Origin of the sequence: Novosphingobium taihuense (genome assembly GCF_007830315.1) — a bacterium.
GTDB lineage: Bacteria > Pseudomonadota > Alphaproteobacteria > Sphingomonadales > Sphingomonadaceae > Novosphingobium > Novosphingobium taihuense.
Genome location: NZ_VLKJ01000001.1, coordinates 399,868 through 513,080, shown reverse-complemented (window position 1 = coordinate 513,080; position 113,213 = coordinate 399,868). Strand labels below are relative to the sequence as shown.

Here is a 113,213-nt window from a genome sequence, read left to right as displayed (position 1 = left end):
GTAGCTCAGCATTGTTGCCCCAGAGCGGCGCTTGGCCAGCAGGCCTTCCGACGGGTTGTTCGAGGCGAAGAGGTAGAAGTTCGGCAGGTCGCCCAGCAGGCGTTCGGGCCAGCATTTTCCGGTCAGGCCAGTCTGCTTGCCCGGCATGTATTCGAGCGCACCGTGCGTGCCGAAGTGGATCACCGCATGGGCGCCGAAGTCCTCGCGCAGCCAGCGGTAGTAGGCGGCAAAGGCATGGGTCGGGGCGAAATCGCCGTCGAACAGCAGCCGCATCGGATCGCCTTCGTAGCCGAAGGTCGGCTGCACGCCGATGAACACGTTGCCGAAATGCGCGCCCAGCACATGGATGTGCGAACCATCGCTCTGGATCTTGCCGGGAGCAGGGCCCCACTGCGCTTCGATCTCGGCGAGGTGCGGTTCACGTCGAACGTGGTCGTCGGCATCGATCCGCGCAGCAACGTTGGCATCCGAACCGAACCGCTCGGAATTGCCCTTCAAGATCGTCTCGCGAAGCGCATCGACGCTCTCGGGAACCTCGACCGCATAGCCTTCATCAGCCAGGCGGCGCAGCGTTGCATGAAGCGATTCAAACACCGCCAGGAACGCCGCTGAGCCCGTTGCCCCGGCATTTGGCGGGAAGTTGAAGATCGTGATCGCCAACTTGCGCGTGGCCCGCTCGGCCCGGCGCAGCGCCACGACCTTTACGACCTTCTCCGCCAGCGCTTCGGCCCGTTCGGGACAGGCCCGCATCGCGTTGACCGGGCCGTTGCCTTCGAATACGCACGCCCGCTCGCAACCCGCACAGGCCACGCCCGCACCGTCCGAACGTCCGCCAAACACGGTCGGCTGCGTCGCGCCGTCCAGCTCGGGGATCGAGACCATGATCGTCGATTCAAGCGCGAGCAGTCCCTGACGCCCTGCGCCCCACTGCTCCAGCGTCTGAAACTCCAGCGGATGCGCCGCGATATAGGGCACGTCGAGCCGCGTCAGCACTTCCTCGGCAGCCTTGGCATCGTTGTAGGCGGGGCCGCCGACCAGCGAGAACCCGGTCAGCGAAATTACCGCATCGACCGTGGCCTTGCCGTCCTTGATGTAGAACTTCTCGATCACCGGGCGGGAATCAAGGCCATTGGCAAAGCCGGGAATGACGCGCAGGCCTGCAGCTTCCAGCGCGGCAATCATGCCGTCGTAGTGACCGGCATCCATTGAGATCAGGTACGAGCGCAGCAGCAGCAAGCCTACCGTGCCGTTGACACCGGGCTTGGGCGGAAGCAGCCGCATGCTGTCCGAAATCTTCTGGTCCGTGCGCGGGTGATAGACGCCCAGCTCGGGATATTCGCGCGGCGCCGCCGCCTTGGTCATGCCGCGGCGGGTCAGGCGCTCGCCTGCTGCATAGCGGTCGATCAGCGCGCGCGTCATCTCCACGACGTTGTCGTCTGAGCCAGCAAGCCAGTATTGCAGCGTCAGGAAATAGGCGCGCACGTCCTGCGCGGTGCCGGGAATGAACCGCAGGATCTTCGGCAGGCGGCGCAGCATGCGCATCTGCCCCGCTCCCGAACTGGCCCCCGGCTTTCCCGACCCGCGCAGCTTTTTCAGCATGGCGAGCGGCCCCTTGGCCGGCGCGTCCATGCGGTAGCCGCCCATGCGGGTCAGCTTTACGACTTCGCCTGACGACATCAGGCAGACCATCGCGTCGCAACTCTCGCGCCGTGCTTCCAGCGTCGGCAGGATTGCGCGGATGTGATCGTCAAGGAACAGCATCGTCACGATCACGATGTCTGCTGCGGCAACCGCCGCCTTGGTCTGCGCCAGCGCATCGCCCTGCCGGTCCCAATCGGTCGCGGCGTGAAGGCTCACGGTGATGTTGTCTTCGCGCAATCGCGCATCGGCACGCTCGACGCCTGCCTTGAGGTGGTTGTCGAGCGTCACGATTGCGACGCGAACCTTGGGGGCGCGGCTACCGGGCATAATGGGCCTTCGCATCATAGAGCGTGGCCAGGTCCACCGCGCCTCGGCCCTGCGCGGTGGCAAATGCCTCGGTGTTGCGGCGGACTTTCCCGCGCACGAAGAACGGGACTTTCCTCAGTTCCTGTTCCGCTTCCGCAGTCCAGATGATCGCCAGGTCTGCTGGCCGCGCCTCAGCAAGCTCACCGTCGGAGCGGACCTCCTGAAGTGTGGTTGTGGTGCCAGCCTCACGGTCGGTGTGCCGCGCTGATCCGTGGAGGTGCGAAGGGCCTGCCGCGTCGGAAAACTCGAAGTCATCGCGGAACATCGTCAGCAGATGTTCTTCAAGGCCCATCACCAGCGGGTGGACCCAGGTGTCGAAGATCACGTTGGCGCCCTCGAAGCCCATCTGTGGACTGTGGCGGGCAGGGAAGTCCTGTACGTGCACCGGCGAGGAGATCACCGCGCAAGGAATGCCGAAGCGCTTGGCGATATGGCGTTCCATCTGCGTGCCCAGCACCAGTTCGGGCGAGGCATTGAGGATCGCATCCTCCACTTCAAGGTGATCGTCGGTGATCAGCGGTTCGACGCCATAGAGCGCAGCGGCGCGGCGCATCTCGCGCGCGAATTCGCGGTTGTAGCAACCCAGGCCGCAGATCTCGAAGCCGAGCTCCTCGTGGGCGATGCGGGCAGCGGCGATGGCATGCGTGGCATCGCCGAAGATGAAGACGCGCTTGCCGGTCAGGTAGGTCGAGTCGACCGAGCGGCTCCACCACGGCATCCGCGATTCCGCATCGGCCAGCGCAGCGCTTGGTTCTACGCCCGCCAGTGCAGAGACTTCCTCGATGAACTCGCGCGTTGCGCCAACGCCGATCGGCACGGTGCGGATCGCCGGTTGTGCCAGCGCCTGATCGAGCCAGCGCGCAGCCTCGCCACCGATCTCGGGATAGAGCACGATGTTGAAATCTGCCCGTCCCAGCGTGCGAATGTCGTCGGGCGCTGCATCGAGCGGAGCGACGCAGTTCACGTCGATCCCTAACGTTCCCAGCAGCTTGCGCACTTCAGCCACGTCATCGCGATGGCGAAAGCCCAGCGCGCAGGGACCGAGCAGGTTGACGAGCGGGCGGCGGCCTTCGCGCGGTGCAGGGCGCACATCCTTGTCGACCAGCTGGCGCACCACCCGGTAGAAAGTCTCCGCCGCGCCCCAGTTCTCCTTGCGCTGATAGCTCGGCAGTTCGAGCGGGATGACCGGGCAGGGCAGGTTCAGCGCTTCGGCAAGGCCTGCCGGATCGTCCTGGATCAGTTCGGCGGTGCAAGATGCGCCCACCAGGAGGGCCTGCGGCGTGAAGCGATCATAGGCCTGACGCGCAGCGTTTTGGAAGATCCCGGCGGTGTCCTTGCCAAGGTCGCGCGCCTGGAATGTGGTGTAGGTGACCGGCGGGCGCTTGCCTCGGCGTTCGATCATCGTGAACAGCAGGTCGGCGTAAGTATCGCCCTGCGGCGCGTGGAGCACGTAGTGCATGCCGTTCATGGCTGTTGCGACCCGCATCGCGCCAACATGTGGCGGACCTTCGTATGTCCAGACCGCCAGCTGCATGTCCTATACCCTCAATATGTCGCGACGGCGAAGCGGCCGTGCGAAGAGCTCGGCGAGATCACCCGCCTGCTCGAAGCCGTGGATCGGCGAAAAGACGAGCTCGATCGCCCACTTGGTCGAAAGCCCTTCGGCCTCCAGCGGATTGGCAAGGCCAAGGCCGCAGACCGTCAAGTCCGGCCGGTCGGCGCGTACGCGATCGAGCTGCAAATCAACGTCCTGCCCTTCGCTCAGGCGCGTGGCCGCAGGCAGCAGCGCCAGTTCGCGGGCGTTGAGTTCGCGGTTGAGATACGGCGTGCCCACTTCCACCGGCACCATGCCAAGCTCAGTCGCAAGAAAGCGTGCCAGCGGCAGTTCCAGCTGCGAATCCGGCAGGAAGGTGATGCGCTTGCCCTCAAGCCGGTCACGGCAATGGGCAATCGCGCGCTTGGCCCGCTCGCGTCCCGGCGCAACCACGCGGTTGAAGTGTATACGGTCAACGCCAAAGGCTTCGGCGGCGGCGCGCAACCAGTCGGTCGTACCTTCCGCACCGAACGGAAACAGCGCGTCAAGCCGCTTGGCCCCGCGCCGCTGCAGCGCACCGGTCGTCTCGGTCAGGAACGGCTGGGCCAGCAGAAACACCGTGTTGGGCCCGACCTTGGGCAGGTCCGCCATGCGCTTTGCCGGCAGGAAATCGACCGTGGCGATGCCAAGTTCGGTGAACAGGCGACGGAACTGGTCTTCGACGATGTCGGGCAGGGCGCCGATCACCAGCAGGTTCTGTGCCTCGGCAGCACTCGCCGCAGGCATTTCCGGAACCAGCGAGGTGAGGCACGCGTCCTCGCCCTCGGTGAAGGTCGTCTCGATCCCGCTGCCCGAATAGTTGAGGATGCGGGTGCGCCCGCCGAACTTGACGCCAAGCCGCTGCGCCGCCTTGCCAAGGTCCAGCTTGATCACTTCCGAAGGGCAGGAGCCCACGAGGAACAGCGTGCGGATTTCCGGGCGGCGGACCAGCAGGCGGTCGACAATGCGGTCGAGCTCGTCCTGGCAATCGGCCATCCCGGCAAGATCGCGCTCCTCGATGATCGCGGTGGCAAAGCGGGGCTCTGCAAAGATCATCACGCCTGCCGCCGACTGCAGCAGGTGCGCGCAGGTCCGCGATCCGACGACGAGGAAGAACGCGTCCTGCATCTTGCGATGCAGCCAGATAATCCCGGTCAGACCGCAGAACACCTCGCGCTGTCCGCGCTGGCGCAGGATCTCGGGCTGGCTGGTCGTGGCGCAGCCACTGCTCGGCGCGACAAGCGTGCTGTCCGCGCTCATGCCGAGGCTCCTTGAAAAGATGCGGAGCGCTCGGCTTCAAGCCGCGCGGCGCGCAGCTTGAGCAGGAACTGTCCAGCGTTGATGACATAGGCGGCATAGCCCGCCAGCGCGATTTCCATGCGCTGGGCAAAGCTGCCGAACTGGCCGAGCAGCATCACCATGTACGTGGCGTGCAGCGCGATCACCAGCATCGAGAACACGTCTTCCCAGAAGAACGCGCGGGCAAACAGCCACTTCCCGAACACGACCTTTTCCCAGATCGATCCGGTGATCATGATCGCAAGGAGCGTGATCGTCTTGGCCACGACCGAGACGTCTGCCGCAACGGCACCTTCACCCGTGGCAAGGCTGCGCAGCACAAGTCCGAGGCTGATCAGGAAGACGAGGAACTGGAAGGGGGCGAGGAGGCCCTGAACCAGGGTCCAGCGAGTCGCATCGCGGCGGGCACGCTCTTCAGGAGTGTAAAGCGCAGGGCGCGCGGGCCGCCTGCCGATCCCGTGATCGGCGGCTCCGGTCCTGATTGCTTCCCCTGACATCCCGCCCGATCACCTTTTCGTGGAGATTGAAGACTACGCCTCGCCGGAGAAGTGTCAACCTGTCTTGACGACAAATAAAAATGACAGATGGGGATTTGTCAGCAACACATTACAGGCGTAGGATGCCATTTCCGGACAGAGTCGGAATGATAAGCGACAGCCCGGGGGTGATATCTCTCACCCACCCAGACCGGAGGGGTCTGTCATGGCAACGCTGTATGGTACCGGATCAGCAAAGCGGACCGCGAACAATGTCCGCCCCAAGCGGGCCCGCAATCTAAGACCGGGCGGGGCCCCGAACGATCCCCAGAATTACGAAATGGCCAGTGCCGCAGTCCGGCCAACGCCGCAGGGCCAGGTCAGCAGTCTCATAGAAGAGCAGATCATCCCCCGCCTGCTGATGGCCCACTCGTCCGGCGTCGGTCGTGCACGGCCCACGGGCACGCTTTCGGTCGATCCCGCAGAAGCCGCGCGCTTCGCCTCGCTTCCCCTCGATCTCGATGCCGACGAACTTCTCGAAGTGGTCGAATCCTTCATCGAACGCGGCGTTTCGATCGAATCCATCTTCGTCGACCTTCTCGCCCCATCGGCCCGTCGTCTCGGCCAGCACTGGGAAGAGGACGAGTGCGATTTCCTCGACGTCACGATGGGTCTCTGGCGCTTGCAGGAAGTGATGCGCCAGGTTGCACTGCATTTCCCGTCGGACCACTTCGACGGGAACATATCGCGCACGGCTCTGTTCTCGCCCATGCCCGGAGACGGTCACGCCCTCGGTACCTTGATGATCGAGGAAGTATTTGCCCGGGCTGGCTGGCAGACGGAAGCTTTGATTGAGCCCAAGCGCAAGGAATTGCTGCAGATTATCGCCGAAAGGCACTTCGATGTCATAGGCTTGACCGTCAGTTGCGATTGCACTAACGGCATTTTGAGTGACCTAATTTGCGCCATCCGCAGCGTTTCGAGAGCGCCCAAGGTTCAGGTTCTTATCGGTGGACGAATGGTCAATGCCAATCCGGGACTTGTTGACGAAGTGGGTGCCGATGGCACCGCTCCCGACGCGCGCTCGGCTGTCGTGCTCGCCGAAAAGCTCGTGGCAAAGCAACTCGTCGGGTCGGCCGGTTTCGATCTCCGGCTCGGCTAACCGGCCCGGTTGATGCCAGCTCGCAACAACAGCATTGAGGGCAAGCTGCCCTTCGGCAGTGCCGACAGTCATTTTGACAAGCTCGATGCCGGTGCTGCAGCGAAGCTCGCGATGGTCGCGGGCGATCTCGCACTGATCATCGACGACACCGGCAAGATCGTCGACATCACCGCCAACCCCCGCGAATTTCCCGATGCCAAACAGTGGCTTGGCAAGGACTGGCTCGATACCGTCTCGATAGAGAGCCGTCCCAAGGTCATGGAAATGCTCGCGAACGCCCGCAAGGGCGTGACCCAGCACTGGCGTCAGGTCAACCAGGTCACCAGCGAAGGCGACGTGCCGGTTCGCTTTGTCGTGGTGAAGCTCGGGCAGGGCAGCGGCAGCATCGCCCTGGGCCGTGACATGCGCGATGCCGCCGCGCTCCAGCAGCGCGTTCTCCAGGCCCAGCAGTCGCTCGAACGCGATTACCTGCGCCTGCGCCAGCTTGAGGCGCGCTATCGCATGCTGTTCGATCAGTCGGTCGAACCCGTGCTGATCGTCGATGCCGAAACCTTCCGCATCCGCGAGGCCAATCGCGCCGCGCACCAGCTGTTCCATGCCCGCAACGGCATGCTCCAGGGCGGGAAGCTCACCGCGCTTTTCGGCCGCCCTGCGCGCGAACACCTGATCGCCTTCCTCGGTTCGGCGCTGGTTTCTCCCGGCATAATGCCGATCGAGGCCGAGCCGATCGACGGGGGCGAGCCGGTCATGCTTTCGGCCAGCGGCTTCCGCGAACGGGGTGGCCAGTTCCTGCTGGTCAGGCTTGCCGGTGCAAGCGGCACTGCCGAACACAATTCGGGGGCCACGCTTCGGGTGATCGAAGCCATGCCCGATGCGTTTGTCCTCACGGATTCGCGCATGATCATCCAGTCGGCGAACCCGGCCTTCGTCGAACTCGTTTCGGCCGCCAGTGTTGATCAGCTTCGCGGGCGTCCGCTCGGCGATTTCGTCGGCCGTCCGGGGATCGACCTTGATCTTATCGACGGCCAGCTCGCCAAGCATGACATTGCCCGCAATGTCAGCACGGTCGTCGGTGCACGCGATGGTTTCGACGGTGAACCGGTCGAACTTTCCGCCGTCCGGACCAGCGACGAACAGCCCTCCTACGGCTTCGTGATTCGCCCCATCGGCCGCCGCCTGCGTGATCTGCCTGCAACGACGGATGCCCCGCGCTCGGTCGAACAGCTTACCGAACTCGTCGGCCGCATGTCCCTGCGTGACATCGTGCGGGAATCCACCGACCTGATCGAGCGCCTGTGCATCGAAGCCGCGCTCGAATACACGTCCAACAACCGCGCTTCGGCCGCGGAAATCCTCGGCCTCAGCCGACAGAGCCTCTATTCCAAGCTGCACCGCTACGGCCTCGGAAATATGGCTGACAATCTTGACGCTTAGAGTGTCAATTTGATTTGACGCTTATGCCGCTTGGGCATAGTGTCATGGCATGGCGCGATCGGCAGTCTCGACTACGATAACGCCGCCTCCGGCGGCTCGCGACGTCTTGGAACTTCTCAAACCGATTACCTGGTTTCCGCCGATGTGGGCGCTGATGTGTGGCGTCGTGTCGTCGGGCGTCGCGCCGCTCAGCCGCTGGACTTTCCTGCTCGCGGGCATCGCACTTACGGGGCCGCTAGTCTGCGGCACCAGCCAGGCCGTAAACGACTGGTTCGATCGTCACGTCGATGCCATCAACGAGCCCAACCGCCCGATCCCCTCGGGCCGGATTGCCGGGCGATGGGGTCTGGCCATCGCGATCATCTGGACGGCGCTTTCGCTCGTCGTCGCGGCGCTCAGCGGCAAATGGGTGCTCATCGCCACGATCGTCGGTCTGCTCTGTGCCTGGGCCTATAGCGCTCCACCGTTCCGCCTGAAGACGAGTGGCTGGGTTGGCCCGGCAGTCGTCGCGCTGACGTATGAAGGGTTGAGCTGGTTCACAGGTGCCGCCGTCATGGCCGGTGCCCTGCCACCGGGCAAAGTCATCGCTGTCCTCGCGCTCTACAGCTTCGGCGCGCACGGCATCATGACGCTCAACGATTTCAAGGCCGTGGAGGGAGATCGGGCAACCGGCCTGCGCTCACTGCCGGTGGTCCTGGGTGAACGGCCCGCCGCAATTCTCGCCAGCGCAGTCATGGCCGCGCCGCAGGCAGCCGTCGTGGCGCTGATGCTGTCGTGGGGACACGTGATTTCAGGCGCGGCAGTCTGTGTCCTGCTGCTCGCGCAGCTCTGCCTGATGCCCAGGCTCGTCTCGGCTCCGGCGAAGAATGCGCCCTGGTACAACGCCACAGGCGTCTCGCTCTACGTGCTCGGCATGCTGGCGGCGGCGCTTGGGCTTGGAGGTTACATCTGATGAATGGCAGGTTCGGCTGGTGGTCGATTGTGCGGCTCGGCGCGGTGCAGGCTTCGATCGGGGCGATGGTCATGGTCGCCACTTCGTTGCTCAACCGGTTGATGGTGCTGGAATATGGCCTTGCCGCAGGCGTCCCCGCAGGCCTCGTCGCCTGGCACTACATGGTTCAGCTTTCGCGCCCGCTCTGGGGCCATGGCTCCGACCTTGGCCGCCGCCGCACACCCTTCGTGATCGGTGGCATGGCAATCCTCGGCGCAGGCACCATGCTCGCGGTGCAGGGCACGACGATGCTCGATGATTCCCGCACACTGGGTATCGCCCTTGCCGTGCTGGCCTTCAGCCTGATCGGCGCAGGCGTTGGCGCAGCAGGCACGTCCATGCTCGCCATTCTTGCTACCGGCGTTGCCCCTGAAAAGCGCGCGGCGGCGGCCGCAACCACATGGATCATGATGGTCTTCGGGATCGTCATTTCCGCCGGGACCGCCGGTGCCCTGCTCGATCCCTATTCCGAACAGCGCCTGCTCATGGTCTCGGGCGGCGTAGTCGCAGCAGCGATCACCGTCACCTGCCTCGCCATGCTCGGGCTCGAGGCAAGGGCCGGGGCCGCAATGGCACCCGAAACGCGCGAACCGCCTGCCTCCTTGCGCGAAGCCATTGCCGAGATTCTCGGCGATCCGCAGTCGCGCCGCTTCACCCTGTTCATCTTCGTCTCGATGCTGGCCTACTCGATGCAGGACCTGATCCTCGAACCATTCGCCGGCCTTGTCTTCCAGATGTCGCCCGGCCAGTCGACCAGCCTGTCCGGCGTCCAGCACGGTGGCGTTCTCGTCGGCATGATCGTCACCGGGCTTGGCGGCAGCGCCTTTGCCGGGCGCATGCCAATCGAACTGCGTGTCTGGACCATGCTCGGCTGCATCGGTTCGGCGCTCGCGCTCACCGGCCTTGCGCTTGCCGCCAAGGCAGGCCCCGGCTGGCCACTTGCCGCCAACATCGCCGCGCTCGGTTTCTTCAATGGGGCTTTCGCCGTCTCGGCCATCGGCTCGATGATGGGCCTCGCAGGTGCGGGCAAGCGCACCCGCGAAGGCGTCCGCATGGGCGTCTGGGGCACGGCACAGGCCATCGCCTTCGGACTTGGCGGGCTTACCGGCGCACTCGGCGTCGATCTGGCGCGCAGCGCCACGGGCCAAGTCACAGAATCCTTCCAGTTGATCTTCGCACTCGAGGCGAGCCTGTTCATGGTCTCGGCGGTCCTCGCAATGCGCGTGACGAACCGGCGATCCGCAGCCGCTAGATTCGGGACGGCAGGCATATGAAAGGCCAACAGGAAACGGGAACCGATTTTGACGTGGTGGTGATCGGCGGCGGGCCTTCGGGCGCCACGGCCGCGTGGGATCTGGCGCGCGTGGGCCGCAAGGTCCTGCTGCTTGACCGGGCAGGGCGGATCAAGCCCTGCGGCGGTGCCGTCCCGCCCCGCCTGCTCGAAGAGTTCGAGGTGCCGCAATCGCTCCTCGTCGCGCGTGCCCGCTCCGCCCGCATGGTCGCCCCGTCCAACCGCGCGGTCGACATGCCGGTGGGCGAGATCGGCTACGTCGGCATGGTGGACCGCGACCATTTTGACGAATGGCTCCGGGCCCGCGCCGCCAGCGCCGGGGCGGAACGCCGGACCGGCACCTATGAAGCCATCGAGCGCGACGGTCAGCATGGCGCAGTCGTCTGCTACCGCGAATCTCGGGGTGGCGAAGTGCAGAAGGTCCGCGCCCGTCTGGTCATCGGCGCAGACGGTGCCCGCTCGGGCGTCGCCCGCGAAAACATTCCGGGGGCCGAACGGAACCCTTGCGTCTTTGCCTACCATGAAGTCGTCCGCTCGCCGCAAAGCACGCCCCAGGGCTTCGACGCCACCCGCTGCGACGTCCTCTATCAGGGCAAGCTCTCGCCAGATTTCTACGCATGGGTCTTCCCCCATGGCGAGACCTCCAGCATCGGCGTCGGCAGTGCCAACAAGGGCTTCTCCCTGCGCGGTTCGGTCAAGCAGATGCGCGAGGAACTGGGTCTTGAAGGTTGCGACACGATCCGCCGTGAAGGTGCGCCGATCCCGCTCAAGCCCCTGAAGCATTGGGACAACGGCCGCGATGTACTGGTTGCGGGCGATGCCGCTGGCGTCGTCGCTCCGGCCTCGGGCGAGGGGATCTACTACGCGATGGTCTGCGGACGCATCGCCGCGCAAACCGCCGATGCCTTCATCGCCACCGGCAATCCCGTCGTGCTGAAGCAGGCGCGCAAGGCGTTTCTGCGCGAGCATGGCCGGGTGTTCTGGATTCTCGGCATCATGCAGTATTTCTGGTACTCGAGCGACAAGCGCCGCGAGCGTTTCGTTGATATGTGCGCCGACAAGGATGTCCAGAAACTGACCTGGCAGGCCTACATGAACAAGAAGCTGGTCCGAGCCAACCCGATGGCGCACGTGCGAATATTCTTCAAGGATTGCGCGCACTTGCTCGGCCTGAGGCCTGCTGCGGGATGAGCCGGGCGGCCTTTGTCCCGATCGGGATCGCCTCGCTCGCCGCCTTTGCCACCGCAATGGTCGGCGGGACGATCACCGATCTTGGTCCGTGGTACGATTCTCTGATCAAACCGGACTTCACCCCGCCGCGCCCGGTCTTCCCGATAGCCTGGACCACGATCTTCGCGCTCTGCGCTATCGCCGGCGTTGCGGCCTGGCGCGCGGCGAAGGATTCGCGCACCTCGGACACGGTGATTGGCCTCTTCGCGCTCAACGGCTTCCTCAACATATTGTGGAGCCTGCTCTTTTTCCGGATGCAGCGGCCTGATTGGGCGTTCTGGGAACTGTGCCTGCTCTGGCTCTCCATCGCCGTCCTGATCGCCTATTGCGGCCGCCTTTCTCGCTTTTCTGCAGTCCTGCTCCTGCCCTACATCGTGTGGGTAACGGTCGCAGGCGCGCTCAACTGGGAAATCGTGCGCCTCAACGCACCCTTCGGTTAGGGACCGGCATTGGAAGCGCTGTTCGCCTCAGGCCACGCGGCAGACATCGTCCTCGCCGCCCTCGCGCTCGAAGCGCTTTGGCTCTGGCGGCGCGGTTGGAAAGTTGGAGACCTCACCACGATGCTGCTTCCGGCGGCACTCATCGTTGTAGGACTTCGGGCGGCTTTGACCGGGGCGGATTGGCCATGGATATCGCTACCGATCGCGCTCTCTTTTCCGGTTCATCTCGCCGATGTGATGCGGCGCGCGCGAGCCCGTTGAACGCCTCCGTTCGCATGGGCTTCGTTCGGGGGAGTTGGCCTTCTGCCTCCGAGAGTTGCCATGGAGTCCCTATAGAGTTGGAAATCAAAAAAGGGGCCGCCGGGCATATGCCGGGCGGCCCCCTCAGGTCCCACATTTCTGCGGGGGATCAGTGCGTTGCGGTGGTCACCGCACCTGCCACGGGAGCGGCAGGCTCCGCCGGAGCAGCCGGAGCCGCCGCAGGGGCAGCCGGAACTGCTGCTGGCGTTGCAGTGGGCGAACCCCACAGCGCCGGGTAGTCCTTGGCCATCTTGTACCCGCCCATGGGCTTGCTCTTGCCCTGGTGGCAGGTGGCGCAGCTTACCTTGAACGGATCGCCCATCGGCCCCTTGCGATGCGCCGGGAAGACGTCCTTCAAGGTGCTGATATACTGGCCATTTATGTCACGAACCATGCGCAGGCCGTACCACGCCGTGGCGCGCTTGGGCGTGCTGATGTTCCACGGCTTGAACGCCTGGGCGTTGTGACAGAACGTGCAGTTCACCCCGAGCGAGGTCGAGATGTGGTTCATGAGCGCATACTGCGGCTCGGTTTCCTTGACCGACAGCTTGTTCGCCGTCGTGGGGTGCATGCCATCGGAGACAACGCGGATCGACTTGTCGGTCTTCGGATCGCCGGTGAGGTAAAGGGCCAGCGAGGCGTTGGGCAGCGACGAGTAGGCCGAGGCCGGAAGTGGCTGGTTCTGACCGTGGCGGTTACCGATGATGCCGTTCGTGCCTGGTTCCGGCAGCGCCCAGTAATTGGCCGGGATCGCGTTGCCGCGGTGGCAGGTCCAGCAGGTGACTCCCGTCGTCGCAACGTGCTTCGTCCAGTTCTGGTTGATGTTGCGCGTCATCTGCAACATCTTGCGCGCGGCGACCTTGGTGTAGATCTCGTCCGAGGCCATGTTCTCCGGATTGTGGCAGTAATTACAGCCCTTTTCCGGTGCCACCCAGGCGGTGATCGCGGCCATGGTGTAGGTGAACTGCTCTTCCGAGACATCCCCCAGCACCTGCACGTTCTGGTAGACCTCCCTGGCGCGCGGGCCCTCGGTCGAGGGGCTTTCGTAGGGCGGGGCGGGGACATCGTCCTTGGCCATGGCCACCTTCTTCAAGGTAACCGTGTCCATCCCCGTGCCCCGATGCCCGTTCTGCACCGATTGCTTCGGCCCCAGCTCGCAGCCCGACAGGGTCAGCGCGGCAGAAGCCAGAGCGGCGATTGCGATTGTCCTTTTCATTGACCCGCACTCCCCAGCGTGGCGGGATCGATGACCCCGGTATCGGGATACATCGGGGCGTAGCCGTGCTGCTGAGCCCAGAGGTACCAGTTGTCGACCACGGTGCCGGTCAGCAGGATGCCGATGCCGCCGGTCAACGTCGTCAGCACTGCGAACCACCACGCCCAGCGATGGATCGATTCCATCGTGGCGTTGAAGCCCATCGTCCAGCGCCAGAACAGCGCGGCGCGTTCCGAAGCCGTGCCGCGATCGGTGATCTGCTCGATCTCGCGCTCACCACCGTAGCGGCCGACTGCCAGGATGGTCGCACCGTGCATCGCGAAGAGCAGGGTCGAGCCATAGAGGAAGGCGATCGAGAAGGCGTGGAATGGATTGTAGAACAGGTTGCCGTAGCGGATCGAGAAGGCGGCGGTCCAATCGAGGTGCGGGAAGATGCCGAACGGCACGCTTTCTGCCCACGAGCCCATGAAGAACGGGCGGATGAAGCCGAGAACGAGGTAGAGCCAGATTGCCGAGGCGAAGGCCCATGCCACGTGCGTTCCCATGCCCAGCGCACGGGCGCGGGTGTAGGTGCGAATCCACCACAGGATGATCGAGGTCGTCAGGAAAAACCCGGCGAGGATCCACCAGCCACCCTTGGCCAGCGGCACGAAGGGGGTGAAACCGTACTCCGGTCCGGGCGGTTCGAGCGAGAGCCAGGGCAGCATGCGCACGAACTGGATCGGGTTCCAGTTGACCGAGGCGAGCATGTTGAGCCCGATGATCTCGATCGCGAAGAAGCCGAAGATCAGCGCGAATACGCCGGTCCAGCCGAGGTAGACCGGGCCGATCTGCGCATGGCCGATTATGCCCATGAGGTGGTTGAAGGAACCCTTTCCGATCCGCGGCTCGCTGCCGGGAGGAAGGTCGATCCCTGCTTCGGGGTGCCCACGAAGCTGGACCTGGGTGAAAATGTTCTGATAGGTCGCCATCGCTCAGTGCTCCTTCACGACCAGATCGGCAGGTTGAGCCACCAGGTCCACCATTCGGGCCAGCCCTTGGTCCACAGGGGCCCGCTGATCACGATGCACACTGCGCTCCAGAAACCGGCGTTCATCGCCAGCAACAGGCCGACACGGTGAATGCCGAGCGTGCCGACCGAATAGCCGATGAGATCGCGGAAGAAGGTGTCCTCGTACTCGGGCGACTTCACTTCGCCGCCGGCTGGCGGGTTCACCGCCGAGAGGACCAGAGCGCCGTGCAGCGCCAGGGCCAGTGCCGTGGTAAAGAAGAACGAGACCGCGAGCATGTGTGCCGGATTGTAGTGGAAGTGCAGGTACTGGTATCCCGTGTTGGAAACCCAATCGAGGTGACTGAATATTCCGTATGGGAAGCCGAAGTGCCATCCGCCCAGAAGGACGGGGCGGATCACCACCAGCGTGAAGTAGGCGAAGATCGCCATGCTGAACGCGGCAGGGACATGGTAGCCCATGCCGAGCTTGCGGCAGATCTCGACTTCACGAAGCGCCCAGCTGCTGAACGAGACGAGCGCGCAGACCGTGATGATCTGCCAAAACCCGCCTTGCGCCAGCGGTGCCAGACCGAGGCCGTACTTGAGATCGGGCGGCTCGATCGAGATCAGCCACGGGTTCCACGTCGGCCCTTGCGAGGCTGCATAGAAAATGAGGGCGGTGCCCAGTGACGCGAAGATCGCGGTCACCACACCGAAGAAACCGACGTAGAACGGACCCACCCAGAAATCGAACAGGTCGCCGCCGATCAACGTGCCACCGCGAACGCGGTATTTTCGTTCGAAACTAAGGAGTGCCATGGTTCTACCCCTCCCCGCCGCGGCGCGACGGGCTTGATTGTTCCCACCCCACCTTTGCTGACGGGGTCAGTTGTTGGCTCTTGCAGCCACCGGAGGCGGCGACGGGAGCGCCGCCGCCTCTCGCACAGGCTGTAATCAGGACGCCGGCGGCGCCGCTGCTGCTGCCTGTGCCATGCCCTGGGCCGAATTCGGGCCGTCGAGCCAGTTGAAGGTATCGGTGCTGAGCAGGATGAAGTGAATCACCAGCGCGAGCACGAAAAGGAACGCGAACAGTGCAACGAGTGCCCTGCGCGGATCGAAAATGAGCCAAATCCTCCACATGGTCTTAGTCCTTGTGCAAGTTAATCAGATTTCCACCCACCGTACGCCGGTCGGTGGAGAGGTGTGTCAGAGCCAGGGCTTCCACATCCAGACGAGGACGTGTGCGACCACTGCGACGGCGGTGAAGCCGACGAAGCTGCTCACGAACAGTTTGTGGAATTCCTTTGCTTCCTCAGGCGTGAGGTAGGTCCTCAGCCCGAAGCGATCGTCTTGATCACTCATTGCCCAATCTCCAGTCGTTGTTGGTGTGCGAGAGGCGGAAGACCTCTTTCGGTATCCACGCAGGGAGACCTGCGGGGATGGGGGTGCGCGGCGACCGGAGATCGGTTACCGAGCAATCGGTTGCGCCTGCCGAAGCGGCGGAAAGGTGAGTGGCGCCGGTCATGCGACCTGCGCCTCGAGCATCGCGTCGGCCAGCCTGTCCGCATTGACGCGGGACTCCCCGTGGGCGCGCGCGGCGCGTTCTGCAGCATCGCGCAGGCGCTTGGCGGCGGAAATGCGCACCAGTACCGGTTGAGCCTCGACGATCTGGTCGAGCCGGGTCTTGGCGTCCTCGTCCCACGGCAGTTCGCGATGGTCGCGCGCGGGCGTGGCCTCGACCTGATCGAGCTGGGTCGAGAGCGGGATGATGTTGAACAGCGCGTCAAACAGCGCGTTGCACACTTCCTGGACGAGGTAGGTTGCCCCGGAGTAGCCCATGAATGGCGTGCCGATGTGACGGCGGATCGCAGCGCCGGGGAAGCTTGCCGGGATGTAGATCGACCGCCCGCCCTTTTCGGCGTTGTACATGCGTTCGTTATAGCTGCCGAACAGCACCAGCGGGGGCGTGGCGTGGATGGCCGCGCGCACGTCCTCGTTCCTGGGCTTCACCCCGGCACGGCGCGAGAACGCGAACGTGCAGGGCAGGCCCATGTCGTCTTCCAAAAACTTGCGGATGCCCCGTGCGTAGGTCTCGTTCGCGACGATGCCGAAGCTGGCGGTGGCGAAGAAATCCTGCGTGACCGAGCGCCACAGGTCCCAAAGCGGCTTGATCGTGGTGTGCTTCTCGCGCTCGATGAACGGTTCGGGATCGAGCCCGAGTTCGGCGGCGAGCGCGCGCAGGAATTTCGTCGTGCTGTCGAGCCCGATGGGCGCCTGGAAATAAGGCCGCTCCATCAACTCGCACAAGTTGCGGCCGAATTCGCGGTACATGCAGACGTTGGCCTGTGCATCGGCAAGCTTGCGCACGTCGGCCAGATGGCTGCCCAGCGGGAAGGCCATGTTGACCTCTGCACCGATGCCCTCAATCAGGCGACGGATCTCGTGCAGGTCGCTCGCCATGTTGAACATGCCGTAGGATGGCCCGAGGATGTTGACCTTGGGCTTCTCGCCGTCCTTCAGCGGCTTGACCGCAGGGACGGTCTTCGGCCCGAATTCAGACCACAGCCAGCTTAGCGCACGGTCGGCGCATTGCCACTGGTCCTCGTCGATCGTGCGCGGCAGGAAGCGCTTGATGTTCGTGCCCTGCGGCGTGACGCCGCCGCCGATCATCTCGGAAATCGAACCGGTGACGACAACGGCCGGAAGTTCGGGATCGAGCGTCTTCCACGCCCGCTTCATCGCGGCTTCTGTGCCGGTCTTGCCCAGCTCTTCTTCGCCGAGGCCGGTTACGACGATGGGCAGTTCGTGCGGCGGAAGGCCATCGGTATAGTGCAGGACCGAGGTGACTGGCAGGTTTTCGCAACCCACCGGGCCGTCGATGATCACCTGCAGACCCTTGATCGCGGTGAAGACATAGACTGCGCCCCAGTAGCCGCCGGCCCTGTCGTGATCGAGAACCAGCGTCATGAGCCGACTGCCTCCGCCGCTTTGCGCGCGGCTTCGTTGAGCGCGGCGTACTTCTTCTTGAACAGCGGGCGGTCCTGCGGGGTTTCTTCCCACACGCCTGCGTTGGGGCCGGTGCCGACGCCTTCGAAGAACGCGCTCATCTTGTCGAACCGTGCCTTGTTACCCATCGCCGCGTTGACGACCTGGGCAAGGCTGCCAGCCCCTGCGACGCCCATCAGCGGGCGCGCGGAGATCAGATTGGTGAAATAGAGCGCCGGGATCGCGCGTTGCTTGGCGTGCTGGACCACCGGGGTTGTGCCGATGGCGAGATCGGGACGGAATTCCTCGACTGCGGCGATATCCTGTTCGAGGCTGGCGCGGAATTGCACGCGGACACCGCGCGCTTCGAGCCATTCGCGATCGGGATCGGACCAGCGTGTGCGCGGGCAGGCGCTGCCGACATAGGGCACATCGGCTCCGCTTTCGATCAGCAGGCGGGCGACCAGCAGTTCCGAGCCTTCATAGCCCGAGACGGTGATGCGGCCCTTGATCGGGTTGGCGGCAAGCGCGGCCCGGATCATCGGCACGGAGCGGTCCTTGGCGATGTCGACCTGTGCTTGGCTCACGTTGCAGGCGGCACCAATGGCATCGAGCCACGCTGCGGTGCCTTCCGCGCCGACCGGGGCCGAGCCGACGACCGTGCGCCCGGCATGCTCGAATTCACGGACGCTAGCGGTGTAGAATGGGTGGATTGCGGCGACGACGGCGCAATCGAGCGCGGCATAGAGTTCGCGCCACTCGCGGGTGGGCACGACCGGTCCGGCAGCAAGGCCCAATGGTTCGAGCATCATGCCGATGCCCACGGGGTCCGCCGGGAACATCTCGCCCAGCAGGGTGACAGTGGGCTTGTCCGATCGGATTGCAGGGGCCGCGACGGGGCCTTGGACCACTTCCTCGCGCGCATAGGCGAGCATGGCGCCTGCCAGAACGTCCTTCGCCTCGGCATGGGTCGGGATTCCGAAGCCCGGCACGTCGATGCCGATGATGCGCACGCCGTTGATCTGCTTCTTCAGCAGGCGCAGCGGCACGCCGCTGGCAGTTGGCACGCACAGGTTGGTGACGACTATGGCGTCGTAACTTGCCGGATCGGCAAGGCCCTCGACGGCCTCCTTGATGTCCTCGAACAGCTTGCCGGTGACGAGCGTTTCGGAACTGAACGGCACGTAGCCGACGGTGCGGCGCGCGCCATAGAAGTGCGAGGTGAAGGTCAGGCCATAGACGCAGCAGGCCGAGCCCGAGAGTACCGTGGCGGTGCGGCGCATCCGGAGCCCGACGCGCAGCGAACCGAATGCGGGGCACATGCTCTGCGGCTGGTCATGCGGGCCGACGGGGTAATCGGCGGCATAGCGTTCCAGCAGTTCCGAGCCCTGTGCCTTGTTGGTAGCTTCGCGCAGGGTTTCGGCGCCGGCATGGCAGCCGCCGCCTTCCACCGGCGGATCGAGATCGATCCGGTCGGGCTGTCGCGAGAAGTCCATCGCGTCGGTGGCGAGGTCGGTCATGCCCTAGACCTCATCATAAACCACCTCGAGCGAGGGCTTCTTCTCAAATGTTCCGCCGCGCATGTCAGCCTGTGTCGCCGGGACAAGTTCTACGTTGCCGCCAGTGTCTTCGGGGGAGAAGAGGCCGAGCAGTCCATCCTGGTCGAGGGGCCTGGGCTGCCGCGGCGGGGCCGACGCAACATTGGCGGCAAGCTCTGCGAAGAGACTGCCCCATTGCCCGTCGGGCCTGCCGATAATCTGGTAGTTTGCCGATTTCCGGCGGATGTCCTCGTCTGCCGGGATGGCGCAGAGGACCGGGATGTCGACCGCTGCGGCAAAGGCCTTGGCTTCGCCCGTGCCGTCGTCCTTGTTGACGATCATGCCGGCAACGCCGACGTTCCCGCCCATCTTGCGGAAGTATTCCACCGCCTTGCAGACGTTGTTGGCGACATAGAGCGACTGCAGGTCGTTCGAGCCGACGACGATGACCTTCTGGCACATGTCGCGGGCGATCGGCAGGCCGAAGCCGCCGCAGACCACGTCGCCGAGGAAGTCGAGCAGGACGTAATCGAAGCCCCAGTCATGGAAGCCAAGCTTTTCGAGCAGTTCGAAGCCGTGGATGATCCCGCGCCCGCCGCAGCCGCGACCGACTTCGGGGCCGCCGAGCTCCATTGCGAACACGCCGTCACGCTGGAAGCAGACGTCCTCAATCCGCACTTCCTCTCCGGCAAGCTTCTTGGCCGAGGAGGTCTCGATGATCGTGGGGCAGGCCTTGCCGGCGAAGAGCAGGCTGGTGGTATCGGACTTGGGATCGCAACCGATCAGCAGTACGCGCTTGCCCTGCTGGGCCATCATGTAGCTGAGGTTGGAGAGGGCGAAGCTCTTGCCCGAGCCCCCCTTGCCGTAGATCGCGATGATCTGCGTTTCCTTCTTGACCTCACCAGTGTGCGGGGCGTCGGGCTCGATCGCGGCTTCATCGCGCAGAGCAGCGGCATGTGTATCCAGCATCGTCATGCGCAATCGCTCCAGTCGAGGACCATCTTGAGGCAGTCGGGATCGAGGAAGGCTTCCGGATAGGCATCCGGGGCTTCCTCGGCCGGGCGCTGGTGCGAGACCAGTCCGGTGAGATCGAGCGCGCCGCTTTCGATCAGGGCGCGGGTAGCGGCGAGATCGTCGGGCCCCCATTCGGCGGCAACGCGGAACCGGGCCTCGGCACGGAAAGCTGGCGCGAAGGCGAAGCTCGGGCGATTGGCGTAGAAGCCCGCCAGCACGATCTCGCCACCACGACGCAGACGCGGGACGAGCAGGTCGAGGCAATCGGCATCGCCGCTGGCATCGTAGATGTTGGCGTAATCGCGGCGGTCATCGTCCTTGGGGGCGATGACGCTGTAGCCTTGCGCGCCGGTTCGGCGGGCTGGCTTGTTGTCCCAGACGACGGGCGGGGGCGCACCGGCGGCAATGGTCATCCGCGCCATAAGGCGTCCTAGCGTGCCGTGGCCGACGATCAGATCGGGCGGTTCCCCCCCGTTCATCGCGTGGAGCGCGGTGGCTGCCAGCGCGAACAGCACACCGTCGCGGCCGAGCGACTCGGAAACCGGAAGGGCGCGGGCGGATGGCACGATGACCCGGCGGGCGGTACCGCCGAACAGGCCGCGTGCATCGCGGTAGCATGTGGCGCCGGGCACGAAGACCCAGTCTCCGATGCGGCCTGACGCCTCATCACCTGCATCGATGATCCGGCCGAGCGATTCATATCCGGGCACAAGCGGGTAGCCCATGCCAGGGAAGTTCGGCATCTCGCCGCTCCAGAGAAGCTTTTCTGTTCCGGCGCTTACGCCGCTCCACTGGACTTCGATGAGAACGTCGGAAGCGGCGAGGTGGCACTGCGCGGAGTCAGCGGCTGAGCTGCCGTTGGCCTGTCCCGGAGTCAGGGCAAGACTGCGAAGCGCTATGCGCCTTGGAGCTTCCAGTATGACCGCCAGCGACTCCATGCCGGTCTTCCCCTCTCTGGCCGTTTGGCCAAGCCGCAGGTCCCGAATGGGCCTGTCTGGCATGGTTCACCATACGCTAACGCAAAAGAGTGTCAAACAGATTGGACGGTTAAAGATGTCAATATGAACAGACAATGACGCTAGTGATGACCGGCATCGCGGTGCGAAGCGATTGCGAACGGGTGAAGCCCGCCTCCCGCGCCATCGCCGCGTACTCGCTTGCCGTTCGCGGGCGACCCGAGTTCATTGCCCAGAGATACAAGCCGAAATAGGCATCGCCCATCGCACGCGCGCCGCGCACGCCGGCCATCGGTTCGGCGATCACCAGGCGGCCGCCAGGGGGCAGCGCCTCGCGCGCCGACCGCAGGATCTGCATGCAGCGATCGTCGTCGTGATCGTGGAGTATCCGTACGAGAGTCATGCAATCGTACCCTTGCGGGAACGGCGTTGCGAAGAAATCGCCGGGATGGAGTGCGACTCGGGCGGGCAGGGAGGCAGCGCCCGACAATACCGGTGGCAGATCGAAGATGCCCAGTTCGAGCGCGGGGCAAGCGGGGGCCAGTGCCTTGATGAAGGCGCCATGGCCGCCACCCAGATCAAGCAATCGCCTGTGGCGGTCAAAAGGGTAGGCGGCCATCGCCTCGCGCGCGACCATCTCCTGCGACGTTGCCATGAGGTGCGAATAGCGGGTTGCAGTTTCTCCTTCTGCCTCCGTGGCATAGTGCCAGAACGTCGACAGGGCCGTGGGTTCCGAACGGTCCTTGCGGAGCAGCGCGATCGGGTCGGCAAGGTCTGCGTAGAGCAGGGTGTGATGGCGCACCATGGCGAGCGCCCCGGCGTTGGACTGCAGCGCCGCGCCCTGTTGCCCAAGCATCCAGCAGCCGGGCGCAACCTCTTCGGCAAGGTCCAGCGCGGCGGCGGCGCGTGCGAGTCGCGTGGCGGCATCGCGGCTGAGGCCAGTTGATCGGGCGATTGCGTCGGCATCGCAGGGGCCTTTCGCAAGCAGGTCCAACAGACCCGTCTGGACCGCCCCCATTAGCACTTGCGAGTAGCAGAACCCGGCTACCAGATCGAAGGCGCGGGCCGCGCGATGGCGCGAAACCGTCGCGAAAACAGGCAGGCGCGCTGCCCAGTGCTGAAAGGTGCGGCTGCCAAGGACACGGTTGCGCCACATCGTCCAGCGACGTCGCCATTCGGGTGGACTGCGGGCGGGTGTCGCGTCCGGAAAGGGCATCGCGTCAGGCATGTGTCCATTTGATTGGACATTTATATTGTAAAGGTCAATTGTGTTCACCGACGAAGGACACCTTCGTGAGAGGAGCAGGCCTTGGCATCGCGGGTAGCGATCATCGGCGCAGGCATCGGTGGCCTCGCAGCGGCAGCGCTGCTGGCTGCGCGGGGGCTCGACGTCACCGTGGTCGAGAAGGCCTCGCACCCCGGCGGCAAGGCGCGGCAACTGATCGTTGACGGGGCATCGATCGATGCAGGACCGACGGTGTTCACCTTGCGCGACGTCTTCGAAGACCTGTTCCGCGAATGTGGTGCTGAGTTCGCCGACTTCGTCGATATCCGCCAGGCCGATACGATTGCGAGCCATTCCTGGGCGGCAGGGGGCAAGCTCGATCTCTATGCCGACCCGCAGCGCAGTGAGGAGGCGATCGGCCAGTTTGCTGGAGCCGCTGCCGCCAGAGGCTACCGCACATTTCGCGCCGAGGCCGCTCGCATCCACCGGATAATCGACCGACCCATGATGCGCGGCAGCAAGGTCTCATGGCCGCTGCCGCTGATGTGGCGCATCGGGCTGTGGCGCATGGGCGACCTGCTTGCGATCCGCCCCTATGAATCGATGTGGAAGGTGCTGGGCGAGCACTTCGCCGACCAGCGCCTGCGTCAACTGTTTGCCCGCTATTCCACTTATTGCGGTTCGTCGCCGTTCGAGACGCCTGCCACTCTCATGCTCGTCGCCCATGTCGAGGCGCAGGGCGTCTGGCTGATCGATGGGGGGATGAGCGCGCTGGCAGGAGCCCTGATGCGGCTGGCGCAGATGCATGGCGCAAGGTTCCGGTTCGGCACTGGCGCGGCGCTGATCGAGACCGCGCAGGGCCGCGCGTCGGGACTTATCCTGAGTACGGGCGAAAGGATTGCCGCCGACGCGGTCATCGCCAACGCCGATCCCGCCGCGCTGGCCGCCGGTCGCTTCGGACCACTGGGCGCGATGGCGGTGAGCGCGCATGCCCCGCACAAGCGTTCGCTCTCGGCCATGGTCTGGCTTGCCCATGCGCGGACGTCGGGCTTTCCGCTCAAGCGCCACAACGTGTTCTTCTCGCCTGACTATGCGCGGGAGTTTGCCGACATTCGCGGCGGCGCGGCGCCGACCGATCCTAGCGTCTATGTCTGCGCGCAGGACCGCGAGGGCGGCGCGCAGGTGCAGTCCGGCACGCGCGAGCGGTTGCAGATCATCGTCAATGCCCCCGCCAACGGCGACAGCCACGACTATACCGAGAAGGAGAAGGCGCAATGCACTCTGGCCATGAGGCGCAGCCTGCAGCGTTGTGGACTGGAACTGGAGGAGGAATTTCCACACACGCTGCTGACGCCGAACGCCTTCGAGAGCTTTTTGCCCTCGACCGGGGGAGCGATCTATGGTCGGGCCTCGCACGGCTGGGCGGCGTCCTTCCTCCGGCAGGGCACGCGGACCCGGATCCCTGGGCTCTACTGCGCGGGTGGAAGTACCCATCCGGGGGCCGGGATCCCGATGGCCGCCTTGTCCGGGCGGCTGGCGATGGATGCAGTGCTGCAAGACCTCGCTTCGATGCGGCGATCCCACCCGGTGGCTATGGCTGGTGGTATGTCGATGCAATCAGCGAGTGCGGACGCCATGGGCTGACGATCATCGCCTTCATCGGCAGCGTCTTTTCACCATATTACAAGAAGAGCGGCCGGCCCGATCCGCTCAATCACTGCGCGCTCAATGTCGCGCTATACGGCCCCGGTGCGCGCTGGACGATGACCGAGCGCGGGCGCGGCCATGTGGCGCGCGATGCCGACAATCTCCAGATCGGCCCGAGCGCAGTGCGCTGGACCGGCATTGCGCTGGAAATCGACATCGAGGAGCAGGACAAGCGCGTCGGCGTGCCATGGCAGCGGCGCGTTGCGGGGAAGGTCCGCGTCCATCCCGAAGCGATGAACGACCGCGCCTTCGCTCTCGACCCAGAGGGCTGCCACCGCTGGCACTGCCTTGCCCCGCGTGCGCGGATCGAGGTGGTGATGGAAAAGCCGGGGCTCAAGTGGAAGGGCAGTGCCTATCTCGATTCCAACTTCGGCTCGGAATCGCTCGAGGAAGGCTTCCGGGTCTGGCACTGGTCCCGCGCGCATGGGCGACGGGATTCGACCGTGTGTTATGAGGGCATCCGGCGGAACGGGCAGGCCTTCGCCAGCGCGCTTCGCTTCGGTGCTGATGGCGTGCCGCACGAGGAGGAAGTCCTGCCTCCCGTTGCGCCGTTGCCCAATACCCTGTGGCAGATGGAGCGCAAGACGCGCGCCGACCGAGGCCATGCCAGCGTGATCCGCACGTGGGAGGACGCGCCGTTCTACGCCCGCTCGACGCTGGCCTCGCGCCTGTTTGGCGAGCCGGTGATCGCAGTGCAGGAAAGCCTCGACCTCGACCGCTTTGCGTCGCCGGTCGTGCAATTCATGCTGCCCTACCGCATTCCACGGGTCGGATAGCGCACGGGATTCAGTTCGGAGCGATGGCCGGAGGTCCGATGCGGATCGCTGAGTAATCAGCTTCGGCCTGCTGCATCTTGGCCGAGCCGCTGGAAACGAGGGTTTCGCCGCGCATGCGGTCGGACTGCGCGGTGGCGATCTTGGCCTGGGCCTTTTCCATTGCGGCCTGCGCGTCCCTCAGGTCCTTTTCGCCATCGGCAAGACGGTCGGTGCTGCGCTTGACGAGCTTTTGACCGTCGCTCTGGTCGCGCTGACCTTCGTTCCAGGCCTTGCCGCGATCGGATATGGCACTGTCACGGTCGGAAATGCGCTGGCCCGCGCTCTTGCTGGGTGATCCACTGGTGGAGCAGCCTGCGAGGGCAACGGCAGCGATGAGCGGGAGCGAAAGTCTGGCGGTGACGGTAATCGGCATGTCGTGACCTTCCGGGACGTTACGCGTTCGCCAAAGCGGCGAGGCGACCAAGATCCCGGAGCAGGCGCTATTTGCCAGAAACTTCAAAAAGATGGATTTGCTGTCACCCTAGATGGGGTGTGAACCCGGCGATGCAAGGACGGATGGGTCAGGCCCCGTCGCCATCCTGCCGCTTCCTTGCCTCGGCCGCTTCCTTGTCCTTGGCGATCTCGCGATTGATCGAGCGGAGCTGCCACAGCCCGAAGCCCAGCGCGATGGCGGCGAAGACCGCGATTTCGATCCAACCGAAGTTCTCTCCCACGGCGTTCATGCGGGCGCTCCTGTCTTCTGCTCGGCAAACATGCGGATGAGTTCTGCTGCGCGGGCGGGTTGTTCCTCGTGGGCAAGGTGGCCGAGGCCAGGCAGGACGTCCAGACGGCAATCGGGAATGAGCTTCGCTGCGCGCTCCACCGAGGCAAGCGGCACGGCGCTGTCACCGCTTGAGTGCACCAGCAGAACCGGGCTGGCGATCTGCGGCAGGAGGCGGCTCAGCGCCTCTAGATCCCAACTGGCCATCATCTCCATCGCGCCGCCGCAATGGTGGTGGTTGCTCATCAACACTTCGTAGGCGGCGATCCCCTTGGCGTCGATCGTGGAGCCGGTGGCGCGGCGCAGGAAGCGGCCCGTCTCGCCGGGAATGCGCGCGATGCCGGATAGCATTCGCGGTACGAAAGGGTTCACGAACAGCGCCTTGGCAAGCGAGGGGAACAGCTTTGCTGCAAGGCCGGGGAAGGGCATCAGCGCCGGATTGAAGCCGACGACCGGCGTCGCCTCGCCCCGCGCATGGACCAGTTGCAGCGCAATCGCGGCGCCTGCGCTGTGCCCGGCGAGCAGCACCGGCTGAACATCAAGCTTGTCCAGCAGTGCATGGAGAGCAGCGGCCATGCCGGGAAGCGTCGGGCCCTGCTTTGGCCGCCCTTGGCTGAAGCCGTGGCCCGGCAAGTCCGGGGCGATGACCGTGAAGTGCGGCGCGAGCAGCGGCAGGACATCGCGCCAACTGTGCGTGGCAGCGCCGGTGCCGTGGAGCAGCAGCAGGGGCGGCCCTTCGCCCGCGACCTGAACGTGCCACTTCATGCCCGGAGTTTCGACGAAGCGGCTGGCCTCGCGGTTGGGCCAGTTGCGGCCTTCAACGTCCCAGCGCGGCCCGCTCATGCCCACTTCCGCTCTGGCTGCGCGGCGAGCGTGATGGCGGTCTTCAGCGCTTTGGCATCGGCAAAGGGCAGCGGGATATAGCGCGCGCGCATCGCCTCGGCCACGCGGGCGGCTTCGGGACGGGGGCGGGGGGAGATGTCGATCACCACCGCATCCAGCCCCGCGCTGGCAACGCCGCGCGCGGCGGACAGCGCGTCGGCATTGGCTTGCGGGCGTCCGGGCGAGCCATCGGCGGCGATGTTGGCGCTGCCGTCTGTCAGGAACACCAGCATCGGCGTGCGCCCGCGCGAGGCGACCGCGTCGGCGAGCTGGCGGGCGAGCGCTATGCCGCTGGCGAGCGGCGTGCCGCCACCGCCGGGCAGCTCGGCCAGCGCACGCTTGGCACGGGTGAGCGAGCGGGTGGGCGGTAGCAGCAACTCGGCCTGCTTGCCGCGAAAGGCGATGAGGGCAACCTCAGCACGTTTCACATAGGCCTGCGCAAGGATCAGCTCGACCGCGCCCTTGGCTTCAGCAAGGCGTGACATCGCGGCAGAGCCCGAGGCATCGACGCAGAACAGGGTGACGGCGGTGGCGCGTTCCTCGAAGCGGCGAACGCGCAAGTCATCGCGGCGGAAACGGATCGGGCCTGCGCCTTCGGAGGCGGGTTCGCGGCGGCGCAGGGGTTGCCAGGGGATCGCCGCGCGCAAGGTGTCGACCAGCGCCATGCGCACCCCGCCGCCAGGCATTCCGGGACGCGCGCCGAGCGGCTTTCCGCGCATTGCCGAACCGGTCTTGCGGCCCTGTCCGCCGCCACGCGCCGAGCGCTGGGCGCGGCCCTTGGCGATCAGATCCAGCACGTCGGGCGGGATCATCGCGCGGGCAGCTTCGATCAGCAGGTCTTCGGGAATTTCGGGTGGCGTGTCGTCTTCATCGCCTTCGTTCTGCTCGCGCTCACTCTCCGGGCGTTCGGGTTCGGGCGGCGGTGGCGGAGACTGTTCAGGGTCCGGCGGCAGTTGCGTGGCGCGTGGTGCAAGGACCAGCCGGGTCGCCGCTTCCAGATCGAGCATCTCCGCACTCTCGCGTCCGGCAAGCGCGGCATGGGTGCGGGCAGCGCCGGCGGCATGGAGCAGCGGGCACAGCGAGGAAACGCCGAGTGCCGTGGCCGTGGCGGCAAGCGCCGACATCGCCTCGCTTTCCAGCATGGCGCCGGAGGCCATTGCAGGTTCGGGTAAGGCCATCTTCAGATCAGCCGGGCGGACGAAGCCCAGATTCAGGTCGAACGCGACGCGCTCCATCAGCGCCAGCGGCGGCCGGTCATCCCCGTCCGCGCCGTCGTCGAGCAGGATCAGCCGGAACGCTCCGTCGTTGTCCATCGCCTGCGCCACGCGCCCGGCGACGTCGATGCGCAGGCGCTCGGCCATCGGCACGACGAGCACGCCGCCTGCGACTTCTGCCAGCAACCCGCGCTGGAGGACGAGCGTGCCAGTGGCAAGGCTGGCGGCAATGTCGGTGCCGCCCGACAGGCGATCATCGTCGATATGGCCGGGCAGGCGGCGAAATGGCGTGCCGGGCGGGAGCAAACCGCGCAGGGCTTCGAGCACCAAATCGCGCGCTGGCCCGCCGCCGCGCAGGACCATGCCGCCGAGTTTCGCATCACAGGCCAGCAGGCGCGCTGCAAGGAGCGCATCTGCCAGGGGATTGCTCATTTGAAGTGTTCGGCGATCGCGCGTTCGATGCGGGCGGTCGATCCGCTTTCGTCCAGCACATCGCGGCGCAGGCGGTGGCGCAGGGCAAGTGGGGCGATGTGCAGCAGGTGATCGCGCTTGACCGCCTTGGCGCCCTTGAGTGCGGCATAGGCGCGGGCGGCGCGCATCAGGGTGAGTTCGCCGCGCAACCCATCAACGCCGACCGCGCTGCACAGTCGCGCGGCATCGTGCAGCACTTCGTCAGGCACTTCGATCTTGCCAAGCTTCTTCTGTCCGCGCGCAATCTGGTGGAGGACCTTGTCGTCCTCCTCGGCCCAGCTCTGCGAAAAGGCCTCGCTATCGGCATCGTGGGAGGCGCAGCGGCGCATGATTTCGACCCGGCTCTCGATCTCGCGCGGGGTGCGCACTTCGACCGAGAGGCCGAACCTATCGAGCAGTTGCGGGCGCAATTCGCCCTCTTCGGGATTGCCGCTGCCGATCAGCACGAAGCGCGCCTTGTGGCGGACTGACAAGCCCTCGCGCTCCACCACGTTCTCGCCCGAGGCGGCAACATCAAGCAGCAGGTCGACCAGATGGTCCTCGAGCAGGTTTATCTCGTCGATATAGAGGAAGCCGCGATGGGCGCGGGCGAGAAGGCCGGGTTCGAAGACCTTTTCGCCGGTGCGCAGCGCGCGTTCAAGATCGAGCGAGCCGAGCACGCGGTCCTCGGTGGCGCCCAGTGGCAGATCCACGAAGGGAACCGCGCGCTTCGAGGCCTTCTTGCCCTCGCAGGGGCCGGGGCAGGCGCGGGGTTCATCGGGCGAACAGCCGAAGCGGCAGCCGTCCATCACCATGATCGGCGGGAGCAGGCTGGCCAAGGCGCGGGCGGCGGTAGACTTGCCGGTGCCACGGTCGCCAAAGACCATCACCCCGCCAATCGAGGGATCGACCGCAGCGATCAGGAGCGCGAGCTTCATCTCGTCCTGACCGACGATCGCAGAGAAGGGGAAGCGCGCCATCTGTCCAGTACATTGGACATTAACATGCGTCAGGACAAGCGGAATTATTTCTGTTCTGACGTCTTGATCAGCCGGTCCTTGAGCACGTGCATGGTCCACCACACCCCCAGCACCAGCGGGAGCACAAGCAGACCGACAACGAACTCGTCGGAAACGCCAAGCACATCGTCGGGCACAGCATAGAGCGCGTACTTGATCAGCCCGAGGACGTAGTAGCTGAGCGCCACCGCCGAGAGGCCTTCTACCAGTTGCTGCAACCGGGCCTGCATCGAAATCGACTGTTCCATCGAGCGCAGCAACTCTGCGTTCTGGTTCTCGATCCGCGTATCGATCCGTGCCCGCAGCAGCGATGCCAGCTGCTCCGTGCGGTGGGCGATGCGCTCGATCCGCTCGTTGGTGGCAAGGCAGGTGTTCATCGCCGGGCGGAAGCGACGCTGGGTGAAATCGACCAGCGAGGCAAAGCCTTCCACCGGCTTCACCTCGAGCTGTTCGAGTCGCTCCTCGACGATCTGGCCATAGGCGCGGGTGGCATCCATCCGGAACGAGATCGCGGTTGAAACCGAGGCAAGATCGAGCGCAAGGCCCGACAGTTCCTCTAGCAGGCTGTCGTCGCGTGCGTCGCTATTTGCGATGCGGTTGGACAGATCGCGCAGTCGCTCCTCCGCGGCATCGAGTTTGGGCCAGCTTTCACGCGCGACCGGGAGGCCGAGCAGCGCCTTGTTGCGGTAATTGCCCAGCTCCTGCATCCGCTGCAACTGTCGCGTCAGGTCGCGCCGATCCGCGCCGTTGGCCGCAACGAACAGGCGGCCAAAGCCATCGTCCATGATGCGGAAGTCCGACCAGACGCGAATGCCGCCGCCCACGGTGCTCGAAACAAGCTCGTCGCGGTTGAGTGAATGCCGGTCGAGCACGCGCTGCACGTCGGCGTCGTCTTCGCCCAGCCAGATCCGCGTGCTGCGGATGACTTGCCCTGGCAGCGTTTGCGCCCATGCGATGGCCTGACTGATATGTCCGTCGACCATCGGGTCCAGAAAGCCTGTCTCGTCGCACGGGGAAGTGTAGAGCGTGAGGCTGCTCCCCTCGCTCTGGCGTTCCCATGTGAAGGTCACGCGATCGTTGACGCGACCTTCCCGGTGCGCGGGGTTGCCGACCAGATCAGCACCACCGGCCTTTAGCTCGATGGCGTGGAGCTCCTCGGCGCGTTCGGCATCGTCGATGGCGAGGACCCATTGCACGATGTGGCAAGGCACTGGCAGCAGCGGCCAGCGCCGCAGATGCATCTCGCCGACAGCCCTGCGTCTGAGTTCATGGTCGCGCATGGGGTGATCTTTCCCTGAGCGCGGCTGGCATGATGTCCTCACCTGGTGGGCCGCCGCTTTGGTCGAAACCTATGCGAAGTTCCCGGGTGCGCCAAACGGATTCCTGAGACTTTGACCAAGCCGCGGCAGACATTGCCCTAAAGGACAATGCTGCACCCTTGCTGCATGGCGAACGCGCTTGACTGCGTGAACGTTCTCATTTAGGTGAACGTTCACAAGAGCAAGTCAGGCCCGAAATACGGCGCACAGCGTCGATTCCGAATCCAAGGGGGAGGACCATGAGAGTTTCCGCATCGCGCAGCAGCGCAGTACGTTCGGGCGCCATTCGCGCCGCAAGTCTCGGCGCCATGGCGTTGGCACTCGCTTCAACCTCAGCGCAGGCACAGGATGCCGCTGCGGCTCCCTCCGACGAAGGCGAAGCCATCGTCGTCACCGGCATCCGTGCCTCGCTGTCGAAGGCGCTCGACATCAAGCGCAGCGCGCAAGGTGTGGTCGACGCGATCTCGGCTGAAGACATCGGCAAGTTCCCCGATACGAACCTTGCTGAATCGCTGCAGCGCATCACCGGCGTTTCTATCGACCGGTCCAACGGCGAAGGTTCGACCGTGACCGTTCGTGGCTTCGGCCCCGATTTCAACCTCGTCCTGCTCAACGGCCGCCAGATGCCCGCTTCCAGCCTCGGCGGCAGCAGCGGCGCTCCAGCTTCGCGCTCGTTCGATTTCGCCAACCTTGCCTCGGAAGGCATTGCCGGGGTCGAAGTCTACAAGTCGGGCCGCGCCTCTCTCGCCACCGGCGGCATCGGTTCGGTCATCAACATCAAGACCGCCAAGCCGCTTGATCGTCCCGGCTTCCACGGCAGCATCGGCGCCAAGGCGGTCTACGACACCTCGCTGTTCGACGGCACCAGCATCACTCCGGAAGTGTCCGGCATCATCAGCGACACTTTCGCCGATGGCCGCATTGGCGTGCTGCTGACCGGTTCGTATCAGGACCGCAAGGCCAGCCAGGCACAGTTCAACGCAGGCTGGCGCGAAGGCTACCTCGGTTCGGAAAACAACTGGGGTTCGCTCGCGCAGCCGGGCACTCCGGGCGCTGCCAACATCCAGAACCGCCCCGGCCCGAACGATATCTATCAGGTCACGCAGAACGCGGGCTACGATTTCACCACCTTCCGCCGCAAGCGCATCAACGGTCAGGCCGTCGTGCAGGTCAAGCCTACCGACACGCTGACCGCGACCGTCGACTATACCTTCTCGCAGAACACCATCGACGCGCGCACCAACTCGATCGGCGTGTGGTTCAACCACGGCGACACTTCGAGCAGCTGGACCGATGGCCCGGCGGCTGGCCCGAACTTCTATGCCGAGAACTTTGGCCCCGGAAAGGACCTCGCTATCACCGGCGCGGTCGCGGCCAACCGATCGCGTAACCACTCCATCGGCGGCAACCTCAAGTGGGATGGCCCCGGCGGCTTGCGCCTCGAACTCGACGGTCACCACTCGACCGCCGAGAGCAAGCCGACCAAGCCTTATGGCTCCGGCATTGCCGTGGGCAGCGCAATCTTCGGCGTGAAGTCGCAGAAGGTCGATTTCACCTCCGACATTCCGGTCATCAGCGTGGAGATGTATCCGGGCGCCGAAATCAAGGCCTCGAACATCCGCCCGGCAGGCAACGCCTTCCGCACCGCCTACATGCGTGACGAGATCAATGAAGTCGCACTGCGCGGCGGTTACGATTTTGATGCCTCGTTCATCGACAGCCTCGACTTCGGCGTGACCTACACCGAAAACAAGGTGCGCTCGGCCTTTGGCGTGATCCAGAACGACACCTGGGGCGGCACGCTCTCGGCAGCTGATACGCCCGACGATCTCTACCAGATTCGCAATCTGCCCAAGGACCTGTCGGGCATGTCGGGTTCGCAGGATGCGTCGATCATCCCGAACTACTTCGAGATCAACACCGATGGTCTGATCAAGTTGCTCGACAGCCAGCTCGGTATCTGCAGCACCGCCGTCGCTGCGGGCACCTGCATTGCCAAGTACACGACCGACCGCACCGTGCGTGAACGCACTTGGGCGCCCTATCTCCAGACGACGCACTCGTTCGACCTGGGTGCCGGCAAGGCCCACCTGCGCTTCGGCCTGCGTTACGAGAAGACCAAGGTCGACTCGACCGCGCAGGTTCCGATCCCGGTTCGCACCATCTGGACCGGCGGCAACGAAACCGCGATCGACTATGGCAATCCGCAGCAGGTTGCTGCCGCCTCGCTCAAGGGTGAGTACGAAAACTGGCTGCCCGCGATCGACTTCGACATGGAGCCAATCGACAACGTCCGCCTGCGCGCATCCTACAGCCAGACGATCACGCGTCCCGACTATACCTCGCTGCAGGGGGGCACCACGCTCGCCTCGCCGATCCGTATCGGTGGCAGCACGGCATCGAGCGGCAACCCCGGTCTGCTGCCGTACAAGTCGAACAACGTCGATCTATCGGCTGAATGGTACTACGCGCCAACCAGCTACGTTTCGGTGGGCTTCTTCCACAAGGTCGTGAAGAACTTCATCAGCCAGACGCAGGTAAACCAGCCTGCGTTCGGTCTGACGAACGCGGCAGCCGGTGCCAATGCTGCAGCAGCGCGTGCGGCACTCGGCCCCAATGCCACGGCGCAGCAGCTGCTCGACTACATCGGCACCAACTTCCCCTCGACGGTCATTCGTGACAACAACGGGGTCGTTACCGGCGTCATCGGCCAGTCCTCCGATCCGCTCGTCAACTTCATCACCACGCAGCCGACCAACAGCGACCAGAAGGCCAAGCTCTGGGGTTGGGAATTCGCAGTGCAGCACAGCTTCTGGGATACCGGCTTCGGTGCCATCCTGAACTACACCGTGGTGAAGAGCGACACGAAGTTCGACAACACCCTTCGCTACACCATCCCGCAGTTCGCGGTGAACGGTGTCAGCGATAGTGCCAACGCCGTGTTGTTCTACGACAAGAACGGTCTGCAGGCTCGCGTTGCCTATAACTGGCGCGATGGGTTCCTCTCCGGCTACGGGTTCGATCCGTACTACGTGAAGGCCTATGGCCAGTTCGACGCCAGCGCTTCGTATGAAATCCGCAAGGGCGTGACGGTGTTCGTCGAAGGCATCAACATCACCAACGCCGACCGCAAGGGCTACCAGCGCAACAACCAGACGGTGTTCTTTGCGGCACCGGGCTATGCGCGCTATGCTGCCGGTGCACGGTTTACCTTCTGAACCTGATGGGATGACCTTCGGGTAAGGAAACCGGCGGCCCGTACTGTTCTTGCAGTGCGGGCCGCAGGGGTTTTCGGAGCGGACAAGACGGCTGGATCAACCGGCGTCTGGATTGGGTGAGCGATGAGCGGGTCGGTGCAACAGGTTGTCATCGTAGGCGGCGGCACCGCAGGGTGGCTTTCGGCCTGCCTGCTCGCGGCGCGGCGGCCCGAGCTTTCGATCACGCTGGTCGAAGCGCCCGACATTCCGACCATCGGCGTGGGCGAGGGCACTTGGCCTACCATGCGCGAGACGCTCGCCACGATTGGTATCGCGGAAGCAGAGTTCATTGCGCAATGCGACGCATCCTTCAAACAGGGTTCGCGCTTCGATGGATGGGTCGATGGAGGCGAGCGGGACAGCTACCTCCATCCGTTCACGCCGCCACCATCCGGCGATATGGCCGGGATGCTTGCAGCATGGCAGGCAGAAGCACCGCTGCAGCCATTCGCCTCCGCCATGACGCCCCAAGCCGTCGCTTGCGCCGAAAGCCTTGCGCCGCGTCAGCGCGCGATGCCCGACTATGCTGGTGCGCTGAACTACGGTTACCATCTCGATGCAGGCAAGTTTGCCGCCCTGCTGAAGCGCCATGCCACCACCCGACTTGGCGTGACGCATATGGCGGCGCAGGTCACCGCGGTTGCCAGCGATGCGTCGGGCAACATCGCTCATCTGCACCTGCATGACGGGAGCGAACTGGCTGGTGACTTCTTCATCGATTGCTCCGGCCTCGCTGCGGTCCTGATCGGCGGGCATTGCGGCGTGCCTTGGGTCGACCGCTCGGACGTGTCCTTCAACGACAGCGCGCTGGCTTTGCAGGTGCCCGTCAAGCCGGGCAGCCCCATCGCCTCACAGACCATCGGCACCGCGCATGAGGCAGGCTGGATCTGGGATATCGCGCTGCCGACCCGGCGCGGCATCGGTTGCGTGTTCTCCTCGCGCTTCATGGATGATGCTCGCGCTGAAGAGGTGCTGCGTGCCTACGTTGCGGCCAAAGTGCCCGGAGCCGATCTATCGTCCCTGCGTCCTCGCAAGCTGACCTTCTCCACTGGCCATCGCGAGCGTTTCTGGCAGGGCAACTGCCTTGCCGTTGGCCTCTCGGCAGGCTTCATCGAACCGCTGGAAGCTTCGGCCATCGTCACCATCGAACTGTCGATCAAGGCACTGGCCGAAAATTTCCCGCGTCGTGCCGAAACGATGGGCCTGCTGGCGGATCGATTCAACGAACTGTTCCGCTACCGCTGGGATCGCATCGTCGAATTCCTCAAGCTCCACTATGTCCTCAGCCGGAGGCCTGAGCCCTACTGGCTGGCCCAGCGCGATCCGGCAACCATCCCGGCGCGCCTTGCCGAGTGCCTTGAACTCTGGCGCGATCAGCCGCCCTCGGCCTGGGACTTTCCCCGCATGGACGAGTTGTTCTGCGCAGCGAGCCAGCAGTACGTGCTCTACGGCATGGGCTTTGCCGCGCCCGCCGGAACCTTTGACCCGGCCACGTTGGAGCGCCTTGCCGAAGTGCGCCAGCGTTCGCGCGCGCTGGCAGCAGCGCTGCCTTCGAACCGGACCTATCTTGATGCCCTGCGGCCGGTTGCGGCTACAGACCCAATCGCCATGCACGGAGCGGCAGTGAAATGAGCAACCACGCAATCCTCAACCCGGCCGACCACGGCGAGTTGCGCATCGACACCGCCGCCAGCGCAGAGCTTGGTGACAACGTCATGGCCTGCGCCACCGTCCCGGCCGAGTTCCGTTCGGTGCAGGCGCATTACCCCATCGTGCTGCGCCGCGATCTTGCCACCGGCAAGCTGGAGGCTCTGGCGCTGCTGGGCTTCGAAACGGGTGAGAACCTGTTCCTGCGTGATGGCACCTGGGACGCGCCCTATCGGCCGCTGTCGATGGCAATCCGCCCGTTCCTGGTCGGCCGTCCGGCGACACCCGATGCCGTGCCGCAGGTTCACGTCGATCTCGACCATCCGCGTATCAGCACGACGGGCGAGGGCATGCGCGTGTTCGACGCCAGCGGGCAGCCCACGCCTTACCTCGAGGACATCGCCGCCAAGCTGGGCGATCTCGACCATGCCCACCGCGAGTCCGCCGACTTCTTCGCCGCGCTCGATCGCTACGAGCTAGCCGAATCCTTCACGCTCGAAGTGACGCTCGACGATGGCGCAAAGAACTCGCTCGTCGGCTATCACACGATCAACGAGGAAAAGCTCTCTGCCCTTGATGGCGCTGCGCTGCAGGACCTGATGACCAGCGGCCACCTCGCGCGGATATACATGATCATCGCCTCGCTCTCGCACTTCGGCGATCTGGTCGCCCGCAAGAACGCCAAGGTTCGTGGTGGCTGACAAAACCGCCCTGTCGCTTCCTGCCGTTGCCGAAAGGACGCTGGGAGAGCCGCGCGATCTCGACGCGATGCTGCGGGGCGCGCGCGAACCGTTCGTGCTGCGCGGGCTCGTGCGCGATTGGCCGCTGGTTCAGGCGGGCCTCAAGTCCGCCCGCGCCGCCCGCGCCTATCTGATTGAGCGTGCGCGGCCCGTGCCGTTTACCGTTTCGCTCGCCGATCCCGGCAGCGGTGGTCGGCTGTTCTACGACGCTGCCATGCAGATGAATTTCCGCACCGCGCGCGGCAAGCTGGCGGATATCTTTTCAGGCTTCGATGCCAACGAAGGCCGCGCCAACCATCCTGTGATCTACCTCGGCTCGATCGATGTGCCGACGCATTTCCACGGCGTCGATGCTGAAAACCGCGTCGATCTCGGTGCGCGCGATCCGATCACCAGCCTGTGGATCGGATCGCCCACCCGCATCGCCGCGCACAACGATTTCCCCGACAACCTTGCCTGCTGTGTCGCCGGACGTCGCCGGTTCACGCTGTTTCCGCCCGACCAGTTCCGCAACCTCTACCTCGGCCCGATCGACAACACGCCAGCGGGCCGTGCGGTGAGCATGGTCGATTTCGCCGCGCCCGATTTCGATGCCCACCCGCGCTTCGCCGAGGCGCTGGCGCATGGACAAGTGGCCGAGCTTGAACCCGGCGATGCGTTGTTCATCCCCTCGATGTGGTGGCACCATGTCGAGGCGACAGAACCGTTCAACATCCTGCTCAACTACTGGTGGCGCGATACGCCGCGCTACATGGGCCAGCCCCAGACGGCACTGACTCACGCGCTCCTCGCCATCCGCGACTTGCCCGAGGCCGATCGCGCCGTTTGGCGGGACCTGTTCGATTACTACGTGTTCTCGGGCGGCGATGAGGCCCGGGCGCATATTCCTGAAGAGGGCCAGGGCGCGCTCGGCCCCATCGACGCGCAGGGCGCTGCCCGCATTCACCAGTTCATCCTGAGGAGCCTCAGCCAATGACCGCTTCGCCTCTGCCCCGCCGCATCGTCATTGCCGGAGGCGGCACCGCCGGATGGATGACCGCAGCCGCGCTCGCCCGCACGCTCGGCCCCGTCGCGCAGGTCACGTTGGTCGAGAGCGAGCAGATCGGCACCATCGGCGTCGGCGAAAGCACGATTCCGCCGCTTGTCACCTACAACCGCCTGCTCGGCATCAACGAGGCCGAGTTCATGCGCGCCACGCAGGCGACGTTCAAGCTGGGCATCAATTTCGAAAACTGGCGGGTACAGGGCGAAAACTATTTCCACTCGTTCGGCGGCACCGGTAAGGACCACTGGTCCGCAGGCTTCCAGCACTTCTGGCTCAACGGGCTGGAGCGCGGTCACACCGAGCCCTACGGCGAATACTGCCTCGAACTGAAGGCAGCCGAGGCGGGCAAGTTCGCGCATCTTCCCGATGACCGGATGAACTATGCCTACCAGCTCGATTCCGCGCTCTATGCCAGGTTCCTGCGGGCGATGGCCGAGGCCGACGGCACGACCCGGATCGAGGGCAAGATCGCCCACGTCGAACTCGATGGCGAAAGTGGCGACATCGCGGCGCTGGTGCTCGAAGGGGATCGCCGCATCGAGGGCGACCTGTTCATCGACTGCACCGGCTTTCGTGCGCTGCTGATCGAAGGCGCGCTGCGGGCAGGCTATGACGACTGGACCCACTGGCTCCCCTGCGACAGCGCCATCGCGATCCAGACGTCGAGCGTGCGGCCGCCCGTCCCCTACACCCGCGCCATCGCGCACGAGGCGGGCTGGCAGTGGCGCATTCCGCTGCAGCACAGGCAAGGGAATGGCGTCGTCTATTGCAGCGACTACCTGAGCCACGAGGCAGCGCTCGAAAAGCTGCTCTCGACCGTGGAAGGCGAGAAGCTGGTAAAGCCCAACCACATCCGCTTCCGCACCGGCGCGCGGCGCAAGCAGTGGCATCGCAATTGCGTGGCGGTCGGCCTTTCCGGCGGATTCATGGAGCCGCTCGAAAGCACCTCGATCCACCTGATCCAGCGCGCGATCCTGCGCATCGTGCGGATGCTTCCGGCAGGTCCGATCAGCAGCCGTGACATTGCCGAGTTCAACGACCAGCAGTTCACCGACATGGAGCAGATCCGCGATTTTCTCGTCCTGCACTACAAGGCGACCGACCGGCGCGACACGCCGTTCTGGCGGCACTGCGCCAGCATGGCAATCCCCGCCAGCCTTGAACAGAAGATCGAACTGTTCCGCGAAACCGGCCGCGTGTTCCGCAAGAACGAGGAACTGTTCGCCGAGAATTCGTGGGTGCAGGTGATGATGGGGCAGGGGATCAATCCGGCCAGCCACCATCCCGTCGCCGCCAAGCTGCGGGACGAGGAACTGGCGCATCTGCTGGGCACATTGCGCGAACAGGTCAGCCGTACGGTCGCTGCGCTGCCTTCGCATGGCGATTACGTGGCGCGCTATTGCTGTGCGGAAGTTCCGGCGGCGGCATGACCATTCTGTTGTTGGCTGCCGCTGCCGCCGCGCCCGAATGGCAGCTCGTCTGGGCCGACGAATTCGACGGCGCAGCGCTGGATCGCAATCGTTGGGTTCTGGCCGAGGACTGCTGGGGCGGCGGGAACGAGGAGCGGCAGTGCTATACCGCGCGGCCTCAGAACCATCGGGTGAAGGACGGCGTGCTGGAGATCGTCGCCCAGCGCGAGGACTTTACCGGCCCCGCGTTCCCTCGCGACCAGCGGGATAATCCACAGAAGGCCGTGGCAACGCGGGAGAAGCCGTTCACTTCGGCGCGGCTTTCGACACAGGGCAAGGCTTCGTGGCTTTATGGCAAGGTGCAGATCCGCGCGCGCCTGCCGCAGGGGCAGGGCACCTGGCCCGCAATCTGGATGCTGCCGGAAGACTGGGCCTATGGCGGCTGGGCACGCTCGGGCGAGATCGACATCATGGAAGCGGTCAACCTCGGCCAACCTTGCGAGGCGTGCGAGGGAGGCCAAGAAAACCGCGTACTCGGCACCATCCACTTCGGCGGCGAACCACCGCGCAATCGCTATATCACCGAGGAAACGCAGCTTGCCGATCCGACAGCGTTCCACACCTACGAGGTCGAGTGGGACAAGGACAGCATGGTCTGGCGCGTCGATGGCAAGGACTATGCCCGCCGCGCACCGCACGAATGGCATACACTCGCATCCGACAAGGCGGGCGCACCGTTTGACAAGCCGTTTCACCTGATCCTCAACCTCGCCATCGGCGGGCATCTGCCCGAAGGGCGCAACGCGAAAGGCGTCGATCCTTCGGGTTTCCCCAAGGCGATGGCGGTCGATTGGGTTCGCGTCTGGCAAAAGCCGCCGGTTGCGGATAACGCTCTCAAAGGAACGAAGAGCGGGGGTAACTGACAACCCATGGCGCGAAGGCGGCAGGCGGTAACGATCAAGCACGTGGCAGCCGATGCGGGTGTCTCGCTGCAGACGGTGAGCCGTGTCATCAATAACGAGGCCAACGTACGGCCCGAAATGCGCGAGAAGGTCCAGGCCTCGATCGACAAGCTGGGCTATGTCCCCTCGATCGCGGCGCAGCGGATGAGTGGGTCGCGCTCCTATCTGATCCTTGCCCTCAACGACCGCGAACGAACGATTGCCGACTGGCGCGCGCGTCAAGGCACGGACTGGGTCGACCAGATGCTGCTCGGGGGAATGCTCGAATGCGCCGAGCATGGCTACCGCCTGATCTTCGAACTCGTCGACACCCACAACGACCATGTCGAGCGTGAGCTAGGCGCAGCGATTGCGGCGCTGCAGCCCGATGGCGCGATCCTGACCCCGCCCCACTCGGACAATCCGCAGATCCTCGAAACGTTGACCCGCCACCACGTTCCCTTCGCCCGCATCGGCGCACAGGTGCACGAAGAGGGGCTGCCCGATGGCATCATGGTTTCGATGGACGACGAGGGCGGTGCACGCACCGCGACGCGCCACCTGCTCGATCTCGGGCACAAGCGCATCGGCTTCATTTCCGGTCCGTCTGAGTATCGTCTTGCGGGCAAGCGTGTAGACGGTTGGCGGGCTGAGATGGATGCGGCTGGCCTTGCGACTGAGGGCCTGCTCGAAGCGGGCGACTTCACCTATCCTTCGGGCGTCCGCGCTGCGCGGGCGCTGCTGAGTGCTGCCGATCGGCCAAGCGCGATCATCGCGAGCAATGACCAGATGGCACTGGCGACGGCGGAAGTTGCTGCAGAACTCGGCCTTGCCATCCCCGAGGACCTCTCGCTGGTCAGCTTCGACAACACGCCGCTGGTACGATTTACCCGTCCGGCGCTGACGGCTGTGGACCAGCCGATTGCCGAGACGACGGCGAGCGCCGTGCGTATGTTGATCGCGGCGCAGCGTGACGGCGGGGCCGACATCGCACCGCTGCTCCTGCCGATGGGCTTCGAGGTACGCGGCTCCACCGGCCCTGCAAGCTGAGCGGCGTGGACCTCAACAACCGCCGGGAGCGCCGCTTCCTCGCGCTTTACGCGCTGGCCTGGGCGGGATCGACCATCGGATATGTTCCGTTCCTGACCCTGCTGTTGCCAATGCAGGTGCACCTGCTGGCGGGGAGCGAGGCGGTGCGCTGGCTGGCGGCGACGACGTTCCTCGGCGCAATTGCGGCGAGTGTCTGCAACATCGCCTTCGGTTGGCTGAGCGACCTTGCCGGGCGGCGAAAGCCTTTCGTGCTGACAGGTCTGCTGCTGTCCTGCGCGATGCTTCAGGCAGCGCCGCGCGTGGGGTCGCTCACGGCCTTGATCGTGGTCATCGCCGTCTGGCAGCTCAGCCTGAACCTGATGCTAGGCCCCCTTGCGGCCTGGGCGGGAGATCGCGTGCCCGATGGCCGCAAGGGCATGCTCGGCGGCTTGCTCGCCTTCGCGCCTGCATCGGGCGCGCTTGCGGGAGCGCTGGTCACGCTGCCGTTTTTTGCCGATCAGGTCCAGCGCTTTGCTGCAGTCGGCGCGATCGTCACGGTCTGCGTGCTGCCACTTGTGCTGCTGGGCGAGGATGGCGGCCGGGCTGGGGCGGAACCTGCGACTGGCGGTGGGGAAGTGGCGAGCAAGGTGCTGCGCGCGATGGCCACGCGGATGTGGATCGCACGCTTGCTGGTGCAGGTTTCCGAAGCCTCGCTCTTCGCCTTCTTCTACCTCTGGCTGCGCTCGGTCGATCCCGTGCTGGCCGACGGTGCGATTGCCCGGGTCCTGCTCGTTGCGATGATCGCCGGGGCTCTTGCGGCCCTGCTCGCGGGGCGCTGGGCGGATCGTGCCGGCAAGCCAGTCGTGCCGCTGACGCTGTCGTCCGGCGGAGCGGCGGTGGGGCTTGTGGTGATGGCTCTGGCATCGGGGCGCGATCTGGCCGTGGCGGGATATATATTGTTCGGCCTTTCGACTTCGGTGTTTCTCGCCCTTCACAGCGCACACACCTTGCGGGTCTTGCCTGACAGCACGCGTCGTGGGCGCGATCTCGGGCTGTTCAACCTGACCAACACGATCCCTTCGCTCGCGGTCCCGGCCCTGACGCTCGCCCTCGTTCCCTCGCTCGGCTTTGCCGCGCTCTTCGCCGTGCTTGCAGCGCTTGCTGTGGCGGCGATGGTGCTTCTTTCCAGACTGCAGCACTGACCGTCGCGCAGGGCTTGATTTCCGCCGCCGAACATGGGAAACGCTCATTTGAGAACGTTCACAGAATTTGGGGAAGTCGATGTCGAAGGGAACCACGGCGCGCCTGAAGTCGGGGATGAAAGCCGGTCTGCTGGCTTCGTCGCTGCTGTTGCTTGGCAGCACTGCGCTGCAGGCCGCAGAAGGCGGCGTTGCCGATCCTGCGAACTGGCCAGCCGCCCGCAGTCCCGCTGCCCTTACAGATCGGGCGACCGAGCGCGCCATCAATCGCCTGATCAAGCGCATGACGCTCGAGCAGAAGGTCGGGCAGGTAATCCAGGGCGACATCAGCTCGGTCACCCCCGCCGATCTCGAGCGCTATCCGCTCGGCTCGATCCTCGCAGGCGGCAACAGCGGACCCTACGGCGACGAACGTGCCGATGCGGCCAAGTGGCTCAAGCTGGTCACCGAATACCGCGCGGCATCGCGCAAGGTCGGGGCGGGCGTGCCGATCCTGTTCGGCGTCGACGCGGTCCACGGCCATTCGAACCTGCCGGGTGCGACGATTTTTCCGCACAACGTCGGGCTCGGCGCGACGCATGATCCCGAACTGATCCACCGCATCGGCAAGGCCACTGCCGCCGAGGTTGCGGGCTCGGGCATAGAATGGACTTTCGCGCCCACGCTCGCCACGCCGCAGGACCTGCGCTGGGGTCGCGCCTATGAAGGCTACTCGAGCGACCCTGCCGTCATCGCCGCCTATTCCAAGGCGATGGTCGAAGGCCTGCAGGGGCCGCTGCGGTTGGGCAAGCCACTCCCCGCTGCCAAGGTTGCCGCCAGCGCCAAGCACTTCCTTGCCGATGGCGGGACCGAAGCTGGCAAGGACCAGGGCGATGCCAAGCTGCCCGAGGCCGAACTCGTCCGCCTTCACGCGCAGGGCTATCCCCCCGCCATCGACGCCGGCGCGCTGACCGTCATGGCGAGCTTCTCGAGCTGGAACGGGGTCAAGAACCACGGCAACCGCTCGCTGCTTACCGACGTGCTGAAGGGGCGGATGGGCTTTACCGGGCTGATCGTCGGCGACTGGAACGGCCATGGCCAGATCCCGGGGTGCACCACCACGGACTGTGCAGCTGCGATCAATGCCGGGCTCGATCTCTATATGGCGCCCGACAGCTGGAAGGGCCTGTTCGACAACACGGTGCGCGAAGTGCGTGATGGCACGATCCCGATGGCGCGGCTTGACGATGCAGTGCGGCGGGTGCTGCGGGTGAAGTACAAGCTCGGCCTGATGGGCGCCAAGCCCGTCGGGCGGGGCGATCCGGCAGCGGTCGGCGCGCAGGCGCACCTCGATATCGCGCGCGAAGCCGTGGCCAAGTCGCTTGTGCTGCTCAAGAACGAAGGTTCTGTCCTGCCGATCCGTCCCGGCGCCAAGGTCCTCGTGACCGGTCCGGGGGCTGACAGCATGGCGATGCAGGCGGGTGGCTGGACCATCACCTGGCAGGGCACCGATACCTCGGCGGCAGACTTCCCCAAGGGCCGGACCATCGGGCGCGCCATCGTCGAGGCGGTCAGCGCGGCAGGCGGAAAGGCGGAGATCGCGAGCGATGTCCCGGCGAAGAAGCCCGACGTTGCCGTCGTAGTGTTCGGCGAGCAGCCCTACGCGGAATTTCAGGGCGACGTGCCCAACCTCATGTTCCATCCGCGCGAGGGCGAGCTGGAATTGATGAAGCGGCTGAAGGCGCAAGGCGTGCCGGTCGTCGCGGTATTCCTTTCGGGCCGCCCGATGTTCGTCGGTCCCGAACTGAACCTTGCCGATGCTTTCGTTGCTGCCTGGCAGCCGGGCTCGCAAGGGCAGGGCGTGGCCGATGTGCTGGTGGCGGGCAAGGACGGCAAGCCGGTGCGCGACTTCACCGGCACGCTGTCTTTCGACTGGCCGCAGGACGCGCGCTCGCCGATGGTCGAGCCGCTGTGGCGCGTTGGCCACGGCTTGAGCTATGCAAAGCCCGCCAAGGTTGGCGCGGTCAACGAAGACCCGCGCGTGGAACTCGGCTCGGCGCTGAGTGAGACGACCTTCATCCGCGCTGGCAAGGTGATCGATCCGTGGCGGCTGGGGCTCGACAGCACGGTCACCATGCGCGCGGTCGATGTTGCGGCGCAGGAAGACGCGCGGCAGTTCAGCTGGAGCGGCAAGGGCGATTTCGCGCTCGACGGTCCGCCGGTCGACATGCAGCGCCACCTCAACGGCGGCTTCGCGCTGCGTCTCGACTGGCGGCCTGATGCGCGCGGTTCGGGGCCGGTGACGGTCTCGTTCGCGGGCGTGCGGCTCGATGTCAGCCAGAGCCTCGGCGCGGTGGGCAAGCCTGCGACGTTGCGCATTCCGCTGACCTGCTTTGCTGCGCATGGGGCGAAGTTGCAGGCGGTGGGCTCGCCGTTGCGGATGGGCGCGGACAAGGGCTTTGTCGTGAGCCTGCGCAATGCCGGGATCGAGGGCGTGGGCGAGACTTACGCCTGCCCGCCGCTTGCTAACTGAGACTAGCGGGCCGGGACTAGCAGGAACGAGGCGGCAACGCCGAGGATGACGAGGGAGAAGACCCGGCGGACGATGCGCGTCCGGGCCGGGTCCGCCAACCAGCCTTGCGCGCGGGCGCCGGCGAGCACGATGGCGCAGTGGATCGCGGTGGCAATCGCCGTGCTGATCGCGGCGAGCAGCAGCGCGTTGTGCAAGCCGAGAACCTCGCCGCCAAGGAACTGCGGGGCGACCACGACGAAGAACATGTAGGCTTTGGGGTTGAGCAGGTTGATCAGCACCCCTGCGGCAAAGGGGCGGGTCGCGCTGCCATTACCCGGCGCCTGAGGCTTGCCCGCGCCGCGCCATGCCTCGACCGCAAGCCAGACCATCATCGCAGCGCCTGCCAAGCGCAGCGCGTTCCACAAGGCGGGCATCGTCGCCAGCAGCGCGGCAAGGCCGAGCGCCGCCAGTGCGCCGTTGACGAGCAGCCCGACCCCTACACCTGCTACCGCCGCAAGACCATTGCGCCTGCCCTCGGTCGCAGCGAGGCCCGCCAGCCAGGCCATGTTAGGGCCGGGCGTCAGTTCAATCAGGAGGACGGCAAGAGCAAAACCGGTCAGGTCCAAGCGGGGACGCCTTTGGTGGGGTGTTTGGCAGGATGCTTGGACGCGACGGTGGCTGAGGGCAAGCGGGGTGTTGGGGGGCTGGTTGATCTTCTATTTCGAGGTTGCGCTGTTTGCCCACCCCGCTGCGACTAGGTTCGCTGCGTAACCCAAGTCTCGCGGCCCTCCCGCATGCGGGAGGGCTGGAAGTTCCCCCTCCCGCAAGCGGGAGGGGCCGGGGGTGGGCATCGCGGACACACGACAAAGCAGAACATCCGCTGGCGAGTGCGGACGGTAACGCCGGGGATGAGCACAGATCGCGCGACCGGTGCGGTGCCGTTGTGGCACGCGCGGGAAGGGCGCGGGACCGGTTGCGAGTGGCCGGGGGGCGGTTCCGAACCCCTGATCGGCTCAGCCTGAGAGCGGACACATGTGAAAGGACGAAGCGTCGGCGGCGGCTCGCGGGCTGCCTAGGCTTCTTGGCAAGCGGCTGCGTGAAAAGAACCTGTCGTTTGCGCAGACTACGTCACGCAAGTCATGGCGGGTTCCGCATCCGCAGCGTCGCTCAGGGTTCGGCGCCGTGCTATCAGCCCTGGGTTGTCCTGTCTGTCCTTGGGGTAACGACAGGTCTTGCCCGGTGGGTCTTGGGCTTAACGCCCCGCATTGAACCCGCACGCACCTGCCGCACCGATCGCGCCGGAAGCTTCGGCCACAGCCTGACCTCCGAAGGGAGAGGAGCGGGATGGCCTTGTGCCCCCTCCTGACCTGTGACGGGGCATATAACCTATATGGTTCGTTTTGTCAAGGTCACACGCAATACCAATGGATTGCCGCCTACGCGGGAATGACGAATGGTGGAGAAACTGGCGCGCCCGGCAGGACTCGAACCTGCTGCCTCAAGATTAGAAGTCTCGCGCTCTATCCAGATGAGCTACGGGCGCGCGCCGGGGTTCCCATAAGCACGCTTTTCGGATCGTGCAAACCGGGTTAGCACTCGGGTCCATGAGCGATCCCCAGATTTCGAGAATCGACGGCACCACCAGCGCGCGTCGGCATTTCCGCTATTTCGACTATGTGATGGCCGCGTTCGTGGCGATCCTGCTGCTGTCGAACCTGATCGGAGCGGCCAAGCTGGCGCAGGTCGGCGGGTTCACCTTCGGGGCGGGCATCCTGTTCTTCCCGGTGTCCTACGTGATCGGCGACGTGCTGACCGAGGTCTATGGCTATGCCAACGCGCGGCGCTGCGTGTGGATGGGGTTCTTCGCGCTGGTGTTCATGGCGTTCATGAGCTTCGTGGTGGTGGCGATGCCGCCCGCGCCGGGCTGGGACGGGCAGGCAGCCTATGAGAGCGTATTCGGATCGACCTGGCGGATCGTGCTCGCTTCGGTGACGGCGTTCTGGGCGGGCGAATTCGTCAATTCGTTCGTGCTGGCGCGGATGAAAGTGCTGACCGGTGGCAGGATGCTGTGGACGCGCACGATCGGCTCGACCGTGTTCGGGCAGGCGGTGGACAGCCTGCTGTTCTATCCGATCGCGTTCCTCGGCATCTGGACGACGAGCCAGGTGCTGACGGTGATGGTCACGAACTGGCTGATGAAGGTGGTGTGGGAAGCGGTGCTGACGCCGGTGACTTATGCGGTGGTCGGCTGGTTGAAGGCGCGCGAGGGAGCGGACGTCTACGATACGGACACGGACTTCTCGCCGTTTGCCAAGGCACCGCAGGTTTAAGACTCCAGTGACGTCGTCATTGCGAGCGTAGCGAAGCAATCCAGAGCGGTTTGCTGTGACGCTCTGGATTGCTTCGTCAGCTTCGCTTCCTCGCAATGACGATGTTGGTTGGTGGCTTTCGTTGTTGTTGGAGGCAAAGGCCCCGCCTCTCCGGGGGCGGGAGAGGCGGGGCGGCTTGCGGGGGCAGGGACTGGAAGGCTGGCCCGCAAGAAGGCGCGTCGGGCGTCAGTCGGCGATCAGGCCGATCAGCAGGTAGACGAGGATCGCCGAGCCGAAGCCGAGCAGGGTACCAAGTGCGAAGGCAACGCGGACGAGTGTGACGTCGACATTGAAGTAGTTGGCGATCCCGGCGCAGACACCCATCACCTTGCCGCGCACCTTGTCGAGGCGGAAGCCGCCCTTGGTGCTCTCGATCGGGCGAGGGGCCGAATCATCGAAGCGAAGCTGGGTCATCAGATCATCTCCTGCATGGCAGCGGCAGGTGCCGCGCCGGTCTGGACGGGGGTGTGGACAGTGCCGGCAATCAGGGCGAGGCTCAGGGCGAAGGCGCTGGCGGCTGCGGCGATGCGGTTGGCAAAAGCGGTCATGGTGTGGTCCTCATGTGAACTGTTGGAAGCCGTTTTGGCTCATGCGACCAGCTTTGCATGGGGCGTGCCAAACTGGGGAAATGGCAGAAATCCCCCGTTTTCGATCCTGCGTGCCGAACAATAAACCTTTCTCCACGCTGAACAGTGGTGAAATTCACCAAGTTTTGGTGGGTGCCGTTTGCAGGTCATCCGCGGACTTTCTGCAGGCCCGATTGCAGCTTGCTTTTTTCCGACGACGAGCCTATTTGCGCCTCATCCCGACATTGTGAAAGCAAAGTCAGGCTGGCACCAGGCGGTGCCGGCGCGGACCGGCTTTTGTGCGAACGGGGCGCATTTGGAGATTGCATGGCTGATATCGTACGCATCACCGAGGTTATCGAGCCTGAGGCAAAGGCCCTCGGCTTCGATCTCGTGCGCGTGCGTTATTTCAAGGGCGGCGAGATCGGTGACGAGGAGCATACGCTCCAGATCATGGCCGAGCGTCCCGAAACCGGCCAGCTGGTGATCGAGGATTGCGCCGCGCTTTCGCGCCGTGTGTCTGACCGGTTCGACGAACTGGAAGAAGCGGGCGAGATGCTGATCGAGGACGCATACCGCCTTGAAGTGTCGTCGCCCGGCATCGACCGACCGCTGACCCGCGCGAAGGACTTCGCCGCATGGATCGGCCATGAAGCCCGCGTCGAGCTGTCCGAACTGCAGGACGGCCGCAAGCGTTTCCGTGGGGACCTCAAGGGGTTCGATGCGGACAACGCAATGATTTCCATCGAGGATGACGGTACGGTCTATGACGTGCCGTTTGCCCTCGTGGCCAACGCCAAGCTGATCCTTACGGACAAGCTCATCGCCGCTTCCCGCCCGCTCGATACCAGCGGTGCGGACGAGATTCTCGAAGAACAGGAAGACTGACCCATGGCCAGTGCGATTTCTGCAAACCGCGCCGAACTGCTCGCGATCGCCAACGCGGTTGCCACGGAGAAGATGATCGACAAGTCGGTCGTCATCGAGGCGATGGAAGAAGCGATCCAGAAGTCCGCCCGCAACCGCTACGGCGCGGAGAACGACATTCGCGCCAAGCTCGATCCGCGCACCGGCGACCTGCGCCTGTGGCGCGTGGTCGAAGTGGTGGAAGTGGTCGAGGACTACTTCAAGCAGGTTGACCTCAAGGCTGCCGAAAAGCTGCAGCCGGGCGCTGCGGTGGGCGACTTCATCGTCGATCCGCTGCCGCCGGTGGATCTTGGGCGTATCGATGCGCAGTCGGCCAAGCAGGTGATCTTCCAGAAGGTCCGCGATGCCGAGCGCGATCGCCAGTACGACGAATTCAAGGACCGTGCGGGCGAAGTCATCACCGGCGTGATCAAGTCGGTCGAGTTCGGCCACGTGATCGTGAACCTCGGCCGTGCCGAGGGTGTGATCCGCCGCGATCAGCAGATCCCGCGCGAAGTGCCGCGCGTGGGCGAGCGCGTTCGTGCGCTGATCATGAAGGTCGAGCGCCAGAACCGTGGTCCGCAGATTTTCCTGAGCCGTGCGCACCCCGAGTTCATGAAGAAGCTCTTCGCGCAGGAAGTGCCCGAAATCTACGACGGCATCATCGAGATCAAGGCCGCTGCCCGCGATCCGGGTTCGCGCGCGAAGATCGGCGTGATCAGCCGTGACAGCAGCATCGATCCGGTCGGCGCCTGCGTCGGCATGAAGGGCAGCCGCGTTCAGGCCGTCGTGCAGGAACTGCAGGGCGAGAAGATCGACATCATCCCCTGGAGCGAGGACACCGCGACGTTCGTGGTCAACGCGCTGCAGCCTGCAACGGTCAGCCGCGTTGTGATCGACGAGGAAGAGAGCCGCATCGAGGTCGTCGTGCCCGATGACCAGCTCTCGCTCGCTATCGGTCGTCGTGGCCAGAACGTGCGCCTTGCCTCGTCGCTGACGGGTTCGGCCATCGACATCATGACCGAGGCGGAAGCTTCGGAGAAGCGCCAGAAGGAATTCGCCGAGCGTTCGAAGATGTTCGAGGAAGAGCTCGACGTGGACGAGACGCTTTCGCAGCTGCTGGTGGCCGAAGGCTTCACCGAGCTGGAGGAAGTGGCCTACATCGAGCTGTCGGAACTGGCGGCAATCGAAGGGTTCGACGAAGAGCTGGCGGAGGAGCTGCAGAGCCGTGCTTCCGAGGCGATCGAACGTCGTGAAGAGGCACTGCGCGAACAGCGTCGCGGCCTTGGCGTGGAAGATGCGCTGGGCGAACTGCCGCACCTGACCGAAGCGATGCTGGTCACGCTCGGCAAGGCGGGCATCAAGACGCTCGACGATCTGGCCGATCTTGCGACCGACGAACTCATCGCCAAGAAGCGCGTCGAACAGCGTCGTCGCAACGACAAGGGCCCGCGCGAAAAGAGCGATCGGCCCGAACGGTCCGAGCGTGCCGAGGACAAGGGCGGCGTGCTGGGCGAATATGGCCTAAGCGAAGAGCAGGGCAACGAGATCATCATGGCCGCGCGTGCCCACTGGTTCGATGACGAACCAGTAGCTGAGGAGGCCGCCGATGCGGATTCCTCACAATGAGCCGCTAAGCTCCGACATCGTTGGCAAGGCGCCGGCGGGTAAGACCCCGCCGGAGCGCAAATGCGTGCTGACCGGGCGTCATGATGCGCGGGGCGATCTGACGCGCCTCGCGATCTCGCCCGACGGCGACGTGCTGCCGGACGTCATGGCGCGTGCGCCCGGACGCGGCGCGTGGATCGGCGTCAATCGCGAGACCCTTGAAAAAGCGATTGCCAATGGCAAGCTTAAGGGAGCCTTGGCGCGTGCCTTCAAGGGTGCGCAGCTGAGCATCCCTGCTGACCTTCCCGACCGTGTCGAGCAGGCCTTGCGCCGTCTGGTGACCGATCGTCTCGGTATCGAACTGCGCGCAGGCAACGTGCTGCTGGGTACGGAGAAGATCGCGCAAGGGTGCAGGGCAGGGGCGGTGACCTTCCTTGGCCACGCCAATGATGCAGGCACCGATGGCCCCAACAAGCTGGCCCAGGCCTGGCGCGTGGGCGAGGGTGCCGAAGGATCGGGCAAGAAGGGCATGATCTTGCCGCTGGACCGGGCGGCGCTGTCTGTGGCATTGGGCCGCGACAACGTCGTTCACCTCGCGCTGACCGATGCCGCCGCGACCGCACGAGTCGCAGCGCCGCTGCAGCGCCTGATGCACTTTCTCGGCCACGAGACCGAAACCGAAATTGACGCCGCCAAGCCCCACCCGGGCGCGGTTGCGGACGACGATATTGATACGAAGGGCGAATGAGTTCGATGAGCGATAGCGACAAGAAGCCGACGCTGGGCCGCAGGCCACTGGGTCTGAAGACCTCGGTCGAGGCCGGAGAGGTCAAGCAGACCTTCAGCCACGGTCGCACCAACAAGGTGGTGGTCGAAGTGAAGCGGCGCAAGCTGATGGGCCGCCCCGGCGAGGCTGCGCCAACCGCAGCGCCTGTCGCCGCGCCTGCTGCACCGACCCCGGTTGCGCCACCCCCGCCTCCGCCGCCCCCGCCGCCGCCCCCTTCGGCCAGCCGCGAGACGCGTCAGGAAATGCAGACCCGTCTGTTGCGCGAAGCCGAGGAAGCCCGCCTCGCCGCGCTCGAGGCTGCCAATCGCCGCGAGCAGGAAGAGCGCCTGAAGGCGATCGAGGAAGAGCGTCGCCGTGCCGAGGAAAAGGCCAAGGCTGAAGCTGCTCCTGCTCCTGCTCCTGCACCGCAACCGGCTCCCGAGCCGGAAGCTGCGCCAGCGCCTGAAGCTGCACCCGTTGCCACCGCGCCTGCCGCGGCTGAGCCTGAGGCTGCCGCCAAGCCCGAAGCAGCGCCTGCCGCCGAAGCGCCCATGGCTGCCGAAGCTGCGCCGGTGGTGCCTGCGCCGCGCCGGTTTACGCCGGTTGCCTCTGCTGCTCCGGTCAAGCGTCCGGAACCCGCCGCCAAGAAGCCCGCGACCAATCCGCGCGACCGCAAGACCGAAGACCGCCGTGGCGGCAAGCTGACCGTCACGCGCGCGCTAAACGAGGACGAAGGCGCACGCGCCCGTTCGCTCGCCGCTCTCAAGCGGGCGCGCGAAAAGGAAAAGCGTGCCCACTTCGCCGGCCAGTCGCAGCCGCGTGAGAAGCAGGTGCGCGATGTGGTCGTGCCTGACGCGATCACCGTGCAGGATCTTGCCAACCGCATGGCCGAGAAGGCTGCGGACCTGGTGAAGGCGCTGTTCAAGATGGGCATGATGGTCACCATCAACCAGACCATCGACCAGGACACCGCCGAACTGCTGGTGACCGAGTTCGGCCACAACATCCAGCGCGTGAGCGACAGCGATGCCGACATCGACAGCTCGGCAGACGTCGATTCGGAAGAGTCGCTGAAGGTTCGTCCGCCTGTCGTGGCGATCATGGGCCACGTCGACCACGGCAAGACCTCGCTGCTCGATGCGCTGCGCGGGACCGACGTGGTGCGCGGCGAAGCTGGTGGCATCACGCAGCACATCGGCGCCTACCAGATCAAGACCAAGGGCGGTGACCACATCACCTTCCTCGATACGCCGGGTCACGAAGCCTTCACCGAAATGCGCATGCGCGGTGCCAACGTCACCGACATCGTCATTCTGGTGGTTGCCGGTGACGACGGGCTGATGCCGCAGACGATCGAGGCGATCAACCACACCAAGGCCGCTGGCGTGCCGATGATCGTGGCGATCACCAAGTCCGACAAGCCCGAGTTCAATCCGCAGAAGATCCGCGAGCGCCTGCTCGAGCACGAGATTCTCGTGGAAGCGATGTCGGGTGACGTTCAGGACGTCGAGCTTTCGGCCAAGACCGGTGCCGGACTTGACGAACTGATCGAGAAGATCCTGCTTCAGGCCGAACTGCTCGAACTGCGCGCCAACCCGGATCGCGCGGCAGAAGCCACCGTGATCGAAGCCAAGCTCGACAAGGGCAAGGGGCCGCTGGCCACCGTCCTCGTCAATCGCGGCACGCTCAAGGTTGGTGACATTCTCGTCGTCGGCACCCAGTCGGGCCGCGTTCGCGCGATGCTTGATGACAAGGGCCGTCAGGTCAAGGAAGCCGGGCCTTCGCTGCCGGTCGAGGTCCTCGGCCTTGGCGGTGTGCCGATGGCTGGTGACACGCTGACCGTGGTGGAGAGCGAAGCCCGTGCCCGTGAAGTGGCGGCGTACCGTCATGAACGCGCGACGGCCAAGCGCACGGCGCAGGCTCCGGCCAGCCTCGAAAACATGTTCTCCGCGCTCGCCGCGAAGAACACCGTCATCGAGTATCCGCTGGTGGTGCGTGCCGACGTGCAAGGTTCGGTCGAGGCGATCGTCAATGCGCTCAACAAGATCTCGACCGACGAGATCAAGGTGCGCATCCTGCAGTCAGGCGTTGGTGCGATCACCGAGAGCGACGTCAACCTGGCCCAGGCCAGCGGCGCGCCGATCGTCGGCTTCAACGTCCGTCCGAACGCCAAGGCGCGCGAGCTGATCGAGCGCAACAAGGTACGGATGAAGTACTTCGACGTGATCTATCAGCTGACCGACGACATCCGTTCGGAAATGGCGGGCGAGCTGGGTCCGGAGGCGATCGAAACGGTTGTCGGCCGTGCCGAGGTCAAGGAAGTCTTCCCGGCGGGCAAGAAGGACAAGGCTGCGGGTCTGCTCGTGGTCGAAGGCGTCATCCGCAAGGGTCTGCATGCACGCCTTACGCGCAACGACGTCATCGTCAGCCGCACGACCATCGCTTCGCTGCGCCGTTTCAAGGACGACGTGGCCGAAGTCCGCGGCGGTCTGGAATGCGGTGTGCTGCTGCAGGACACGAACGACATCAAGCCGGGCGACCAGCTGGAAGTCTTCGAAGTCGAGATGCGCGACCGGACGCTTTAAGGCATGGGAAAAAGTCGGGGACGTCGGCGAAAGCCGGGTGCCGAGCTGCAAGAGCTTGGCAAACGCCCCCGACGGTTTCGCGCCAGGTTGATCGAGACCTTCCTTGGTGAGCTTGCCGAGCGAATGGGCTGTGGCTGCATGAGTGCGGTTGCATCAATTGCTCTGGCCGGGTTGGTCGTCGTCTGGAGGTATTCATGACCCGCTATGTCGCCCTGTTCGGATCGATCAATGTCGGCGGCAATCGCGTGACGATGGCGGATTTGCGCTGGGCGTTCGAGCGGGAAGGGCTGACCGGGCTGGAGACGGTGGTGGCGAGCGGCAACTTGCTGTTCGACTATGACGACCGGCCGCTCGATGGGCTGGAAGACCTGTTCTCCCACGTCATGCTCGACCGCTTCGACATCAGGAGCTTCGTTGCGGTGCGTGACCGGTCTGCCATCGCCGAGGCGGTGGAGGGCAATCCCTTTACCGGCATCGGCAAGGACAACCTCGTCCATACCCTGTTCCTCGAGCGTGAGCCTGACCGGGCCGCTTTCGACAAGCTGGCGGCCGATCAGGCCATGCGGGGCATGGAAAAACTCGCAATCGGCAACCGCAGCATCTATATCGATTTCGCGAACGGTGTGGCCGAAAGCAAGCTGACCGGTGCGTTTATCGAGCGCCGTCTCGGCTGCAGGGGCACCGCGCGCAACGTCCGTTCGATTGCCCGTATCCTTGCAAAGATGAGTTAGACTTGGCCAAGCAGACCACTCCCGAGAACCGTTCCGTCCGCTTGCTCAAGGTGGGTGAGCAGGTGCGCCATATCCTGTCGGAGTTGCTGACGCGGCAGGAAGTGCACGACGACGTGCTGAGCGCGCATACCGTTTCGGTGACCGAAGTGCGCATGTCGCCCGACCTTCGCCATGCCAGCGTGTTCGTGAAGGCGCTGCTGGGCGAGGATGAGGAGCTGGTGCTGAAGGCGCTACGCTCGAACACTGCCTACTTCCAGCGCGAAGTGGCGCAGCGGTTGCGGCTGAAATATGCCGCGAAACTGAAGTTCCTGCCCGACGAGAGCTTTGACGTGGCCAGCAGGATCGAGACCCTGTTGAGCGATCCGAAAGTCCGGCGCGATCTCGACCCTCAGGATTGAGGTTCAGGCCGGGACCATCTGCGCGTTGATCGTGATGGTGACGGATTTCGATACGATCAGCCGATAGGCGTTCATCCCGAAATCGGTGCGATCAATCTTCGCCCTTGCCGAGAGTCGGATCGGCTCGCGCCCCGTTGCGCGTGAGGGGGGATCGGCGAAGCTGACCGTCAGGACTGTGGGGCGGGTGACGCCGCGGGCGGTGAGGTCACCACTGATCGTGGCGGTGACCGGCCCGGTCATGGTCATGCGCTTTCCGATGAAGCGCACCGAAGGATAATTGGCAACGTCGAAGAAATCGGGGCCTTTCAGGCGCTTCAAGGTGACCTGATCACCGGCTTCCAGCGCGGTGGCATCAAGCATGACGTCGAGGCGGATCGCATCGAGGTGATTTGGGTCGAGGTCTATGCCGCCGGTGACCGCCGGAAAGCGTGCGGTCTTGCTGGCTATGCCGAAGAAGCCGACCTTGGCGTGGACTTCGCTGCGTGGGCCGTCGAGGCGGTAGCGCAGCTGGCCTGAGGGTGCAGGGTTGGCGAGGGCAGGCGCCAGACTTGCGACAGTTGCGAGGAGCAGCGCGGGCACTTTGAAAAGATGGCAGCGCATGGGACGTTCCTTGTCGATTTTCCGGAAACAAAGGCCGAAGTCCTCTGGCGTTCCCGAAAGTCCTGCGTATGGCTTGTGCGCCATGGCCAAGCTCTACTTCTACTATGCCAGCATGAACGCCGGCAAATCGACCAATCTCCTGCAGGCGGACTTCAACTACCGCGAGCGGGGGATGGCGACCATGCTATGGACCGCTGCGATCGATGACCGTGGCGGCGCTCGCGATATCGAGAGCCGCATCGGTCTTCATGCCGAAGCCCATCGTTTTGACCCTGTTACGGACCTGTGGGCGGCGGTGAAAGCTGCCCATGTTGTACAGCCGCTGTCGTGCGTGCTGCTGGACGAAGCGCAGTTCCTGACACGCGATCAGGTGTGGCAACTGGCGCGGATTGCCGACGAGGCGGGGATTCCGGTGCTGTGCTATGGACTGCGCACGGATTTTCAGGGCGAGTTGTTCGAGGGGGCGGCCGCCCTGCTCGGCATTGCGGACTCGCTGGTGGAGCTGAAGGCCGTATGCCACTGCGGGCGCAAGGCGACGATGAACCTGCGTGTGGATGAAAGCGGGGCTGCCGTGCGGGCGGGTGTGCAGACCGAGATCGGCGGGAACGACCGCTATGTCGCGCTGTGCCGCAAGCACTTTTCGGAGGCGATGCGGGGATGAGCGGGGACGGGCTATACGTGCCGCTGGCCGATGGCGAGTTGCGGCTAGAGATCCTGCGCGAGGAGCATCGCGAGAGACTTCGCCATGCCTGTACGCAGGACGACGAGATCTGGGACATCTATCCGTTCAGCTATCGGGGCGAGGCGTTCGATCCGCAGTTCGACAGCCTGCTGAACTCTGCGCCGCAGCGGCGGCCCTATGCGATCTTCGACGGCGAGCGACTGGTCGGCATGACGGCGTGGATCGAACATGGCGCGCCGGGTTGGTCGGTCGAGATCGGCAACAGCTACATCGTGCCATCCGTGCGCGGCACCGGGCTCAACGGACGATTGAAGCGCCTGATGATCGACCATGCCTTTGCCTGCGGGCTGGAGCGGGTGGCGTTCAAGGTGGACGCAATCAACCTGCGCAGTCAGGCTGCGGTCAGGAAGGTTGGCGGAGTGCAGGAGGGCGTGATGCGGCACGAGCGCCGCACGTGGACGGGAAGGGTGCGCGATACCGTGCTGTTTTCGATCCTCCGCGATGACTGGGTGAGCAAGACGAAATGAACCCCGAAGGTCTGGTCTGGCAGATTGCCACGATCGCAATTCCGATGATCCTGGCGATTGTCTTTCACGAGGTGGCGCACGGGTGGGTGGCGCGGGCGCTGGGCGACCCGACTGCGGCTGAGCAGAAGCGGCTGAGCCTTAATCCGCTGCGCCATGTCGATCCGTTCGGCACGATCATCCTGCCGGGACTGCTCAAGCTTTCGGGCGCGCCGGTGTTTGGCTGGGCCAAGCCGGTGCCGGTGGACTTTCGCCGCCTGCGCAACCCGCGCTGGGGGATGGTGCTGGTCGCAGCGGCAGGGCCGCTGACCAATTGCGTGCTCGCGTTCGTTGCCGCCATCGGGCTTGGCCTGCTGGTCGTCTTCGCCTTCCTTGTCATCCTGCCGTACTTCTGGCCGGAGCTGCATCTGATGCAAAGGCTGATCGGCCCGCCGGTCGAATGGATCGGCCAGCACCTTGCCGGTCTTGCCGCGTTCGTCGCCGGTCCTGAGCCGCTCTGACCATGGTTGATGGCTGGATCATTCTCGACAAGCCGCTGGAGCTCGGGTCGACGCAAGGCGTCGCGGCGGTGAAGCGTAACCTGCGTCAGGCAGGTTTCGGCAAGTGCAAGGTGGGGCACGGCGGTACGCTTGATCCGCTGGCAACGGGAGTGCTGCCCATCGCGGTGGGTGAGGCGACCAAGCTGTGCGGGCGCATGCTGGACGCGAGCAAGGTCTATGCCTTCACGGTGCGCTTCGGCGAGGAGACGGACACGCTCGACCTTGAAGGCAAGGTTGTGGCGACAAGCGACCTTCGGCCCTCCTGGCAAGAGATCGAGGCAGTGCTGCCGCGCTTTACTGGCCCGATTTCGCAGGTTCCTCCCGCCTATTCGGCGCTGATGGTCGATGGTGAACGCGCCTATGACCTCGCGCGCAAGGGCGAGACGTTCGAGCTGAAATCGCGCGATGTGGTGATCTGCTCGTTGGTTGCCGAGACTGTGTCCGAGGTTACGCGGGTTGAAGAACTGACCCTGACTGCCCATGTTTCGAAAGGTACGTACATCCGCAGCCTTGCCCGCGACATCGCGCGTGCGCTCGGCACTGTGGGGCACGTGACCATGCTGCGCCGCCTGAAGGCCGGGCCGTTCGATATCTCCCAGGCGATTTCGCTGGACAAATTGAACGATGTGGGTAAAGGCGCGCCCCTTGAACACATACTCTTGCCACTGGAGGCAGGGCTGGTCGACATCCCGGCTCTCTCCCTCGATCCCGAGCAGGCAAGGGCGGTCCGACAGGGCCGCGTTCTGACGGGATTGCCCTTCGAGGACGGGCTTTACTGGGCGAAGACCGGATCTGTTCCGGTCGCGCTGGTGGAGCTTTCGGGCGGAAGCCTGAAGGTCTCGAGGGGGTTCAATCTGAAGGATGTCGCGGAGTAACTGATATGTCGATTACCGCAGAAAAGAAGCAGGAAGTCATTGCAGCACACGCTCGCGCCGAAGGCGACACCGGTTCGCCGGAAGTCCAGGTTGCGATCCTGACCAGCCGCATCCAGACGCTGACCGAGCACTTCAAGTCCAACCACAAGGACAACCACTCGCGTCGCGGCCTGCTGATGATGGTCAACAAGCGTCGTTCGCTTCTTGACTACCTGAAGAAGAAGGATGTGGGTCGTTACAACGACCTGATCCAGAAGCTCGGTCTTCGCAAGTAACCAAGCGAAGCGGCCCCAAGTGGGCCGCTTTTGCGTTTAGGCTCTCGGCAATTCGGCAGAGCGCCTTCGGGGCACGACAATCGGCCCCACACCGGACCGGGACGGTACTCCCCGGCAGCAAACCCCGCTCGCAATAGGGCGCGCGGGCTGAAGGATGTAAAATGTTCGACGTCAAAACCGTATCGCTGGAGTGGGGCGGAAAGACCCTCACTCTCGAAACCGGCCGCATTGCCCGTCAGGCTGACGGCGCGGTCCTCGCCACGTATGGCGAAACTGTGGTCCTTTGCGCGGTCACCGCGGCAAAGTCGGTCAAGGAAGGCCAGGACTTCTTCCCGCTGACTGTCCACTATCAGGAAAAGTATTCGGCGGCCGGCCGCATTCCGGGCGGCTTCTTCAAGCGTGAACGCGGCGCGACGGAAAAGGAAACGCTGGTTTCCCGCCTGATCGACCGTCCGGTCCGCCCGCTGTTCCCCGAAGGTTTCTACAACGAAATCAACGTCATCGCCCAGGTTCTGAGCTATGATGGTGAAGTTGAACCCGATATCGTCGCGATGATCGCCGCTTCGGCCGCGCTGACGATTTCGGGCGTTCCGTTCATGGGCCCGATCGCGGCTGCCCGCGTGGGCTTCGTCGAGGGCGAATATGTCCTCAATCCGAAGCAGGACGTGGCCCTGGCCGACGGCCGCCTCGACCTCGTGGTTGCCGCGACCGACACCGCCGTGATGATGGTGGAATCGGAAGCCAAGGAACTGAGCGAAGACGAAATGCTCGGCGCCGTGCTGTTCGCTCATGACGAGATCAAGAAGGTCATCGGCGCGATCATCCAGCTGGCCGAGAAGGCCGCCAAGGAGCCTTGGGAAATCGACCTGTCGGACAACACCGCCGACATCAAGAAGAAGCTCAAGGATATCGTCGGCAAGGACGTTGCTGCAGCCTACAAGCTGACCGACAAGTCTGCCCGCTCGAACGCCCTGAACGAAGCCCGCGCGAAGGCGAAGGCTGCGTTTGCCGAGGAAGGTCCGCAGACCCAGATGGTCGCGATGAAGACGATGAAGAAGGTGGAAGCCGACATCGTCCGTGGCGCGATCCTCAAGGACGGCCAGCGCATCGACGGCCGCACCACCACGCAGGTCCGTCCGATCGAAGCGATCGTCGGCTTCCTGCCGCGTACGCATGGTTCGTCGCTGTTCACCCGCGGTGAAACGCAGGCGATCTGCACGACCACGCTGGGCACCAAGGACGCCGAGCAGATGATCGACGGCCTTGAGGGCCTGCGCTACGAAAACTTCATGCTCCACTACAACTTCCCGCCGTACTCGGTTGGTGAAGTTGGCCGTTTCGGCGCTCCGGGCCGTCGCGAAGTGGGCCATGGCAAGCTGGCGTGGCGCGCGCTGCACCCGGTGCTGCCGACCAAGGAAGAATTCCCCTACACGATCCGCATCCTCTCGGACATCACCGAGTCGAACGGTTCGTCCTCGATGGCAACCGTCTGCGGCGGCTGCCTTTCGATGATGGACGCGGGCGTTCCGGTGAAGCGTCCGGTTTCGGGCATCGCCATGGGCCTCATCCTTGAAGGCGACAAGTTTGCCGTTCTCTCGGACATTCTGGGCGACGAGGACCACCTCGGCGACATGGACTTCAAGGTGGCTGGCACCTCCGAAGGCATCACCACGATGCAGATGGACATCAAGGTCGCGGGCATCACGCGCGAGATCTTCGAAGTCGCGCTGCGTCAGGCTTCGGAAGGCCGTGCGCACATCCTCGGCGAAATGACCAAGGCGCTGGGCGAGGCACGCACCGAGCTTTCGGCGCACGCTCCGCGCATCGAGACGCTGCAGATCGACAAGTCGAAGATCCGTGACGTCATCGGCACGGGCGGCAAGGTGATCCGCGAGATCGTCGCCACCACCGGCGCGAAGGTCGACATCGATGACGAAGGCCTGATCAAGATCTCGTCTTCGGACCTGACCCAGATCGAAGCTGCTCGCCAGTGGATCCTCGGCATTGTCGAGGAAGCCGAGGTCGGCAAGATCTACAAGGGCAAGGTCGTCAACATCGTCGACTTCGGCGCTTTCGTGAACTTCATGGGCGGCAAGGACGGTCTCGTCCACGTCTCCGAAATGAAGAACGAGCGCGTGGAAAAGCCTACCGACGTGGTGAAGGAAGGCCAGGACGTCTACGTCAAGGTCCTCGAGATCGACCAGCGCGGCAAGGTTCGCCTGTCGATGCGCGTCGTCGATCAGGAGACCGGTGGTGAGCTGGAAGACACCCGTCCGCCGCGCGAGCCGCGCGAACCGCGTGGTGATCGTCCGGATCGTGGTGACCGTCGTGGCCCGCGTGGCAACGACCGTGGTCCCAGAGGCGATCGGGGTCGCGAAGGCGGCGACCGTGGTCCCCGTCGCGAAGGTGGCGATCGTCCGCGTCGTGACCGTGAAGACGGCCCGGCTCCGGACCACATGCCGGCGTTCCTCAAGTCTGACGACTGAGGAACGGCCAGCAGGCCAGACAGAAAGGGGCTCCACCGCAAGGTGGGGCCTTTTTCGTTTGCTGCGCCGACCACGCCTGTTCGATGTATGGTTTCCGTTTGCCTTTCGGCGCATTCGGGTCCAATGCCGGACCATCGGTGAGACGACCAATGTAGGCTTCACCGGCTGAGAGACCTCCGCGCTCCCGCTTACGCAGTGGGAGCCAGGCATGGACCTCAACCATTTCTATTTTCAGCACCAGAAGTTGCTGATGCGGGCGACCGCCAGTACCTCGCAGCGCATGCGCGCGCGACATCTGGTGATGGCGCAGGCCTGTGCCGAGAGCATCAGTGCCTACCAGCTTGGCCAAGGCGCTTCGGCGGCCTCCGATTGGGCCAATCCTTCAACGCTTCCCTTTACACTGGCCGGGCACATCGCCGGGACCGAACCGGAGTACCTCGCATGAGCCGTGCCATGAATCTCAGCGTCACCGAAGCCAAGGTCCGCGCCCGTTGCGAAGCGGCCGGCGTTGCCATCAGCGCGCTTGAAGTGTTGCCCTCGGGCGGCACACGCTTGGTCTGCACCCGCGAAGAAGGGGCAGACGAGATGCGCGTCGTGTTCAAGTCGAGCATGATCGAAGGCCGCGTTCCGCGCTTTGCCTTCCAGCGCAGCCAGAACTCGCAGTACGGCTGAACGCCTTGCCCGGGATGCTGCCAGATCAGGCAGCGTCCTGCAGGGGCGGCGGCGTTTCGCCTGCAATGAAGATCTGGTTCCTTCCCGCCTGCTTGGCGGCGTATAGCGCCTCATCCGCAGCGCGCAGCGCGTCGCTTCTGGCGGCATAGGCAAATACATCGGCAATGCCGCCCGAGAAGGTCACGCGGCCGAACGGCATGTCCGTGGCGCGGTTGATCAGGCGGCGTTCGGCAATCTCCTCCCGCGCCAGTTCCAGGCGTTCCCACGCCTTCTGCAGGCTCATGCCCCGGAACAGCACGGCGAATTCCTCGCCGCCATGCCGGGCGACGTGGCAGCGCGAGTCCGAAATGCGCGAAAGCGTGTCAGCCACGGTCTTGAGCACACGGTCGCCAGCGGCGTGGCCGTGGCTGTCGTTGATCCGCTTGAAGTGATCGATGTCGCAGAAAGCGACGTTGAGCTCGTCGCCAGCCGCGCGCGCAGCGGCAGTTTCGCGGTCAAGCAGCAGTTCGAACGCACGCCGGTTGGGCAAGCCGGTGAGATGGTCCTCGTCGGCGATGCGGCGGGCTTCGTCGAGGTTCTTCTGCAGCGCTTTTGTGCGCTCCTCGGATTCGTTGAGGTCGTGTTCGATCTCGCGCGTGCGATGGATCATCGCCTTTGCGAGAGCTGCCAGTTCGGTGATCACAATCCCGGCGCGGCTGACCTGTTCAAGGTCATCGACATGCTGCTGCAGTGCTGCGCCATAGGCGCTGGTCGCGTCTCGCGCAGAGTTCGTGGTCTTGCTGAAGTCCTCGAGGCTTTCCTCCAGCCGCGACATCAGGGCGGCGAGGATCTGGTCCGAGGTATCTCCCTCTTCCTGACGCAGGACGTTCTCGAGCCATTGCAGGGTGACGAGCTTGCCAGCCTCGGTGCGCTCGAGGATCATCTGCGCAAGCTTTGGCTTGGCTCCCGTGACACAGTCGTAGGCGACCTCGAGTGTCCACGGCATGACTTCGAGGTCATGGTCGATCAGGAAATCGGCGACCTTGCCGAGCAGGCGGCGCTTGGCCGGTAGCCATATCTCACGCGCCGTGATCGCCGGGGGCGGGGTCGCACTGCCATGGCTGTGCGACTCATCATTATCTTCGCCCGGTCCGATGCCGAGCCACTGAAGCAGACGCGAACGCGAACCGCGCGACGAGGGATCGTGTGTCATGTTCACCAGAACGGCAAACGCCGCGCGGCATTAACCACGCGGCGTCGCAGAAATGGCGGGCTAAGGGTTCGCCCTGAGTGTGATCAGCGGACGCGCGGTCCTCCGAAGGGCATCGGCGGCGGGGGACGACGATGGCCGCGAGGCAGCTGCGCCTGATAGGCGCGGCCACAATGCTCGACGCAATAAGGAAATCCGGGATTCACTTTTTCGCCGCAGAAGTGGAAATCCGGCTCGCCCGGGTGCCCCATCGGCCAGCGGCAGATACGATCGTTGAGATCGAGCAGGCTGGTCTTGTCGGCAATCTCGGGGCTGGGCCGCGCGGGCACCAGACGGCGCGGAGGCGCGGGCGGGATAGGTGCCTGCTGGTCGCCAGGACCCTGACGCAGGAAGCCACCGGGCCCGACCGAGACGATACGCGGCTGGGGGGCTGGCGTCGGCGCGTCGCCTGCTGCCTTGGCTTCGGGGGCGGGCGCAGGGGCTGCTGCACGAGGTGCCGGGGCAGGAGGGGTGACGGGCGCTGCGGGCGCGACAGGGCGGGGCGCTGCGGCAACCTTCGGCTCGGGCGGCGGCGCGGCGGGCTTGGCGACCTTGGGCGCTGGTGCAGCGGCGGCATCGGGCTTCTCGTTGGCCTTCACCGGGGAGGGGCGAGCCTTGAGGCCAAGGCGGTGCGCCTTGCCGATCACCGCATTGCGGCTGACCCCGCCGAGTTCTTCGGCGATCTGGCTGGCGGTTGAACCGCCTTCCCACATCTTGGTCAGCTTCTCGATCCGCTCTTCGGTCCAGCTCATGCCTTCACGTTTCCTTCAGGGCCGAAAGATCGGCCGTTAAAATCTGCCCGGTCGGCAAACTTGCCAATGGCGAGCCAGCGCGATACCGCGATGGCCATGGCCAATCAACCGCTACCCCGTAACGGGGCGACTACCCGCAACGCCGGAACTTTCACCCCACCCGGACAACCGGTGTTTCGTGGCTTCAACAGGCTGGGGCTGTGGACCCTCTATATGAAGGAGGTCCGCCGTTTCTTCAAGGTCCAGACCCAGACGATCTGGGCTCCGGCGGTCACGACGCTGCTTTATCTGATGATATTCACGCTCGCACTGGGTGGTGGAGCCAATGGCGGGCGCATGGTGCTCGGCGTCAACTTTGCCAGCTTCGTCGCGCCGGGGCTGATTGCGATGGGCATGATCAACAATGCCTTCGCCAATTCGAGCTTCAGTCTGCTGGGCGGCAAGATCCAGGGGACGATCGTCGATTACCTGATGCCCCCGATCTCGACCGGTGAACTCATGGCCGCGCTGGTCGGTGCAGCCGTCACGCGCGCCGTGCTGGTGGGCCTTGCCGTGGCAGGCGCAATGCTGCTGTGGCCGGGTGTATCGCTCAAGATCGCACATCCCTGGGCGGTCGTCTGGTTTGGTCTGATGGGCTCGATCCTGCTGGCGATCGTGGGGGTGTTGACCTCGATCTGGGCGGAGAAGTTCGACCACAACGCAGCGGTCACCAATTTCGTGATCACGCCGCTGTCGATGCTTTCGGGCACGTTCTACGTGATCGACAATCTGGCGCCCGCCTTCCAAGCGGTCAGCCGCATGAACCCGATATTCTACGTGATCTCGGGTTTCCGCTTCGGCTTTCTCGGACAGAGCGACATCGGCGATACCAATACCGCCGTCCTGCACGGCGCAATCGGGCTTGGCGTGCTCAACCTTGCCGCCGGCGCGCTGCTCTACATTCTGTTGCGCTCAGGCTGGAAGCTGAAGAACTGATCTGAAACAGGGCGGGGGTGTTCCCCCTGCCTGTTCAGTGCGAGAGGCTGCGGCGCAGACGGTAGCGGCCGTTGCGGAAGCCCTCGAACATCTCGTCCAGCGAGGGGTGTTCGACCGGACCCGCTTCTGCGTCGGCCTGCAGGTTCTGCTGGCTGACGTAGGCGACGTAGCTGCTCTCGTCGTTCTCGGCGAGCAAGTGATAGAACGGCTGTTCACGCAGCGGGCGAATGTCCTCAGGGATCGATTCGTACCATTCCTCGCTGTTGGCAAAGACCGGGTCGATGTCGAAGACGACGCCGCGGAAGCCGAACACGCGATGGCGCACGACATCGCCTATCGAAAAACGTGCCGTTGAAACGGGGGGGGCCGAAATGTCGCGTCCGGCCTGAGGCGAATAGAAGCTCGCACGGTCCATGACTGCCGATATAGGACCTCGCTGCAACGCAAACAAGCATGGAGCGAAGAAAGGCGGCGGACGCGGACAGAGGGATGCAGGCGGCGATGTGGACAGGGCGTGTTTTCCGCTTGGCAAGCCCGCCACCATGCGCTAACGGCGCGCTTCCTCGACCGGGAACGCCCTTAGCGGCACCCAGATTGGCACCATGGAGAGGTGGCAGAGTGGTCGAATGCGCCGCACTCGAAATGCGGTGTACGGGTAACCGTACCGTGGGTTCGAATCCCACCCTCTCCGCCAACCACCCTTGTCAGGGTGTGGCCAAAACCAAATCGAAATAGGCAGTCTGTCTTGGCAAGTGCTCGTGGACGCAATTCTAGCGGACGCCTTGCCATCTTCCTTCGAGGGCGATGCCCGCGAGGTTCTGTTCGCGCTTGATCCACCGGATCCTGCGTGGGCGACACTGCGCAGCCAGGGCTAGCAGCGCCTCTCTCCGGGGAGATATTGCAGAACCGGTCGACAGGGCTGCACTGGCTTCGCGCACCGCCTCCAGCGAGTCACCAAGCAGGTCGAAGCCCTGCAGTCCCAGATCGCGAGCAAGCGTCATGCCGCAGAGCAGGGCCTGCCATTCGGCTGCGGTGTTGGACCCCGCACCCAGATCGTCGAAGAAATGAGGAGTCCCTCGGAGCACGACACACGCCTCCATCGGCCCCGGGTTGGGCCGACACCCGCCATCGAAGAATATCTTGATCCCACGTCGCATCGCGCCAGACCAGCCTGCTTCATCGATTGGTTTCAGACAAGCGCAGCCTTCACGTAATCGGGCCGAAGCGGCAGACGGCGGACCGGCCTTCCGGTCGCGTCGAGCACGGCACCAGCAATGGCAGGCGCGGCTAGCGCGTTGGCGCTTTCCGACCCTTGACCATAGTTGCCCGCGGCAAGGTTGGTTTCGAACACGATCTTGAGTTGTGGCATCTCGGCCATCGTCAGGATCGGATAGCTCGCCCAGTCCACCGAGGTGATCGCACCCTGATCGAACGTGACTTCCTCGTGTAGTGCCTGGCTCACGCCCATCAGGCACCCGGCCTGGATCTGGCGGCGCAGTTGCAGCGGATTGATGACGATGCCGACGTCGGCCACCATGGTCATCCGCTCGACCTTCACTTCGCCACTTTCAGGGGTGACCGAGACATGCGCGGCGCAGGCCCAGTAGCCGTTGTCGCGCAGCATGATCGAAAGACCGCGACCCTTAACCGTGCCCTTGCCGCTGGCACGAGCGCCGGGGGCGGGGGAGGGGCGGCTGTCCCAGCCCGATTCGGTGCGGAGCTTCTCGAGGATCGCCTTGAAGCGTGGGTCGGTGATGTGGTCGAGCCGGAACTGCAGCGCGTCCTTACCCGCCAGCATGGCGGCTTCGCTGATCGCCAGTTCGCGGGGGAAGTTCTGCTGAAACTGGATTGGCGTGCGCATTGAATGGTCGCGCAGGCCGACGGCGAGGGGGGACTCCTTTTCGCCAATTTGCCAGGTGCTCAGGCCCTTCTCGCGCACGGCGGGGACCGCGCCGTAGACCCAGGTGTCCTGCACATCGGTAATGCCGACCTGGAACGGGTCGTTGGAGGCCGGCGCGGGTGATTCGATCACTGGCAGTCCGGCAAGGATCGCGCCGACCAAGCGGTCATCCTGCATCGGCGGGACGTGGTGCTGCGCGCTGTAGCCCGCGATGCGCCCATCCTTGTCGAGGCGGATGTCGATGTCTGCCAGTGCGCAGGAGGATTGCGTCGTCCACTGCATGTCGTCGGCACGCATCCACTGCACGCGCACCGGTCGGCCCAGTTCGCGCGAGAGTAGCACGGCCTCGTCCTCGGACCCGGCGCTTCCGCCGTTCGAGCGACCGTAGTGGCCCGAGCCGGGGTAAGTGCGCACGACGACCTTTTCCTCGCCCGTGCCCAGCATCTTGGCAATCATGTGGCGCAAGTGCTGCGGGTTCTGGCTGAGTGTGTGCAGCGTAACCGAACCGTCCGGGCGATAGTCGGCCAGCGTGACCATCGGGCTGATCGGCGCATGCTTGTGATAGGGGAGGAAGTACGAGGCCTTATGCTCGTGCGCAGTGGCAACCTTTTCCGGCTCGCCCTTGTTGGCAGCACCGTCCCTCACGGGGAAAGCAGACCAATCGGCTTTGGAGCGCAGGTGCTCGGCCAAACCTTCGTGGCCGGGCAGGCCCTTCCATTCGCTCCACTGCGTTTCGGCAGCGACCGCTTGCGCGGCCTGCACGGCTTCCCATTCGTCAGGCGAGACAACCGCGAGCAGGTTCCCGATCGTCACCAGCCGCGCTCCGGGGAACTGCGCGCTGTCGAGCTTGCCCGCCTTGACCAGCTTCGAGCCGAGTGTTGCCGGGTGGATCGTGCGGGCGTGGAGCATTCCGGGCAAGGTCACGTCACCCACCCATACGGCTTCGCCCGAAACCTTGGGCCGGGTCATCGGGTTGGCCGAGGGCTTGCCGATGATGGTGTATTCCGACACCGGCTTCATCGGCGGATCGCCCTTGACCGTCAGCCCCATCGGGCTGGTGAGTTCACCCTCTACCGGGATCGTCAGCTTGAGGTCCTGACCCTTGACGAGTTGCGCATAGCTGATCGCCTTGCCGCCGCCCGAGATCACCCCATCCTTGACCGAGAGTGCCTTGCGATCGACGCCGAGCTTGCCCGCCGCCACTTCAAGCGCAGCTTCGCGCATATAGGCGGCCACCTTGCGCAGGTTCTGGACGTAGCCCAGCAGCCAGAAAGTGCCACCGCCATCGGGTGTGCGGTCGGTATCGCCGGTGATGACCGTCGTCATCGCCGAAAGCGGCACGCACAGTTCCTCTGCCACGATCTGGCGGTAGGCGGTGTTGACGCTGCTCTGTCCGAAATCGCACTTGCCGGTGCGGATGGTGACCGCACCTGCCGCATCGATCTCGATCCAGTTCGCGGGTACAGCGGCATCGAGCGAGGCTTTTGCCCCTGCCTCGGCGGAAGCCTTGACCGGAAGGCCTACTGCAACCGCGAGGGCGCCGCCGGTGCCGATGAAGGCGCGGCGCGAAAGCCTTGCGCCGTGGATGTCAGTCAGCCCGCTCACGCCGCGCCCCCTTCGGCCATCAGCCTGGCCGCGCGGTGCGCGCCCTCGAGGATCGCGGCGTAGCTGCCACAGCGGCACAAGTGCGGTGAGGGACCTGACGTGGTCAGTGCTTCGGTGATCTCGGCATCGCTGGGCTTGGGGTTGGCCTCGAGCAGTTCGGTGACCTTGATCATCATGCCGAACTGGCAGATCCCGCACTGCGGCACCTGTTCGTCCACCCAGGCCTGCTGCACCGGGTGCAGTCGCTGAGGATCAGGCTTCAAGCCCGTCTTCTGCGCCCATCGCGCGGGCAGGCCGTCAACCGTGGTGACAGGCTTGCCATCGAGCGCGGCAATCGGGGTGACGCAGGCGCGCACTTCTTCATCCCCCAGAAGGACCGAGCAGGCCCCGCACTGGGCAAGGCCGCAACCAAACTTGACGCCCTTCACGCCAAGCTCGTTGCGCAGCACATAGAGCAGCGGCGTGTCGGGCGAAGCCTTCACTTCGCGCTCCTGCCCGTTGACCACGATTTTCGTCACGCAACCTCCACCGCGAAAAGAGATTGCGTTCTACCGCCCTCCGCGCCCGATTGATAGCGCGCAGCGGGCCTTTCTGGCCCTTTGTTCAGGCCCCTTTTTCACCTCTTCGCCGGATCCTTGTGCAGCCAGTCGGCATGGCGCGGGGCGCGCTTGGTCCGGCTCCATTCCTCGAGCATGAGGGGGGCGAGGTCTGCCAGTTCCGCGTGCTGATCGGCCGTGCCGATATTGCAGGCCAGCTCCAGCCGATGCCCGTTGGGATCGAAAAAGTAGATCGAGCGGAAGATGCCGTGGTAGGTTGGCCCGAGCACGTCGATGCCCTCGGCCTCAAGGTGCGCCTTGGCAGCCTGCAGCGCGGCCTCGTCCTCGACCTCGAAGGCGATGTGCTGCACCCATGCCGGAGTGTTCGGGTCCTTGCCCATCTCCGGCTGGTTCGGCAGCTCGAAGAAGGCGAGCACGTTGCCGCCGCCGCAGTCGAGGAAAACGTGCATGTAGGGGTCGTCCTCGCCGGTGGAGGGCACCTTGTCTTCGGCAAAGGCGGTGGTGTAGCGCATGCCCATCACGCGCTCGTACCAGTCGACAGTTTCCTTGGCGTCCCGGCAGCGATAGGCAACATGGTGGATGCGCTTGATCTGGGGGATCATTCCGCGGTCTCCGGTACAGTAACCTCATCTGGCTTGAGAACGCCGCGCCGCATCTGGTCGCGCTCCATCGACTGGAACAGTGCGGTGAAGTTGCCCTCGCCGAAGCCTTCGTCCTTCTTGCGCTGGATGAATTCGAAGAACACCGGCCCGATCTGCGTCTCGGAGAAGATCTGCAGCAGCAGGCGCGGATCGCCTTTCTCGGTCGAGCCATCGAGCAGGATGCCGCGCTTCTGCAGTTCATCCACTGGCTCGCCATGGCCAGGAAGGCGCTCGTCGAGCATCTCGTAATAGGTGGCGGGGGGCGGGGACATGAACGGCGTGCCGATGGCCTTGAGCTTGTCCCAGCCACCGATCAGATCGTCGCAAGCAAAGGCAATGTGCTGGATGCCCTCGCCGTTGTAGGCCCTCAGGAACTCCTCGATCTGGCCGCCGCCTGCTTTTGCTTCCTCATTGAGCGGAATGCGGATCTTGCCATCGGGCGCGGTCATCGCGCGGCTGGTGAGGCCGGTATATTCGCCCTTGATGTCGAAGTAGCGGATCTCGCGGAACCCGAACACGCGCTCGTAGAACGCGGCCCAGTGCGACATGCGCCCGCCATAGACGTTGTGCGTGAGGTGATCGATGGTGTGGAATCCCGCCCCCACCGGATGGCGATCGACGCTGGGCAGGTAGTCGAAGTCGATGTCGTAGATAGACAGCTCATCGCCGTAACGGTCGATCAGGTAGATGATCGAGCCGCCGATGCCGCGGATCGCGGGCAGGCGCAATTCCATCGGCCCGGTGCTGACCTCGACCGGCTCGGCCCCACGCTCGATCGCGATGGCATAGGCCTTGGCCGCATTGCGCACGCGCCAGCCCATGCCGCAGGCCGAGGGGCCGTGTTCGGCGGCAAAGTAGGCTGCGGGGCTGCGCGGCTCGTAATTGGCGATCAGGTTGATCCCACCCTGCCGCCACAGTTGCACCGCCTTCGACCGATGGTTGGCGATGTGGGTGAAGCCCATGCGCTGGAACACCGGCTCGAGCGTGTCCGCTTCGGGCGCGGAGAATTCGATGAACTCGAACCCGTCGAGCCCGAGGGGGTTTTCGAACAGGTCCGTCGTGTGCTGGTGCTGGCTCAAGGCAATCTCCGGTAATTTCGCACTGCAGGCATGGTCTGCAAAACTGGTTTCATTTTATACCAGATTTGCATTCCTCTGTCGCGCAGAATCTGAAGGTGTGTCCGCAGTGTTTGCGGCGTGCCGCATCAGGTCAACGGCGGGGGGCAGATTAAAGGTTGACGAAATCTTCGGGAATTCAGCATTCTATGGTATGTCAAAGTATGTCCGGCAGCAGTTCGCCCCTTCCTGATGAACAGCGCTTGCGCGAAATTGCGGCGCATCTGCGCGACGCGTTCTGTGCCGTCGAGGATCACGACATGACCTTGAACGACCTGACGATTGCGCTGGATTCGCCCGAACTGAGCGCGATCATGCTGGAAATCCGCGCGTTGCGCGAAGAAGAGTTGCAGCGGCTGGAGCGCCTGCTTACGCGCTTTGCCGCGAATGACCGGTAAGGGTGGAAATGGTGCCGGCTACAGGATTCGAACCCGTGGCCCCCTGATTACAAATCAGGTGCTCTACCAACTGAGCTAAGCCGGCCCGCGCGTAACGCGAGACGCGCCTTAGCGCTAGAGTGCCCCAAACGTCCAGCCCTCGGTGCGCGCAATTTCGTCGGAAAGTTCGCGCGGGTGCCACAGGCGCGGATCGTGCGCGGCATTGCGCAGCCAGGCGGCGGTGACGAGCGCGTCGCAGGTGTGATCGTCGAGCGAGCCTGACAGGCCCGAGGGCGTGGAGCCCAGCGCCACCAATGCCTCGTCCACTTCGGCGGCGGAGCGCATCTTCGAGCGTGATGCCGTTCGCCCGGCGGCCATTGCAGCGATGGTCGTGTAGATCTCGCAGATCACCGGACCCTTCGCAGGCAGACCATCGACCGGCCAGACGCTGGCGCGATTCCCCAGGCGGTGAAGCAGGCGCATGCCTGAGAGACTGGACTTGCCGACCTGCGCCGCGCCGACGAGGTTGAAGTTGGAGTAGGGCTTGCAGCCCAAGCGGCGCTGAGCGACTTCGGTGGCGCGAAACCTTCCTTGCCCTCCGCCGAAGTGCTCGCCTTCGCGCCCGCCGTGGCGGCGGAAGTAGCCGCTGAGATCGGGATGGTCCACCAGAGCGGAGACGCCAAGGTGAGGTTCATTGGCGCAGATGGTATCGATCAGCGCCCACAGTTCGCGCGCCGTCGCGGGGCTTTGCGACCAGCCGGGGAAAAAGCTGTCCCTGTCTACGAAGGGCAGGGAGATGCCCAGATCCATGCCGACCAGCGTATCGTCCGGCAACTCGTCGCGCAGGTAGCACAGCACCTCCTCGCGCGACCAGCGATGGCCGGGGCGCACGATCTGCGGCGCTGCCGTGCCGCGCGTAGCGAGCGCCAAGGCGATGCCCTTGTGCCGCTCTCCAGCAGCGCCTGACCAGTCGATGGCAATGAAGTGGCCGAAGCGGGTGGGCGTCATTCCCCCTGGCGCTCGCGGCGTTTGCGATCCCACCATTCGAGCCGCTTGGCCACCTCGCGTTCAAAGCCGCGTTCGACCGGGGCATAGTATGTCTGCGCGGCCATGCCCTCGGGCCAGTAGTTGGCGCCGGAAAAGCCGTCCTCGGCATCATGATCGTAGGCATAGCCCGCGCCATAGCCGATGTCCTTCATCAGCTTGGTCGGCGCGTTGAGGATGTTGGCCGGCGGCATCAGCGAGCCCGTATCGCGTGCCGATTTCCATGCCGCCTTGTGCGCCATGTAGGCCGCGTTCGATTTGGGTGCGGTGGCGATGTAGAGCAGGGCCTGGACGATGGCGAGTTCCCCTTCGGGACTGCCGAGGAACTCGTAAGCGTCCTTGGCGGCAAGGCACTGCACCAATGCCTGCGGATCGGCGAGGCCGATGTCCTCCACCGCCATGCGCACCAGCCGCCGCAACACGTAGAGCGGCTCCTCGCCTGCCACCAGCATCCGCGCCATGTAATAAAGCGCGGCCTGCGGATCAGAGCCGCGCACCGCCTTGTGCAGCGCGGAAATGAGGTTGTAGTGCCCTTCGCGGTCCTTGTCATAGACGGCCACCCGCCGCATCAGGAACTTGCCGAGGCCCTCGGGATCGAGCGGCGCGGGCAGCGATACGTCGAAAAGCATCTCCGCCTGGTTGAGAAGAAAACGTCCGTCCCCATCGGCGGAGGCCACCAGCGCCTCGCGCGCGGGCGGGGTGAGGGGGAGGCGCAGGCCGGTGATCTCCTCGGCCCGGTCGAGCAGGGTGCCCAACGCGGCGGCATCCAGCCGGTGCAGGATCAGCACCTGCGCTCGGCTGAGCAGCGCGGCATTCAAGGCGAACGAGGGGTTCTCGGTCGTCGCGCCAACCAGCGTGACCGTGCCATTCTCCACGAAGGGCAGGAAGCCGTCCTGCTGGGCGCGGTTGAAGCGGTGGATCTCATCCACGAACAGCAGCGTTCGCCGCCCGGCAGAGGCCATCGCGTCAGCTTCTGCAAAGGCCTTCTTGAGGTCTGCGACGCCCGAGAACACCGCGCTCAAGGCCACGTAGCGCATGCCAACGGCTTCGGCGAGAAGGCGGGCAATGCTGGTTTTGCCGGTGCCCGGCGGCCCCCACAGGATCATCGAGGTCAGCTTGCCCGCGGCAACCATGCGCCCAATCGCGCCTTCAGGGCCGGTGAGGTGGTCCTGCCCGATGATTTCCGTCAGGTCGCGCGGTCGCAACCGGTCGGCCAGCGGCGCTTCGGCGCTGGCTTCGGGTGGCGGGCGGTCCTGCGGCGGCGGGGCGAAGAGGTCGGCCATTGCTGCCGAGATAGGGCGCTTGCGAAAAAATTGCACCCGCCTCTTGCCAGATCGCGATTAAGATATATCTTAGACGCATCATGAAAGGATATATGCACATGCATTTCGAACATGGCCGCCATCCGCGCGGCCGACATATGATGAAGATGATGATGGCCGGTCGGCTCGGCGCTCCGTTTGGGCGCGGCGGGCCGTTTGGTGAGGACGGGCCCTTCGGTGGCGGACGAGGCCGGGGCGGTGGCGGCGGTGGTCGTCGTGGCGGACGAATGTTTGCAGGGGGGGAACTTCGCCTGCTCCTGCTTCACCTCGTCGCCGAACAGCCGCGCCACGGCTATGATCTGATACGGGCCGTGGGCGATCTGGCAGGCGGCGAATATGCGCCAAGTCCCGGCGTCGTCTATCCCACGCTCAGCCTGCTGGTAGACGAAGGGCTGATCATCGAGGAAGCCGGAGACGGTCCGCGCAAGGCCTTTGCCGTAACCGGCGCCGGGCGCGCCGAACTGGCCGAAAAGGATGCCGAGATCGAGACGGTCATCGCGCGGCTCAAGGCGTTGGGCGAACAGCGTGACCGGGCCGAAAGCCCGCCCGTGCGCCGTGCGATGGGCAACCTGCACGCCGTGCTGCGCAACCGCGCGATCGAGAAGGGCTTCGACACGGAAACTGCCCACGCCGTCGCCGACATCCTCGACGAAGCTGCACGCCGGATCGAACGCCTCTGATGCTCATCGAGTCAGCGCTTTCGCGGCGCTTTGATGATGCGATGCTCCATGGTATCTTCTCCTCTGGTGACAGGGGGAGAGGACCCATGGAGAACCTGCAAGCCACGCCAGCGCGCACGCCAGCCCATCTCTGGGCGATCGGTGTGATCAGCCTGCTGTGGAACAGCTTCGGCTGCGTTGACTACACGATGAGCAAGCTTGATCCGCTGGGCTACATGAAGTCTGTCGGCATGGGTGAAGCCGAGATTGCCTACATGCAGGCCATGCCAGCGTGGCTCAGCGCGTTCTGGGCACTGGGCGTATGGGGCTCGCTCGCGGGATCTGTCCTGCTGCTGCTGAGATCCCGCCACGCGGTCACCGCCTTTGCGGTCTCGCTGCTGGGCCTTGCTGTCAGCCAGATTTCCCACTTTCTCGACAGCACCATGCCCGCCTCGATGAACAGCGGGGCGATGATGGCGATGAACCTGGTGATATGGGGCTCGCTGGTGTTTTTCCTGTGGTACGCCAGCCGGATGAAGGCCGTCGGCGTCCTGCGCTAGCGTTTGGCGTCCTGCGCTTTCGCCTTCTGGCGCACAAGCCTGAGGTAAGTGTCGGCAACCGCCTGATTGATCCGGTCCCATGAAAACTCGAGGCTGCGCTCCTCGCCGGCCGCACCATGCCTTGCACGCAAGGCGGCGTCCTCGGCATAGCAGCGCAGCGCTTCGGCGAACTGGCGCACTGCGCCGGGTGTGATCAGGCGGCCCGAGACGTTGTCGTCGACAAGGCTCTGGCTCCCGGTAGCCGCTGCTGCAACCACCGGCACGCGGCAGGCCATTGCCTCGAGCGTGACGTTGCCGAAGGTTTCGGTGACCGAAGGGTTGAACAGCACGTCCATGCTGGCCACCGCGCGGCCGAGATCGTGCCCGCCCTGAAAGCCTGCGAAGGCAGCATCGGGAAGGCGCGCGGCAAACCATTCGCGCGCGGGGCCTTCGCCCACCACAAGCACGCGATGCTTCACGCCCCTACGGACCAACTGATCGATCGAGTCCGAAAAGACATCGAGCCCTTTCTCCATGACCAGACGTCCGAGGAAGCCGATCACCACGTCGTCGTCGGCTATGCCAAGTTCGCGCCGCCATTCCAGGCTTCGGGCACCGGGATGGAAGATCTCGCGATCGACACCGCGTGACCAGATGTCGATGTCATAGTTCATCCGCTGGTCGCGCAGCACTTGTGCCATCGATTCCGACGGCGCGACGAGCGCATCGCAGCGGCGGTAGAACCGGCGCATCAGCGCTTCGACTGCAGGTTCGGCCCAGGCCATGTTGTAGTAGCGGAAATAGGTTTCGAACCGGGTGTGGACCGAGGCGAGGATCGGCAGCCTGCGATGCCGTGCCCACGATACGGCGCGATGCGCGACGACGTCCGGCGACGAGACGTGCACCACGTGTGGGTCGAACGCCGCCAGATCGCGGCGTACCCGGGGGCTGAGCGAGAGCGGGAAGCGGTACTCGGGGCGGCCGGGGATCGCGAACGAGGGGATGCCGACGAGCGTGCCGGTAGCGGGAAACGCCGGGTTCTCCACCTTGGGTGCATAGATGCGCACGTCCGCTCCCTGCCGCAGCAGGTAGCCGACGAGGCGGTTCAAAGCCTGGTTCGCGCCATCGCGCACATAGTTGTAGTTGCCGCTGAACAGCGCCACGCGAAGGGTGGACAGGTCGGTCGGGAAGGGGGAGTTTGCCTCGCTCATCGCCTGCGCCATAGACCGGGCGAGGATGAATGGCGAGTGACAGCGACCTCTCCATGCGACTTTTGCGCGGTTCGCGTCAGCCAGCGCACGGTCTGTCGCGGCAGGCAACTGGCTGTGGAACTGCCACCCCTGCCGCCCGCTCAGCATCTGTGCTTCAGCAGGAGTTGAGCAAATGTCGTTTCTGGACAAGATCGTAGCCGCCATCACGCCGCCCGAGAACGATGACGATCGCCAGCAGGCACGCGCCCACGCGCAGGGTCTTGCCCGGCCGGGAGACTGGCTGTCGCACGCGCTTGAACATCACCGCCGGATCGAGGCCTGCTTCGCACTGGCACTGGGCGCCAATTCTGTGGCCGAGCGCCGCGCGGCTCTGCGTGACCTTTCGATGGTGCTGACCGCCCACGCCAATGCCGAGGAAGCCGTGCTCTATCCGGCCATGGCCAACGAGAGCAGCAAGACGGGCGCCGGAATGGCCTACGAGGAGCACGCGATGACGCGCATCCAAATGGGCGCGCTCGAAACGCTTGACCCGATGGGGCAGGACTGGCGCGACAAGGTTGGCCATATCCGGGCTGCCGTTCTGACACACGTCTACGAGGAAGAGGGCAGCCGCTTCCCCGAGCTGCGCGATGCGATCGCGCCGCAGGAGGACCAGCGGCTGACGCGCCGCTTCCTCGAAGAGTTCGACCGTTACATGGGGAAAGACGCGTTCGAAGCGCCACGCCAGATGGCCGCGGGACAGGTGGACCAGAGCAACCGGCAGCCCTCCAAAAACTGGGGCGCGGCCGACTACTGACCCTGTCTCGAGGGACAGGTCGGTCCGGACCGGACGCAATTGCGGAAACCAATCAGTCCCGCGGCAGTTACACCACTGCGCGTCCGGGACGCATCAGAACAAGAGGGATTTTCAATGACTTCGAAGACAATCTTCGCGTGGCCGCTGGCCGCGACGCTGGCGTTCGTCGCCGCTCCGAGCATGGCGCAGGACAGTGGCGATGACATGTCGACGACCACGACGACCAGCGGCACGACGACCGACGGGTTCAACCGCGATCGCCACTTCGACGGCGTGTACATCCAGGGCGCGGGCGGCATTGGCATGCTCGGCAAGAACAACGGCACCTTCGGCTTCGACACGAACCGCGACGGCAACTACAACGATAACGTGAACACTGTGCTTGGTGCCAACGCCTTCTCGCCAGGCTTTGCTAATTGCGGCGCACTTACCTCGACGCGCGGCGGCGGCTGCTCGACCGACAAGACGGGCGCGGAATACGCTGTCCGCATCGGCCTCGACAAGCGCATGGGCGACGTGGTGATCGGCGGCCTGATCGAAGGTTCGCGCAATGAATCGGTCGACCGCTCGACCGCCTACAGCACCTCGCCTGCGTTCTACCGCATCGACCGCAAGCTTGACTACGCCATCTCGGCCCGTGCGCGCCTCGGCTTCACGCCGGGTGGCGGGGCGCTGTTCTACGGTACGGGTGGCGTTAGCTACGGCAAGATCAAGCACGACTTCACCACCAGCAACACCTCCAACGCGTTCGCCGAAGACCGCGACGACAAGATGGTGTGGGGCTGGCAGGCCGGCGGCGGTACCGAAATCATGCTGTCGGATCACCTCTCGCTCGGGCTCGAGTATCTCTACAGCCGCTACAACGACAACAAGTATTCGGTCCGCGTGAGCCAGGGCACTGCGCCCGACACCAATCCGTTCCTGCTGAACGGCGGCGGCACGAATTTCCGCTTGCAGGACAAGCACTTCGACACCCACGCGGTGCGCGCGGTGGTCGGCCTGCGGTTCTGACGAACAGATAGCGCGCTCCCCGCCGCAAGGCGCGGGAGCGGCGAACCGGGAGAAGCTGCGGTGCGGGAAGCGCCGCAGCTTTTTCGTGTGGTGCGCGCCCGCAGAACGGATCGGCGAAGGGATCGCACAATGCCTCGCCGTCGCCCTGAAAATCGACGGGGGGTTTACGGGGTTTACACTGTTCAAGAGAAAGATTGGAATCGATCAATTGGGCGCGATTGATCGTCAGGATCGATTGATCCGTAGTGCTGTGCGTGCGAACTGCGGGTTGGGCTGCAGCGTGGGTCATGGCCCGGAGGCTAGGTCGGGCAGGGGTGTGTAGGAAAGGTGTTTTTGAACACCCCCGGTCCCTCCCGCTTGCGGGAGGGGAGGTCAACGAGAAAGGGCGGCTCCTTCGAGCCGCCCTTTCGTGTTTCTTACGCCGCTTCCTTCTTCCGGGAGGCTTTCTTGCGCTCGTTCGGGTCGAGGATCGCCTTGCGCAGGCGGATGGACTTCGGCGTGACTTCGACCATTTCGTCGTCGTCGATGTAGGCGATGGCCTGCTCGAGCGTCATGATCTTTGGCGGGGTCAGGCGGATGGCGTCGTCCTTGCCGGTCGAACGGAAGTTCGTGAGCTGCTTGGACTTCATCGGGTTGACTTCAAGATCTTCGGGCTTGGCGTTCTCGCCGATGATCATGCCTTCATAGAGCGGGGTGCCCACGCCGACGAAGAGGATGCCGCGCTCTTCAAGCGGCCCGAGGGCATAGGCCACGGCTTCGCCGGTGCCGTTGGAGATCAGCACGCCGTTCTTGCGGCCTTCGATCTTGCCCTTGTAGGGGCCGTACTTTTCGAACAGGCGGTTCATGATGCCGGTGCCGCGCGTGTCCGAGAGGAACTCGCCGTGGTAGCCGATCAGCCCGCGAGACGGGGCCGAGAAGGTGATGCGGGTCTTGCCGCCGCCCGAGGGACGCATATCGGTCAACTCGGCCTTGCGGATGGCCATCTTGTCGACCACGGTGCCCGAGTATTCATCGTCCACGTCGATCATGACGGTTTCGTAAGGCTCGGTGCGGTTGCCGTCCTCGTCCTCGCCGAACAGCACGCGCGGGCGGCTGATACCGAGTTCGAAGCCCTCGCGGCGCATCGTCTCGATCAGCACGCCAAGCTGGAGTTCGCCACGACCGGCGACTTCGAAGCTGTCCTTTTCGGCGCTTTCGGTGATGCGGATGGCGACGTTGGATTCGGCCTCACGCTCCAGGCGGTCACGGATCATGCGGCTGGTGACCTTCGAGCCTTCACGGCCAGCCATCGGCGAATCGTTGACCGAGAAGCGCATCGAGAGCGTGGGCGGATCGATCGGCTGGGCCTTGATCGGCACGGTCACTTCCGGCGCGGCGATGGTGTTCGACACGGTTGCGACGGCAAGGCCTGCCAGCGAAATGATGTCACCCGCCTTGGCTTCGTCGACCGGCACGCGATCGAGGCCGCGGAAGGTCATGATCTTGGAGGCGCGGCCGGTTTCGATGACCTTGCCATCCATGTCGAGCGCGCGGATCGGATCGTTGACGCGGATCGTGCCCGACTGGACACGGCCGGTGAGCACGCGGCCAAGGAAGTTGTCACGATCCAGCAGGGTGGCAAGGAAGGTGAACGGTGCGTCCTCATCGAGGTTCGGCGGGGGCACGTGATCGACGATGAGCTGGAACATCGGCTCCAGCGTACCTTCGCGGCGATCGGGATCGGTGCTGGCATAGCCGTTGCGACCCGAAGCGTAGAGCACGGGGAATTCAAGCTGCTCGTCGTTGGCATCAAGCGTGACGAAGAGGTCGAACACTTCGTCGAGCACTTCCTGGATACGCTCGTCCGGGCGGTCGACCTTGTTGACGACGACGATGGGACGCAGGCCGAGGGCCAGCGCCTTGCCGGTGACGAACTTGGTCTGCGGCATGGCGCCTTCGGAGCTGTCGACCAGCAGGATCACGCCATCGACCATCGAGAGGATGCGCTCCACCTCGCCGCCGAAGTCAGCGTGGCCGGGGGTGTCGACGATGTTGATGCGGATGCCGTTCCACTCGATCGAGGTCGGCTTGGCGAGAATGGTGATCCCGCGTTCCTTCTCGAGGTCGTTGGAATCCATCGCGCGCTCTTCCACGCGCTGATTGTCGCGGAAGGTGCCGGACTGGCGGAAGAGCTGGTCGACGAGCGTGGTCTTGCCGTGGTCGACGTGGGCGATGATCGCGATATTGCGCTGCTGGGCGGACATGAAAACAGGCTTTCGGTTGGATTCTTCGGGGCACGGGACAAGCACTGGCCCGCTCCGACTTCGGCGCGCGCTTACAGGGATTTGTGCGTTGCGGCAAGCACGCTTGGAACAAGGCGCGCGCGTTGCGGCAAGCACGCTTGGAACAAGGGGCATGCGTTGCGGCAGGCACGCTTGGGTTGGGGTGGCAAGCGGTTGCAAGTGTGACCGGCTTGCAACAGGGCATGAAAATGCATGGGGGCTGCGAAGGATTTGGTCGACTTGGAATTGTTCGTGGCTTTTCCGCACCCTAGAACAGGGACAGGGAACAGGATTACCTACCGGCCTCGTGGCCATCGGCCAGGACTGTCTTTGCAAGGCAAGTGCCCGGTCCAGAAAAGGAAAAGATCGCAGATGAAGTCCGTATTCGCCGGTCGCACCGGTCAGGCAGCGCTCCTCGTAGGGGCTTGCGGCCTCGCTCTTGCCTTCTCCGCCGCCGCCCATGCGCAGGATGCCGCCGCTTCGGCAGAGGAAGAGGCCCAGCCTGCGCCGCCCGCGGCTGAGCAGGTCGCCGAGGGTAACGAGATCATCGTAACCGCCTCCAAGCGCGAGCAGACCCTGCAGGACGTGCCGATCGCGGTTTCGGTGACCAGCGCCAAGACGCTGGAGCAGGCGCAAATCCGCGATCTCAAGGACCTGACCAGCGTGGTTCCCTCGCTGCGCGTGACGCAACTTCAGTCGAGCGCGAACACCAACTTCATCATCCGCGGCTTCGGCAACGGCGCGAACAACGCCGGGATCGAGCCTTCGGTCGGCGTGTTCATCGATGGCGTCTACCGCTCGCGCTCGGCTGCGCAGATCGGTGATTTCCCCGACGTGCAGCGCATCGAAGTGCTGCGCGGGCCGCAGTCGACGCTGTTCGGCAAGAACGCCAGTGTCGGGGTGATCTCGATCGTGACGGCAGCGCCCAAGTTCGACTTCGGCGGCAATGTCGAGGCGAGCTACGGCAACTATGATGCCGTGGTGCTCAAGGGCGTGGTGACGGGCCCTGTGACCGAAGGCCTGGCGGTGAGCCTTGCGGGCGGCCTCAACAAGCGCGACGGGTACAACAAGGATCTTGGCACCGGGAACGACACGAACGAGCGTGACCGCTGGTTCCTGCGCGGACAGGCGCTGTGGGAGCCCAATGCGCAGGCGCGGGTGCGGCTGATCGGCGACTATTCGAAGATCGACGAGATCTGCTGCGCGGTCGTCAATTTGCAGCCATCTACGTCGACGGTGGCGATCCGTGCACTGGGTGGGCAGGTCAACGGGCCGAACGAAATCTATTCGAACCGGGTCTATTCGAACTTCGATTCGACCAACAACATCGAGAACTGGGGCGCTTCGGGCCAGGTCGACTATGACTTCGGGCCGCTGACGTTCACCTCGATCACCGCCTATCGCCGCACCAACGCGCTGACCAACCAGGATTCGGACTTTTCGAGCGCTGACCTGATCGGGGTCAACGCGCAGGATCAGGCGATCAAGACCTTCACGCAGGAACTTCGCGTAGCCACCAACATGGACGGCCCGCTGAATTTCCTCGTCGGCGGCTACTATTTCAACGAGAACATTCGCCAGGCCAACCAGCTTGGCTGGGGTGACGATGCGCGCAGCTACGCCAACTTCCTGATCCAAGGGCTTAGCGGCGGTGCGCTTTCGGTGCCGACACTGGAAGCGACCTTCGGTGCGCTCGAAGGCAATCCGGCCAAGTATGCCGGGCAGTTCTTTGCTGCCGGACAGAAGCTGGACGAGCGCTATCGCCTGCGTAACGAAGCGTTCTCGTTCTTCGGGCAGGCCGACTTCAAGATCGGCGACCGCATCACGGTGACCGGCGGCGTGAACTACACCAAGGACCGCAAGCGCTATGCGATCGACATCAATTCGACCGATGTCTTTTCGAGCATCGACTTCGACAATCCGGCATACGCACCGTTCCGCCGCAACCTGCTGCTGGGCGGCGCGCTGAGCCGGGCGGGGGTGAACCCGAGCGATCAGGCAGCCGTTGCCGCTTTTGCGACCAATCCTGCGACCGCGCCGACGTTTGCCGCGTTCAATGCCTTCGCGACGGCAAACCAGAACAATGCGGCGGTCAATCCGCTGGCCGGTCTTCGTCCGCTGCAGTATCTGCCCGCCGCGATCCCCGTGCCCAACTCGGTCGAACCCGGCCGCACGAACGACGACAAGTTCACCTACATCGTTCGCGTGGCCTATGACCTGACCGACGACATCAACGTCTACGCAAGCTACGCGACGGGCTTCAAGGCAAGCTCGATCAACCTCTCGCGCGACAGCCGTCCGTTCGCCAGCGACCGGGAAGCCCTGATTGCCCGCGGACTCACCGTGGTCAACCAGACCTACGGGACGCGATTTGCCGGGCCGGAAAGCTCGACGGTTTATGAAATCGGACTGAAGGCGGACTGGGGTCTGGTTACCGCAAACCTGGCCGCCTTCGATCAGCGCATCAATGGCTTCCAGTCGAACACCTTCACCGGTTCGGGCTTCGTGCTGGCAAACGCTGGCAAGCAGTCGGTCCGCGGGCTCGAGTTCGAAGGTACGGTCAAGCCTGCCAAGGGGCTGATGTTAAACGTTGGCATGACCTACCTCGATCCGAAGTACGACAGCTTCATCCTTTCGGCGGTAGGTGACCTGACCAATACCCGACCAGCAGGCATCCCGGCGATCTCGTCGACCTTCGGGGCAAGCTATGACTACGAGTTCGGCAGCGGTGACCACCTGATCGTGCGTGGCGACTTCCACTATGAATCGCCGGTGCAGATCGTCGAGGGTCTGCCCGGATTCCTCACCGCCGGGACGAGCGTTGCCGTTGCTGCGGCACGGCCGTTCCGCCGCGAGGTGAACGAAGCCAACGCTTCGATCACCTGGGCGATGGCGAGTGGTTTCGAGCTGACTGCGTGGGGCCGCAATCTGACCAACAACCGGTACCTGCTGTCGGTGTTCGACACGCCGGCCCAGCCTGGTTCGATCTCGGGCTATACCAGCCAGCCGCGCACTTATGGCGTGACGGGGCGCTATCGGTTCTGAGAATTCATGCCTTGGCAAAGAGAAGGGGGCTTAGCGGCCCCCTTTTTCGTTTCGGCTTATCAACCCAGACCCTGAGCGCCTGGTTCAGCGTGCAGAGGGGACTTCGCTGGCCGCGGCCGAGTTGAATGGCCGGGCATGGAGCGGGGGGAAGGCGTCTTCGAGGGGTTTCACGTCGGGCAGGATATAGACGTAGCCGCCCTTCTTGCCGAACATTGGAGCGATTTTGCCGTTGTAGAGCGCCTTGGGCACGTTGATGCAGCCGAAGGTTATCCGGTTGTCGTCAATCGATGGCGAAAGCATTCGCTTGGCGCGGTTTTCCCTGGGGTTGCCCGTGGGGATCGTGTGCATGGCAACCGAGGTGGCGTAGTCGACCCAGAGGACCTTGTTGTGACCGGCAGCGAGGCCAAACTTCGCGAGGTAGCGGCCTGCAGGCGTGGTCTTTTCGGCAGGGCCAATCTCGGCTAGGCTCTTCGAGCCAACGCCGGGCGTGGCATCATCTCCGAGCGCGCGACCGATCAGGACCGGGCCGAAGCCGACCGGCTTTCCAGTAGCATCGAAAGCGTAGATTGCGGCTGCGGGCTTGTCGATCACGACATAGGGCAGGCCATTGTGGTCGCCGCTTTCCGCGACCCACGCCATCACGCGTTGTGAGGGGATGGAAAGCTCGGGGAACTCGACAGGCGGCACGGGAGCCCTGGCCTTGAGCGCCTTCTTTTTGGCGGGACTGGACTTTGCGGATTTCGGCGGGGCTGCATCAGCAGGCGATGTCGCAGGAGAGGGGAGAACCAGCGCGAGACCTGCCAGCGCCACCAGAGCCTTGATCATATTTCTTTCGCACTCAACTCAGGATGCCGGACAGGCGGATCGTGGCGGTGTAACCACGATCGACCTGTCCGGCGCTTGAACAGGCAGCTTAGTTGCGGGCGCGCTTCTGCGGCTGCTGCTGCATCTGGGTCATGCGCTGATCCATGCTGTCGACGCGTCCGGTCAGCTGGTCGAGGCGCTGGGTATTGGTCTGGGCCTGCGCATTGGCGGCCTGGGCTTCACTGCGCGCCGCCTGGGCAACGCCGTCGGTTGCCTGAAGGCGACCTTCGACACCATCAATGCGCTGATTGACCGTGGCAATCTGCTCGTTGACGTAACCCTTGGTGGCGCAACCGCCGAGGCCGAGCGAACCGGCGAGAATTGCGACGGCAGGAATGATCTTGAGAGACGGCGTCATGAAATGCTCCTTGATGGATCTGTTGGTTTTTTGGCGAACCGCAGCGGCAACGCGCCGTTTTGCAAAACGGACACGGGTGAATCGGTGGAGCGTTGCCTGCCTTGGCTGAGCCGATTTCTGCCAAAGGAACCTCGAAAACCCTTGCGTCAGGGCGTTTTCAGTCGGAGGTGAGCCGATTCCATGCGAAAAGGGCGCGCCTTGCGGCACGCCCCTTGCGTTGTTCAGTGATTGCCCTTGGCGCTTATTTCGGCGCGAGGACCATCAGCATCTGGCGGCCTTCCATGCGGGGGAAAGCTTCGACCTTTGCGATTTCGGCAACGTCGTCCTGCACCTTGCGCAGCAGGTTCATGCCCAGCTGCTGGTGCGAGAGTTCACGACCGCGAAAACGCAGGGTGATCTTGACCTTGTCGCCATCCTCGATGAACCGGGTCACGTTACGCATCTTGGTATCGTAATCGTGGTCATCGATGTTGGGACGCATCTTGATCTCCTTGATCTCCTGCGTCTTCTGGCTCTTGCGGGCAAGGTTCGCCTTCTTCTGCGCCTCGTAGCGGAACTTACCCACGTCTAGGAACTTGCAGACCGGCGGGTCAGCATTCGGGGAAACTTCGACGAGATCCAGGCCAACTTCGGCAGCCTGTTCGATCGCTTCGCGGGTGTACATTACACCCAGATTCTCGCCAGCCTCGTCGATCACGCGCACCTTGGGCACGTTGATCATCTGGTTGAAGCGAGGTCCGCTCTTGACGGGGGGCGCCATACTGCGCCGCGGTGGGGGAGCTATAGTGCTTTCTCCTGCAGTTTTACCGAATATACGTTCGCGCGCTCATATCACAATGTTCGCGCAATTAAAGGGGCGGTTTCGTTCCATGATCGACAGCCGAGGCGATTGTCTGCCCTGCGTTGCCTTCAGGCCGCCGCGCGCCAAAGCGGGAAGCGGGCAAGGCGATCTCCGGCAGGGACAATGGCTTCAATCGCCCGAGCGGGCTGGAGCGCTTTGAGAATGGCCGGGTCACCGGCGTCCATCCCACCGGTCAACGCGCCGAAAGCGGGGAGAATCAGCCGTTTCTCGCTCGCCACAGCGCAAGGGCGGGCAATCGAGCGCCCCCGGATCGAGACGCGAAGCTTGGGGTGAAAGTGGCCCGAGATCTCGGTTTCGGGGGCGCCTGGGCGGGCGATGTGGCGCAAGGTGAGGCCGTTCAGCGCCAGTTCTTCGACCACGGTTCCGCCCGGCGCATTTGCATCTTCATCGTGGTTTCCGGTGATCCAGACCCAGTCCGTGGCGCGGGTGAGGGCGGCAAGCATGCCTGATGCGTGGGGTTCCATCCGCTCAACCGCCTGGGCGTCGTGGAACGAGTCGCCGAGGCAGAAGACACGGCGCGCGCCGGTTTCGCGCAGGGCGTCCGCGAGGCGTTCGAGCGTGGCGCGGCTGTCATAAGGAGGGAGCATCTGGCCGTGGCGGGCGAAGAAGCTGGCCTTTTCGAGGTGGAGATCGGCCACCAGCAGCGCGTTCTCCTCTGCCCAGAACAGCGCGCGAGAGGCGCCGAGGCGGAATTCCTGAGAGGCGAACGAAAAGGGAACCATGGCTTTCCCTTGCCGGAAGGCGATTCCCTTGGCAAGTCGGGGATCAGAGTTTTGGGGGAATGCATGACTGACTGGACGACCCACACTGCCCGCGCCCGGACATGGTTCGAGAGCTTGCGCGACAGGATTTGCGCGGAGTTCGAGGCGATCGAGCGCGAGGCGGGGTCAGACGCGAGCTTCCAGTACACGCCGTGGAACCGCGAGCATGATGGCGAAGCCGTGGAGAACGGTGGTGGCGGCGTGCAGGGCCTGATGAAGGGCAAGGTGTTCGAGAAGGTCGGCGTCAACGTCTCGACCGTGCAGGGCGAGTTCTCGAAGGACTTCGCCGGATCGGTCAACGGGGCGAGCGCGGATTCGCCGGGCTTTACCGCGACGGGGATCAGCCTGGTGGCGCACATGCGCAATCCGCACGTGCCGGCCGTCCACATGAACACGCGCTTCCTGACGACGAGCAAGGCGTGGTTCGGCGGTGGCGGCGATCTCAATCCGCCGATCCCCTATGAGGAGGACACGGCCGAGTTCCATGCCGAGTACAAGGCGGCCTGTGACAGGCACGACCCGGAATACTACCCCAAATTCAAGAAGTGGGCCGACGACTATTTCTGGATTCCGCACCGCAAGGTCCATCGCGGCGTGGGGGGCATCTTCTACGACCATCTGGAATGCGCCGACGATGCCGCGTTCGAAGCGAACTTTGCCTTCACCCGCGATGTGGGCGATGCCTTCATCAACGTGTTCCCGCGCCTTGTGAGGAAGCGGATGGGGATGGAGTACAATTCCGCCGAGAAGCTGACCCAGCTGGAATATCGCGGCCGCTATGCCGAGTTCAATCTGGTGTGGGACCGGGGGACGCTGTTCGGGCTGAAGACCGGCGGGAACATCGACGCGATCCTGATGAGCCTGCCGCCAGAAGCCGTCTGGAGCTGACGTGATCGAAGCAGACGGCCCGCCACTGGGCCACGGCTATCACAACGTGCGTGCGGGCGATCTGGCCTGCGTGGTCACGGCGCTGGAGATGCTGGCACCGCCCGAGGGCTTGCGCCGTCTGGTGCCCGAGGGCGACGTGCCGGTGCAACTGGTGCGCTGGAAGGAGGCGGCGCCTGAGAAGTACCGCCTGCTCTACAAGCGCGTGGGCGGTCCGTGGCTGTGGTGGACGCGGCTGGGCAAGAGCGACGGGGAGATCGCCGCGATCATCCACGACCCGCGCGTGCAGCTTTTTGCGGTGACTGACCGGGCGCGGGTCGAGGTCGGCATGCTTGAGCTGGACTTCCGGGTGGAGGGGGAATGCGAGATCGTGTTCTTCGGCTTCATCAAGGGGGCGACCGGAAAGGGGCTGGGCAAGTGGCTGATGCGGCGCGCGTTGCAGTTGGCGTGGGTGCCGGGTGTCGAGCGGGTCTGGCTGCATACCTGCACCACGGATGATCCGCGCGCCTTGCCATTCTACCAAAGCCAGGGTTTTGCGCCTTTCGCGCGCTTTGTGGAGATACTGCCGGACCCGCGCGTGGGCGGACTTCTGCCACAGGATGTGGGAAGCGCTCCGATTATCCTCTGATCGAACAGGTCGATTGCATTTAAGAGGTATTCCCCCTTGCGGTATCGGTCCGCTTGCCGCCATTTAGGGGCCAGATGCTCCGCCAGTACGAACTTGTCGAACGTGTTCTCGCCTATGATCCCGATGCGGACGAGGCGATGCTCAACCGCGCCTATGTCTATACCGTGCAGAAGCACGGCACGCAGAAGCGGGCGAGCGGGGACCCCTACTTTTCGCACCCCGTAGAAGTGGCGGGCCTGATGACCGAGCTGAAGCTCGATCAGGACACGATCATCACCGCGCTGCTCCACGATACGGTGGAGGATACGCTCGCCACGGTCGAGGAGATCGAGCGGCTGTTCGGGCCCGACGTGGCGCGGCTGGTCGATGGGGTGACGAAGCTCTCGAAGATCGAGACGATGAGCGAGAGCGAGCGCGCGGCGGAGAACCTGCGCAAGTTCCTGCTGGCGATGAGCGAGGACTTGCGCGTCCTGCTGGTGAAGCTGGCCGACCGCATGCACAACATGCGCACGCTCCATTATATCAAGAGCGAGGACAAGCGCCGCCGCATCGCTCGCGAGACGATGGATATCTACGCGCCGCTGGCCGAGCGCGTGGGCATGTACGAATACATGCGCGAGATGCAGTTGCTGGCCTTCGAGCAGCTGGAGCCCGAGGCCTATGCCACGATCACCGGCAGGCTGGCCGCGATCCGCAGCGAGGAAGGCGCGCAAGTCGATGCCATCGCGCTGGAGATCAAGAAGGCGCTGGCGCAGGCCGGGATGCGGGTCGAGGTTTCGGGGCGCGAGAAGCATCCCTATTCGATCTGGCGCAAGATGGCCGAGCGGCACGTCTCGTTCGAGCAAATCACCGATATCATGGCCTTCCGCGTGCTGACCGACAGCGAGGATGATTGCTACAAGGCCTTGGGCATCTTGCACCGGGCGTGGCAGATGATTCCGGGGCGGTTCAAGGACTATGTCTCCACCCCGAAGATGAACGGCTACCGTTCGCTGCACACCGCGCTGATCTATTCCAACGCGATGCGCGTGGAAGTGCAGATCAAGACGCACGAGATGCACGAGCGCAACGAGTACGGCCTTGCCGCGCACTGGTCGTACAAGCAGGGCGGGGTGCAGCCCGATGCGCAGGTCGGGTGGTTGCGCGATCTGGTTGAAATCCTTGATTCCAGCCACGACGCCGAGGAACTGCTCGAGAATACCAAGATGGCGATCTACCAGGATCGCATCTTCGCCTTCACGCCGAAGGGTTCGTTGTTCCAGCTACCCAAGGGGGCGACGCCGATCGACTTTGCCTTTGCCGTGCACACCAATCTGGGCGCGCAGGCAGTGGGGGCCAAGATCAACGGACGGCACGTTCCGCTGCGCACCCCGCTCGGCAATGGCGACGTGGTGGAGATCATCAAGAGCCGCAATTCCGAGCCGCAGCTATCGTGGCTGGGCTTTGTCGTGACCGGCAAGGCGCGCGCCGCGATCCGCCGCTTCGTCCGCCAGAAGGAGCGCGCCGAAGTCGCCGCGATCGGGCGCAAGCTCTATGAGGAGATCGTCGAGCGACTGCCGACCAAGATCGGCAAGAAGGCGCTGAACGATGCGCTCAAGCGGCTGAAGCTGGCGGGCGAGGAGGACTTCATGTTCGCCATCGGCTCGGCCAAGCTGGACGACCGGCAGGTGATGGAAGCGCTCGTCCCCGGCAGCGCGGCCAACCTGCCGCAGGAGGACTGGCCCAGCCAGAAGCGCGCCATCGCGGTGCGCGGCCTCACGCCGGGCATGGCCTTCAAGCTTGCCGACTGCTGCCACCCGGTGCCCGGAGACCGCATCGTCGGCCTGCGCCGTCCGGCCAAGGGCGTGGAAGTCCACGCGATCGACTGCATGAAGCTGGCCGACGGCATCGACGCCGACTGGATCGACCTGTCATGGGACGCGCGCACTGACGGGGCGATCGGGCGGCTGCGGGCAGAGCTGTACAACCGCCCCGGCACGCTGGCGGAAATGGCGGGAATTTTCGCCAAGAACCACGCCAACGTGGTCAACCTCGAGATGACGCAGCGGGAGAACCCGTTCCATACGTACGAGGTCGACCTAGAGGTGCGCGATCTGGCGCATTTGACGCGGATTATCTCTGCGTTGCGGGCGAGTGAGGCGGTGGCGCAGGCGGAGCGGATTTAGTTGGGCCGCTTGGTCACCTAGGCACTGCGCGCGCTGGCGAAGGGGCGAATGATGCACTCTGCGGCGGAGATTAAGTGATCATGGCGTCTCCCATTAAGCCACAGCTTCCTTACCTGTTGTTCCACCCAAAATTCATAGCGAAACATCGCGGCCAGAAATGGCAGACTGAGATGTACCGTCAGGTCTACCAACTTGGCTGGTTCCGCGAATCCTGCTTTGCCATTGATGTAGATTGCCGCAGATTTCCGCTGCTTGACGTTGTCAGCCATGGGCGAGCATGGACGATCTGGAATATTCTCGCGGGTGGAGCCATTCTCAAGGTTGAATACGTCTTCGGCGAGCCGGTCCAACTGAGTTTTGACGAGGCACGAGATACATATGTCGAGTTTGTCTGCAAACACCGTTGGTGGACCGCAAGTCATGAGACGGAACGACAATTCCGAGAAAGGAATGCCCGGTATAGCGACTTTCGGGCTTTGATGGAGCCTCTCAGTTTGGCCGGGCGATGGCCCGTGTCTAAGAAAGTCACGGGAAAGAATTGAGGCGATTGATTAAAATTTCCCCATTTTCACGGGATTACGGTGAGACTTCTTTAGATCCCGAATTCCAAACTCGAGGTAACAAGAGAAGCCAAGCCCGGTGTGAAGCACGGGGCGATGAAGGTTTCTGGTTGGTGGGAGGATTGCTGCGTGCGACTTCATGGTGATCGCACACCGCCCCGCTAGTCCACCAAATTCACCTCAACCACCTGCGCATTCAACGTAGCCCCACCGAAGATCGTCAGGAAGGCGATGTCCGCTGCGTCGCGGCCTACGCCGATGATGGCGGTTGTCGCAGGGTCGGCCATGCCGGTGGCGTCGACGAGGTGCCAGGCTCCGGCGAGCCAGACCTGGGCAAGGGCGTGGAAGTCTTGCGGGGTGACGTCGGGGCTGTAGGCGCTGACCATTCTGGCCGGGATGCCCAAGGACCGGACGAGGGCGATCAGGAGGTGGGCGTAGTCGCGGCAGACGCCTTCGCGGGCGTGGAAGGTGTCGAGCGCGGTGGTGCCGCCGTGGCTGGCGCCGGGGACATAGGCGAGGTGGGTGGCGATCCAGTCACGCACGGCCTCCACCGCCGCGCCGCCGGTCAGGTGGCCGAACATGTCGACGGCGGCGGCGTGCATGGTGTCGACGGGGCAGTAGCGCGAGGGGAACAGGTATTCGAGGACCTCGCCGGGCAGGGCGCTGAGGCTGTCGGCGGCGAGGCTGCCTAGCGGCAGGGGCTGGCGGTTGATCTCTACCGTGGCGCGGTAGTCCACATCAAAATGCGTTTCGGGTTCGAGCCAGAGCCGCTCGCCCAGGCCGTCGTGGCCGGGGACCGTGTGGGCGATGCCGGGCGTGGTGGTGCAACTGGTTAACCCCACGCGCTGCCCGGCCATCTGCGCCACGCCGATCTGCATCAGCACGGGGGCAGGGCCGTTCATCGCATAGTCGAGCTTTACGGCAATGCCGATGGTATGGGGCAAGGGATGAGTCCGGTTCTGGAGGGTGCGTAGCCGCCACCAGCGCCGCGAGCCTCACGTAGTGGCGCGCGCGCGTCCTGCAAAGAGCCAGGCGAGAAATGCGGTGAGCAGGATCGACACGACGTTCTGTGGCAGCGACGCACCGTCCTGCGTGATCTGGTGGGTGGCGGTCGAGATCAGCTCAAGCGCGATGAAGGCGTAGCAGGCAAGCTGGCCGGTGCGGCTGAGGCGCGGGCGCAGCAGTGCGGCGAGCACGGCGACGGCGAGACCCATCTCGACCAGGCCGATGATCTTGCCGAGCCAATCCGGCAGGTGGACCGTCCAAGCGGTGTGCCTGAGCAGTTCTTCGCGCGAGGAGAACGTCTTGTGCCAGCCCACGAAGCCGTGGAACGCGGCGAGCAGCAAGGTCAGCGGCACGATCAGCGCCAGCCGAAGCAGCGCGGGCATGCGGATTGCGGACATGATGCATCTCCCCCTTATTTTTAGAACCAAAAGTCTAATATGTATCGGTGATGGCTGCAACTGCCGGGACGGACGGTTTTGACCTTTGCCCGCGATTGCGGTATGAAAGGTCCATAGCGGAGCAGGACCGCGCCATGACCGGCGTGCCGTCCGCCGTTTGTGTCTGCGAAACGGTTGACGTTGCAGACGAAACCGCCTAATCGCGCCTTTCACTCATTTCCGGGCAATGGCTGCACAATCAGGGTTAAACTCCTGAAACCGTGCGGAAATCCCGGTTTTCCCGAGTGAGTTTTAGCGATGAGATAGGCGGCGTGAGCGATTCGCGCGGCCTGTGGAGCAAACGGAGAAGCAAGTGGCTCGTATTGCCGGGGTCAATATCCCCACCAACAAGCGCGTGATCATCGCGCTTACCTACATCCATGGCATTGGCGCTCATAAGGCCAAGCAGATCGCCGACAAGCTGGGTATCGAACATACCCGCCGCGTTCAGGACCTGACCGACGCAGAAGTGCTCGGCATCCGTGAAACGATCGACGCCGATCACACCGTGGAAGGCGATCTTCGTCGCGAAGTGGCGATGAACATCAAGCGCCTGATGGACCTCGCGTGCTATCGTGGTCTGCGTCACCGCAAGGGCCTGCCGGTCCGCGGTCAGCGCACCCACACGAACGCTCGTACCCGCAAGGGCAAGGCCAAGCCGATCGCCGGCAAGAAGAAGTAAGATCTGAAAAGGTCCTTCTTCCGTCTAAAGTTTCTCGAGGATAGATACCATGGCACGCGAACCTCAGCGCATTAAGCGCCGCGAGCGCAAGAACATCACCAGTGGTGTTGCGCACGTAAACGCCAGCTTCAACAACACCATGATCACCATCACCGATGCTCAGGGCAACGCCATTTCGTGGTCGTCGGCCGGCATGATGGGCTTCAAGGGCAGCCGCAAGTCGACGCCGTACGCAGCACAGGTTGCTGCTGACGACGCCGGCAAGAAGGCTGCTGAACACGGCGTCCGTACCCTCGAAGTCGAGGTCAAGGGCCCCGGTTCGGGTCGTGAGAGCGCTCTGCGCGCCCTCCAGGCGGTCGGCTTCACCATCACGGCGATCCGTGACGTGACCCCGATCCCGCACAACGGCGTTCGTCCTTCGAAGCGTCGTCGCGTCTGATCCTGCCTATGGCGGATGGGGCGCAGGTACCGGCACCCCATTCGCCCAATATTTCGACCGGAGCCGGACATTCGCGTCCGGCAACCGGCAAAAGCCCGCACAAACCCCAGGGGAATTCCATGACTGTCAACATCAAGAACTGGCAGGAACTGAAGAAGCCCAACAATCTCGAGATCAAGTCGGGCAACGACTCCAAGCGCCGTGCGACCTTCGTCGCCGAACCGCTGGAGCGTGGCTTTGGTCTCACTCTCGGCAACGCGCTGCGCCGCGTGCTGCTGTCTTCGCTGCAGGGCGCAGCGGTTACCTCGATCAAGATCGAGAACGTGCTTCACGAGTTCTCGTCGCTTGCCGGCGTGCGTGAAGACGTCACCGACATCGTTCTGAACGTGAAGCAGATCGCCCTCAAGATGCAGGGCGAAGGCCCCAAGCGTCTGCAGCTCTCGGCCACCGGCCCGGGCGAAGTGAAGGCAGGCGACATCGCCGTCACCGGCGACATCGAGGTCATGAACAAGGACCTCGTGATCTGCAACCTCGACGAAGGTGCGACCTTCAACATGGAACTGACCGTCGACACCGGCAAGGGCTACGTCCCCGCCGTGTCGAACCGTCCTGTCGACGCGCCGATCGGGCTCATCCCGGTCGACTCGCTCTACTCGCCGGTGCGTCAGGTGTCCTACAAGGTCGACAATGCCCGCATCGGGCAGGAGCTTGACTACGACAAGCTCAACCTGACGGTCGAAACCGACGGTACGATCACCCCGGAAGACGCCGTGGCCTATGCCGCGCGCATCCTTCAGGACCAGCTCGCGCTGTTCGTCCACTTCGACGACCAGATGCCGGTCGGCCATGTCCCTTCGGTTGCAGGCGTTGCCGCCCATGCGCCGGAAGAAAGCGACGCGAACCAGCTCAACCGCTACCTTCTCAAGAAGGTGGACGAGCTGGAACTCTCGGTCCGTTCGGCCAACTGCCTCAAGAACGACAACATCATCTACATCGGCGACCTGGTCCAGAAGACCGAAGCCGAGATGCTGCGCACGCCGAACTTCGGCCGCAAGTCGCTCAACGAGATCAAGGAAGTCCTCTCGTCGATGGGCCTGCGCCTCGGCATGGACATCCCCGGCTGGCCGCCGGAAAACATCGAAGAGATGGCCAAGAAGCTCGAACAAGAGCTGCTTGGTTAAGGAAATTCGGGGCGTCCCTGTCGGGGCGCCCTGCTTTCAAGGGCGATTTGGCGGCAGCCCTGATAGCCGCCTGGATCGGGGTACCTCGTACGGCCCCCCTACGAACGGAAGGAAAATACCATGCGTCACAAGCTGGGCCAGCGTAAGCTCGGTCGTACCTCTGCCCACCGCATCGCAATGCTGCGCAACATGGCAGCATCGCTGATCAAGCACGAGCAGATCACCACGACGCTCCCCAAGGCGCGCGAACTGCGCCCCTACATCGAAAAGCTGATCACGCTGGGCAAGAAGGGCGGCCTTTCGAACCGTCGTCTCGCACATGCCCGTCTGCTCGACGATGCGCAGCTGCAGAAGCTGTTCACCGTTCTGGCCGAGCGTTATGCTGACCGCAACGGTGGCTACACCCGCATCATCAAGGCTGGCATCCGTTCATCGGACGCCGCGCCGATCGCCGTGATCGAACTGGTTGACCGCGACACCTCGGCCAAGGGTCAGGATTCGGGCCCGGTGATGACCGCGGACGAGGACGAATACGAAGCCGCGTAATTCGCGCTTCAGCTTCGGCTGACTGATTGACGGGCGGGGCTGCGGCTCCGCCCGTTTTTCGTTGTGACAGGGTTGCGCGAGGCGGAGAGGCGGCTAGTTTCCATTGTAACGAATGATTCAGTCGAAAGTCCCCCCATGCCATTGCGCCCATCGTTACTCGCTGCTGCGGCGGCGGTTGTCTGCGTTTCTGCCCCAATCCATGCCCATGCCGGAGAGACGGCCTTGAACTACCCGAAGACCGAGCGCGGCCCGGTGGTCGAGACCTTCTTCGGCGAGAAGGTGGCAGATCCCTATCGCTGGCTGGAAGCCGACGTTCGCGTCGACAAGAAGGTGGCTGCATGGGTGGACGAGCAGAGCACGTTCACCGACGCCTATCTCAAAGGCTTGCCGGAGCGCGCCGCGTTCGAGAAGAAGCTGACCAACCTGTTCGACTTCGAGCGCTATGGGCTTCCGGTCAAGGCCGGGAAATATCTGTTCTTCCGCCACAATACCGGGTTGCAGAACCAGTCCGTGCTCTATGTCCGCAATGCGGACGGGAGTGGTGAGCGGCGGGCTCTGATCGATCCGAATGGATGGGCCAAGGACGGCGCGACGGCGCTGGATGATTGGCTGCCTTCGCCCGACGGCAGCAAGGTTGCCTATTCGGTGCAGGATGGCGGCACGGACTGGCGATCGGTCAAGGTTATCGACGTCGCCACCGGGCAGGTACTTGCGGATACGATCCAACACGTGAAGTTTTCGCGCCTGACCTGGGCCGGGAACGATGCGGTGATCTATTCGCGCTTTCCCGAACCCAAGGCGGGCGAGGCGTTTCAGGCGGTGAGTTCCAACCAGTCGGTCTGGTATCACAAACTCGGGACCGGACAGGGCGAGGACCGCCAGCTTTACGCAACGCCGGACAACCCGCGGCTCTATCATCTGGCACAAGTGACGCATGACCAGCGCTGGATGGTCGTTTCGACGAGTACGGGCAGCGAGAAGGGCAATGCGGTGGGTATCGCCGCCGTAGGCAGGGGTGAATGGACGGTCCGTCCGCTTATCACGTCGCTGTCCGATGAATGGACGCTGGTCGAAGGCGTGGGAGACCAGTTGTGGTTCATCACCAGCATGGATGCGCCGCGCAAGAAGATCATGCGGGTCGATCTTTCGGGCAAGGAACCAGTGTTCACCACGGTAGTCCCGGAAAGTGCAGCCGTGCTCGATCTGGCCAGCATTGTCGGCGACCGTCTGATGCTTAACTATTTGCGCGACGTGAAGGCGGAACTGCGGGTTTCTGGACTCGATGGGCAGGGAGTCACGACGGTTGCTTTGCCCGGGATTGGCAGCATTGCTGCCGTTGTGGGCGAGCCGGGCGATCGGCAGGGCTATTTCGCGTTCAGCGGCTTTACCCAGCCTGCGACGATCTATGCCTTCGATGCGGCAAAACCTGCATCGGCGAGCGTGTGGGAAGCGCCCAAGCTGGCCTTCGATCCGGCGGATTTCGAGACCCAGCAGGTCTTCTATCCTTCAAAGGATGGCACGAAAATCCCGATGTTCATTATCCGGCGAAAGGATCTGAAGGGGCCGGTTCCGACGATCCTCTACGGCTATGGCGGGTTCAATGTCTCGATCCTGCCGGGATATTCTCCGGCGCGCCTTGCCTGGCTTCAGGCGGGCGGGGCCTATGCGGTAGCAAACCTGCGCGGCGGCGGAGAGTATGGCGAGGCCTGGCATCTGGCGGGCAAGGGACCGACCAAACAGAACGTGTTCGACGATTTCATCGCGGGCGGCGAATGGCTCAAGGCCAATGGCGTGACCAGCAAGGATGGGCTTGCGGTCGAGGGTGGTTCGAATGGCGGGCTGTTGGTCGGCGCAGTCGTCAACCAGCGGCCTGACCTGATTGCGGCGGCGCATCCGGCAGTCGGCGTGATGGACATGCTGCGCTTCGACAAGTTCACGGCGGGGCGCGAATGGGTGTTCGACTATGGCTTTCCGGAAAAGGAAGCCGACTGGCGTTTGCTGCGCAGCTATTCGCCCTATCACAACGTCAAGGCAGGCACGCCTTATCCTGCCGTACTGGTGACGACGGCGGATACCGATGACCGCGTGGTGCCGGGGCACAGCTTCAAGTATGCAGCGGCGCTGCAGGCAGCAGGACTTGGCCCCAAGCCGCAGCTGATCCGCATCGAAACGCGCGCCGGGCATGGATCGGGCAAGCCGGTATCGAAGCAGATTGAAGAAAGCGCTGATGTCTTCGCGTTTCTGGCGCACTGGACGGGTCTTACGCCGAAGGACTGATAGGCAATCAGGCCATCTCCCACGCCTTCACGTGATGTGCTAAGTCACTGGCAACGATGATGTGGGAGATGGACAGGTTCGGGCGGCGCCTTGCTGGCGTCATGCTCATGGCGGCGCTGCTGTTGCCGGCGCAGCCTGCGCTTGCCGATAGTGCTGAGGTCGCGCTGCCTACAACGGGTGGCGGGTCTGCGCCTTCGGTGCTTCCCCGTCTCATCTTGCCGCGCAGTGCCTATCCGACCACTCGAGACGACGGTCTGGTCGAGCAAGTGTTCGGGCAGCGAGTAGCCGATCCTTTCCGGTGGCTCGAAGCCGATCCGCGCAGCGATGGCGACGTAGCCAGGTGGATCGCGCAGCAGAATGCGCTCAGCGGCGACTATCTTGCCCGGCTGCCGGGGCGCGAGCGCTTTGCCAGCCGCATCCGCGAACTGTTCGATTTCGAGCGCTATGGCCTGCCTCGCAAGGCGGGACGGAGCTACTTCTACAGCCGCAATACCGGGTTGCAGAACCAGTCTGCACTGTGGGTGCGAAAGGGTGTGGGCGGCGAGCAGCGCCTGCTGCTCGACCCCAATGGCTGGAGCGCAGACGGATCATTGGCGTTGGCGCAGTGGGAACCTTCGCCTTCTGGCCGCTATCTTGCCTATGCCGTGCAGGAAGCGGGGAGCGACTGGCGGACGCTGCGGGTGGTCGAGGTCGGCACGGGCCGGGTGCTTGACGAGCGGTTGCAATGGGCCAACGACACCGAAATCGCGTGGGTGGGTGAAGAGGGATTCCTGTACTCACGGTTTCCGGCACCCAAGGCAGGTGATGATCCACGGGCGCCTCGTTTCAACAAGGCGGTATGGTTTCACCGCATCGGCACGGCGCAGGACGTGGACGAACTGGTCCATGCGACGCCGGACCACCCTGAGTGGAGCCACAAGGCACTGGTGACCAGCGACGGACGCTGGGCGGTGGTGGTCAGCGAAGTCAGCACGGACAGGCGCAACGCGGTCCACCTGATCCAACTGGAAGGCAGACCGGCGGGCCAATGGAAGGTCCAGCCCCTGGTACCCGAGATCGCCGACCACTGGAAGCTTGTGGCAGGGATCGGCGACCGGCTGTGGTTCCTGACCGACCGGAGCGCTGCGAACTATCATCTTGTCAGCATTGATCTTGCCCGTCCGAAGGACGGCTGGAAGATCGTGGTGCCCGAGCGTGGCAACACGCTGGAAGGCGCGCGTATGATCGGCGACCGCTTCCTGCTGTCGTACCTCAGGGATGGGCAGACGGTGGCGGTGATGACCGACCGCAAGGGCAAGCCGGGTCGGGCGATCACGCTCAACGGGATCGGCACGGCAAGCGGCTTTGGCGGGCGGCCGGGCGATGCAGAGACATTCTACCAGTTCACCAGCTTCAACCTGCCGCCTGCGATCTATCGCATGGACCTGCACAGCGGTGCGGTGACGCCGTTTGCGGTGCCGAAGATGGCGTTCGATCCAGTGGACTACCTTGTCGAGCAGCGCGAGTATCCTTCGCGCGATGGCACGATGGTGCCGATCTATATCGTTCGCAAGCGGGCGCTGGCGACGGCAGGCAAGCCGGTGCCGACGCTGCTCTACGGATATGGAGGCTTCGACATTGCGCTGACGCCCGGATATTCGCCGGTGCGCATGGCCTGGCTGGAGGCGGGCGGCGCCTTCGCTCTGGCCAATGTGCGCGGCGGGGGCGAGTTGGGGCGCGGCTGGTATGAGGCCGGGCGACGCGACAAGAAGCAGAACAGCTTCGACGACTTCATCGCGGCGGGTGAATACCTGATCCGCGAGGGCATTGCCGCCAAGGGCGGGCTTGCGGTGCAGGGCGCGTCGAACGGCGGGCTGCTGGTGGGCGCGGTGGTCAATCAGCGGCCCGACCTGTTTGCCGCGGCAAATCCCGACGTGGGTGTGATGGACATGCTGCGCTATGACCGGTTCACCTCCGGGCGGTTCTGGGTCGACGACTATGGCAGGCCCGATCGCGAGGAGGACTGGCGGACGCTGCGGTCCTATTCGCCGTATCACAATATCGCAGATGGCAAGGCTTACCCTGCAATACTCGTAACCACCGCAGAGAACGACGACCGCGTAGTCCCGGCGCACAGCTTCAAGTACGTGGCGGCCTTGCAGGCGGCGCAGATCGGGGAGCGCCCGCATCTGCTGCGCGTGGAAACGAAGGCAGGGCACGGGGCGGGCAAGCCGGTGGAGAAGGTCATCGGTAGCGGGGCCGATGTGCTTTCGTTTCTAGCTTATTGGACCGGCCTGGGGAGCGAGACCGCTCAGCGCTGATACCGTTCAGGTTCATGTCGATTTAGCTGAACGAAAGCTGTCGTCATGGTTCAGCGTTATCTCACGGCGAATCAGGCAATCCTTCATGCGTGGCGGGAAAGGCCCGCCGGACTTAAGGACCTGCACCATGAAGACTCTACCCAAGGCCCTCGTCGGAACCGTTGCCGCCGCTGCGGTTGCGGTGTCTTCGGCAACGCCGGCAGTTGCCCGCGACCATCGCGGCGGGATTGACGGCGGCGACATCATCGCTGGCGCGCTGGTGATCGGCGGCATTGCCGCGATCGCTGCTGCGGCAAGCAACAACAACGACCGCCGCGACTACGATCGATACGGCTATGGGGACGACTGGCGCGGCCGCGATGGCTGGAACGACCGGCGTTATGGTGACGGTTACTATGGCCGGGGCAACCCGCGCCAGGCGATCGAGCAGTGCGTGCGTACGGCTGAGCGCAATGCCTCGCGCTATAGCTATGGTCGGGCAGACGTGACCGACATCCGCGACGTGCGCAACACCCGCTGGGGATATGAAGTGCGCGGGCGGATTGCGGTGAACACGCGGGGTCGCGACTGGCGCGATGGTGACCGCTACTACGGTCGCGGCTGGGGCGGCGACTATCGCGGCTGGGACAACTCGCTCCGCGGCTATGACAGCGGATCGTTCAAGTGCAAGGTTGAGCGGGGACGGGTGGTCGATATCGACTACAGCGGCATTCGCGGGCTTTGAACGATGAACAGGCAGGCGGTTCAGGCATCGGAAAGCCTGGGCCGCCTAGCCTTTAACGTATAGACGGGACTCCGGCTGCCCGCCTGTGGATCGGGGCAGGTAGCCGGTTGGAAGGGAACGACATCATGGCAGGACGGATTGCGAAGATTGCGCTGGCGGGCGCTGCACTGGCCACCACGCTCCTGCCGGTTGCGGCACAGGCGAATGGGCGCTGGGATCGTGGTGGCTGGGGCGGGCGCGGCTGGCATCGCGACCGTGGCGGCATCGACGGAGGCGACGTGCTCGCAGGGCTGCTGATCATTGGCGGGATTGCCGCGATCGCGACAGCCGCAAGCAACGCCGAGAAGAAGAACCGCAATGCGCGCGAGGACGACGGCTATCGCTATCGGCCCGAGGACGATCGTCGAGACGAACGGCGCGACGAATGGCGCGACCAGAGCGGTTCGACGCCGGGGTCCAGCGCGCGCGGCCTTAACGATGCCGTGGATGCCTGCGTTACCGAGGCAGAGCGCAATGGCGATATCGAGGAAGTCTACGACGCCACGCGCAACGGCGATGGCTACCGGGTTTCCGGCACGCTCCGCAATGGCGATCGCTTCTCTTGCGATGTGAGCCGCGAAGGTGGCGTCCTGCTCGACCTGCGCAAGGGGCGCATCTGACGCACCTGAAGCCGTGTTTCTTTTCGTGATCCCTTGCGGCGGGGGCCTGGTCTGATTATCGGCAAGGTGATCTCGTTTACACAGAGGATACCGGCCGATGACCATGTTCGACGATCGCGAGAAGGCATTCGAGGCCAAGTTCGCCCATGACGAGGAAATGCTGTTCCGCGTCCATGCCCGCCGCAACCGTCTTTTGGGCACTTGGGCTGCCGAGCGCATGGGGCTCGATGCTGCTGAGACCGAGGCCTATGCCAAGTCGGTCGTGCAGGCAGATTTCGAGGAATCGGGCGATGAGGACATGATCCGCAAGGTGCTGGGCGACTTGATTTCGGCCGGCGTCGACATCGACGAGAGCGATGTGCGCCTCGCGCTTGAGGCCAAGTCCGTCGATGCCCGTCGCCAGTTGATGGGCGAAGTCTGATGGCGATGCCCGCCGCCGAGATCGAGGCAATGATCCGTGCGGCCTTGCCCGATGCGGTGGTCGAGATCACCGATCTGGCGGGCGATGGCGATCATTATGCCGCGCGCGTGGTTTCAGCCGCGTTTGCGGGCCTGCCGCGCGTCAAGCAGCACAAGCTGGTCTACGAGGCCTTGGGCGGACGCATGGGCGGCGAACTGCATGCCTTGCAACTGACCACTGCCGTTCCCAATTGAGAGCGGAAAGGAAACCGATCCCTCATGTCTACCGAGCAGCGCATCTCCGAAATCGTCAATGGCAATGACGTCGTCCTGTTCATGAAGGGCACGCCGCTGTTCCCGCAGTGCGGCTTTTCGAGCAAGGCAATTGCCATCCTCGAACACCTTGGCGTTGAATACGCCTCGGTCGACGTGCTGCAGGACATGGAAATCCGCAGCGGCATCAAGTCCTACTCCGACTGGCCGACGATTCCCCAGCTCTACGTGAAGGGCGAATTCGTGGGCGGCTCGGACATCATGATGGAAATGTTCCAGGCGGGCGAACTGCAGCAGCTGATGGATGACGCGGGCGTCAAGGCCGCCTGATTTACCGGCTTTCCGGGCAGAGATTGCAAGGGCGCGGTCGGCAATGCCGGTCGCGTCTTTTTTTGTCTTTCGGTTTGACAGGAGGTCCCGGGAGAGGCGGAGCCATAAGAGACCGGGGGGACTGGCTCCGCCTCGAGAAGAAGCTACTCTTCGGGACGACAGTGACTATGCAGGCATCGTGCCAAACTTTGGGAATCGCTGAATTCTGCAGTTTTAACCTGAGGTTGCAGTACTTGCGAGAATGCAGTTGTAAAATGAACCGACATGTGGAGCGGGCTTGGCAAGCGGCGCTGCGCCAGACATGATGCAGGCGATGGAAACGCACGATATCGAGCCCGAGAACTGGCTGAGAAAGACAACCCCTGCGGCAACGGTGGTTATCTTCCGGCATGATCCGCTGGGCGGACCGCCCCAGATTCTGATGGTCGAGCGCAATGCCAGCCTGAAGTTTGCAGGCGGCGCGACAGTGTTCCCAGGCGGCAAGATCGACGAGGCAGACCGCGAACTGGCGGCGCGCATCGGCGGCGACCTCGATGACATGGCTGCGCGGGTTGCGGCTGTACGCGAGACGCTGGAGGAAACCGGGCTGGTCGTGGGGATTGACGGCGTCGTTGATGGCATGCTGGCTGCTCAGGCGCGGCGCATGCTGATCTCGGGCGGTGATCTGGCGCCGGTCCTCGATGCCTTCGGCTGGAGCCTTGCGCCAGAACGACTGGTGCCATTCGCGCGATGGTGGCCCAAGCATCGGACTGAAAGAATTTTCGACACCCGCTTCTATCTGGCCGATCTCGGCACGGGGGCGGTCGACATCGAGGTCGATGCCACAGAGAATCGGCACTTGTTCTGGGCGAGCGCTAAGGGGGCACTCGATCTTGCGGAAAAGGGGAAGATCCGGGTGATCTTCCCGACGCGGCGCAATCTGGAACGGTTGGCTCTGTTCGGCAGCTTCGGGGATGCGAAAGTCCACGCAGAGGCAACGCCGGCCGGCACGATCAGCCCGTTCATCGAAAAGCGTGATGGCCAGCCCTGGCTGATGATCCCGGAGAACCTTGGTTACCCGGTGCTGGGCGAGCCGCTCGAAATGGCGCAGCGGGGCTGATCCGCAATCTTGCGTAGGGCTTGGCTAAGCGGAAGTTGAGGGCGGGGCGGCAGGCTGGCGGCGTCGATGCCTCAACCCCTCCTCTCGATGGACATATCCACGGCCCCCGTAGAGGAGGGCCGCACGTCACGCGATGGCCCACGCGAGGCGCACGCAATTGATGCTCCCGTCCAGTCCCCCGTTCATGCTTTGCAGTATGAGATCGCCCAGGCGCACGAGGCCGATGCGGAAGCTGATTCGCGGGATGAGAAGGCTCCAGGGTGGATCAGGCTGGGATTTGCGGTCATCGCATCGATAATGTTATGGACTGCAATCATAGGCTTAATCCGAACACTCGTTTGAGCACCGCGTGCCGTAACGAATTGTTGAGAAGGGGCATGCAAATTCCGCTGCATGCGTAGCCCACTCGACATGTTGACCCCAGGTCAGATCGCCCGCTCCGGCCGCTTCGTCGCGCTTGCGACCGCGCTTTCGCTAGGCTTCGGATACGTTACCGATACGCTGACGCCGACCATGGCGGGTGTCGGATCGTTCCTTCTGGCAAACGCATTGCTACTGGCAGCGCCGCGTCAACGCGCAACGGAATTGCTGGGTGCAGTGACGGTGTGGCAGTGCTTCGCCGAGTTTCTCTCGACGATGCAGAGCGGGCAATTTGCGATGTGGCGCCTGGCAGTGTCGATCGCGACGCTGGGGTGCGTCATGGCGGTGATCCGGGTTCAGCACATCCGTGACCTTACACGCCAGAGTCCGGATATCCGTCTGGCCGACCTTGACCGACGGACTGTCGGCGGCATCGGTGTGCTGCCGCGCACCGATGCGCAATTGGCCGAACTTCGCCACGAAGAGGCCGCCTGAATCGGCATTCGCAAAAGGTTGCCAATTCGCATTGTTGCGCGCGCCATGACCGCTATGCTGAAGCCAACCGAAAGGATGGCTGATGCGTCTGATTTCCCGCGTTCTCGCCGCAGCCCTGGCGCTTTGTGCAGAGCCCGCACTCGCCGCTGACAAGCAGGAGGCGCTGACTTTCCTGCGCCCCGATGCCGTGTTCGATGGCGAGAACGCGGTTCTGCACAAGGGGTGGGCCGTGCTGGTGCGTGGTAACCGCATCGAAGCCGTCGGTCCCGACATTGTCGCGCCCGCGCAAGCCTCGGTCATAGCTCTGCCCGGCATGACGCTCATGCCTGGCATGATCGAGGGGCACTCGCACCTTTTCCTGCACCCCTACAACGAAACGCCGTGGGACGATCAGGTCCTGCACGAACCGCTCGCCTTGCGCACGGCACGGGCCACGGTCCACGCTCGCATCACGCTGATGGCGGGGTTCACCACAGTGCGCGATCTTGGGACCGAAGGAGCCGGCTATGCCGACGTCGGGCTCAAGCAGGCAATCGAGCAGGGGATCGTGCCAGGGCCACGCATGCTTGTGGCGACGCGGGCAATCGTTGCGCCCGGAGCCTATGGACCGCGCGGTTTCGAGCCCGGTGTTGCCGTGCCGCTGGGGGCCGAGGAAGCGGGCGGGCCGGAACTGGTCAATGCGGTGCGCCGCCAGATCGGTGCGGGGGCTGATCTGGTCAAAGTCTATGCCGATTATCGCTGGGGACCGGGCGAGCCAAGCCGACCGACGTTTACCGAGGGCGAGTTGAAGGCGGCGGTCGAGGCGGCCCATAGTGCGGGACGCGAGGTTGTGGCGCATGCCAGCACGGCCGAAGGGATGCGGCGCGCCGTGGCAGCGGGCGTCGATACCATCGAGCATGGCGATGAGGGCACGTCGGAAGTCTTCGCGGCGATGAAGGTCAAGGGTGTGGGCTTCTGCCCGACACTTGCGGCAGGCGATGCCATTGCGCGGTACCGCGGATGGAATGGCGAAGCGCCCGTGCCCAAGGGCGTGCAGGAAGGTTTCGATGCACTGGCCAAGGCGCGCAAGGCTGGCGTGGCGATCTGCATGGGGGGTGACGTCGGCGTCTATGCCCATGGCGACAATGCGCGCGAGGCCGAACTGATGGTCAAGGGCGGGATGACGGCGGCGGAAGTGGCCATCGCGGCGACGTCAGGAAATGCGAAGATGTTCGGGCTGGGGGATCGGCTTGGCACGGTAAAGGCAGGAATGCTCGCCGATCTGGTTGCAGTAGAGGGCAATCCGCTCGCCGACATTTCGGCGATCCGCAAGGTGGCGTTGGTGATGAAGGACGGCGTATTGTGGAAGGGACCGTTGGGGCGCTAGACGGTCACCAAGGATTCAGCGCCATCAGTGTTGCTGCATGCGATGGAATTATGCCAAGCAAGTAGCCAATTTCGTCGAAAGTGATGTCTGGTCGTTCACGGCTCAGATCATGGGCTGTGGCAACCAAGGCGTGACAATTCGGATCCAAGAATTGTGCAATCTGTCCGCTTTCACGCTCCAGCCGTAGCACTGAGGCAAAGTCGAGAAAATCTTCGGGCCAGATGGCGTCGGTAACGATCCCTGCAGCGACCCTGGCATCTATGCGCTTCATGCAATAATTGTCATGAACCCTCTCTTCCTGTGCGATCATCCAGAACTGTTGGCAGTTGATGCAACGAGACAAGTACAGCCACCACTGGCGTCCTCCGTGGTCGCAAACACGATCAAGCGAACCAAGCACTTCCTCATCTCGTTGCGAACCCATGCCAATGACGGCCACGTCACCGAGTTCTGCGCAGCCGCATTCCGTTTGCGATCTCAATTCCTGTCACCTTTCTGGCTTGCCTTTGGCTCAGCCAGCATGGCTGCGGCAAGGGCCTGATAGTCCGGGCAGTCTGAGCTTCCTTGCAGGCGGTCCTTCAGGGCGCGGTAGTGGTTCAGCACGGCTTGTCCGAATGCGGTAAGCCTTGCCCCGCCGCCCTTCGCACTACCGGGAGAGGTTTCGACCAAGGGCTGTCGCCAACAGCGGTTCATGGCGTCGACCAGCAGCCAGGCACGGCGATAGCTCATGTCCATGGCGCGGGCGGCGGCGGAGATCGAGCCGTGCTGCGTGATCGCGTCAAGCAGATCGGCCTTGCCGGGGCCCATGGCGATTTCATCGCCGCAGTAGAGTTGGATCTTGAGTTTGAGGCGCTGCATCGCGAGGCAGGGTATCGGGGCGAGGGGCGGGGTTGCAACTTGTTTCGGTGGCAACTAGCACGCTGCGATGATCGCTCAAGTCGAACCGTTTCACGCCATTGCTGTCTCTCGCCTTGCCCATGACATGGAGGCCGCAGGGGCGAGCGTGATCCACATGGAGTTCGGGCAGCCCTCGACTGGCGCTCCGGCCAGATCGATCGCCTTGGCGCACGAAGTGCTCGCCAACGAGGCGATGGGATACTGGGAAAGCGTGCCGCTGAAGGAGCGGATCGCGCGCAGCTATGCCGACAACTATGGCGTGAGCGTGGAGCGCGAGCAGGTGATCCTGACCTGCGGGGCATCGCCTGCCTTCGTCATGGCGCTTTCCTGCCTGTTTCGGCCCGGAGCGCGCATTGCGCTGGCTCGGCCAGGATACGTTGCCTACCGCAATTCGCTCAAAGCCATGTACCTTGAGCCGGTCGAGATGGAATGCGGGCCGGACGAACGATTTCAGGTGACCGCGGCTGCAGTCGATGCGCTCGAGCCGGTGCCTGATGGCTTGATCGTGGCGAGCCCGGCCAATCCGACAGGCACGATCATTGAGCCTGCGGAACTCGCCGCTATTGCCGATGTCTGCCGCCGCAAGGGAATCCGGGTGATTTCGGACGAGATCTACCACGGGCTAAGCTATGGCGCGAAGGCCGCTTCGATGCTGGAGCATCTGCCCGATGCGGTGATCGTCAATTCGTTCTCGAAGTATTTCAGCATGGCGGGCTGGCGTTTGGGCTGGCTGGTCGTGCCGCCTGCGCTGATCGATGCGGCACGCGCGCGGATGGGCAGCCTTTTCCTGACGCCGCCTGTTCTGGCGCAGAAGGCCGGACTGATGGCCTTCGAATGCCGAGACGAGCTGAACGGGCATGTCGAGACCTACGCGCGCAATCGCAATATCCTGCTGGAGGCCCTACCCAAACTTGGGCTTGGGCGCATCGCCCCGCCGGACGGGGCATTCTACATCTACGCCGATGCCAGCGAGTTTACCGATGACAGTCTGGCGCTGTGCGAGGCGCTGCTGCGCGATACCGGCGTGGCGACGGCGCCGGGGCTGGACTTCGATCCGGTGAACGGCAAGCGCTTCATCCGCTTCAGCTTTGCGGTCTCGACGCCGCTCGTCGAGGAAGCGGTTCGCCGGATTGGGCCGTGGTTTGCCGCGCGGCGCAGCGTCAGTCCGGCACAAGCACCATCTTGACCACGCCCGACAGGCATGAGCGACACGCCCCACAGCCTACAGCCGCCGGGATCATCACCTTCTGTCCGACTTTCAGCCGGTGTACGGCGCGGCCCACCTCGACGACCTCGCCGACGGCTTCGTGGCCAACGCAGAAGCCGACGTCCTCGGAAAAGCCGTGGCCGTGGTAGATGTGCAGGTCGGACCCGCAGATGGAACAGGCATCGACCTTGACGATGGCATCCCTGTCCGATTGCGGCGCAGGATCGTCCAAGCTTTCGTGGCGGATGTCGCGGGTGCCGTAGTAGCGCAGCGCCTTCATAGGGTGAGCCCTCCATCGACGACGAGCGTGTGGCCGGTGACGTAGGAGGCCAGGGGCGAGGCGAGGAAGATGGCGGCTCCGGCCATGTCCTCAGGCGTGCCCATGCGGCCTTGGGGAATGCGCGCAACGGCCCCGGCGAGGCGGTCCGGGTTTGCGGTCGTGACCTTGGTCAGCTTGGTGTCGACGAGGCCGGGAGCAAGGCCATTGACGCGGATACCGTCTGCGGCAAAGGCTTGGCCCAGTGTCTTCGTCAGGCTTACCGCGCCAGCTTTCGAGGCTGCGTAGGCGGGATTGCCGATGTTCGCCTTGAAGCCCGAGACCGAGCTGACGATCACGATTGAGCCTTTGCGTTCGGCAAGTTGCGGGCGGAACTTCATTGCGCAGTGCATCACGCTGTCGAGATTGACGGCCATGACCTTGTCCCAGCCTTCGCGGGCAAATTCGCCGCGCTTGTAGACGACAGTGCCCTGACAGAGGATCAGCGCATCGAGCGTGGGGAATGGGCACGGTGCTGTCGCGATCGCATCGGGATGGCCGACATCGACGCAGGTGTAGCCGAGACCCGAAAGGTCGGAGCCATCCGCCGGGTCGTAGTCTGCGGCAGACGCGCGCGTGCCCCAGACGTGGACAATGGCGCCGCGCCGGCGGAAAGCATGGGCCACGCCGTTGCCGATGCCGCTGGAGCCGCCGACGACCAGCACGTGCTTTCCTGTGAAGTCGGTATCGTCAGTCATCGCTCTCCCTTTCGGTCGCTTGTGCGCGACTCCGGCTGTCAGCTTAGCGGCCCAGCCTGATTGCAAAAGGCCCCCGCCATCGGGTGAGGGCGAGGGCCTTTCGTGCGTCTGGCGCGCTAGCTCAGAACGATGCGCGGACGCGGATGCCGTAAGTACGCGGCGCGCCCGGATAGGCGTTCTGATCGCCCGTCTGGAGCGGGGTCGGGAAAGACTGGGTGAACCAGGTCTTGTCGAAGAGGTTCTGGACCCAGCCTTCGACCAGCAGGCCGGTCTTGGGCAGCTTGAAGCCGAGGTTGGCGTTGACCAGCGTGACGGGGCCCTGTTCGGCGGTGGTCGCGGTGCTGATCAGCTGACGGCTCTGGTACTGTGCCTGAACGCGAGCAAGCATGTGCAGGTTGTCGTTGACCGGCTGGTCCAGGTTGAGCGTCGCATTGCCCGAGAACTTCGGGCTGAAGCGGAAGCGCGAGTCCGACAGTACGGGATCGATCGTGGTGTCCTTGCCGTACTTTGCGTGCGGGATCCATGTTCCGTCGAGGCCCAAGGTCAAGCTGTCGCTCAGCTGGAACATGTTCTCGACTTCGAGGCCGTAGTCCTTGGCGGACCTGGCATTGAGCACGGTGAAGCGCAGGCCGATGAACTGCGCGATCTGGAGATCGGACAGGTCATAGTAGAAGAACGCCACGTTGGTGCGTGCGCGGCCGCCAAGATATTGGAACTTGCCGCCGACCTCGAAGGCGTTGACCTTCTCCGGCTTGTAGCGCGGGTTGAGCGGTGCCTGTGCGGGAGCATTGCCGAAGAAGCCGATGCGGATCGCTGCGGGCAGGGCGTTGTAGACGGCGGCGTTGTTGATCAGCGTGCCGGCTGCGTTGACGTCCATGTTGACGCCGCCTGCCTTGAAGCCGCGGTTGTATGTGGCATAGAGCATGACGTCATCGACCGGGCGATACTGCAGGCCGAGCGTGCCCGAGAGCGCCTTGTTGGTGGTCGTGGCGTCATAGGCTGGCGAGGGGGCAATGCCGAGCAGGGTGAAGACGTCGGTCGGCACAGGGCGGTAGAAGGCGTTGTTGAAGAAGCCGCGCTTTTTCTCGACCGAGTAGCGCAGGCCTGCGATCACATTGACCTTGCTGGTGACGGCAAAATCGAGGTGGGCAAAACCGGCATAGGATTTGGCGGTGCCGCCCATCCGCTCGGTCGTCCATGTGCCGGGAGCGGCGAAGGCCGTGCCGGGAGGCACGCCGAGGCTGGCGAAGATGGCATCCCAGTAGAACTGTGCCTGGCTTGCCCACGGCAGGCTGCGGCCCATCTTGAGCTTTTCGTCGGAGAAGAACAGGCCGAACACCGCCTCGGCATTGAGCGCCGGGATCTTGGTGTTGTAGGTCAGTTCCTGCGAGATGAAGCGGCTCGAGAAGCTCTCGTTGTAGCGGAAGATGTCGGCGCCTGAGAAGTCGGGGTCGAGATCGCGCTGGTCGACGGTGAACTTGCGTACCGAAGTGACGGACTTCAGCGTACCTTCGCCGACCTGAGCATCGATGAGCAAGGTGCCGCCGTAGTCCTCGATCTCCTGCATGCCGTTGCCGTTCAGGGTCTGCTCGAACTTCGACGGGTCGTTCGAGGGCAGCTTGCGGCCGGTCGGGGTCATGGACGAGGCGGGGATCAGGCCTGCCAGTACGCCGAGGAACTGCTGGCTGCTGGCAGGCTGGTAAAGCGTGAGCAGATCGATGATCGGCTGCGTGGGGCCATCAACGAATGGCGAGGTCGCATAGCAGCAGTTGCCTTGGCTGTGCGAATAGTCGCCGATCAGACGGACGGTGAGGTTCTCGCTCGGCTCGAACAGGAGCTGCGCCTTGACCGCGCGGGTCTTGTTGTCGTTGAGGCTCTGGCCGGTGGTGCTGTCGGTAAAGAAGCCGTCAGCGGTGGACGCAAGGCCAGCGATACGGAAGGCGACCTTGTCGGACAACGGCACGTTGATTGCACCGCGCGCGATCAGTGTGTCGTAGTTTCCGTAGGTGACTTCAACGGCGCCGTTCACATCATTGAACGAGGGCGAGGCGGAACTGAGCAGCAGTGCACCGGCAGTGGTGTTCTTGCCGAAGAGCGTGCCCTGCGGCCCGCGCAGGACCTGGAGATTGTCGATATCGAGGAAATTCTGCAGCGCGGCTGCGGCGCGGGTGCGGTAGACGCCGTCGATGAACACGCCGACCGAGCCTTCGAACGAGCGGCTGTTGCCGGTGGTGCCGAGGCCGCGGATCACGAGGTTCGCGCTCGACGTTGCGATGTTCGTCACGCGGAAGCTGATCGAGGGGCTGATCGCCTGAATGTTCGAGACGTTCTCGACGCGGGCCTGTGCCAGCGTTTCGGCATTGGCGGCCGTGATCGCGATCGGCACGTCCTGCAGGTTCTCGGTGCGGCGCTGCGCGGTGACGATGATTTCGGCCAAGCCCGGACCGGCCTGCTCGTCGGCCTGAGCCTGCTGGGCACGGGCGAGCGAAGGAGCGAGGGCTCCGGCCAGAACCGCGCCGGCAGCTGCGCTCCGCAAGAACATTGCTTTCATCCATACCTCCCATGCCGCGTGGTTGGCGGCTGTTTCATTTGACGGGGCCGCCTTTCTGGCAGCCTTCCTGTTTGACGACCTGACGTACCGCGCTGGACACGTAGCAGGTGTGGAGGCATTGTGCGTTTAATCGCTTAATTGATCTTGACGGATTACGGCACAGTGTTGTCAAATCATCTCATGACGGAATCAGAAGATGGTCTCGCGCATGCCAGTGCCATGCGTCAGTTCGCCCAGTTTGCCGAAGTTTCCGGGCTGGACCTCAGGGACCTGTGTCCACCAGACATCTACGCTTATGTCGAGCAGGCGAGGGACGCGGAATGGTTGCCGGCGAGTGCCCATGTCGACGTGCTGCAAGCTGCCGCGATCTCGTCGGGACGCGCCGATCTTGGCGTGGCCTTTTCCATGTGGTGCAACGTGCGGGGCTTCGGCCCGATCAGCCTGTTGTGGGATCACTGCACCACGCTGGATGAGGCTAGTCGGATCACCCGGCGCTACATGCATCTTGAAAGCGCGGCGATGCGATCGAGCACCGACATTACCGGGCACGAGGCTGCATTGCGGCACGTACTTATGGCGCCTGCGCGCTTCGGCGGTTCGCAATTCCTTCAGGCCACGCTCACCCTGCAATTGCGCATCGTGCGGATGTTGCTGGGAGAGGAGTGGACGCCGATCCGGCTCGAACTGGATCATCCTGCACCGCCAAGCATCCGCTATCACCAGGCAGTATTCCGCTGCCCGATCGAGTTCGGCTCTGATCGTTGCGCTCTGGTGTTCCGCAAGTCGGATCTGCATCGCCCGTCGTCGCGCGCGAACCCGAACATGGTACGCTACCTCGAAAAGCAGCTCGCGCAGGCTGACAGTCTCTGGCCCGGGGATCTTGTTCAGCAGGTGCGCTATTTCATCGCCGCCAACCTGACCGAGCGCAAGGCGAACCTCCCGCACGTGGCGCGACTTGCCGGTCTCTCGCCGCAGAGCCTGCAGAGGCGTCTGGCAGAGCGTGGGACGACCTTCGCTGCAATACTCGAACAAGTGCGAAAGCAGACGGCGGACGAGTACTTCCGCACCGCACGCAGACCCAACCTGACCGAACTATCGCACCGACTGGGTTATACCGATGCCAGTGCCGCCAGCCGCTTCCTGAGGCAGCACATGTCGACAGGCGCCAGGGCACTGATGGCCCGCAGTCGCACGACGAGGACGGACACCGGCAGAGCGGTGACAGCTTAAGTCTTCAGATTTGAGGCAATTCCCCAAAGCCGATCTTCGATGACCGAACGATGCTTGCGGTTGCTGCGCAGCACCGCCAGCTCGGTGAAGACGGAGAGGCCAGCGACGGGGCGATAGACGACGTTGCCATGATCGCGCGGGCGGAACTGCGCTATCGAGATCGCAGGGATCCGGTATTCGCGGCAGTAGCGTTCCAGCGCGAAAGCATGGGCTTCGGGCGGCAGGAAGCCGGATGCTCCCGATGCAGAGAGCCAGTCATGGATCGGTCTGTAGAGGCTTCGCCCATGGAGTGGGGCAAGCATGGCGATGACAATTCCGGACAAGGCTTCGGCGGGAACGACGTCGAAGCGGGCTAGGGCATGCTCCTGAGGAATGGCAAGGCCGATGGGTTCGCGGCTTATGGTGAGGCGTGGCAGGCCGTCGGGCATCTCCAGCTCGCCCACGCCGCCTGTGGCCATGTCGGCAAGGTATCGCTCGTGCGGGACCGGTGCGGCAACGACCATGGCCAGATCGACTGTGTCGCGGATGAGCCCTTCGCACAGCGAGTGGGCGAAGTCGTTGTCCACGCGCAGGGCAATGTCGGGAAGCTCGCGGGCGATCGCCGAGAGCAGCGCGCCGTGCTGGGGCAATTCGAACGTGTAGATTGGAGCGCCCAGCACGATGCGTCGGTCTGGCCGCTCCCGCCAGGCCGCGAGGTTGGCCGCGAACGCGTCGGCCTGCGCAAGGAAAGTACGAGCCTGTTCGAGCAGGGAATGGCCGACTGGTGAGAGCCTGACCGCGCGGGTGGTGCGTTCGAACAGGCGCTGGCCAACCTGTTCCTCAAGCTTGCGGATCTGCGCCGAGAGACTGGGCTGCGTAAGATTCATCCGCTGCGCGGCTCGTCCGAAACTGAGCTCCTGCGCGAGAGCGAGAAAGCAGCGGATCGCCTTTATGTCTACTTCGGTCTGCATCTCGCTGTATATATTCAAACTATCTATAAATCGAAAGGTTAAATCGATTGGACGGCGCAGGGCCTCGCGCATAGCTTCTGCGTGAGGAGACAGTGAGGATGCCTATGCAAGTGCCAGACACCACGCCGGTGATTGTCGGGGTGGGCCAGTTCGTCGAGCGGATTGATGCTGAGGACTATGTCGGTCTGTCGTTTGCGGACCTGGCTGCCCGGGCCGCTGCCACAGCGCTGGCAGACACGGGCGCTCCAGCCGATGTTGCGCCACAGGTCAGCGCAGTCGGCTCGATCCGCACGTTCGAGGAATCAGGCGCGATGCAGGTTCCGTTCGGGCGGGCGGACAAGATGCCGCTGGCAGTGGCGAGGCGTTTGGGGATCAGACCGCGTGTGGCCATCCTCGAAAAGGTCGGCGGGCAATCACCTCTCGCGCTGCTTGCCGATCTCGGTGATCGTATCGCTGCAGGCGAAAGCTCAGCAGCACTGCTGTTCGGCAGCGAGGCAATTTCGACCGTGCGCCACTTGGTGGGCAACGGCGAGGTTCGCGACTGGGCCGAGCACGACGACGCGGCCGGTGTCGAATGGATCGACAAGGGGATGGGCTTCGAAGGCGCGCTGTCTGCCGCCAGCATCGCCCATGGTATCCGCGCCCCGGTCACCGCCTACGCGCTGTGCGAGAACGCGCGGCGGCATCGTCTGGGACTGTCGCGCGAAGCCTATGCGCTGGAGATGGGCCGCCTGTTCGCACCCTTCACCGAAGTTGCGGCGAACAACCCCTACAGCGCCGCCGCTGCCAAACCCATGGCGGCTGGGGAAATCGCGACTCCCGGTGAGCGCAACCGCATGATTGCCGATCCCTATCCGCTCAAGCTCGTATCGCGCGATCAGGTCAATCAGGCCGCTGCAATCGTGCTGATGTCGGTCAAGGCGGCGCGAGAGGCGGGCGTAAGTGAAGACAAGTGGGTCTATCTCCATGGCGCAGCGCTGGCCAATGAGCGCGAGATACTCGAGCGTCCTGACATTGGTGGATATCCTGCGGCCAATGCAGCAATTGCCTCTGCACTGGCAAGCGCAGGCCAGGAAGCCGCCAAGATCGAGGCTTTCGATTTCTATTCCTGCTTCCCGGTACCGGTGTTCAATGCCGCGATCGATGGTCTCGGCCTTGCCGCCGATGACCCACGGGGCCTGACAGTGACAGGGGGGCTTCCCTACTTCGGCGGGGCCGGAAACAACTATTCGATGCATGCCTTTGCCAGCATGGTCGAGCGAATGCGCGCGGATTCAGGCAGTTACGGCTTGATCGGGCTGAACGGTGGCTTCCAGTCCAAGTACGGGGCAGCGGTGCTCTCGACCGCGTCACGACAATGGCCTTCGTGCGAGACGGCATCGGTGCAGGCCGCTCTGGACGTTGCGCCTGTGGCGGTCATGGCCAAGCAGCAGGATGGAACGGGCCGCGTCACGACGTACACGGTCACTTATGCCAAGGGCATTCCGGAACAGGGCATCGTGATCGGCGAACATGCGCATGGCGGGCGATTCATCGCCACAACCCGCGATGCCGCCACTCTTGCAGCAATGCTCGAAAGCGATCCGCTGGGCCGTGACGTCGTGATCGAGCGGGGCGAGAAGCGTGCCGATTTCCGCTTTGCCTGATTCAGACCGAAGCATGACCGGCAATCCCGTGCTGCTCGAAGGCATCCGCGTGGTAGACCTGACGACAGTGGTGTTCGGACCCTATGCCACGCAGATCCTTGCCAATCTTGGTGCCGACGTGATCAAGGTCGAGGCGCCGGGCATGGGGGACGCGTTCCGCTGGTCGGCGAGGGCTGCGGTGACGCCCGGCATGGCTCCGGGCTGGATGGCAATCAACCGGGGCAAAAAGTCGGTTGCGCTCGACCTTAAGCAGGACGCGGATCGGGACGTCATGCTCGATCTTCTGCGCGAGGCGGACGTCTTCGTGGTCAACGTGCGCGGAAAGGCTCTGGAACGTATCGGTCTTGGTTACGAGACGCTGCGCGCAATCAATCCCGGGCTGATCTACGTCCATTGCGTCGGCTTCGGTCAGGACGGCCCCTATGCCGAT

Annotated in this window: 110 protein-coding genes and 3 tRNA genes (2 of these 113 only partly in view); 62 read left to right on the top strand and 51 right to left on the bottom strand. The window is 64.2% G+C overall.

Going from position 1 to position 113,213, the window contains the following annotated elements; translation table 11 throughout:
* The 4 genes in view from IQ25_RS02330 to bchF are tightly spaced (at most 3 nt apart) and all read right to left on the bottom strand, a layout consistent with a single transcriptional unit that may run on beyond the window.
* Positions 1-1,968, bottom strand: partial view of a magnesium chelatase subunit H gene (locus IQ25_RS02330; protein ID WP_144901836.1) — the 5' portion only. 1,629 nt of this gene lie to the left of the window's left edge; only the first 1,968 of its 3,597 coding nucleotides appear in the window; it begins with the start codon at positions 1,966-1,968; its stop codon lies off the left edge, out of view.
* Entirely contained in the window at positions 1,958-3,541 is a 1,584-nt protein-coding gene (bchB, locus tag IQ25_RS02325; RefSeq protein WP_144901834.1) for a ferredoxin:protochlorophyllide reductase (ATP-dependent) subunit B, read from the bottom strand. Before bchB ends, IQ25_RS02330 begins: the two co-directional genes overlap by 11 nt.
* 3 nt (positions 3,542-3,544) lie before the next feature.
* Positions 3,545-4,840, bottom strand: coding sequence for a ferredoxin:protochlorophyllide reductase (ATP-dependent) subunit N (locus IQ25_RS02320; protein WP_144901831.1), 1,296 nt, complete (start codon positions 4,838-4,840; stop codon positions 3,545-3,547).
* Positions 4,837-5,376 (bottom strand): 2-vinyl bacteriochlorophyllide hydratase, encoded by a 540-nt coding sequence (gene bchF / locus IQ25_RS02315; RefSeq protein WP_144901829.1) that lies wholly within the window; start codon positions 5,374-5,376, stop codon positions 4,837-4,839. The genes IQ25_RS02320 and bchF overlap by 4 nt, the downstream gene beginning before the upstream one ends.
* A gap of 319 nt (positions 5,377-5,695) precedes the next feature.
* Between bchF and IQ25_RS02310 the strand changes: the two genes are divergently transcribed.
* From IQ25_RS02310 to IQ25_RS02280, 7 genes are read left to right on the top strand one after another with little or no spacing between them, the layout of a single operon-like run.
* The gene (locus tag IQ25_RS02310; RefSeq protein WP_221236554.1) at positions 5,696-6,517 is read left to right on the top strand and encodes a cobalamin B12-binding domain-containing protein; all 822 of its coding nucleotides are present in this window, start codon (positions 5,696-5,698) and stop codon (positions 6,515-6,517) included.
* Positions 6,518-6,529: 12 nt separating this feature from the next.
* The gene (gene ppsR / locus IQ25_RS02305) at positions 6,530-7,951 is read left to right on the top strand and encodes a transcriptional regulator PpsR (protein ID WP_144901827.1); all 1,422 of its coding nucleotides are present in this window, start codon (positions 6,530-6,532) and stop codon (positions 7,949-7,951) included.
* 49 nt (positions 7,952-8,000) lie between these two features.
* On the top strand, positions 8,001-8,903 hold the full coding sequence (chlG, locus tag IQ25_RS02300; RefSeq protein ID WP_144901826.1) for a chlorophyll synthase ChlG: 903 nt from the start codon (positions 8,001-8,003) through the stop codon (positions 8,901-8,903).
* Positions 8,903-10,216: a BCD family MFS transporter gene (locus tag IQ25_RS02295; RefSeq protein WP_144901824.1), complete on the top strand. Its 1,314-nt coding sequence runs from the start codon at positions 8,903-8,905 to the stop codon at positions 10,214-10,216. The genes chlG and IQ25_RS02295 overlap by 1 nt, the downstream gene beginning before the upstream one ends.
* On the top strand, positions 10,213-11,424 hold the full coding sequence (locus IQ25_RS02290) for a geranylgeranyl diphosphate reductase (protein WP_144901822.1): 1,212 nt from the start codon (positions 10,213-10,215) through the stop codon (positions 11,422-11,424). The genes IQ25_RS02295 and IQ25_RS02290 overlap by 4 nt, the downstream gene beginning before the upstream one ends.
* A complete protein-coding gene (locus IQ25_RS02285) occupies positions 11,421-11,903 on the top strand; it encodes a TspO/MBR family protein (RefSeq protein WP_144901820.1) in 483 nt (160 codons plus the stop codon). The genes IQ25_RS02290 and IQ25_RS02285 overlap by 4 nt, the downstream gene beginning before the upstream one ends.
* A 9-nt stretch (positions 11,904-11,912) precedes the next feature.
* The gene (locus IQ25_RS02280) at positions 11,913-12,164 is read left to right on the top strand and encodes a hypothetical protein (RefSeq protein ID WP_144901818.1); all 252 of its coding nucleotides are present in this window, start codon (positions 11,913-11,915) and stop codon (positions 12,162-12,164) included.
* Between the two features lie 148 nt (positions 12,165-12,312).
* Here the strand turns inward: IQ25_RS02280 and pufC are convergent, their stop codons facing one another.
* The 10 genes from pufC to IQ25_RS02230 form a co-directional block, all read right to left on the bottom strand.
* Entirely contained in the window at positions 12,313-13,419 is a 1,107-nt protein-coding gene (pufC, locus tag IQ25_RS02275; protein ID WP_144901816.1) for a photosynthetic reaction center cytochrome PufC, read from the bottom strand.
* Positions 13,416-14,390: a photosynthetic reaction center subunit M gene (gene pufM, locus IQ25_RS02270; RefSeq protein WP_144901814.1), complete on the bottom strand. Its 975-nt coding sequence runs from the start codon at positions 14,388-14,390 to the stop codon at positions 13,416-13,418. The genes pufC and pufM overlap by 4 nt, the downstream gene beginning before the upstream one ends.
* A gap of 14 nt (positions 14,391-14,404) precedes the next feature.
* Positions 14,405-15,229, bottom strand: coding sequence for a photosynthetic reaction center subunit L (pufL, locus tag IQ25_RS02265; protein ID WP_144901812.1), 825 nt, complete (start codon positions 15,227-15,229; stop codon positions 14,405-14,407).
* 135 nt (positions 15,230-15,364) lie between these two features.
* On the bottom strand, positions 15,365-15,550 hold the full coding sequence (gene pufA / locus IQ25_RS02260; protein ID WP_144901811.1) for a light-harvesting antenna LH1, alpha subunit: 186 nt from the start codon (positions 15,548-15,550) through the stop codon (positions 15,365-15,367).
* Positions 15,551-15,616: 66 nt separating this feature from the next.
* Positions 15,617-15,772 (bottom strand): light-harvesting antenna LH1, beta subunit, encoded by a 156-nt coding sequence (gene pufB / locus IQ25_RS02255; protein ID WP_144901809.1) that lies wholly within the window; start codon positions 15,770-15,772, stop codon positions 15,617-15,619.
* 159 nt (positions 15,773-15,931) lie between these two features.
* Entirely contained in the window at positions 15,932-17,377 is a 1,446-nt protein-coding gene (gene bchZ / locus IQ25_RS02250; protein WP_144901807.1) for a chlorophyllide a reductase subunit Z, read from the bottom strand.
* A complete protein-coding gene (bchY, locus tag IQ25_RS02245) occupies positions 17,374-18,915 on the bottom strand; it encodes a chlorophyllide a reductase subunit Y (RefSeq protein ID WP_144901805.1) in 1,542 nt (513 codons plus the stop codon). The genes bchZ and bchY overlap by 4 nt, the downstream gene beginning before the upstream one ends.
* Positions 18,916-18,918: 3 nt before the next feature.
* Complete coding sequence (locus tag IQ25_RS02240; RefSeq protein WP_144901803.1) at positions 18,919-19,908, bottom strand: chlorophyllide a reductase iron protein subunit X; 990 nt, start codon at positions 19,906-19,908, stop codon at positions 18,919-18,921.
* On the bottom strand, positions 19,905-20,885 hold the full coding sequence (bchC, locus tag IQ25_RS02235) for a chlorophyll synthesis pathway protein BchC (RefSeq protein ID WP_144901801.1): 981 nt from the start codon (positions 20,883-20,885) through the stop codon (positions 19,905-19,907). Before bchC ends, IQ25_RS02240 begins: the two co-directional genes overlap by 4 nt.
* Positions 20,886-21,003: 118 nt before the next feature.
* Positions 21,004-22,131 carry a methyltransferase gene (locus tag IQ25_RS02230; protein ID WP_246415393.1) on the bottom strand — a complete coding sequence of 376 codons (1,128 nt, stop codon included), beginning with the start codon at positions 22,129-22,131 and terminating at the stop codon, positions 21,004-21,006.
* Between the two features lie 81 nt (positions 22,132-22,212).
* Between IQ25_RS02230 and crtD the strand changes: the two genes are divergently transcribed.
* Both crtD and IQ25_RS02220 read left to right on the top strand, forming a co-directional pair.
* Complete coding sequence (gene crtD, locus IQ25_RS02225) at positions 22,213-23,772, top strand: 1-hydroxycarotenoid 3,4-desaturase CrtD (RefSeq protein ID WP_144901799.1); 1,560 nt, start codon at positions 22,213-22,215, stop codon at positions 23,770-23,772.
* Positions 23,773-23,891: 119 nt separating this feature from the next.
* Positions 23,892-24,611: a hydroxyneurosporene dehydrogenase gene (locus IQ25_RS02220; RefSeq protein ID WP_220094508.1), complete on the top strand. Its 720-nt coding sequence runs from the start codon at positions 23,892-23,894 to the stop codon at positions 24,609-24,611.
* 10 nt (positions 24,612-24,621) lie between these two features.
* Here IQ25_RS02220 and IQ25_RS02215 read toward each other — a convergent pair whose 3' ends face one another.
* From IQ25_RS02215 to IQ25_RS02195, 6 genes are all read right to left on the bottom strand, one after another.
* Entirely contained in the window at positions 24,622-25,023 is a 402-nt protein-coding gene (locus IQ25_RS02215) for a hypothetical protein (RefSeq protein ID WP_144901797.1), read from the bottom strand.
* A 148-nt stretch (positions 25,024-25,171) separates the two neighbouring features.
* Complete coding sequence (locus IQ25_RS21130) at positions 25,172-25,333, bottom strand: hypothetical protein (RefSeq protein WP_181447156.1); 162 nt, start codon at positions 25,331-25,333, stop codon at positions 25,172-25,174.
* Entirely contained in the window at positions 25,330-26,214 is an 885-nt protein-coding gene (gene bchO, locus IQ25_RS02210) for an alpha/beta fold hydrolase BchO (protein ID WP_144901795.1), read from the bottom strand. Before bchO ends, IQ25_RS21130 begins: the two co-directional genes overlap by 4 nt.
* Positions 26,211-27,899, bottom strand: coding sequence for a magnesium chelatase subunit D (locus IQ25_RS02205; protein ID WP_144901793.1), 1,689 nt, complete (start codon positions 27,897-27,899; stop codon positions 26,211-26,213). The genes bchO and IQ25_RS02205 overlap by 4 nt, the downstream gene beginning before the upstream one ends.
* Complete coding sequence (bchI, locus tag IQ25_RS02200; RefSeq protein ID WP_144901791.1) at positions 27,896-28,897, bottom strand: magnesium chelatase ATPase subunit I; 1,002 nt, start codon at positions 28,895-28,897, stop codon at positions 27,896-27,898. The genes IQ25_RS02205 and bchI overlap by 4 nt, the downstream gene beginning before the upstream one ends.
* Before the next feature lie 44 nt (positions 28,898-28,941).
* Complete coding sequence (locus tag IQ25_RS02195; protein ID WP_144901789.1) at positions 28,942-30,216, bottom strand: DUF3422 domain-containing protein; 1,275 nt, start codon at positions 30,214-30,216, stop codon at positions 28,942-28,944.
* Between the two features lie 278 nt (positions 30,217-30,494).
* On the opposite strand from IQ25_RS02195, the gene IQ25_RS02190 reads away from it, so the two are divergent.
* From IQ25_RS02190 to IQ25_RS02150, 9 genes are all read left to right on the top strand, one after another.
* Positions 30,495-33,473, top strand: a complete 2,979-nt coding sequence (locus IQ25_RS02190; protein WP_144901788.1) for a TonB-dependent receptor — start codon at positions 30,495-30,497, stop codon at positions 33,471-33,473.
* 123 nt (positions 33,474-33,596) lie between these two features.
* Complete coding sequence (locus IQ25_RS02185) at positions 33,597-35,144, top strand: tryptophan halogenase family protein (protein WP_144901786.1); 1,548 nt, start codon at positions 33,597-33,599, stop codon at positions 35,142-35,144.
* Positions 35,141-35,860 carry a SapC family protein gene (locus IQ25_RS02180; protein ID WP_144901784.1) on the top strand — a complete coding sequence of 240 codons (720 nt, stop codon included), beginning with the start codon at positions 35,141-35,143 and terminating at the stop codon, positions 35,858-35,860. The genes IQ25_RS02185 and IQ25_RS02180 overlap by 4 nt, the downstream gene beginning before the upstream one ends.
* Positions 35,853-36,875, top strand: a complete 1,023-nt coding sequence (locus IQ25_RS02175; RefSeq protein ID WP_338112181.1) for a cupin-like domain-containing protein — start codon at positions 35,853-35,855, stop codon at positions 36,873-36,875. The genes IQ25_RS02180 and IQ25_RS02175 overlap by 8 nt, the downstream gene beginning before the upstream one ends.
* Positions 36,872-38,374, top strand: coding sequence for a tryptophan halogenase family protein (locus IQ25_RS02170; protein WP_144901782.1), 1,503 nt, complete (start codon positions 36,872-36,874; stop codon positions 38,372-38,374). Before IQ25_RS02175 ends, IQ25_RS02170 begins: the two co-directional genes overlap by 4 nt.
* The gene (locus IQ25_RS02165; RefSeq protein ID WP_144901779.1) at positions 38,371-39,276 is read left to right on the top strand and encodes a glycoside hydrolase family 16 protein; all 906 of its coding nucleotides are present in this window, start codon (positions 38,371-38,373) and stop codon (positions 39,274-39,276) included. The genes IQ25_RS02170 and IQ25_RS02165 overlap by 4 nt, the downstream gene beginning before the upstream one ends.
* 6 nt (positions 39,277-39,282) lie before the next feature.
* Entirely contained in the window at positions 39,283-40,344 is a 1,062-nt protein-coding gene (locus IQ25_RS02160) for a LacI family DNA-binding transcriptional regulator (protein ID WP_144901777.1), read from the top strand.
* Between the two features lie 5 nt (positions 40,345-40,349).
* Positions 40,350-41,525 (top strand): MFS transporter, encoded by a 1,176-nt coding sequence (locus IQ25_RS02155; RefSeq protein ID WP_258536931.1) that lies wholly within the window; start codon positions 40,350-40,352, stop codon positions 41,523-41,525.
* A gap of 79 nt (positions 41,526-41,604) precedes the next feature.
* Entirely contained in the window at positions 41,605-44,034 is a 2,430-nt protein-coding gene (locus IQ25_RS02150) for a glycoside hydrolase family 3 protein (RefSeq protein WP_246415394.1), read from the top strand.
* A 2-nt stretch (positions 44,035-44,036) separates the two neighbouring features.
* Here IQ25_RS02150 and IQ25_RS02145 read toward each other — a convergent pair whose 3' ends face one another.
* Together IQ25_RS02145 and IQ25_RS02140 are read right to left on the bottom strand one after the other, a co-directional pair.
* Complete coding sequence (locus IQ25_RS02145) at positions 44,037-44,639, bottom strand: LysE family translocator (protein WP_246415395.1); 603 nt, start codon at positions 44,637-44,639, stop codon at positions 44,037-44,039.
* Positions 44,640-45,479: 840 nt separating this feature from the next.
* Positions 45,480-45,556, bottom strand: a tRNA-Arg gene (locus tag IQ25_RS02140).
* 61 nt (positions 45,557-45,617) lie between these two features.
* On the opposite strand from IQ25_RS02140, the gene IQ25_RS02135 reads away from it, so the two are divergent.
* Positions 45,618-46,343: a queuosine precursor transporter gene (locus IQ25_RS02135; RefSeq protein WP_144901774.1), complete on the top strand. Its 726-nt coding sequence runs from the start codon at positions 45,618-45,620 to the stop codon at positions 46,341-46,343.
* A 225-nt stretch (positions 46,344-46,568) separates the two neighbouring features.
* On the opposite strand, the gene IQ25_RS02130 is transcribed toward IQ25_RS02135, so the two are convergent.
* A complete protein-coding gene (locus IQ25_RS02130; RefSeq protein WP_144901772.1) occupies positions 46,569-46,796 on the bottom strand; it encodes a PspC domain-containing protein in 228 nt (75 codons plus the stop codon).
* The gene (locus IQ25_RS21285; RefSeq protein WP_258536930.1) at positions 46,796-46,930 is read right to left on the bottom strand and encodes a hypothetical protein; all 135 of its coding nucleotides are present in this window, start codon (positions 46,928-46,930) and stop codon (positions 46,796-46,798) included. Before IQ25_RS21285 ends, IQ25_RS02130 begins: the two co-directional genes overlap by 1 nt.
* A 345-nt stretch (positions 46,931-47,275) precedes the next feature.
* On the opposite strand from IQ25_RS21285, the gene rimP reads away from it, so the two are divergent.
* The 6 genes from rimP to rbfA all read left to right on the top strand — a co-directional run bounded on the left by rimP (position 47,276) and on the right by rbfA (position 53,942).
* Positions 47,276-47,836 carry a ribosome maturation protein RimP gene (rimP, locus tag IQ25_RS02125; protein ID WP_144901770.1) on the top strand — a complete coding sequence of 187 codons (561 nt, stop codon included), beginning with the start codon at positions 47,276-47,278 and terminating at the stop codon, positions 47,834-47,836.
* A gap of 3 nt (positions 47,837-47,839) precedes the next feature.
* Positions 47,840-49,483, top strand: coding sequence for a transcription termination factor NusA (nusA, locus tag IQ25_RS02120; RefSeq protein ID WP_144901768.1), 1,644 nt, complete (start codon positions 47,840-47,842; stop codon positions 49,481-49,483).
* The gene (locus tag IQ25_RS02115) at positions 49,464-50,210 is read left to right on the top strand and encodes a DUF448 domain-containing protein (RefSeq protein WP_144901766.1); all 747 of its coding nucleotides are present in this window, start codon (positions 49,464-49,466) and stop codon (positions 50,208-50,210) included. Before nusA ends, IQ25_RS02115 begins: the two co-directional genes overlap by 20 nt.
* Before the next feature lie 5 nt (positions 50,211-50,215).
* Positions 50,216-52,813, top strand: coding sequence for a translation initiation factor IF-2 (infB, locus tag IQ25_RS02110; protein ID WP_181447155.1), 2,598 nt, complete (start codon positions 50,216-50,218; stop codon positions 52,811-52,813).
* Between the two features lie 194 nt (positions 52,814-53,007).
* Positions 53,008-53,544 (top strand): DUF1697 domain-containing protein, encoded by a 537-nt coding sequence (locus IQ25_RS02105; RefSeq protein ID WP_144901762.1) that lies wholly within the window; start codon positions 53,008-53,010, stop codon positions 53,542-53,544.
* A gap of 2 nt (positions 53,545-53,546) precedes the next feature.
* A complete protein-coding gene (rbfA, locus tag IQ25_RS02100) occupies positions 53,547-53,942 on the top strand; it encodes a 30S ribosome-binding factor RbfA (protein ID WP_144901759.1) in 396 nt (131 codons plus the stop codon).
* Positions 53,943-53,945: 3 nt separating this feature from the next.
* Here rbfA and IQ25_RS02095 read toward each other — a convergent pair whose 3' ends face one another.
* On the bottom strand, positions 53,946-54,542 hold the full coding sequence (locus tag IQ25_RS02095; RefSeq protein ID WP_144901757.1) for a YceI family protein: 597 nt from the start codon (positions 54,540-54,542) through the stop codon (positions 53,946-53,948).
* A gap of 82 nt (positions 54,543-54,624) precedes the next feature.
* On the opposite strand from IQ25_RS02095, the gene IQ25_RS02090 reads away from it, so the two are divergent.
* From IQ25_RS02090 to IQ25_RS02055, 8 genes are all read left to right on the top strand, one after another.
* A complete protein-coding gene (locus IQ25_RS02090) occupies positions 54,625-55,203 on the top strand; it encodes a thymidine kinase (protein ID WP_144901756.1) in 579 nt (192 codons plus the stop codon).
* A complete protein-coding gene (locus tag IQ25_RS02085; RefSeq protein WP_144901754.1) occupies positions 55,200-55,751 on the top strand; it encodes a GNAT family N-acetyltransferase in 552 nt (183 codons plus the stop codon). The genes IQ25_RS02090 and IQ25_RS02085 overlap by 4 nt, the downstream gene beginning before the upstream one ends.
* On the top strand, positions 55,748-56,248 hold the full coding sequence (locus IQ25_RS02080; RefSeq protein WP_144901752.1) for a site-2 protease family protein: 501 nt from the start codon (positions 55,748-55,750) through the stop codon (positions 56,246-56,248). Before IQ25_RS02085 ends, IQ25_RS02080 begins: the two co-directional genes overlap by 4 nt.
* Before the next feature lie 2 nt (positions 56,249-56,250).
* The gene (gene truB / locus IQ25_RS02075; RefSeq protein ID WP_144901750.1) at positions 56,251-57,162 is read left to right on the top strand and encodes a tRNA pseudouridine(55) synthase TruB; all 912 of its coding nucleotides are present in this window, start codon (positions 56,251-56,253) and stop codon (positions 57,160-57,162) included.
* A gap of 5 nt (positions 57,163-57,167) precedes the next feature.
* A complete protein-coding gene (gene rpsO / locus IQ25_RS02070; RefSeq protein WP_039337765.1) occupies positions 57,168-57,437 on the top strand; it encodes a 30S ribosomal protein S15 in 270 nt (89 codons plus the stop codon).
* A 161-nt stretch (positions 57,438-57,598) separates the two neighbouring features.
* On the top strand, positions 57,599-59,923 hold the full coding sequence (gene pnp, locus IQ25_RS02065) for a polyribonucleotide nucleotidyltransferase (RefSeq protein ID WP_144901748.1): 2,325 nt from the start codon (positions 57,599-57,601) through the stop codon (positions 59,921-59,923).
* 208 nt (positions 59,924-60,131) lie between these two features.
* The gene (locus IQ25_RS02060; protein WP_144901747.1) at positions 60,132-60,368 is read left to right on the top strand and encodes a hypothetical protein; all 237 of its coding nucleotides are present in this window, start codon (positions 60,132-60,134) and stop codon (positions 60,366-60,368) included.
* Positions 60,365-60,595, top strand: a complete 231-nt coding sequence (locus IQ25_RS02055) for a hypothetical protein (RefSeq protein ID WP_144901745.1) — start codon at positions 60,365-60,367, stop codon at positions 60,593-60,595. The genes IQ25_RS02060 and IQ25_RS02055 overlap by 4 nt, the downstream gene beginning before the upstream one ends.
* Positions 60,596-60,620: 25 nt before the next feature.
* On the opposite strand, the gene IQ25_RS02050 is transcribed toward IQ25_RS02055, so the two are convergent.
* Positions 60,621-61,787, bottom strand: a complete 1,167-nt coding sequence (locus IQ25_RS02050) for a GGDEF domain-containing protein (RefSeq protein ID WP_246415396.1) — start codon at positions 61,785-61,787, stop codon at positions 60,621-60,623.
* An 83-nt stretch (positions 61,788-61,870) separates the two neighbouring features.
* On the bottom strand, positions 61,871-62,575 hold the full coding sequence (locus tag IQ25_RS02045; protein WP_144901743.1) for a GcrA family cell cycle regulator: 705 nt from the start codon (positions 62,573-62,575) through the stop codon (positions 61,871-61,873).
* A 96-nt stretch (positions 62,576-62,671) separates the two neighbouring features.
* Here IQ25_RS02045 and IQ25_RS02040 point away from each other — a divergent pair, with 96 nt between their 5' ends.
* A complete protein-coding gene (locus IQ25_RS02040) occupies positions 62,672-63,550 on the top strand; it encodes an ABC transporter permease (protein WP_144903079.1) in 879 nt (292 codons plus the stop codon).
* Between the two features lie 34 nt (positions 63,551-63,584).
* On the opposite strand, the gene hspQ is transcribed toward IQ25_RS02040, so the two are convergent.
* Positions 63,585-63,965, bottom strand: coding sequence for a heat shock protein HspQ (hspQ, locus tag IQ25_RS02035; RefSeq protein ID WP_144901742.1), 381 nt, complete (start codon positions 63,963-63,965; stop codon positions 63,585-63,587).
* A gap of 189 nt (positions 63,966-64,154) precedes the next feature.
* Here hspQ and IQ25_RS02030 point away from each other — a divergent pair.
* Positions 64,155-64,244 (top strand) — tRNA-Ser (locus tag IQ25_RS02030).
* Between the two features lie 76 nt (positions 64,245-64,320).
* Here IQ25_RS02030 and IQ25_RS02025 read toward each other — a convergent pair.
* From IQ25_RS02025 to hppD, 5 genes are all read right to left on the bottom strand, one after another.
* Complete coding sequence (locus IQ25_RS02025; protein ID WP_258536929.1) at positions 64,321-64,635, bottom strand: reverse transcriptase-like protein; 315 nt, start codon at positions 64,633-64,635, stop codon at positions 64,321-64,323.
* 104 nt (positions 64,636-64,739) lie between these two features.
* A complete protein-coding gene (locus IQ25_RS02020) occupies positions 64,740-67,055 on the bottom strand; it encodes a xanthine dehydrogenase family protein molybdopterin-binding subunit (RefSeq protein WP_144901738.1) in 2,316 nt (771 codons plus the stop codon).
* Entirely contained in the window at positions 67,052-67,573 is a 522-nt protein-coding gene (locus tag IQ25_RS02015) for a (2Fe-2S)-binding protein (protein ID WP_144901737.1), read from the bottom strand. Before IQ25_RS02015 ends, IQ25_RS02020 begins: the two co-directional genes overlap by 4 nt.
* A 98-nt stretch (positions 67,574-67,671) precedes the next feature.
* Complete coding sequence (locus IQ25_RS02010) at positions 67,672-68,214, bottom strand: VOC family protein (RefSeq protein WP_144901735.1); 543 nt, start codon at positions 68,212-68,214, stop codon at positions 67,672-67,674.
* Positions 68,211-69,332 (bottom strand): 4-hydroxyphenylpyruvate dioxygenase, encoded by a 1,122-nt coding sequence (gene hppD, locus IQ25_RS02005; protein ID WP_144901733.1) that lies wholly within the window; start codon positions 69,330-69,332, stop codon positions 68,211-68,213. The genes IQ25_RS02010 and hppD overlap by 4 nt, the downstream gene beginning before the upstream one ends.
* Before the next feature lie 239 nt (positions 69,333-69,571).
* On the opposite strand from hppD, the gene IQ25_RS02000 reads away from it, so the two are divergent.
* Positions 69,572-69,766, top strand: a complete 195-nt coding sequence (locus IQ25_RS02000; protein WP_144901731.1) for a hypothetical protein — start codon at positions 69,572-69,574, stop codon at positions 69,764-69,766.
* 9 nt (positions 69,767-69,775) lie between these two features.
* On the opposite strand, the gene IQ25_RS01995 is transcribed toward IQ25_RS02000, so the two are convergent.
* From IQ25_RS01995 to IQ25_RS01985, 3 genes are all read right to left on the bottom strand, one after another.
* A tRNA-Thr gene (locus IQ25_RS01995) sits at positions 69,776-69,851 on the bottom strand.
* A gap of 29 nt (positions 69,852-69,880) precedes the next feature.
* Complete coding sequence (locus IQ25_RS01990; protein WP_144901729.1) at positions 69,881-70,753, bottom strand: hypothetical protein; 873 nt, start codon at positions 70,751-70,753, stop codon at positions 69,881-69,883.
* Entirely contained in the window at positions 70,750-72,072 is a 1,323-nt protein-coding gene (locus tag IQ25_RS01985) for a replication-associated recombination protein A (protein ID WP_144901727.1), read from the bottom strand. Before IQ25_RS01985 ends, IQ25_RS01990 begins: the two co-directional genes overlap by 4 nt.
* A gap of 98 nt (positions 72,073-72,170) precedes the next feature.
* Between IQ25_RS01985 and IQ25_RS01980 the strand changes: the two genes are divergently transcribed.
* Both IQ25_RS01980 and IQ25_RS01975 read left to right on the top strand, forming a co-directional pair.
* Entirely contained in the window at positions 72,171-72,791 is a 621-nt protein-coding gene (locus IQ25_RS01980; RefSeq protein ID WP_144901725.1) for a PadR family transcriptional regulator, read from the top strand.
* 86 nt (positions 72,792-72,877) lie between these two features.
* Positions 72,878-73,330, top strand: a complete 453-nt coding sequence (locus IQ25_RS01975) for a hypothetical protein (protein WP_144901723.1) — start codon at positions 72,878-72,880, stop codon at positions 73,328-73,330.
* Here IQ25_RS01975 and IQ25_RS01970 read toward each other — a convergent pair.
* A complete protein-coding gene (locus IQ25_RS01970; protein WP_144903076.1) occupies positions 73,327-74,520 on the bottom strand; it encodes a glycosyltransferase family 4 protein in 1,194 nt (397 codons plus the stop codon). The genes IQ25_RS01975 and IQ25_RS01970 overlap by 4 nt on opposite strands.
* A 172-nt stretch (positions 74,521-74,692) precedes the next feature.
* On the opposite strand from IQ25_RS01970, the gene IQ25_RS01965 reads away from it, so the two are divergent.
* Positions 74,693-75,316: a hemerythrin domain-containing protein gene (locus IQ25_RS01965; RefSeq protein WP_144901721.1), complete on the top strand. Its 624-nt coding sequence runs from the start codon at positions 74,693-74,695 to the stop codon at positions 75,314-75,316.
* Between the two features lie 114 nt (positions 75,317-75,430).
* Positions 75,431-76,327, top strand: a complete 897-nt coding sequence (locus IQ25_RS01960; protein ID WP_144901719.1) for an outer membrane protein — start codon at positions 75,431-75,433, stop codon at positions 76,325-76,327.
* A gap of 416 nt (positions 76,328-76,743) precedes the next feature.
* On the opposite strand, the gene typA is transcribed toward IQ25_RS01960, so the two are convergent.
* Entirely contained in the window at positions 76,744-78,570 is a 1,827-nt protein-coding gene (typA, locus tag IQ25_RS01955; protein ID WP_144901717.1) for a translational GTPase TypA, read from the bottom strand.
* A gap of 390 nt (positions 78,571-78,960) precedes the next feature.
* Between typA and IQ25_RS01950 the strand changes: the two genes are divergently transcribed.
* The gene (locus IQ25_RS01950; RefSeq protein WP_144901715.1) at positions 78,961-81,633 is read left to right on the top strand and encodes a TonB-dependent receptor; all 2,673 of its coding nucleotides are present in this window, start codon (positions 78,961-78,963) and stop codon (positions 81,631-81,633) included.
* Between the two features lie 84 nt (positions 81,634-81,717).
* On the opposite strand, the gene IQ25_RS01945 is transcribed toward IQ25_RS01950, so the two are convergent.
* The 4 genes from IQ25_RS01945 to pdeM form a co-directional block, all read right to left on the bottom strand.
* Positions 81,718-82,458, bottom strand: coding sequence for a L,D-transpeptidase (locus IQ25_RS01945; protein WP_144901713.1), 741 nt, complete (start codon positions 82,456-82,458; stop codon positions 81,718-81,720).
* Between the two features lie 88 nt (positions 82,459-82,546).
* Entirely contained in the window at positions 82,547-82,855 is a 309-nt protein-coding gene (locus IQ25_RS01940) for a hypothetical protein (RefSeq protein ID WP_144901711.1), read from the bottom strand.
* Between the two features lie 241 nt (positions 82,856-83,096).
* Entirely contained in the window at positions 83,097-83,615 is a 519-nt protein-coding gene (gene infC, locus IQ25_RS01935) for a translation initiation factor IF-3 (RefSeq protein ID WP_144901709.1), read from the bottom strand.
* Positions 83,616-83,764: 149 nt separating this feature from the next.
* Positions 83,765-84,439: a ligase-associated DNA damage response endonuclease PdeM gene (pdeM, locus tag IQ25_RS01930; RefSeq protein ID WP_144901707.1), complete on the bottom strand. Its 675-nt coding sequence runs from the start codon at positions 84,437-84,439 to the stop codon at positions 83,765-83,767.
* Between the two features lie 63 nt (positions 84,440-84,502).
* Here pdeM and hemF point away from each other — a divergent pair, with 63 nt between their 5' ends.
* From hemF to IQ25_RS01915, 3 genes are all read left to right on the top strand, one after another.
* Positions 84,503-85,366, top strand: a complete 864-nt coding sequence (hemF, locus tag IQ25_RS01925; protein ID WP_144901705.1) for an oxygen-dependent coproporphyrinogen oxidase — start codon at positions 84,503-84,505, stop codon at positions 85,364-85,366.
* 4 nt (positions 85,367-85,370) lie between these two features.
* Complete coding sequence (locus IQ25_RS01920; protein WP_258536946.1) at positions 85,371-85,991, top strand: GNAT family N-acetyltransferase; 621 nt, start codon at positions 85,371-85,373, stop codon at positions 85,989-85,991.
* 74 nt (positions 85,992-86,065) lie between these two features.
* Entirely contained in the window at positions 86,066-88,156 is a 2,091-nt protein-coding gene (locus IQ25_RS01915) for a RelA/SpoT family protein (RefSeq protein WP_144901703.1), read from the top strand.
* Positions 88,157-88,173: 17 nt separating this feature from the next.
* Here IQ25_RS01915 and IQ25_RS01910 read toward each other — a convergent pair whose 3' ends face one another.
* From IQ25_RS01910 to IQ25_RS01900, 3 genes are all read right to left on the bottom strand, one after another.
* The gene (locus IQ25_RS01910) at positions 88,174-88,425 is read right to left on the bottom strand and encodes a hypothetical protein (protein ID WP_158637651.1); all 252 of its coding nucleotides are present in this window, start codon (positions 88,423-88,425) and stop codon (positions 88,174-88,176) included.
* Positions 88,426-88,877: 452 nt separating this feature from the next.
* Positions 88,878-89,660 (bottom strand): transglutaminase-like domain-containing protein, encoded by a 783-nt coding sequence (locus IQ25_RS01905; protein ID WP_246415398.1) that lies wholly within the window; start codon positions 89,658-89,660, stop codon positions 88,878-88,880.
* Between the two features lie 51 nt (positions 89,661-89,711).
* On the bottom strand, positions 89,712-90,119 hold the full coding sequence (locus IQ25_RS01900; protein ID WP_144901699.1) for a DoxX family protein: 408 nt from the start codon (positions 90,117-90,119) through the stop codon (positions 89,712-89,714).
* Positions 90,120-90,471: 352 nt separating this feature from the next.
* On the opposite strand from IQ25_RS01900, the gene rpsM reads away from it, so the two are divergent.
* From rpsM to IQ25_RS01830, 14 genes are all read left to right on the top strand, one after another.
* On the top strand, positions 90,472-90,840 hold the full coding sequence (rpsM, locus tag IQ25_RS01895; protein WP_144901697.1) for a 30S ribosomal protein S13: 369 nt from the start codon (positions 90,472-90,474) through the stop codon (positions 90,838-90,840).
* 49 nt (positions 90,841-90,889) lie between these two features.
* Positions 90,890-91,279 carry a 30S ribosomal protein S11 gene (gene rpsK, locus IQ25_RS01890; RefSeq protein ID WP_008065643.1) on the top strand — a complete coding sequence of 130 codons (390 nt, stop codon included), beginning with the start codon at positions 90,890-90,892 and terminating at the stop codon, positions 91,277-91,279.
* 119 nt (positions 91,280-91,398) lie between these two features.
* On the top strand, positions 91,399-92,460 hold the full coding sequence (locus tag IQ25_RS01885) for a DNA-directed RNA polymerase subunit alpha (RefSeq protein ID WP_144901695.1): 1,062 nt from the start codon (positions 91,399-91,401) through the stop codon (positions 92,458-92,460).
* A gap of 120 nt (positions 92,461-92,580) precedes the next feature.
* Positions 92,581-93,006 (top strand): 50S ribosomal protein L17, encoded by a 426-nt coding sequence (gene rplQ, locus IQ25_RS01880; protein WP_144901693.1) that lies wholly within the window; start codon positions 92,581-92,583, stop codon positions 93,004-93,006.
* A 135-nt stretch (positions 93,007-93,141) separates the two neighbouring features.
* The gene (locus IQ25_RS01875; protein ID WP_144901691.1) at positions 93,142-95,283 is read left to right on the top strand and encodes a prolyl oligopeptidase family serine peptidase; all 2,142 of its coding nucleotides are present in this window, start codon (positions 93,142-93,144) and stop codon (positions 95,281-95,283) included.
* Between the two features lie 68 nt (positions 95,284-95,351).
* Positions 95,352-97,583: a prolyl oligopeptidase family serine peptidase gene (locus tag IQ25_RS01870; protein WP_246415399.1), complete on the top strand. Its 2,232-nt coding sequence runs from the start codon at positions 95,352-95,354 to the stop codon at positions 97,581-97,583.
* A gap of 127 nt (positions 97,584-97,710) precedes the next feature.
* Entirely contained in the window at positions 97,711-98,307 is a 597-nt protein-coding gene (locus tag IQ25_RS01865) for a hypothetical protein (protein WP_144901689.1), read from the top strand.
* A 125-nt stretch (positions 98,308-98,432) separates the two neighbouring features.
* Positions 98,433-98,966, top strand: coding sequence for a hypothetical protein (locus IQ25_RS01860; protein WP_144901687.1), 534 nt, complete (start codon positions 98,433-98,435; stop codon positions 98,964-98,966).
* Positions 98,967-99,063: 97 nt separating this feature from the next.
* Positions 99,064-99,387 carry a DUF1476 domain-containing protein gene (locus IQ25_RS01855; protein ID WP_144901686.1) on the top strand — a complete coding sequence of 108 codons (324 nt, stop codon included), beginning with the start codon at positions 99,064-99,066 and terminating at the stop codon, positions 99,385-99,387.
* The gene (locus IQ25_RS01850) at positions 99,387-99,620 is read left to right on the top strand and encodes a BolA family protein (RefSeq protein ID WP_144901683.1); all 234 of its coding nucleotides are present in this window, start codon (positions 99,387-99,389) and stop codon (positions 99,618-99,620) included. Before IQ25_RS01855 ends, IQ25_RS01850 begins: the two co-directional genes overlap by 1 nt.
* 24 nt (positions 99,621-99,644) lie before the next feature.
* Positions 99,645-99,968 (top strand): Grx4 family monothiol glutaredoxin, encoded by a 324-nt coding sequence (gene grxD / locus IQ25_RS01845; protein ID WP_144901681.1) that lies wholly within the window; start codon positions 99,645-99,647, stop codon positions 99,966-99,968.
* A 313-nt stretch (positions 99,969-100,281) separates the two neighbouring features.
* Positions 100,282-101,067: an NUDIX hydrolase gene (locus tag IQ25_RS01840; RefSeq protein WP_181447176.1), complete on the top strand. Its 786-nt coding sequence runs from the start codon at positions 100,282-100,284 to the stop codon at positions 101,065-101,067.
* Between the two features lie 393 nt (positions 101,068-101,460).
* Complete coding sequence (locus IQ25_RS01835) at positions 101,461-101,922, top strand: hypothetical protein (RefSeq protein WP_144901679.1); 462 nt, start codon at positions 101,461-101,463, stop codon at positions 101,920-101,922.
* A gap of 82 nt (positions 101,923-102,004) precedes the next feature.
* On the top strand, positions 102,005-103,288 hold the full coding sequence (locus tag IQ25_RS01830; protein ID WP_407070577.1) for a metal-dependent hydrolase family protein: 1,284 nt from the start codon (positions 102,005-102,007) through the stop codon (positions 103,286-103,288).
* 4 nt (positions 103,289-103,292) lie between these two features.
* Here the strand turns inward: IQ25_RS01830 and IQ25_RS01825 are convergent, their stop codons facing one another.
* Both IQ25_RS01825 and IQ25_RS01820 read right to left on the bottom strand, forming a co-directional pair.
* Positions 103,293-103,727: a hypothetical protein gene (locus IQ25_RS01825; RefSeq protein WP_144901675.1), complete on the bottom strand. Its 435-nt coding sequence runs from the start codon at positions 103,725-103,727 to the stop codon at positions 103,293-103,295.
* A gap of 38 nt (positions 103,728-103,765) precedes the next feature.
* Positions 103,766-104,146: a winged helix-turn-helix domain-containing protein gene (locus tag IQ25_RS01820; protein WP_144901673.1), complete on the bottom strand. Its 381-nt coding sequence runs from the start codon at positions 104,144-104,146 to the stop codon at positions 103,766-103,768.
* 67 nt (positions 104,147-104,213) lie between these two features.
* Between IQ25_RS01820 and IQ25_RS01815 the strand changes: the two genes are divergently transcribed.
* A complete protein-coding gene (locus IQ25_RS01815; RefSeq protein WP_144901671.1) occupies positions 104,214-105,371 on the top strand; it encodes an aminotransferase class I/II-fold pyridoxal phosphate-dependent enzyme in 1,158 nt (385 codons plus the stop codon).
* Here the strand turns inward: IQ25_RS01815 and IQ25_RS01810 are convergent.
* From IQ25_RS01810 to IQ25_RS01800, 3 genes are all read right to left on the bottom strand, one after another.
* Positions 105,346-105,672 (bottom strand): alcohol dehydrogenase catalytic domain-containing protein, encoded by a 327-nt coding sequence (locus tag IQ25_RS01810; protein WP_246415400.1) that lies wholly within the window; start codon positions 105,670-105,672, stop codon positions 105,346-105,348. The genes IQ25_RS01815 and IQ25_RS01810 overlap by 26 nt on opposite strands.
* Entirely contained in the window at positions 105,669-106,406 is a 738-nt protein-coding gene (locus IQ25_RS01805) for an SDR family NAD(P)-dependent oxidoreductase (protein WP_144901669.1), read from the bottom strand. Before IQ25_RS01805 ends, IQ25_RS01810 begins: the two co-directional genes overlap by 4 nt.
* A 121-nt stretch (positions 106,407-106,527) precedes the next feature.
* On the bottom strand, positions 106,528-108,957 hold the full coding sequence (locus IQ25_RS01800) for a TonB-dependent receptor (protein ID WP_144901667.1): 2,430 nt from the start codon (positions 108,955-108,957) through the stop codon (positions 106,528-106,530).
* Positions 108,958-109,176: 219 nt separating this feature from the next.
* Between IQ25_RS01800 and IQ25_RS01795 the strand changes: the two genes are divergently transcribed.
* Complete coding sequence (locus IQ25_RS01795; protein WP_158637650.1) at positions 109,177-110,187, top strand: AraC family transcriptional regulator; 1,011 nt, start codon at positions 109,177-109,179, stop codon at positions 110,185-110,187.
* Here the strand turns inward: IQ25_RS01795 and IQ25_RS01790 are convergent.
* Positions 110,184-111,137, bottom strand: coding sequence for a LysR family transcriptional regulator (locus IQ25_RS01790; protein ID WP_158637649.1), 954 nt, complete (start codon positions 111,135-111,137; stop codon positions 110,184-110,186). The two genes, IQ25_RS01795 and IQ25_RS01790, sit on opposite strands and share 4 nt — an antisense overlap.
* Positions 111,138-111,235: 98 nt before the next feature.
* Here IQ25_RS01790 and IQ25_RS01785 point away from each other — a divergent pair, with 98 nt between their 5' ends.
* A complete protein-coding gene (locus IQ25_RS01785; RefSeq protein WP_144901660.1) occupies positions 111,236-112,783 on the top strand; it encodes an acetyl-CoA acetyltransferase in 1,548 nt (515 codons plus the stop codon).
* 13 nt (positions 112,784-112,796) lie between these two features.
* A protein-coding gene (locus tag IQ25_RS01780) for a CaiB/BaiF CoA transferase family protein (protein ID WP_144901658.1) crosses the window boundary here: on the top strand, positions 112,797-113,213 show its 5' portion. 774 nt of this gene lie beyond the right edge of the window; only the first 417 of its 1,191 coding nucleotides appear in the window; it begins with the start codon at positions 112,797-112,799; its stop codon lies beyond the right edge, outside the window.

Coding starts and splice junctions, on each gene's coding strand:
- bchB (WP_144901834.1), bottom strand. CDS start 3,541: ATGCAGCTGGCGGTCTGGACATACGAAGGTCCGCCACATGTTGGCGCG.
- IQ25_RS02320 (WP_144901831.1), bottom strand. CDS start 4,840: ATGAGCGCGGACAGCACGCTTGTCGCGCCGAGCAGTGGCTGCGCCACG.
- bchF (WP_144901829.1), bottom strand. CDS start 5,376: ATGTCAGGGGAAGCAATCAGGACCGGAGCCGCCGATCACGGGATCGGC.
- IQ25_RS02310 (WP_221236554.1), top strand. CDS start 5,696: ATGGCCAGTGCCGCAGTCCGGCCAACGCCGCAGGGCCAGGTCAGCAGT.
- ppsR (WP_144901827.1), top strand. CDS start 6,530: ATGCCAGCTCGCAACAACAGCATTGAGGGCAAGCTGCCCTTCGGCAGT.
- chlG (WP_144901826.1), top strand. CDS start 8,001: ATGGCGCGATCGGCAGTCTCGACTACGATAACGCCGCCTCCGGCGGCT.
- IQ25_RS02295 (WP_144901824.1), top strand. CDS start 8,903: ATGAATGGCAGGTTCGGCTGGTGGTCGATTGTGCGGCTCGGCGCGGTG.
- IQ25_RS02290 (WP_144901822.1), top strand. CDS start 10,213: ATGAAAGGCCAACAGGAAACGGGAACCGATTTTGACGTGGTGGTGATC.
- IQ25_RS02285 (WP_144901820.1), top strand. CDS start 11,421: ATGAGCCGGGCGGCCTTTGTCCCGATCGGGATCGCCTCGCTCGCCGCC.
- pufC (WP_144901816.1), bottom strand. CDS start 13,419: ATGAAAAGGACAATCGCAATCGCCGCTCTGGCTTCTGCCGCGCTGACC.
- pufM (WP_144901814.1), bottom strand. CDS start 14,390: ATGGCGACCTATCAGAACATTTTCACCCAGGTCCAGCTTCGTGGGCAC.
- pufL (WP_144901812.1), bottom strand. CDS start 15,229: ATGGCACTCCTTAGTTTCGAACGAAAATACCGCGTTCGCGGTGGCACG.
- pufA (WP_144901811.1), bottom strand. CDS start 15,550: ATGTGGAGGATTTGGCTCATTTTCGATCCGCGCAGGGCACTCGTTGCA.
- pufB (WP_144901809.1), bottom strand. CDS start 15,772: ATGAGTGATCAAGACGATCGCTTCGGGCTGAGGACCTACCTCACGCCT.
- bchZ (WP_144901807.1), bottom strand. CDS start 17,377: ATGACGCTGGTTCTCGATCACGACAGGGCCGGCGGCTACTGGGGCGCA.
- bchY (WP_144901805.1), bottom strand. CDS start 18,915: ATGACCGACCTCGCCACCGACGCGATGGACTTCTCGCGACAGCCCGAC.
- IQ25_RS02240 (WP_144901803.1), bottom strand. CDS start 19,908: ATGACGATGCTGGATACACATGCCGCTGCTCTGCGCGATGAAGCCGCG.
- bchC (WP_144901801.1), bottom strand. CDS start 20,885: ATGGAGTCGCTGGCGGTCATACTGGAAGCTCCAAGGCGCATAGCGCTT.
- IQ25_RS02230 (WP_246415393.1), bottom strand. CDS start 22,131: ATGCCTGACGCGATGCCCTTTCCGGACGCGACACCCGCCCGCAGTCCA.
- IQ25_RS02220 (WP_220094508.1), top strand. CDS start 23,892: ATGACCGAGCGCGGGCGCGGCCATGTGGCGCGCGATGCCGACAATCTC.
- IQ25_RS02215 (WP_144901797.1), bottom strand. CDS start 25,023: ATGCCGATTACCGTCACCGCCAGACTTTCGCTCCCGCTCATCGCTGCC.
- IQ25_RS21130 (WP_181447156.1), bottom strand. CDS start 25,333: ATGAACGCCGTGGGAGAGAACTTCGGTTGGATCGAAATCGCGGTCTTC.
- bchO (WP_144901795.1), bottom strand. CDS start 26,214: ATGAGCGGGCCGCGCTGGGACGTTGAAGGCCGCAACTGGCCCAACCGC.
- IQ25_RS02205 (WP_144901793.1), bottom strand. CDS start 27,899: ATGAGCAATCCCCTGGCAGATGCGCTCCTTGCAGCGCGCCTGCTGGCC.
- bchI (WP_144901791.1), bottom strand. CDS start 28,897: ATGGCGCGCTTCCCCTTCTCTGCGATCGTCGGTCAGGACGAGATGAAG.
- IQ25_RS02195 (WP_144901789.1), bottom strand. CDS start 30,216: ATGCGCGACCATGAACTCAGACGCAGGGCTGTCGGCGAGATGCATCTG.
- IQ25_RS02190 (WP_144901788.1), top strand. CDS start 30,495: ATGAGAGTTTCCGCATCGCGCAGCAGCGCAGTACGTTCGGGCGCCATT.
- IQ25_RS02185 (WP_144901786.1), top strand. CDS start 33,597: ATGAGCGGGTCGGTGCAACAGGTTGTCATCGTAGGCGGCGGCACCGCA.
- IQ25_RS02180 (WP_144901784.1), top strand. CDS start 35,141: ATGAGCAACCACGCAATCCTCAACCCGGCCGACCACGGCGAGTTGCGC.
- IQ25_RS02170 (WP_144901782.1), top strand. CDS start 36,872: ATGACCGCTTCGCCTCTGCCCCGCCGCATCGTCATTGCCGGAGGCGGC.
- IQ25_RS02165 (WP_144901779.1), top strand. CDS start 38,371: ATGACCATTCTGTTGTTGGCTGCCGCTGCCGCCGCGCCCGAATGGCAG.
- IQ25_RS02160 (WP_144901777.1), top strand. CDS start 39,283: ATGGCGCGAAGGCGGCAGGCGGTAACGATCAAGCACGTGGCAGCCGAT.
- IQ25_RS02150 (WP_246415394.1), top strand. CDS start 41,605: ATGTCGAAGGGAACCACGGCGCGCCTGAAGTCGGGGATGAAAGCCGGT.
- IQ25_RS02135 (WP_144901774.1), top strand. CDS start 45,618: ATGAGCGATCCCCAGATTTCGAGAATCGACGGCACCACCAGCGCGCGT.
- IQ25_RS02130 (WP_144901772.1), bottom strand. CDS start 46,796: ATGACCCAGCTTCGCTTCGATGATTCGGCCCCTCGCCCGATCGAGAGC.
- IQ25_RS21285 (WP_258536930.1), bottom strand. CDS start 46,930: ATGACCGCTTTTGCCAACCGCATCGCCGCAGCCGCCAGCGCCTTCGCC.
- rimP (WP_144901770.1), top strand. CDS start 47,276: ATGGCTGATATCGTACGCATCACCGAGGTTATCGAGCCTGAGGCAAAG.
- nusA (WP_144901768.1), top strand. CDS start 47,840: ATGGCCAGTGCGATTTCTGCAAACCGCGCCGAACTGCTCGCGATCGCC.
- IQ25_RS02115 (WP_144901766.1), top strand. CDS start 49,464: ATGCGGATTCCTCACAATGAGCCGCTAAGCTCCGACATCGTTGGCAAG.
- infB (WP_181447155.1), top strand. CDS start 50,216: ATGAGCGATAGCGACAAGAAGCCGACGCTGGGCCGCAGGCCACTGGGT.
- IQ25_RS02105 (WP_144901762.1), top strand. CDS start 53,008: ATGACCCGCTATGTCGCCCTGTTCGGATCGATCAATGTCGGCGGCAAT.
- IQ25_RS02095 (WP_144901757.1), bottom strand. CDS start 54,542: ATGCGCTGCCATCTTTTCAAAGTGCCCGCGCTGCTCCTCGCAACTGTC.
- IQ25_RS02090 (WP_144901756.1), top strand. CDS start 54,625: ATGGCCAAGCTCTACTTCTACTATGCCAGCATGAACGCCGGCAAATCG.
- IQ25_RS02085 (WP_144901754.1), top strand. CDS start 55,200: ATGAGCGGGGACGGGCTATACGTGCCGCTGGCCGATGGCGAGTTGCGG.
- IQ25_RS02080 (WP_144901752.1), top strand. CDS start 55,748: ATGAACCCCGAAGGTCTGGTCTGGCAGATTGCCACGATCGCAATTCCG.
- truB (WP_144901750.1), top strand. CDS start 56,251: ATGGTTGATGGCTGGATCATTCTCGACAAGCCGCTGGAGCTCGGGTCG.
- rpsO (WP_039337765.1), top strand. CDS start 57,168: ATGTCGATTACCGCAGAAAAGAAGCAGGAAGTCATTGCAGCACACGCT.
- pnp (WP_144901748.1), top strand. CDS start 57,599: ATGTTCGACGTCAAAACCGTATCGCTGGAGTGGGGCGGAAAGACCCTC.
- IQ25_RS02060 (WP_144901747.1), top strand. CDS start 60,132: ATGGACCTCAACCATTTCTATTTTCAGCACCAGAAGTTGCTGATGCGG.
- IQ25_RS02055 (WP_144901745.1), top strand. CDS start 60,365: ATGAGCCGTGCCATGAATCTCAGCGTCACCGAAGCCAAGGTCCGCGCC.
- IQ25_RS02050 (WP_246415396.1), bottom strand. CDS start 61,787: ATGACACACGATCCCTCGTCGCGCGGTTCGCGTTCGCGTCTGCTTCAG.
- IQ25_RS02045 (WP_144901743.1), bottom strand. CDS start 62,575: ATGAGCTGGACCGAAGAGCGGATCGAGAAGCTGACCAAGATGTGGGAA.
- IQ25_RS02040 (WP_144903079.1), top strand. CDS start 62,672: ATGGCCAATCAACCGCTACCCCGTAACGGGGCGACTACCCGCAACGCC.
- hspQ (WP_144901742.1), bottom strand. CDS start 63,965: ATGGACCGTGCGAGCTTCTATTCGCCTCAGGCCGGACGCGACATTTCG.
- IQ25_RS02010 (WP_144901735.1), bottom strand. CDS start 68,214: ATGATCCCCCAGATCAAGCGCATCCACCATGTTGCCTATCGCTGCCGG.
- IQ25_RS01990 (WP_144901729.1), bottom strand. CDS start 70,753: ATGACGCCCACCCGCTTCGGCCACTTCATTGCCATCGACTGGTCAGGC.
- IQ25_RS01985 (WP_144901727.1), bottom strand. CDS start 72,072: ATGGCCGACCTCTTCGCCCCGCCGCCGCAGGACCGCCCGCCACCCGAA.
- IQ25_RS01980 (WP_144901725.1), top strand. CDS start 72,171: ATGCATTTCGAACATGGCCGCCATCCGCGCGGCCGACATATGATGAAG.
- IQ25_RS01975 (WP_144901723.1), top strand. CDS start 72,878: ATGGAGAACCTGCAAGCCACGCCAGCGCGCACGCCAGCCCATCTCTGG.
- IQ25_RS01970 (WP_144903076.1), bottom strand. CDS start 74,520: ATGAGCGAGGCAAACTCCCCCTTCCCGACCGACCTGTCCACCCTTCGC.
- IQ25_RS01965 (WP_144901721.1), top strand. CDS start 74,693: ATGTCGTTTCTGGACAAGATCGTAGCCGCCATCACGCCGCCCGAGAAC.
- IQ25_RS01960 (WP_144901719.1), top strand. CDS start 75,431: ATGACTTCGAAGACAATCTTCGCGTGGCCGCTGGCCGCGACGCTGGCG.
- typA (WP_144901717.1), bottom strand. CDS start 78,570: ATGTCCGCCCAGCAGCGCAATATCGCGATCATCGCCCACGTCGACCAC.
- IQ25_RS01950 (WP_144901715.1), top strand. CDS start 78,961: ATGAAGTCCGTATTCGCCGGTCGCACCGGTCAGGCAGCGCTCCTCGTA.
- IQ25_RS01945 (WP_144901713.1), bottom strand. CDS start 82,458: ATGATCAAGGCTCTGGTGGCGCTGGCAGGTCTCGCGCTGGTTCTCCCC.
- IQ25_RS01940 (WP_144901711.1), bottom strand. CDS start 82,855: ATGACGCCGTCTCTCAAGATCATTCCTGCCGTCGCAATTCTCGCCGGT.
- infC (WP_144901709.1), bottom strand. CDS start 83,615: ATGGCGCCCCCCGTCAAGAGCGGACCTCGCTTCAACCAGATGATCAAC.
- pdeM (WP_144901707.1), bottom strand. CDS start 84,439: ATGGTTCCCTTTTCGTTCGCCTCTCAGGAATTCCGCCTCGGCGCCTCT.
- hemF (WP_144901705.1), top strand. CDS start 84,503: ATGACTGACTGGACGACCCACACTGCCCGCGCCCGGACATGGTTCGAG.
- IQ25_RS01915 (WP_144901703.1), top strand. CDS start 86,066: ATGCTCCGCCAGTACGAACTTGTCGAACGTGTTCTCGCCTATGATCCC.
- IQ25_RS01910 (WP_158637651.1), bottom strand. CDS start 88,425: ATGGCTGACAACGTCAAGCAGCGGAAATCTGCGGCAATCTACATCAAT.
- IQ25_RS01900 (WP_144901699.1), bottom strand. CDS start 90,119: ATGTCCGCAATCCGCATGCCCGCGCTGCTTCGGCTGGCGCTGATCGTG.
- rpsK (WP_008065643.1), top strand. CDS start 90,890: ATGGCACGCGAACCTCAGCGCATTAAGCGCCGCGAGCGCAAGAACATC.
- IQ25_RS01885 (WP_144901695.1), top strand. CDS start 91,399: ATGACTGTCAACATCAAGAACTGGCAGGAACTGAAGAAGCCCAACAAT.
- rplQ (WP_144901693.1), top strand. CDS start 92,581: ATGCGTCACAAGCTGGGCCAGCGTAAGCTCGGTCGTACCTCTGCCCAC.
- IQ25_RS01875 (WP_144901691.1), top strand. CDS start 93,142: ATGCCATTGCGCCCATCGTTACTCGCTGCTGCGGCGGCGGTTGTCTGC.
- IQ25_RS01870 (WP_246415399.1), top strand. CDS start 95,352: ATGGACAGGTTCGGGCGGCGCCTTGCTGGCGTCATGCTCATGGCGGCG.
- IQ25_RS01865 (WP_144901689.1), top strand. CDS start 97,711: ATGAAGACTCTACCCAAGGCCCTCGTCGGAACCGTTGCCGCCGCTGCG.
- IQ25_RS01860 (WP_144901687.1), top strand. CDS start 98,433: ATGGCAGGACGGATTGCGAAGATTGCGCTGGCGGGCGCTGCACTGGCC.
- IQ25_RS01855 (WP_144901686.1), top strand. CDS start 99,064: ATGACCATGTTCGACGATCGCGAGAAGGCATTCGAGGCCAAGTTCGCC.
- IQ25_RS01850 (WP_144901683.1), top strand. CDS start 99,387: ATGGCGATGCCCGCCGCCGAGATCGAGGCAATGATCCGTGCGGCCTTG.
- grxD (WP_144901681.1), top strand. CDS start 99,645: ATGTCTACCGAGCAGCGCATCTCCGAAATCGTCAATGGCAATGACGTC.
- IQ25_RS01840 (WP_181447176.1), top strand. CDS start 100,282: ATGGAAACGCACGATATCGAGCCCGAGAACTGGCTGAGAAAGACAACC.
- IQ25_RS01835 (WP_144901679.1), top strand. CDS start 101,461: ATGCGTAGCCCACTCGACATGTTGACCCCAGGTCAGATCGCCCGCTCC.
- IQ25_RS01830 (WP_407070577.1), top strand. CDS start 102,005: ATGCGTCTGATTTCCCGCGTTCTCGCCGCAGCCCTGGCGCTTTGTGCA.
- IQ25_RS01820 (WP_144901673.1), bottom strand. CDS start 104,146: ATGCAGCGCCTCAAACTCAAGATCCAACTCTACTGCGGCGATGAAATC.
- IQ25_RS01815 (WP_144901671.1), top strand. CDS start 104,214: ATGATCGCTCAAGTCGAACCGTTTCACGCCATTGCTGTCTCTCGCCTT.
- IQ25_RS01810 (WP_246415400.1), bottom strand. CDS start 105,672: ATGAAGGCGCTGCGCTACTACGGCACCCGCGACATCCGCCACGAAAGC.
- IQ25_RS01805 (WP_144901669.1), bottom strand. CDS start 106,406: ATGACTGACGATACCGACTTCACAGGAAAGCACGTGCTGGTCGTCGGC.
- IQ25_RS01800 (WP_144901667.1), bottom strand. CDS start 108,957: ATGAAAGCAATGTTCTTGCGGAGCGCAGCTGCCGGCGCGGTTCTGGCC.
- IQ25_RS01795 (WP_158637650.1), top strand. CDS start 109,177: ATGCGTCAGTTCGCCCAGTTTGCCGAAGTTTCCGGGCTGGACCTCAGG.
- IQ25_RS01790 (WP_158637649.1), bottom strand. CDS start 111,137: ATGCAGACCGAAGTAGACATAAAGGCGATCCGCTGCTTTCTCGCTCTC.
- IQ25_RS01785 (WP_144901660.1), top strand. CDS start 111,236: ATGCCTATGCAAGTGCCAGACACCACGCCGGTGATTGTCGGGGTGGGC.